This window comes from Rhizobium sp. GN54 (assembly GCF_021026345.1).
Taxonomy (GTDB): Bacteria; Pseudomonadota; Alphaproteobacteria; order Rhizobiales; family Rhizobiaceae; genus Mycoplana.
This window is the reverse complement of sequence record NZ_JAJNCZ010000003.1, coordinates 396272-510432: the sequence shown is the minus strand read 5'-3', so window position 1 is coordinate 510432 and position 114161 is coordinate 396272. Positions and strand designations below refer to the sequence as shown.

Sequence of the window (114161 nt, the reverse complement as noted above, 5' to 3'; positions counted from 1 at the left end):
CGCCCTCGCCGCTCGATACGGCAGTCGGCTTTTCCCATTATGACGTCGGGGCACTGGTCGCCGAGTATTTGCTCGCCAAGGGCCATGAACGCTATGCGCAGATCGGTGCCAACGATCCGCGCGCGCGCCAGCGCCGGGACGGCTTTGTCAGCCGACTGGCCGGCATCACCACTGTTGAGATTCCTGCCATCGAGATGAACTCGCCATCGACGTTCCAGGACGGGCGGGAAGCACTGGGCCAACTGCTGGATCGCGGCGGTGGCTCACTTGCGGTATTCGGCAGTTCCGACGTCGTCGCGCACGGCGCCTTGACGGAGGCGATAGCGCGCGGTTGCAGGGTGCCGGAAGACGTCGCCATCGTCGGCTTCGGCGATTTCGATTTCGCGCCTCATACCTATCCGCCTCTGACAACTGTCAGAATCGACCGTCGCATGATCGGCACCCAGGCAGCCCGGTCCATTCTGAGGAAGATATCCGGCGAGGACGTCGCCTCGATGGTCGAGGTCGATTTCGAGATTGTCAGGCGGGGCTCCGCATAACGCCATCGGTCTTGAGTTCGCGGACAATCGTACGGAGAACAGGAGAATGTTCGAGGGCGGCGATGCGTTCAGGCGGACAACAGGGCTTGATCATCGAGTTCCCGCAGGAAGGACGGCATGTTGGAGCGAACGATGTCGAAGAGGAAGTCGATCACCATGCGCACCCGGGGAACCGTGCGCAGGTCATGATGGCAGATCAGCCAGTAGCTGCGTCGAAGCTCGATCTCATCGGCAAGCACGATCTCCAGTTCCGGATATTGCTTGGCGATGAAGTGCGGCAGGATGCACAGGCCGAGCTCGTTGCGGGTGGCGGTCAGCTGGGCAAAGATGCTCGAACTCTGGAAGCGCGCCTTGATCCCGGGATGCACGTCGCCGAGATAATCGAGGCCCGGCGCGAAGATCATGTCCTCGATGTAGCCGATGAAGGGATGCTGCAGCAGTTCGTCGCGGCTCAGGATCGGGCCGTGCCGTTCGAGGTAGCGGCGCGCGCCGTAGACATGCAGGCTGTAGTCGGCGATCTTCTCGCAGTAATAGGGGCCGGCCTTCGGGGGGTCGAGGGAGACCGCCAGATCCGCCTCCTTTCGCGAGAGCGACATGATCTGCTGGATCGTCACCAGTTCGAGCGCCAGGTTCGGATGGCTTGATGCGAAATCGCGCAGCCGGTGGGCGAAGAAGAAGTTGGCAAAGCCCTCCGGCGCGCTCATGCGGATGACGCCGCGCTGCGCCGTGACGCCGCCGGAGATCTCCGCCTGCAACCGGTCCGCCTCGGCCTCGATCTTCTCCGCCGTTTCGATGAAGCGCTGGCCGACGGCGGTCAGCACATAGCCGCGCGGATTGCGCTCGAACAGTTTCACCTTCAGGGCGAATTCGAGCCGGTCGATGCGGCGCGACACGGTCGCGTGGCTGGTCCTGAGCTGGCGCGCCGCGGTCGACAGCTGCCCCGTTCTGGCGACCGCCAGAAAGTACATGAGGTCGTCCCAGGTGAAATGTGGATTCGCACTCATGTCACACTCCCCTCTGTTCAAATATGAACAGACCCTGTTTGGAATTAGTTTCGGCCGGGCCTTGCGTCAATCCGGCTTTTTGGGAAACTAACCGTGGGAGGGCCGTCGTCGGGAGGACGATCGGCCAATTTTTGAACAGATCCGCATCCTGTTAGTCTCTGGGAGGAGAACTATGCGTAAGAGCCTCATTGCGTCCACGGCGATTCTCTTGGCCATGGGCACGTCCGCCTTCGCCGCCGACGTTTCCGACGGCATGGTCAAGATCGGTATCCTCAACGACCAGTCCGGCGTCTATGCCGATTTCGGTGGCAAGTGGTCTTACGAGGCCGCGAAGATGGCCGTCGAGGACTACGGCGGCAAGGCTGCCGGCGCACCGGTCGAGGTCGTCACCGCCGACCACCAGAACAAGGCCGACATCGCCTCCAACATCGCTCGCCAGTGGTACGACACCGAGCAGGTCGACAGCATCATGGAACTGACGTCGTCGTCGGTCGGTCTCGCGGTCCAGGCGCTTTCCAAGGAAAAGAAGAAAATCACCATCAACACCGGTGCGGCGACGACGGAACTGACCGGCAAGCAGTGCAGCCCCTACGGCTTCCACTGGGCCTACGACACCCATTCGCTCGCGGTCGGCACCGGCGGCGCGCTGGTAAAGCAGGGCGGCGACAGCTGGTTCTTCCTGACCGCCGACTACGCCTTCGGCTATTCGCTGGAAGAAAACACGGCCGCCTTCGTCAAGGAGAACGGTGGTACGGTCGCAGGCTCGGTTCGCCATCCGCTCGGCACGACCGACTACTCCTCGTTCCTCCTGCAGGCCCAGTCCTCCGGCGCCAAGGTGATCGGCCTTGCCAATGCCGGCCTCGACACGTCCAACGCCATCAAGCAGGCGGCTGAGTTCGGCATCGTCGCCGGCGGCCAGCGTCTGGCAGCCCTGCTCTTCACGCTCGCCGAAGTCCATGGTCTCGGCCTCGAGGCCGCCCAGGGCCTGACGCTGACCGAGGGCTTCTACTGGAACCGCGACGAGGAGTCGGCGAAGTTCGGCAAGCGCTTCTTCGAGCGCACCGGCCGCATGCCCAACATGGTCCAGGCCGGCACCTATTCGGCCGTGACCCAGTACCTGAAGGCCATCGACAAGGCCGGCACGGACGATGCCGATGCCGTGTCCAAGGCATTGCATGAAATGCCGGTCAGCGACGTCTTCGCCCAGAACGGCACGGTCGCCCCGAACGGCCGCATGATCCACGACATGTACCTGCTCGAGGTGAAGAAGCCCGGCGAAAGCGACGTCGACTGGGATTACTTCAAGGTGCTGGCGACCATTCCGGGCAAGGATGCCTTCATCGATCCGGCCAAGAGCGGCTGCGATCTGGTGAGCCAGTAAGTCTGGTCGCACATATGGCCATGTCTGAAAGACAGACGCAGCCGGATCCGCGGGTGGTGCTTTCCGCCCGCGGTCTTCGGCGCGATTTCGGCGGCTTCACTGCGGTGAAGAACGTCGACCTCGACGTGCATCATGCCCGCGTCCACGCCCTGATCGGGCCGAACGGCGCCGGCAAGACGACCGTCTTCAACCTTCTGACCAAGTTCCTGCAGCCGACGCACGGCACGATCACGCTGCTGGGCACGGACATCACCAGGACCCCACCGGACAAGGTGGCCCGGATGGGCCTGGTCCGCTCCTTCCAGATTTCCGCGGTCTTCCCACATCTGACGGTGCTCGACAACGTGCGCGTGGCGCTGCAGCGGCCGAACAATCTCGCCACCCAGTTCTGGAAGCCGATGTCGTCGCTGAACAGCCTGAACGCACGCGCCGACGAACTGATTTCCATGGTCGGGCTCGACAGGTGGCGCAACGGCATCGCCGCCGACCTGTCCTATGGCCGCAAGCGCGCGCTGGAGATCGCCACGACGCTGGCGCTCGACCCGAAGGTGCTGCTGCTCGACGAGCCGATGGCCGGCATGGGCCAGGAGGATGTCGGCGTCATTGCCAACCTCATCACCGACCTTGCCAAGGACCGCGCCATCCTGATGGTTGAGCATAACCTCAAGGTCGTGGCCAACATCTGCCACCACGTCACCGTGCTCCAGCGCGGCGAAATCCTGGCCGAGGGCGACTACGCCGCCGTCAGCCAGAACGAACAGGTCCGCGTCGCCTATATGGGCACGGAGGAGGCCTGAGATGAAACCATTGCTCCAGGTCAAGGGTCTCAACAGCTGGTACGGCGAGAGCCATGTGCTGCACGGCGTCGACATGACGGTCGGCGAAGGCGAGATGATCACCATTCTCGGCCGCAACGGCGTCGGCAAGTCGACGACGCTGCGCACGATTGTCGGCATCCTGCGCGAGCGAAAGGGCCAGATCCTGTTCGATGGCCGCGACATGATGGGCGTGCCGTTGCACAAGACGGCGCATGCCGGCATCGGCTTCGTGCCGGAGGAGCGCGGCATCTTCGCGACGCTGACGGTGGAGGAGAACCTCATGCTGCCGCCGGTCGTCGCCAGGGGCGGCATGTCGCTCGACGAGATCTACGAGCTCTTTCCGAACCTCGCCGAGCGCCGCACCAGTCCCGGCACAAAGCTCTCCGGCGGCGAGCAGCAGATGCTGGCGATGGCCCGCATCCTGCGCACCGGCGTGAAGATGCTGCTTCTGGATGAGCCGACCGAGGGTCTGGCGCCGGTCATCGTGCAGCGCATCGGCGAAGTGCTGAAGAAACTGAAGGAGCGCGGCATGACCGTGTTGCTGGTCGAGCAGAATTTCCGCTTCGCCAGCAAGATCGCCGATCGCTTCTACCTGATGGACCACGGCCAGATGGTGGCGGATTTCCCGGTAGCGGAACTGCCCGACCAGATGCCGATGCTCCACAAAGTCCTGGGGGTCTGACCGCGTCATGACCATGATTTTCGGAATACCGATGCAGGCGCTGTTCGGGCAGTTGCTGATCGGCCTGATCAACGGCTCGTTCTATGCGCTCCTGAGCCTCGGGCTCGCCGTCATCTTCGGCCTGCTTCGGGTGATCAACTTCGCCCACGGCGCGCAGTACATGCTCGGCGCCTTCGTCGCCTTCCTGCTCCTGCAGTATGCGGGTATCGGCTACTGGGCGGCGCTCATCGTCGCGCCCGTCATCGTCGGGCTGCTCGGTGCGGTCATCGAGCGCACCATGCTGAGCCGGCTCTACAATCTCGATCCGCTCTACGGCCTGCTCTTCACCTTCGGCCTGGCGCTGACGATCGAGGGAACGTTCCGCTATCTCTACGGCGCCTCCGGCCAGCCCTATGCGCCGCCGCCGCTGCTTTCGGGCGGTACCAATCTCGGCTTCATGTTCCTGCCGAACTATCGCGGCTGGGTGGTCGTCGTCTCGCTGCTCGCCTGCCTCGGCACCTGGCTCCTGATCGAGAAGACCAAGCTCGGCTCCTACCTGCGGGCGGCGACCGAGAACCCGGTGCTGGTCCAGGCCTTCGGCGTCAACGTGCCGCTGCTTTTGACCTTCACCTATGCGCTCGGCGCCGGCCTTGCCGCCTTCGCCGGCGTGCTGGCTGCACCGGTCTACCAGGTGTCGCCGCTGATGGGCACCAACCTCATCATCGTCGTTTTCGCCGTGGTCGTCGTCGGCGGCATGGGCTCGATCATGGGCGCGATCCTGACCGGCTACATGCTCGGCATCGCCGAGGGGCTGACCAAGGTCTTCTATCCGGAAGCCTCGAACATCGTTATCTTTGTAATCATGGCGATCGTACTTCTGCTGCGGCCCGCCGGCCTCTTCGGAAGGGATGCGTGACATGGCGGAGCTTTCGGAGAAAATGGCGACCAACGTTCAGACGGAACGGAATGCCTCCGCGGTCCAGATCGGCTTGCTGGTCGTGGCGGTCGGCTGCCTCGCCGCAGCGCCGCTGTTCCTCTACCCGATCTTCCTGATGAAGCTCCTGTGCTTCGCGCTGTTCGCCTGTGCCTTCAACCTGCTGCTCGGCTATACGGGGTTGCTCTCCTTCGGCCACGCCACCTTCTTCGGCGGGGCGGCCTACTTCACCGCCCATGCGGTGAAGGAGTGGGGCGTCACCCCCGAGATCGGCATCCTGATCGGCGTCGCGGGCGCATCATTGCTCGGCCTCGTGGTCGGGTTCTTCGCCATCCGCCGGCAGGGCATCTACTTTGCCATGATCACGCTGGCGCTCGGGCAGATGTTCTATTTCTTCTGCCTGCAGGCCGGGTTCACCCACGGCGAGGACGGCATCCAGTCGGTGCCGCGCGGGCATCTGTTCGGCGTGATCGACCTGAACCAGCCGACCAACATGTACTACTTCGTGCTGGCCGTCTTCCTGATCGGGATCGCGATCATCTGGCGCTTCATCAACTCGCCCTTCGGCATGATCCTGAAATCGATCCGCGAGAACGAGCAGCGCGCGATCTCGCTCGGCTACTCGGTTCGCAACTACAAGCTCGGCGCCTTCGTCATGTCGGCGGCGCTGACGGGCCTGGCCGGCGGCGTCAAGGCGCTGGTGTTCCAGTTCGCCACGCTCACCGATGTCGGCTGGCAGATGTCGGGCGAGGTGATCCTGATGACGCTGCTCGGCGGCATCGGCACGCTGATCGGTCCGATCGTCGGCGCCGGGCTGGTGGTGACGCTGCAGAACTACCTGGCGACGTCCGACTTCCCGGTCACGATCATCACCGGCATCGTCTTCATGGCCTGCGTGCTGCTCTTCCGCCGCGGTATCGTCGGCGAATTCTACGCCTCGAAGCTGGGCAAGAAGCTCGGCTTCTAGAACCATCGGGTCGCGCCTGGCACGCATCCGGGCGCGACGCAAGACCTGCGCCGGTGCCTCCGGCGCAGGACGGCAGGGTGCCGGAGGCCGGTTCCCACCACAGCAAGGAACGGAGAAACCGGCCTGCGAGCCCATGCGGCTTGCGGGAGAGGTCTCGCTCGGAGTTCGACATGGAACAGTTCGACTACATCGTCGTGGGCGCCGGCAGCGCCGGCTGCGTTCTGGCCAACCGGTTGTCGGCGGATCGCGCCAATCGCGTGTTGCTGCTGGAGGCCGGCGGAAGCGACAATTATCACTGGATCCACATCCCGGTCGGCTATCTCTACTGCATCAACAACCCGCGCACCGACTGGTGCTTTTCCACCGAGAAGGAAGCCGGGCTCAACGGCAGGGCGCTGAACTATCCGCGCGGCAAGGTGCTCGGCGGCTGCTCCTCGATCAACGGCATGATCTATATGCGCGGCCAGTCGCGCGACTACGACCTGTGGCGCCAGCTCGGCTGCACCGGCTGGGGCTGGGACGACGTGCTGCCGTTCTTCCGGAAATCGGAAGACTTCTACAAGGGGACGAGCGACCAGCACGGCGAAGGCGGCGAGTGGCGCGTGGAGAAGGCGCGCGTGCGCTGGGCCGTGCTCGACGCCTTCCAGAAGGCGGCCAGCGAGGCCGGCATTCCCGAGACCGAGGATTTCAACCGCGGCGACAACGAAGGCTCCGGCTATTTCGACGTCAACCAGCGCTCGGGCGTCCGCTGGAACACATCGAAGGCCTTCCTCAAGCCGGCGCGCAACCGACCGAACCTGACCGTGCTGACCAAGGCGCAGGCTCGCCGCCTGATCGTCGAAAACGGCGAGGTCAGAGGCGTCGAGTTCCAGCACGAGGGCGTCGCGAAGAGGGCGTATGCCGCGCGCGAGACCGTGCTTGCCGCCGGCGCGATCGGCTCCCCGCACCTGCTTGAGCTCTCCGGCATCGGCCGTGGCGACGTCCTCAAGAACGCCGGCATCGAGGTCGTCAAGGAGGTGACCGGCGTCGGCGAGAACCTGCAAGACCACCTGCAGCTTCGGCTCATCTACAAGGTCACCGGCGTGCCGACGTTGAACGAGAAGGCGAGCACGCTGTTCGGCAAGGCGTCGATCGGTCTCGAGTATCTCCTGAGGCGGTCCGGCCCGATGGCGATGGCGCCGAGCCAGCTCGGCATCTTCACCCGCTCGGGATCGGACAGGGAGACGCCGGACCTGCAGTATCACATCCAGCCGGTGTCGCTGGAAAAGTTCGGCGAGGGCGTCCATCCCTTCCCGGCGATGACCGCGAGCGTGTGCAACCTGCGTCCCGACAGCCGCGGTTCGGTGCATGTCAAGGGTCCCGACTTTGCGCTGCAGCCGCAGATCCGCCCCAACTACCTCAGCGAGCAGAGCGACCGGGACGTGGCCGTCAAGGCCATCCGCCTGACCCGTCGCATTGTCGAGCAACCCGCCTTCGCGCGCTTCAAGCCGGTGGAGTACAAGCCGGGGCCCTCCTTCGAGAGCGATGCGGACCTCGAAAAGGCCGCGGGCGACATCGGCACGACGATCTTCCATCCGACCGGCACCTGCCGGATGGGCGGCGATCCGGAAAGCGTCGTCGATCCGCAACTGAAGCTGCGAGCGCTGGGCCGGCTGCGCATCGCCGATGCCTCGGTCATGCCCCGCATCACCTCCGGCAACACCAATTCGCCGACGATCATGATCGCGGAAAAGGCCGCCGCCATGATCCTGGCGGAGCGGTAACCACAAATTCGCAGGCGGCAATGCAGGCCGGTCGCGCACCGCCTGCGCCGCAATCAGCCACATCGCATGAGGACAGTCAGCATGGCACAGGTCGCATTCATCGGATTGGGCAACATGGGCGGCCCGATGGCCGCAAATCTCGTCAAGGCGGGCCACGGGGTCGCCGGGTTCGACCTTTCGCAAGCCTCGCTCGCAGCCGCCGCACAAGCCGGCGTCGACACGTTTGCCACCCTGGCCGAGGCCGTGAACGGAGCGGAGGCCGTGATCACCATGCTGCCGAAAGGCGAGCACGTCGTTGCCGTCTGGGAAAATCTCGCAGGCCTGGTTCCCGCCGGAACGCTCCTGATCGACTGCTCGACGGTGGATGTGGAAAGCGCGCGCAAGGCACATTCCATTGCGCAGACGGTCGAGTGCGTCTCACTGGACGCTCCGGTTTCCGGCGGCACGGGCGGGGCTGCGGCCGGCACGCTCACCTTCATGGCCGGCGGCACCGACAGGGCATTCGCCCGCGCCAGACCGTTTCTGGAGACGATGGGCAAAAGGATCGTCCATTGCGGAGCAGACGGCGCCGGCCAGGCGGCGAAGATCTGCAACAACATGATCCTCGGCATCTCGATGATCGCCGTCGGCGAGGCCTTCGCGCTGGGGGAGAAGCTCGGCCTGTCGCACCAGGCGCTGTTCGACGTGGCTTCCACGTCTTCCGGCCAGTGCTGGTCGCTGACATCCTATTGCCCGGTCCCCGGCCCGGTCCCCGCCTCGCCCGCCAACAATGGCTACAAGCCCGGTTTCGCCGCGGCCCTGATGCTGAAGGACCTGAAGCTCTCGCAGGAAGCCGCCGCCGCCAGCGGCGCCTCGACCCCGCTGGGCGCCGCCGCCGCGGCGCTCTACGAGACCTTCGAGAACACGGGAAGCGGCGCGCGCGACTTTTCCGCCATCATCGAAATGCTGCGCGGATCACGCTGACCTTCATCGCTCCGGTTTGGTGTCGGTTTCAAGGTGAACCAATGGCGCCCTGCAGGGTGCATATCGAGATCCTCCTCGCCCAGGCGGTCTGGACAACGCATCTCAATAAGCGCTCTCATAGGCAGCGCAGATCTCCGCCTGGGTCTTGCCGGCCAGATAGGCGATCTCGCCTTCCTTGTGCTTTACATAGACGTCGGCGAAGCCTTCCGGGAACCACCCGCACACCGTTGCATTGTTCCTGAAGCGCTCGAGCGCCGCTTCCAGCGTCTGCGGCAGGCGGACATAGCCGCGGGCAGCAAGGGCCCTTGTGTCCAGCAGCGACAGGTCCTCCTGCGTCGCTTCCGGCACCGGCAGCCCCTCCTCGATGCCCTGCACGCCGGCATGAACGATCGCGGCGAGGGCCAGGTGCGGGTTTGCGGCGCCGTCGGCAGCGCGGAACTCGAAATTGAACTGGTCGGCACAGGCGATGTCGCTGATGTCGGAGACGGGGCAGATGCGGACCGAAGCCTCGCGATCGCGGAAGCCGAGATTGTTGAAGGCGGCGCTCCAGCGATGCGGGGTGAGACGCAGGTAGGAGACGACGCTTGGCGCGGTGACGGCGATGATCGAATCGAGGTATTTCAGGATGCCGGCGACGAATTTTCCCGCAGCGTCCGAAAGTCCATGCTGGCCGTTCGGATCGTAGGTGACGGCCTTGCCCGTCGAATCCAGCATGCTCATGTGCACGTGCACGCCATTGCCCACGCCGGCCGGATCGCGGATCGGCGTGAAGGTAGGTTCATAGCCGAGTTCGCGGGCGACGAGGCCGACGAGTTCGCGGGTGATCAGCGAATGGTCCGCAATCGTGACGCCCTTCTGCGGCCCCATCGTCACTTCGAACTGGCCGGCGCCGAATTCCTTCAGGATCGTGTCGGGCGTCACGCCCGCTTCCCGCATTGCCGCGATGATCGCCTCGCAGAAGTGCCGCTCCTCCTGGAAGCCGCCGAGCGTGAAGGCCTTGCCGACCTCGGAGACGAGGTGCTTGATCTGGAACTCGTGCTCGAACGCGCCGTAGAGCGTGACGCCCGCCACCCTTTGCAGGCGTTCAAGGGCCGCCTCGAGGATGGAGCGCGTGCAGAACTCCCATGGCCGACCGTCAGTATAGCGGATATTGCCAAGCACAAAATTCTCGTTCGGCGCTCCCTCCTCGCTTTCGATGCTGACGCGGGTCGCGGGATCGGGGATGAGCACGAGATCGCCGAGCGAGCCGAAGGGGCTTTCGGCGATATTGTCGAAGCAGGTGATCTGCACATTGGTCGGCGTCCAGCCGACGCCGCGCTTCAGGCGCTTGTCCATCTGCGTCAGCGGAAAGGCCTTGCCGCGCACCTTGCCCGAAAGGTCGCCGCAGCAGGCGACCATCATTTCCTCACGTTTCATCGGCGTCCCCGTTGATCCTGTCCTGGTCGTAGCCCGGCATCTCGAAGCGGATGCCGTCCCAATCGTTGATGCGCTTTTGCGTCGCTTCCCAATCGGCCTCGGAGACACGCACGATCAGTGCCTCGACGAGCGCCATGGCGGCGGCCACCGTATCCCAGGCCGTGCCGGCGTCGATCGGCAGCGCGACGATGTGATCGGCACTGCGGGCGGCCGGCGACATCCACTTGTCGGTCACGACGACGATCGTCGCGCCGCGCCTCTCGGCGATCGTCTCGGCAAGGCGCGCGAGGCTGAGCTGGTAGCGCCGGAAGTCGAACAGGAGCACGACATCCTTCCTGCGCATGCGCAGCACGTGCTCCGGCCAGAATTCCGGATTGTCGGCCATGTGGTAGATGCCGCTGCGGATCTGCCTCAGATGGATCGACAGAAAAGAGGCGACATTGTCGCTGACGCGTCCGCCGAGCAGGAAGATGTTACGGGCTGGATCGGCGAGGAGGTCTGCCAGGATGTCGAATTGCGCCTGTGAGACCGTCGCCGTCATTTCCTGCATGACGGCGGAAACGCGCGCCACATATTCCGACAGGAATTCGGAATGGCCGACCGGCTTCTGGCTGGACTTGAGGTCGAGCGGCGAGCGCTGGCCTTCCTTCAGTTCGGCGATCAATTGGCGCTGCAGGTCCTGGAAGCCGCCGCAGCCGATCTTGCTGACGAAACGGGTGATGGAGGGGGCGCTGACGCCGGTCTTGGCAGCCAGCTCCTGGATGTTTTCGAGGCCCGTGAAGGGATAGTCGGCCAGGATGGCGTTGGCGATCTTGCGCTCGCTGGCGGTCAGCGACGCCGCAGCCTCGCGGATCCTCGTTCGGACCGTCGCCGGTGATTTCCCATCGCTCATTGGCGTTCGTTCCCCTGGTTGACCGGATATTTGCGCCATGAAAAAAATTAGTCAAACGGAAATATCGGATTGACTATGATTGAAAAATTTCTTTGACTGATCGCCATCGAAGCCCGCGCCGCCGGCCCGCGCCGGACCGCTTGACGGATCCCTTTCATGCTCAGGTTCGCCGATCGCGAGACGACCAGATTGCTGCAGGCGGGCGACCCGGATCCCGTGGAGCGGATCAATCCCGCCGGTGCCTCCGGCATCTTCCTCACCTGCGAGCATGCCGGCCGCGCCGTGCCTGCAGCGCTTGGCGATCTGGGCGTGTCACCCGCCGATATGGACCGGCACATCGCCTATGACGTCGGCGCCGAAGGCGTCGCCCGGGGCCTTTCCGAGCGTCTCGACGCTGCGCTCGTCCTTCAGCGCTACAGTCGCCTCGTCATCGATTGCAACCGCCCGCTCGAGGCGCAGGACTGCGTTGTCCGGGAGAGCGACGGCACTGTGGTCCCGGCGAATGCGGATGTGTCCGATCGCGAGCGGCGGAGCCGGTTCGTGGAGATCCACCAGCCGCTGCACGAGGCGATCGCCGTCGCGCTCGACCAGCGGCGGGCGGCCGGCAGACCGTCCCTTCTCGTCTCGGTGCACAGCTTCACGCCGATCATGCGCGCGTCGGGTGCCGTGCGCGATTTCGAACTCGGCCTTCTCTACAACCACGACGCCCGCCTTGCCGAACGGCTGGCGGAGATGTTCCGGGCGGCCAATCCCGGTGTCGCCGTGAAGCTCAACGCGCCGTACCATGTCGACGACGTCTCCGACTTCACGATCCCGGTGCATGGCGAGCGTCGCGGCATTCCGCACGTGCTCGTGGAAGTGCGCAACGACCTTATCAACGACGCCCGCGGGCAACAGGAATGGGCGGACCGCCTCGCCGGCCCTCTCCGGCTTGCGGCAAAGAGCTTCGAAGGAAACGCCTGATGGCCGCTGACCATCTGACCACCCGCGACGTGCCGCTCGATCCGGCCGCCTCCGCCATCCTCTTCATCGACGTGCAGAATTTTTCCGTGCGCCGCGAGGGTGGGGAGTTCAAGGACGTTTCCGACGCGGAGATCGCGGGTAAGTACGGATACTACTTCAAGCGCATCCACGAGGTGGCGATCCCGAACATGCAGCGCCTGCTCGACGGCTTCCGCAAGGCCGGCATCGAGGTGCTGCACACGACGATCGAGAGCCTGACCAGGGACGGCCGCGACCGCAGCCTCGACTACAAGATCACCGGCTTCAACGTGCCGAAGGGCTCCTGGGACGGCAAGGTGATCGACGAACTGGAGCCGCTGGAAGACGAGATCGTCTTCCCGAAGAGTTCGTCCAGCGTCTTCGTCTCCACCCATATCGACTATATCCTGCGCAATCTCGGGGTAAAACAACTCGTGCTGTGTGGACTTCTGACCGACCAGTGCGTGGAATCGGCGGTGCGGGATGCCTGCGACCTCAACTATCTCGTGACGCTCGTGCCGGATGCTTGCGGCACCTATTCCGAGGAGCGGCACAACACCTCGCTCAGCGCGATCAAGGGCTATTGCCGGCAGGTCTCGACCGACGATCTCCTGAAGGAAATCGGGCAGTAGGGCTGCCCGGCACGAACCAACGGGACGGAAACAAGGAGCATTTCAAGGCGGGCCGCAGAACAAGACAAAAAGGCCGGACCGCTCATCCATCTAACGCCGAACGGCATCACTAAGGGGAACGACCATGAGAAAGACTTCCAAACTGCTTCTGGCTGCGGGCCTCGCGCTCGCCTCCTCCACGGCCTTTGCCGATGACGAGAAGATCGTGATCGGCGGCGCGCTCTCGATGACGGGCATCCAGGCCCCGCTCGACACGCCCGGCTACAACGGCGCCCAGGTTGCCGTGAAATTTCTCAACGACAATGGCGGGGTGCTCGGCAAGCAGGTCGAGTTCATCAATATCGACGGCAAGTCCGATCCGGTGACGGTCGGCAACGTCGCCGTCGAACTGATCGACAAGGGCGCACAGGTCATCGTGGCGCCCTGCGACTTCGACTTCGGCTCTCCGGCAAGCCGCGAGGCACAGTCGGCCGATATCGTCGGCATCTCGACCTGCGCTTCGGACCCGCTCTATTCCTCCTGGTCGCTCGGCGACAAGCAGTTCACGCTCTCCATGTGGAACACCACGATGGGTGCGACGGCGGCCGACTTCGCGGTGAAGGAAAAGGGCTGGAAGACGGCCTATGTCGTCACCGACCAGTTCATCGCCTACACCAAGTCGCTGTCGAAATATTTCGTCGAGCAGTTCAAGGCGGATGGCGGCGAGATCCTGCTGGAAGACACCTACACGAACGGCGACAACAACTTCTCCGCCCAGCTCGCGCGTCTCCAGGCGCTCGGCAAGAAGCCGGACGTGATCTTCGTCTCGTCCTATGGCCAGGATATCGGCATGATCATCCGCGCCCTGCGCGAGGTCGGCTACGATGCGCCCGTTCTCGGCGGCGATGCCTACGACGACCCGGCCATGCATGAGACGCTCGGCGAGAAATTTGGCAACGACGTCTATTTCGTCACGCATACCTGGATGGGTCCGGAGGCCCACCCGGACATGCCCAAATTCATCGAACTCTACACCGCCATGCACGGCAAGGCGCCTGACACGTCGTTCGTCTCGACCGGCTGGGACACGATCATGCTGATTGCCGAGGCGATCAAGGCAGCCGGCTCGACCGACGGCGCGGCCGTGGCGAAGGCGCTGGAAGACGGCCAGTTCAAGCTTCTGACCGGTGAGCTCGACTACGGCACCGCGGAAGAGGGCCATGTGCCGAACAAGGCGGCGGCCGTGATCGAACTCAAGGGCGGCAAGCCGAGCTTCGTCGGATGGCGCAAGCCGGAATCCCTTCCGAAGCCCTGATCGGGCATCTCGGGCTGACGGCGCTCATGACCCTTTGAATCGGGACCGATTTGAAGACAGGATGACGCGCGAAGCAAATGCTCCATCGCCACGTCGTTGGTGGCGATGGAGCGCCGACCTATCACCTTCGGAACAGCCATGCCTGAAACGCGTCTCGCGGTAAACGACGTATCGGTGGAATTCACCGGCATCCGCGCCCTCGACCATGTGTCGCTCTCCCTCTCGACCGGGGAAGTCGTCGGCCTCATCGGACCGAACGGCTCCGGCAAGACGACGCTCATCAACGCCATCACCGGCCAGGTGAAGCTCTCGACCGGCACGATCACTGCCGGCGATACGATGCTGTCCGGCCTCTCGCCGCGCCAGATCGCGCTGGCCGGCGTCAGCCGCTCCTTCCAGATCGTGCGCCTCTTCAACGCGATGACGGTGCTGGAGAACGTCGAGGCCGCCGCGCTGGCGAAAGGGGCGTCGCGTGCCGTGGCCACCGGGCGTGCGAAGAACCTTCTGGTCGAACTCGGTCTTTCGGCCAAGGCGGACGAACTGGGCGAAAGCCTCAGCTACGGCGATAAACGCCGTGTCGAAATCGCCCGGGCGCTCGCCGCCGAACCGCGCTTCCTGCTGCTCGACGAGCCGGCCGCCGGCATGAACGACGCGGAAACGGAAACCTTGCTGCACACGCTGTCCGAGCTGCCGAAGACGCGTGGTCTCGGCCTTCTCATCATCGACCACGACATGGGCCTCATCATGCGCCTCTGCCACCGGCTGCACGTGCTCGCCTCCGGCCGCACCATCGCGGAAGGCGACGCCGCCCATGTGCGCGGCCATCCGGCCGTCATCGAGGCCTATCTCGGCAAGGGGGCGGCGGCCCATGCTTGAGATCACCGGCCTCTCCATCAATTACGGTGCGATCCGCGCCGTGCGCGGCGTCAGCTTCTCCGTCGGCAAGGGCGAACTGGTGAGCCTGCTCGGCGCGAACGGCGCGGGCAAGTCCTCGACCATCAAGTGCATCGCCGGCGCACTGAAGGCGGCCGAAGGCTCGATCTTGCTCGAAGGCCGGGACATCACTGCGGCCAATCCCGAACAGGTCATCCGCGCCGGCCTTGCCACCGTGCCGGAAACCCGCGACGTCTTCCCGGACCTGACGGTCGCCGAAAACCTCATGCTCGGCGCCTATATCCATCGCCGCGACCAGGTCGGAAACCGGCAGAACCTCGAAAAGCTGCACACGCTCTTTCCGCGGCTTGCCGAACGTTCGAGCCAGCCGGCCGGCACGCTGTCGGGCGGCGAACAGCAGATGCTCGTCATCGCCCGCGCGCTGATGGCAAGGCCGAGCGTCCTTCTCCTCGACGAGCCCTCGCTCGGTCTTGCGCCCGCCATCGTCGAGCGCATCTTCGAGATGATCGAGACGCTGAAGAAATCCGGCCTCACCATCCTGCTCGTCGAGCAGAACGTCAACCAGGCGCTCTCCGTCGCCGACCGTGCCTATGTCATGCGGCTCGGCACGATCGTCGCCTCCGGCACGGCCGAAGAGATCCGCTCGACCAGCGATCTCAGCGCGCATTATCTGGGAGGCTGACCCCATGGCTTTCGCGATCCAGTTCGTCATCGACGTCCTCAGCCTCGGCGGCGCCTATGCGCTGATGGCGCTCGGCCTCGTCATCATCTACGGCATCCTGCGCCTCGTGAACTTCGCCTATGGCGAACTCATCATGGTCGCCGGCTACACCATGTACCTTTCCAGCGGCTCAAGCCTGCCCTGGCTCGTCATGGCCGTTCTCGCCGTCGGCATGGCAGTGCTCTTCGGCATCCTCACCGACTACGCCGCCTTCCGCCCGGTGCGCGCAAAATCGGTGACGGCGGTGCTGATCACCTCCTTCGCCTTCTCCAATCTCCTGCAGAACGCAGCTCTGCTCTTCATCTCGCCGCGCCCGCGCAACGTGCCGCTGCCGGAGATCTTCTCGCAGACCGTCTCGATCGGCGGCGCGATCACGCCGGTGCGCAACCTCATCACCATCGCCGCCTCCATCGTGCTCCTTGCCGCCGTCGCCTTTCTGATGCGCAAGACGACGCTCGGCATCGCCATGCGTGCGGCTGCGACCAACTTCACCATGGCCCGCATGCTCGGCGTGCCGGCGAACCTCATCATCTCGTCCGCCTTCGCGCTGTCGGGTTTCCTCGCCGGCGTCGTCGGCATCCTGTGGATCGGGCGCATCGGCACCGTCGTGCCGGGCATCGGCCTGGAGCCGCTGCTCGTCGCCTTCATCGCCACCGTGATCGGCGGCATGCGGAGCCTGCCCGGCGCCGTCGTCGGCGGTTTCCTGCTGGCGCTCATCGATACGACGCTCAACTACACCCTGTCGCAGGACCTCCTGAAGTTTCGCGATGCCTTCACCTTCAGCCTCGTCATCCTGATCCTGCTCTGGCGCCCGGAGGGCCTCATCAAGGGTCCGGCGAGCGGACAACGGACCTGAGGAGCGCGCCCATGAAACACGCCTATCTCACCGCCCTCATCCTCATCGCCGTCGTCGCCGCGCTCGCCGTCGGAAGCCAGTTGCTCGGCATCCGCCTCTACGACCGTATTGCCACCAATCTGCTGATCTCGCTGGTGCTCGTCGTCGGCCTGCAGACCTTCATGGGCAATTCGGGGCTGCTGTCCTTCGCCCATATCGGCTTCATGGGGCTCGGGGCCTATACATCCGCCGTATTGACCATTCCGGCGCAGATGAAGGGCATGGCGCTGCCGGACCTCTATGAGTTCATGACGGTCCTGGAGGTCTCGCCGCTTCTGGCCATGCTGGCGGCGGGCGTCGTGGCCGCGCTCGTGGCGGCCGTCGTCGCCTATCCGCTGATGCGGCTGTCGGATGCCGCAGCCGTCATCACTTCCTTCGCGCTGCTGGTCGTCCTCTATACCGTGATGAACAACTGGAGCGCCCTCACCAACGGCCCGCGCACGCTCTTCGGCCTGCCGAAGACGACGGACATGCCTATCGCAGCTGTCGTTGCGGCCATCGTGATCGTCATTGCGCTCCTCTTCAAGGAATCGCGTACCGGCAAGCTCCTGCGCGCCTCCCGCGAGGACGAAGTGGCGGCCGCGGCGCTCGGCGCGAACATCCCGCATCTGCGCTGGCGCGCCTTCATCCTCGCCGCCTTCATCGCCGGCGTCGGCGGGGCGCTGTGGGGGCATTTCATCACCTCGTTTGCGCCGAAGGCCTTCTATCTGAAGGAGACCTTCCTCATCATCACCATGCTGGTGATCGGCGGGGCGAATACGGTGACCGGCGCCGTCGCAGGCACCATCCTCGTCACCTTCGCCTATGAGGGCCTGCGCGGCACCGAAGGCGCGCTGAACGCCACCGCCATCGGCGCCGGCCAGGTCGTCGGCCTCACCGAGATCGTGCTGGCGCTCGCCATGATCGCCGTGATGATCGTCAAGCCCGGCGGTCTGTTCCCCAACCGCGAGATCGGCCACATCCTCACCCGCACCCGCCGCAAGAAGGAGATAGTTTCGTGAGCTGGAAGACCGCCTACCGTTCCTTCTACTACGCCAATGCAGAGGCGCCGGACGACATCGTCCTCGATCCGGAAACCACGGCGCTGCTCGTCATCGATATCCAGAACACCTATCTCGACCCGAAGGACACAGCAGAGGAAACCGCCCGCTGGCAGCCCTTCTACGAGCGCATGCGCAAAACGGTGATCCCGAACACGGCGCGTCTGATCGAGGAATGCCGCAAGCGCAAGGTGGAGGTCATCTTCGCCCGCATCGCCTGCCTGAAGCCGGACGGGCGCGACCGGTCGCTGAGCCAGAAGAAGCCGGGCTTCAACTACCTGCTTTTGCCGAAGGAACTGCCGGAGGGCCAGGTGGTGCCCGAGCTCGAGCCGCGCGCCGACGAGATCGTCATCACCAAGACGACCGACAGCGCCCTGACCGGGACGAACCTCCGCCTCATCCTTCACAACATGGGCATCAAGGACGTCATCTGCTGCGGCATCTTCACCGACCAGTGCGTCTCTTCCACCGTGCGCAGCCTCGCTGACGAGAGTTTCGGGGTGGTGGTGGTGGACGATTGCGGTGCGGCGGCAACGGACGAGCTGCACAGGCGGGAACTGGAGATCATCAACATGATCTATTGCCATGTCGTCCAGCTCGACGAGGTTCTGACCTTCTTCAAGTAGCGAGGATCGCCCATGTCCGGCCTTTACGCCCGCGAAAGCCTATCGGTCTCGAAAATGGCGCATCTGCGGTTCTTTCCGCAGGCGGCCGTCGGCGGCAGCGGCGCGTATCTGACCGGCGACGACGGGCGAAGGCTCCTCGATTTCGCCGCCTCCTGGGGGGCGGCGAGCCTCGGCCATTCGCATGCCGCCATCCGCGAGGCGGTGAACCGCGCGCTCTCCGACCAGGCGGGCGCCAGCTATCTCTCCTCCGCGAATGAGCCCTGCGTACTGCTTGCCGAAAAGCTGCTGTCCCTCGTGCCGGAGCGCGCCCGCGGCCGCGTCTGGTTCGGCCATTCCGGCTCGGACGCCAACGAGACCGTTGCCCGCATGGTTGTCGCCGCCACCGGCCGGCCACGCATCCTCGCCTTCCATGGCGCCTATCACGGCGGCACCGTCGGCTCCATGGCCGTCTCCGGCCATCCGGCGCAACAGGGTACGCGGGCCGCCGGCCTGACGCTCGTGCCCTATCCGAACAGCTACGCCGCCGGCAGCCCCGAGGCGGCGAAGGATGCGGCCCTCGCCGATCTGGAGAACCTCTTCGAGACGGAGGTTCCGCCGCGGGAGGTCGCCGCCTTCTTCATCGAGCCGATCCAGTCGGACGGCGGCATGCTGGTGCCGCCGGATGGGTTTTTCGAGGCAGTGGAAGCCCTCTGCCGCCAGCACGGCATCCTCATCGTCTCGGACGAGGTGAAGGTCGGCCTCGGCCGCAGCGGGCGCTTCAACGCCTTCGAGCATTGCGGCATCGAGCCTGACATCGTCGTCTTCGGCAAGGGCCTCGGCGGCGGCCTGCCGATCTCCGCGGTGGTCGGGCCGGAGGCGGTCATGAACCACGCCGTCGCCTTCTCGCTGCAAACCGTGCACGGCAACCCCGTCTGCGCGGCTGCAGCCCTCGCTGTCCTGCAGACCATCGAGCGCGACCACCTCGTCGCTAATGCAGAGAGGACCGGACACGTGCTGCGCACGGCGCTCGACCGGCTTTCGCTGCGCCATCCCCTGATCGGAAACGTGCGGGGCCGCGGCCTCGCCGTCGGTGTTGAGCTTGTGGCGGATCATTCCAGCCGCAAGCCGGCCGCCCGCCAGGCGGCCCTCACCGTCTACCGCGCCTTCCAGCTCGGCCTTGTGCTCTACTACGTCGGCATCAATTCCAACGTGCTGGAATTCACGCCGCCGCTGACATTGACGGAAAGCCAGGCCCTCGAGGGAGCCGCCATCCTCGACGAGGCCCTCGCCGATGTCGCCGGGGGACGGGTCGACGAGAGCCTGCTCGCGGACTTTGCGGGCTGGTGACGCTCGCTTTGGTCCGGCGGCCACCAATAGTCCGCCGAAGCACCCACACGCTCTTTATGCTATGAATTCGCAGCCTGCGTCACGGAGTGCCTTGTCGACCCATTCGCGGTTGACCGTACCGGCTTCCGTCTCGGCCATCTGCTTCGTTTCGGCCTCGTGTTTCTTGGCTGCTGCCTTGAAGATGCCCGCAGCATCCGCCCTCGGCACGCAGACGACGCCGTCGAGGTCGCCGAGGATCAGGTCGCCTGGTTCGATCACCGTGCCGTTGATCGCGATTGGCAGTCCGATCTCGCCAGGTCCGGTGCGATAGGGGCCGCGATGGGTCACGCCGCAGGCAAAGACCGGGACATTGCGCTCCAGGAAGGCTTCCGCGTCGCGGATGGCACCATTCATGACGAAACCGGCAACGCCACGACGGATCGCATGCGCGAGCATCAGCTCGCCCATCAGTGAATTCGTCGTTTCGCCGGCAGCGTCGATGACGATCACGTCGCCGGGTTGTGCCATGTCGATGGCCTTGTGCAGCATCAAGTTGTCGCCGGGGCGGCTTCGGACCGTCAGCGCCGGGCCGGCGAGATTGCCTGACCTGTGCATCGGCCTGAGGCCGGCGCCAAGCGCGCAAATGCGCGACATGGAATCGCTGACATTCGCGACCGGGAGGCTGCGGAAAGCCTCCACCTGCGCCGATTCGATACGATCCCAGTTCAGTCTGACACGAAATCCGTAAGTCATGGAAACCTCAGGCAGAAAGTTCGGTTGGACGGGCAATCGAGCGTTCATCCGGCGCATTGCCGTCGAGAACGCTGATGATGTGCTGAGCGGCGATGACTGCCATCGCATCAGCGGAACCGTAGGTCACACCACCGATATGTGGTGTTGCGATCAGCGTGCCGAGCGCCCAGAGCGGACTGTCGGTCGGCGGCGGCTCGGTGGAAAAGCTGTCGAGTGCGGCTCCTGCCACCGTGCCTGCGGCCAACGCTTCGGCAAGCGCCGTCTCGTTGATGATGCCGCCGCGTGCCGTGTTCACCAGCACCGCGGACTTCTTCATCAGACCAAGGCGGCGGGCATCGATCAGATCGCGGGTTGCCGACGTCAGCGGGCAATGGATACTCAGCACGTCGAGCGCGGGCAGCATGGCGTCGATGTCATCTGCCGAGGCAAAACCGTCGGCTTCTGCTGCACCGGACGCGAAAGGATCGTGGACGACGACCTCCATGCCCAGCGCTTCCGCCATGCGGGCCGTCTCCCGGCCGATCCCGCCATAGCCGACGAGGCCGATCGTGGCCCCCAGGAAGTCCTTGCCGGTGAAGGTCGGCTTCGGCCATTCGCCGCTTTTCACCGCCCGGTCGAGCGGCAGCACGTCCTTTATCAGGCTGAGCGCCAGGGCAATCGTGTGTTCGGCGACCGCGCGGGAGTTCGAGCCCATCGCCCGCAGTACCGGAATGCCGAGCCTGGCGGCGGCCGCGATATCGACATTGTCGACGCCGACGCCATGCTTGGCGATGACCTTGAGGTTGGGCGAAGCCGCGATGACCTCCTGGTTGATGCGGCCCTGGCGGACCATCAGTCCGTCGATCTTCAGGTCGGCTGCGCGTTTCGCCACGACCTCGGACGGATCGTAGGGCGGCGAGAAGAACACGTCGATGTCATGCTCGTTCAACAACCGGATCGCCTTTTCGGCAATCTTGTTGTGGCTCACGAGGATGCGGCGACCACGCGTGCCGTGCCTGGTCCCCTGGATGACGTCATGGGTCATGAAGTGACCCCTCCCTTCTCAAATCGCGCTAGTAGGTTTTGGGCGCGCGTCACGATCGGCGCATCGACGAACCTGCCGTCCAGCATGAAGGCCCCTCGTCCGGCAGCGGCTTCCTGCTCGCCAGCCGCAACAACCTTCCGCGCCCAGGAAAGCTCCTCCGGGGTCGGAGCGAAACATTCATTGAGAATCGGCACGACGGACGGATGGATGCAGGTTGCTCCGTCGAAACCGAAATCACGCGCTTCCAGAGCGGCCGCCCGAAGCGCTTCCTTGTCGGCGAAATCGACCGTGGTTCTCAGCATGCCGAAAGACAACACGCCGGCTTCCTTGGCGGCATAGTGGATCATCAGCTTGGGATAACGCAGCACCTCCGGCGTGGGCTTCGCCCCCATCGCCGTCGCCAGATCCTCGCCGCCGGATGTCAGCGCAAATACACGCGGACCATGGGCGATGGCGCGAACCTCGAACAGGCCCTTCATGTCCTCAATCAGCGGCACGAAGCCGATGGGTGCCCGATCTCTTTCATGAGGCAGCAGGCTTTCGGCCAGGCGGGCGAGAATATCCGCGCTATCGACTTTCGGGATGTAGAGCCCGTCCGCGCCGGCGATGGTCGCCGCTACGGCATCGTCGACAAGACGTTCCGACTGGTTGACGCGCACGAAAACCTGGCAGCCGCTCTGCCGGATTGCCGGCACCCATTTCGCAAGTCCCTCGCGAGCCTCGGTCTTGGCGGTTTCCGGTACGGCGTCTTCCAGATCGACGATGACGACATCGGCTCCGCGCTGTCCCGCCTTTTCCAGGAAGCGAGGCGCATTGCCCGGTACATAGAGAAGTGACGAGATCATTCGTCGCCCTCCAGGTCATCGGGCGTCAAGCCGACTTCCGCCAGGATTGCCACGGTCTGCGCGCCGACATCAGGCGCCGGATGGCGGAAGACGCCGGGCGTTGCAGAAAAGCGCGGAAAGATGTTGTGCTGGGGAATGCTGCCGAGATCGGCGTCCTCGACTTCGACGACGATTTCCCGCTCGGCAAAATGCCGGTCGGTGCTGATATCGGCGATGTCATAGACAGGGCCGACGGTCGCACCGGCAGCACGCATGGCTGAAAGGGCTTCGTCGCGGGTGCGGGTGACAAACCACGCCCCAAGCGCCGCATCAACCAGTTCGCGATGCTTGACGCGTTCGACATTGGTCGAAAACCGTGGATCGTCCTTCATGTCCGGCCGACCGACAATGTCGAAGATCCGCATCGCGATCACCTGGGTCGACCCGGAGAGCGCGACATATTTTCCGTCGCTGCAGAGATAGACATTGCGCGGCGAAACCGTGTTGGAACCGGAGCCGGACCTCTGCTTGACCTTGCCGGTGACATGATAGATCGATGCTTCCGGCCCGAGGGATGCAAAGATCGGCTCCAGCAGCGACAGGTCTATCACCTGGCCCTTGGCATCGCCGCGTTCACGGGCAAACAGTGCCATCATCACCGCATTGGCGCCGGTCAGACCCGAGATCATGTCGGCCAGCGCCAGTGGCGGCAGCACAGGTTCGCGATCCGGGAAACCGGTGCGCGAGGCAAAGCCGCTCATCGCCTCGACCAGCGTGCCGAAGCCCGGCAGCCTGGCATAAGGCCCGGTCTGGCCGAAACCGGAAATCCGCACGATGACAAGCCGCGGGTTGAGCTCCAACAGGCTGTCCGGCGAAAGGCCCATTTCCTCGAGTGTGCCCGGGCGGAAATTCTCGATGAAGACATCCGCCTTTTCGAGTAGTTTCTTCAGGGCCGCCAACGCCTTCGGCCGGCGCAGGTTCAGCGCGATCGAGCGCTTGTTTCGGCCATAGGTCTTCCAGTGCAGGGAATGGCCGTTGTCACGCCATTCCCTGAGGGCGTCGCCCTGTGGGGGCTCGACCTTGATGACATCGGCCCCGAAGTCACCGAGCTGCAGGGACAGCATGTTGCCGGCCACCACGCGGCTCAGGTCAACGACGCGGATGCCATGCAGCGGGCCTTTCTGTTCCGGTTGGAAGCGAACGGTTCTCTTCTGCTCTGCCATGGGTCTCTCAATTCGCGCCGGGCTTGTCGGGGAAGACTGCGCAGTGCTGCTGGGGAACATGCACGAGGATGCTGTCCTCCTTCAGCTCTGCCGGCGTCTGGATACGGAAATCGACTGCGCCAGAGCGCACCGCATACTGCCAGACCGAGCCGAGATAGGTGCGCTGTTCGATCTGGACCCGCAACGTGTTCGGACCTGCCTCGCCGGCGAGTTCGATCTTCTCCGGGCGAATGGCGACGACGACGCTACCATTCTTTCCGGCCGGACCTGGCGGAGTAACGATCTCGCTGCCGTCGGCAAGGCGGATACGTGCCTTGTCCGTACCGCTCTCGATCACCGTGCCGTCGAAGAAGTTGGACGAGCCGATAAAGTCGGCGACGAAACTGTCGGCCGGCTGTTCGTAGATCTCGCGCGGGGTTCCGAGCTGACGCATCCGGCCCATGCTCATCACTGCGATCCGGTCGGAGACAGCAAGTGCCTCGGCCTGGTCGTGCGTGACATAGATGGTGGTGACATTGAGCCGTTCCTGCAGCTCGCGCAGCCAGACACGGGCGCGTTCGCGCAGTTTCGCATCGAGGTTCGACAGCGGCTCGTCGAGGAGCAGGAGCGGTGGGCGATAGACAAGCGCGCGGGCGAGTGCCACGCGCTGCTGCTGGCCACCAGAAAGTTCGAACGGATAGCGATCCGCATAGGGAAGCATCTCGACGAGGCCAAGCGCTTCCTTGATGCGCTCGTCTCGCTCAGCCCGGCCGATCTTTCGAAGCGTCAACGGGAAAGCCAGGTTCTCCGCCACCGTCTTGTGCGGCCACAGCGCATAGGACTGGAAGACGAGGCCAATATTGCGCTTCTCCGGCGGCACCGTGTTGTTCGGATTGCCGTCGAACAGCACCCGGTCGCCGATGCGGATCGTGCCTGATGTGGCGTGGTTCAGGCCGGCGACCGCAAAGAGAGAGGTGGACTTGCCGCAGCCGGACGGACCGAGCAGCGTCAGGAATTCGCCCGACGCGACATGGATGTTGAGATTGTCGACGGCGGTGACGGCACCGTACTTGATCGTGAGGTTCTGAAGGACGAGATCAGCCATAGATTTTGGCTCCCATGACGCGGCGAGCGAGGATGACGAAAGCAGCGGTAATGACGACTTGGATGGTTGCGAGGGCGGAGACCGGGCCGTTGTCGCCCTGGGCGACAAGCTGCAGCATGGTGGTGCCGATGATTTCGGATCCGGGCTGGTAGAGGAAAGCCGCCGTCACGTACTCCTTGAAGAAGTGGATGAATAGCAACGCATAGCAACTGAAGAGCGCGGGCTTCAGGATCGGGACGATGATACGTGTCACCGTCGTCCACCAGTCGGCACCGGAGATGCGCGCACCGCGATCGAGCTCCTCGCCGACCTGGGCGAGCGCTGGCGCGATGGCACCGAATCCAACCGGGATGTAGCGGATCATGAAGGCAAGGATCAGCACGACGATCGTGCCGCGGATGACATCCGCCCCAGGCAGCCAGATGACCGCGTAGAAGAAACCGAGACCGGCGATGATGCCCGGCAGCGAGCGCGGGAAGAGCGCGATATATTCGAGCGCGCGGCTGTGGCGGAAGTCCGAGCGGCGGGCGACGAGCGCGATCACCAGGATGAAGAACGTGCCGATGGCGGCTCCGATCGTTGCCACCAGGACGGAATTGACGATCGAGCGGACGTAGTTGGCCGAGCCCAGCACATGCTCGAAATTGGCAGTCGTCAGCACCTTCCAGAAGGGAATGAGCGGGGTCAGGAAGCTCACCGCCGAGCGCATGAAGATGCCACCGAAGATCGAGATGATCGTCAGGAAGGCAAAGGTGAAGACGAACAGGAATGCCGGCCAGCGCCAGGCGCCGAGATCGAGCGTCGATGGACGGCTCGCCTTGCCGCGCACGGTCACGAAACGCCCTGCCCCTTTCATCAGGAAACCCTGAAGCCAGACGAGGACGGCGACGACGATCAGGAGAATGACGGCGGCGGCTCCGACAATACCGTATTCCGGCCGCACGGCGGCATTGATGCCGGCGTTGTAGAGGAAGGTCGTGACCGTCTGGATGCCGGACGGGCCGCCGAAGAGCAACGGAATGGCCAGCATCTCGATGCCGACGACGAAGTTCAGTACCGCCGAATAGATGATCGCAGGACGGATCATCGGAATGGTGACAGAGAACAGCGCCCGGAACGGACCGGCACCGGTGGACCGCGCCGCATCTTCGAGCAGCGGGTCGGCCTTGGTGACGGCGGCAAGACACATGAGGTAGGTCAGCGGCGCCTGGCTGAGGCCCGCGACGACGCCCATGCCGGTGACGCTGTAGAGGTTCCACGGTGCGCCACCGAGATAGGTTTTGGCGGCGAGTGTCATGAAGCCCGACGGGCCGTACATGGTAAACCAGCCGAAAGCGATGACGAGGTTCGAGACAAACAGCGGCCAGATGAAGATTTCGCCCAGCCACTTGCGGCCCGGCAGATTGGTGCGCCCGACGAGAACCGCCATGACGGCCCCGAAAACCTGGGCCACGACCATCGTCAGCGCGCCGAAGTAGAGCGTATTGAAGAACACGCCACCCATGCCCGGTTCGCTGAACAGGCGGCCGAAATTGCCAAGCGTGAGGACCGCGGTGTCGTCATAGAGCGGCTTGTCGAGGAAGGCCTGGAAGATGATCGGGGTGATCGGGCCGAATACGAGGATCGTCGTCAGCGCCGCAACGCCCCAGTAGATCGCACGCGATCGGTCTATCCCCCGTCCGGTCGTACCGGCGTGGCTGATATCCGTCATCGAATTTTCCTGTCAGGTTTGGTGGGAGGGCCGGCCGGAGGGGTGTCGTCCGGCCCTCGTGCTCGGCTCAACGGCCGGCGATCGCCGCGTTCCACTTCTCGACGAAGGGACCCGCCTCGGTGATCAGGCGCTGGTCGAAGCCAGCGATGATCATGTTGTCATTGCCGACGATCTCGTCGATCTTCTGGAAGGTGTAACGCACCTGGTCTTCCGGCACGTCCTCGCGGTAGGGAACGAGACCACCCTTGCCAACCTGCGTCTGGCCGTCCTGGCTCAACGCGTAGTCGACGAAAAGCTTGGCCGAATTCGGATTGGCGGCACCCTTCGGGATGCCCATGCCGCGCAGCATCATGATCGTGCCGTCGTCGGGGAAGGCGAAGCCGAGGATTTCCCCGCCCGGCTGCTCCAGGCGCGGGAAGATGGTGATGCCGGAGACGGCAATACCCATCAGATACTCGCCAGTGGCGATCTTCTCGTTCATCGGGCCGCCCGAGGTCTCGCCACGGATCATCGGACCGATCTTGCGAAGGCCATCCCAGCCCGCGTCGCCCTTCTTGTCCATATAGGCCCACCAGGCGGTCAGCCCGAAGCTGTTGCGCGCGGCATCATAGGTGGTGATCTTGCCCGTGAACGTATCCGGCTCGGCCACCGCGTCCTCTACCAGTGACGCAAAACCCGTCGGGCGCTGATCCTCCGGCAGGAGTGCCGCATTGTAGGTGATGACCAGCGGGTCGGTCGAAAGCACGTTCACGCCCGGATAGGGGTGGGCGAAGTCCGGGAGCTTTTCGGTTTCCGGGCTCTTGTAGTCCTCCATCAGGCCGTCCTTGCCGTAGGAGGCCCAGCGGTCGTTGGCGCCGGAAACCAAGATGTCGGCGGTGCGGGCGCTCGATCCCTTTTCGGCCTCCCAGCGGGAATGCACGGTGCCGGAGCCCAGGTCCACGGTCTCGACCTTCACCCAGGGATATTTGGCGTTGAAACCCGCGATTATCGGCTGCCAGTTGTTGTCGGCCATGTTCGAATAGATCATCAGGCCGTTTTCAGAGCGCGAACCTTCTATGATCTTGGAGTAGTCGGCTGGATAGCCGGCCGGTACTTCCTGAGCCTGAGCGAAACCGGCAATGCCGGCAAACAGCCCGGCAACAGCCGATAGAGTTACGAGTTTCATTTCTTACCTCCCTTTGGACAAACGACGACCGCGGCGCGCCAGCTCCTCGCTGATCGCGACGGCAGTTTCCCGGACCACTTCGGAAATGCGGTCGGAATTCGTGACGAACCGGACCTGGGGGCCGGAGATGTTGAGCGCGGCAACCGCCTTGCCGTTTGCGCCGACGATCGGAGCGGCTGCGCCTGCGGCACCTTCTACGACGCCCATGGCATTGACATAGAACCCCGACGCACGGGCACTCGCGACGGCTTCACGGAGCTTGGAATGTTCCGCCTCGGACAGAGCGGCCGATGCCGCATAGGCTTCGATTTCCGCATCGCTGCCGGCGGCCAGCAGAACCACCCCGCTCGCGACCTTGTGGGCCGGGCGTGTCGGAACGATATCGCGATCGTAGAGGATCTCGCGCTTCGGCAGCACTTTGTTGAGATAGCGGATCGACTGGCCTTCCAGCACGGCGACGAAGCCACTTTCTCCAGTCTCCTGAACAGCCTGGGAAAGGTGCGGCGATACCAAAGCGATCAGAGCGCCGTAGTTGCGGCCATCCTGGGAGATCTCGCCGGGAAGCCTGAGCATCTGGTACTCGCCGCTGCCAAGGCGATGGATGTAGCCGCGTTCGGTCAGCGACTGCAGCATCAAGAGAGCGCTCGACTTGGGCATGGCAAGCGCAGCTGCAATCTCCGAAAGGCTTGCGCCTTCCGGTGAGGCCGCAAACCACTCGATCATATCCAAGACACGCTCGACACCGCGTCCGCTCACGATTGACCCTCCCTTGCCGACTGTTCAATATACTGAACTAGTACAGAATATTGAAAATCGACAATTCGGTCAATCTTTTTCTCAGTCGCAGCTGAAACGCCTGTCGAAGTGCGATCTCAAGAGGTGGCATCCTGGGACGGGGCATCTACGCCACATCATGCAGCACTCGGACCAGGATCGTCGTCGTATGGCGTGCCGATCTGCCTTGGACGTGGGCGGAAGTTTATGACCTGGGGAGCATGATCGACCAGCTCCACTTGGTCGCCTTGGCGTTGTTTCGAACGGGCATCCGCCTCCGGCTGGAAAATGATGCTCTGGACCGTCAGCGCTTCAGGCTCTGCGCCCTCACCCAGGATCTCGATCGACTCGCCGACGCCCAATCCCAGCAGCGCCAGGCCCCGCATCGTCCGGACCGATATCGCGGCGTCCGGAAGTCCATCCGCGGGGTCGCGAAGAAGAACATGCGGCCCCGCCACGGCTCCGTTGATCGTATAGAGCACTTGCGTGTCGAGCGTGACGACATCGCCGGGGATGTCTTCCCGGAAGAAGACGTTCGAATGGTTCAGTTTCTCTCTCAGCAGCGTCGAGAAGGCGGACGGCCTTGCGTTGGCGCTTTCAAGCAAAGACATCAGGACGTTGGCGTCTCCGGCCGTCAGCTGACAAAAGGCTTCCCTGGACATTGAGTTCTCCTATCATTGCATATGAGGCCGAGGGCTGACCTGGGGCCCCGTGACGGGACTGGCGAGCAAACGCGCGACAACAAAGGGTGGATGTCGATGACGGCTGGCGGCGTTCTACAAAGCGGGAACGAGGTCCGCCCCGTGTCTAGCGAAGCCAGATTCGAATAGATCGGCGTGGAAGAACTTCTCCGCCCCGCGCCATGTTGCTTTCTATCATCGCTCGCGCGGCATCCGCCGCTGCTTCGGGCGTCGGATAGTGGGATGGAAGAACGCCATCGAATACGGAAGAGCAAACGTGCGCCATCCTGCTCAGGTGATCGTAGTGCAGCTGAACATCGAGATGACTGTCGGAAGCGCTTCTCTCGGATGCGGAAAATGTCATGGCCCTGCCTCATCTTGAAATCCGTGGTTGTTGCTTCGAGATTTCATGCGACCGAGGGGCAAGCCTTGCTGTCGCTCCCCGACCTCGACGCTGTGGACCCGAAGATGGCCCGCGATTGACGTTGAGGTTGATGAAGCACGCGTTTGAGCACGAGGGTTGTGGGTACATTCCGCAGATCAAGGGTCACGCGACTGCCTTCTCGCAGGCCGAGAAGAGACAAGCCGACATCGCTCCGCAGCGGGATCATTCCGTGAAAGGATCTCAGTGGACGGACGAGATCGACGAGGAACGCGGATATCGGCGCACCATCGCCCAGCCGAAAGGAGATCCGGCTGTTGATGGTGACGACATCGCCGGGAACTTCCGTGGCGATCGCATGGGCTTCGGTCAGCTTGCGCCGAACGATCGACCTGGTGCGGTCGGGAACCAGAGGATCGTCAAGTATCGTGTGAAGGACGCTGGCGTCTTCGGCGGCGAGTATGGCTGGTGGACGAGCGGCAAGCATCGTAGGTCTCCTGTCGGATGTTCGTCTTGGCAACAGGAACGCCCTGTGCCGACCACGACGGATGCGGCACAGGGCTACGAGCCTGCGGTGAGGCAACCTCCCCTCGGCTTTTGGCGTCTGCTCTTGAGTGCGTGCATCGGGTCCTCGGCTACGACAGGGCTGAGAGCGCAACGGCGGCCATACGATCTTCGCCAACGCGCACGACCGCGAGAGCGTTGGATCGGCCATCGCGAGAGAACCACGCGCTGCGATGCCCGGGGCGGAGCCCCAGGAGCGCCACGCCGACGGGCGTCAGCACCGAGATCCTCGCCGCATCGGCATCGACCTCATCCGGGCAGACAAGCGTGATGGTGCGGCGGCCGGCACCTTCGACATCGAAAGTGACTTCGGATCCTATCTGGACAGTGTCCGCTGACACTTGACCATCCGCCAGGACGCAGGCGTGCTGCAACTTCTCGACCAACTCGACAGCAACGTCGAAGTTCTTCGAAATCGCAGCGCCGGCAAGATCAACGAGCGTCGAATAGTCCGTCGCCCCGATAACAGACAACGGTCGCTTCGAATGGGCGATACTGTCGGGCATCGTTCGCGATACCTCCGGTACAGGCATGGAATTCCCATGCATGGGCATTGCTCTGGAAGATTGTCGCACATGTCAGCTCGCGTCACAGGCTGACCGCTTTAGCCCAGGATCCGGCGGGCGACAAAGGCCGGATCCGGGTCATTATCCTGCGATGGGGCAGACCCGGAAGGCGCTAGACGGATATATGTCGCAGTTCATCAACATGGTTGTAAGATCGCCCGCAGGTATCAGGAAGTCAAGCCATGCGACCCGGTGCCGCAGGTACGAGCGCACCTGCGGCACGCCGCCGTTAAACAAAGTTTGGATTGACCATCTTTCGATGGCGAGGCAACACTTCAGTCCACGGCGATGCGGGAGGAAGACGATGAGCGAGCCAGATCGGTGGCGTCACATGGCAAGCGCGCCGCGAGACGGTCGTCGGATCCTCGTCACGGTCCGCTCGTCCGAACAGGGGCCGGCGGAAGTCGACGTCGCCTACTGGTCGAACGGTGACCGGTTCGGCGCGGAGGGCTGGCGCGCCTCGGATTCCGCCCCGGGCTGTATCGTTGCGTATGCGGAACCGGAACTGAAGTGCTGGATGCCAATGCCTTCGGCCAATCTCAACCGCGCTTCCGCGCCCTCCCCTTGGGAAGGCGACGACGACCGCGAGCTTGACGGCTCGGGAATCTGACGATCGGTTCCACGGTGCGACCTGGGGAATATCTCCGGTCAGGGTGGTCGCTCTCCATCAGTTCGATGGATTCGTGCCGGTCGGAAAACGCCGTTTTCATGTCCTGTTCATTTCGGCTTGTCCGTCAACGATATCAATTTCTTACACCAGTCGGTTCTCGCCGTTCAAATGCCTGTCTTTGCGTGATCCGGCAGGTAAGCAGATATACGTGACGGTGCCGATTTCAGTTCGGCCTGCCTAGACCTTCGTATCACCGAACCGACACTGCCGTCGGATAGCCCCACGGGCAGCTTCGGCGCATTCTTCACCGCACTGGCTGCCTTGGCCGGACGGAGAAGACAATGCGCAACCTGATACAGCGAGCAGAAGCTCCCAATGGCGCGAACGCCGTCAAAGGCCGGTCCGCCGCGGTCGCGCCCGACACTGTCGCATGGTACGCGCCGATAGTCTCTCGTCCGGATGACGTCGCCTTCCTCATCGAAAACGCAGCGACGGCATGCCGAGCGCCGGCTACCCGATATCGAACATCAGGACCAGGATGATGACAAATCACCACCCCTTCGCCCCGGCAGGGGCATCGCGGCGCGACGTCCTGCAGGGCGCGCTGGCGGTCGCCGCCACTGCCGTCCTTTCCACGCCCGCCCGGTCGCAGGACGAGCGGGCCCTTCCCCACTCCAGCTCGAACCAGGGACAACGGACAATGAGCACGATCACCACCAAAGACGGAACCGAGATCTTCTACAAGGACTGGGGTCCGAAGGATGCCCAGCCGATCGTCTTCCATCACGGATGGCCGCTGAGCGCGGACGACTGGGATACGCAGATGCTCTTCTTCCTCGGCCAGGGCTATCGCGTCGTGGCCCACGACCGGCGGGGGCATGGCCGCTCCGCGCAGGTAAGCGACGGCCACGATATGGATCACTACGCTGACGACGTGGCCACCGTGATCGAACACCTCGACCTCAGGAACACCGTCCATGTGGGCCACTCCACCGGCGGCGGCGAAGCCGCACACTATGTCGCCCGGCATGGGAGGGAGCGCGCGGCGAAGCTTGTCCTCATCGGCGCGGTGCCGCCGATCATGGTAAAGACGCCCGCCAACCCCGGAGGGCTGCCGATCGAAGTGTTCGACGGATTGCGCAAGTCGCTCGCCGACAATCGCGCGCAGTTCTACGTCGATTTCCCCTCCGGCCCGTTCTACGGCTACAACCGACCCGGCGCGAAACCCGTTCCGGGCGTCATCCAGAACTGGTGGCGGCAGGGCATGATGGGCAGCGCCAAGGCGCACTATGATGGCATCAAGGCGTTCTCGGAGACCGACTTCACCGAGGATCTGAAGGTCATCGACGCGCCGACCCTTGTCATGCACGGCACGGACGATCAGATCGTGCCGATTGCCGATTCCGCGCCGTTGTCCGCGAAACTGCTGAAGAACGGTACGCTCAAGGTCTACGAGGGCTTCCCCCACGGCATGTGCACCACCCATGCCGACGTGGTGAACAGCGATCTGCTCGCCTTCATCAGGTCATAGGTTCTCGTCCCTCCTGCCGGGTCGGCGAACCCTCAATCTCAACACCTCACACTGGAGCTGAAACCGTGATCAGGATCGTTGCTTCGACCGCCGCCTTCGCGGTCCTTCTCGCAACCGGCGCGCTGGCCCACGACACGTCCGGCGAAAACGTCAGGCTGGTCTACGACCATCCGCTGCCAAACGTCCCCGGCAAGAGCATGCGCGCCGTGCTGGTCGAATATGCGCCCGGCGGAAACTCGCCGGCGCACACGCACCCGGAATCGGCCTTCATCTACGCCACCGTACTCGAAGGCGCGATCCGCAGCAAAGTCAACGACGGGCCGGTGACGACCTATAGCGCCGGGGAGAGTTTCTCCGAATACCCCGGTGACCGCCATGGCGTCAGCGAGAATGCCAGTTCGACAGAGCCCGCCAGGCTGCTGGCCGTTTTCGTCGTGGACACCGCCGAGACGGAACTGACGACGCCTTTCGACGAGTGAGGCAACGGCGGTCCGGCGTCCGCTCGGACACGCCATGAGACATTCGGATTGCCGCCGGTTGGCACGCCGGCAATCCGGACACGAACACGAAGATTTAGCCAGGGAGCAAGGTATTGTCGGAATTCAAACAGAAGGTCGCCCTCGTCACAGGCGCCGGTACGGGCATCGGGCGGGCGACCGCACTCGGCCTTGCCGCCCGCGGCGCCAAGGTCGTCATCACGGGACGTCGCCCGGAGCCGCTGGAACAGACGGCTGCCGGCCATGAGAACATTGTCGCCCTGGTGGCAGATGTCGCCGATCCGGATGATGCTGCACGCAGCGTCGCGAAGGCCGTCGAGAGCTTCGGTCGTCTCGATATCCTCGTCAACAACGCCGGCGCGGGCGCCCTGTTACCCTTGGCGGATGTGACAGCCGAACGAATCGAGATGATCCTGGCGGTGAACGTCGTCGGTCCGAGCCTCCTGGCCCGGGAGGCGCTTGTGCACCTTTCGCGGACGAGAGGCTCGATCATCAACGTATCGAGCACGTTCGGGCACAAGGCCGGAGCCGGGTTGTCCCACTATGCTGCCAGCAAGGCGGCGCTCGAACACCTTACGCGCTGCTGGGCGCTCGAACTCGCACCGCAAGGGATACGCGTCAATTCAGTCGCGGCAGGTCCCACCGAATCGGCAGCCCTGACCGACATGATGGGGCTCTCGCCACAACAGGCGGCCCTCGTCGAGGAGGCGGAGCGCGAGCAGATACCGCTCAAGCGCCGCGGGGTTCCCGACGACATCGCCCGGTGGATACTTCATCTTGCGGATCCGGCCTCGGACTGGGTCACTGGACAGGTCATCGCGGTCGATGGAGGCCTGGGTCTCGCATGAGCGGAACTCCGGGAGAATGGGACCAAAACCGACGCTGAAACGACCTGTGACGTTTCGCGCGGTTTCGGCGGACGCATTATGCCCGCTTGCCGGTCGCATTCTTTCGTCGGCGGTCGCCGGCCCGCCATTCGACAATAGACTGAGACAGAGACGGTCTCGAACCTTCCGAAGTCACGACTGGGCGAGCCGGGTTCCGTCTCGCCCAGTTGCAATCGAGGCCCGGTGATATGGACCGCCCGCCCCGGGCTTTACGCCGAAGCCTGAGCCGGGCGCACCATGCGGACAGGCGCCGGCAGCGTGTCCCAGGTCCGGATCAACTCGCCGATCGATGCAGCCTCCATCTTGCGCATGACGTTGCCGCGATGGAGTTTGACCGTCACTTCACTGATGCCCAGGTCGAACGCGATCTGCTTGTTGAGACGCCCGCGCGCGACCTCGTGGAGAACCTCGCGCTCGCGCGGGGTCAGCGTCTCCAGGCGCTCCATGTTGAGCTTGACGACGGCCGCTTCCGCGCGCCGGGCGGCATCCACGGCAATCCCCGCATTCACAGCGTCGAGCAACGTCTGGTCTCGCACGGGCTTTGTGAGGAAGTCGACGGCCCCGGCCTTCATCGCCTGGACGGTCATGGGGATGTCGCCATGGCCGGTCAGGAAGATGATCGGCTTGGCGTTGCCGTTCCCGGCCAGCTGGCGCTGCAGGTCGAGACCGCTCGCACCCGGCAAGCGGACGTCCAGGATCAGGCAGCCGGGGCTGTCCAGCAGGTCGGCCTCCAGCAGGTCGCGGGTGGAGGAAAAGTCGACCGGCTGAAAGCCGGCCGAACGAATGAGTTCGGACAACGCCTCGCGGACATGCGCGTCGTCGTCGACAATGATCACGAGCGGCTTGTCGACTTCGAGCGTCCGCCGCGCGGACCGGGGTGTCGATTTCCGCAAGAGCGGCAGGTCAACTGTCATGCTTACCCTCCTCTTTCCGGTTACGTAACGCCTCGCCCACCGCTGCAAGCAGCGCCTGGGCGTCGAAAGGTTTGCGGAAGAATCCGCTGATGCATTGTGCTCGATGCTGGTCGGCAATCTCGTGGCGGCCAGTGACGAGGAAGACGGGCAGATCCGGACGCGCCTTCCCGACGATGTCGCGCAGCTCGAAGCCATCGATGCCGGGCATTCCGATGTCCGTGATCAGCAGGTCCACGTCCACCAGCCCGGTTGCCAGGAGAGTGCGGGCTGAAGAGAAGCTGGCAGTGGCGTATCCGGCGGATTCCAGCAGTTCCTCGAGCGATTCGAGAAGCCTTGGGTCATCGTCCACGATCGCAACGATCGGCTTTCTGTGACCCATGGTCAGTTCCCTCCCGGATTTCTGCGAGAGTGGGTGACCGGTATCTTCAGCCTCTCGGCCATGCGCACGAGATCGGCCAGCGAGGCCGCAGCCATCTTCTGCATGATATTCCTTCTATGAACTTCGAGAGTGACCTCGCTGATGCCCAGCTCGGTTGCGGCCTGCTTGTTGAGAAGCCCGCTTACGACCAGCGTCAACACTTCGCGTTCGCGCGGTGTCAGATCGAGATAACGGCGCCTCAGCGCTCCGAGTTCGGCACGCGTCGACCTGTCCTGCCTGTCCTGATCGAGTGCGGTCTGGACTGCCGTCATGAGGTCGGCGTCGCTGAACGGCTTGGTCAGGAAGTCTACGGCCCCGTCCTTGATGGCGCGTACCGAGGACGGGACGTCGCCATGCCCGGTGATGAAGACAATCGGCGGATGCTCTCCCTCTGCGATCTGCCTCTGGAATTCGAGACCATTTATGTCCGGCAATTCCACGTCGAGGATGAGGCATGCCAGGAGATCCGGCTTGTCCGCCTCGACATAGTCGCCGGCCGATCCGAATGCGACGGAGCGCATCCCGTGCGATTCCAGCAGTTCGGCGAGCGCCTCACGGATGCGTTCGTCGTCGTCGACGATGAAGACGACACGATCATTCTTCATCATGATGCGCCTTCGTATCGACCGGGAGGACAAAGATGAACCTGGCGCCCTGCGGCTCGTTCTTCTCCGCCCATAGCCGGCCGCCATGCGACTCGATGATCGACCGGCAGATCGCCAGACCCATGCCCATGCCTTCCTGCTTGGTGGTGAAGAACGGCTCGAAAACCTTGTCCGGGTCGTCCAGACCGGGGCCTCGGTCGCTGACCTCGATCCGGATTCCCTCGTCCGCCCGGCCAGCATACAGCCCGAGAACCCTCTCCGCGGCGACGCCTTCCATGGCTTCCATCCCATTCCGTATGAGGTTGACGAGCACCTGCTGGATCTGGGTACGATCGAGCGCCAGCATCGGGAGACCGGCCTGCGCCTCGAATTCGATCCGGACACGGCGCCTCATCGCCTCCTCGGCCATGAGATCGCGGGCCTCGGCAATCACATTGCCGATCGCCGCAGTGCTTCTCGACCCGGCCGACTGCCTGAACAGCGCGCGGATGCGGCTGACCACATCCGCTGCCGCATTGGCGTCACGGATGATGCGCTCGGCGGTAATCTTGGCCCGCTCGAGATTCGGAGGTTCGGCCGACAGCCAGCGATGGCATGCGTATGAGTTGGCGACGATCGCGGCCAGTGGCTGGTTCACCTCATGCGCGATGGACGCCGAGAGTTCCGCGAGGCTTGCCGCCTGGCTTGCACGCGAAAGCCTGTCCTGGGCGAGGCGCAACGCCTCCCGCGCGCGAACCTCGCCATCGATGTCGAGGCAGATGACGTTCCACTGGACGATGGTGCCTTCGCCGTTGCGCATCGGCGCCGCGCGCGTTTCGACCCAACGGTATTCACCGTCGAAGCGGCGCAAGCGGTGCCTGCGTGCATAGGGCTCGCCGGTCGACAGGGAATGCGCGTACGACTGCTTGACGGCGTCCAGATCGTCCGGATGAACGCCGGCGTCGAGCGTGCCGCCGAGGCGCGATTTCCCGGTCCCGTCGAGGACTTCGAGGTCGTAGCCCAGGAATTCTCGCAGTTGCCGGCTGCGATAGACGGGCTCGCCGTCCGGCGCCGCGCAGTCGATCATGGCTGGCAGCGTTTCCACGAGCTGCCGGAGCCTGCGTTCCCGGTCGCGCAGCGCCTGTTGCGCACGCATCTCGTCTTCCAGGTCGATCGAGGCGATATACCATTGCACGATCGTGCCATTCTCGTCGCGCAAGGGCTGCGCACGCGCCTCTATCCAGCGATAGGCGCCTTGTCTGTCGCGCCGGCGAAACCGGTTCACGAACGGCTGGCCGGTCGCAAAGCCCTCCGATGCCCTTCGGTGCATCGTCGGAAAGTCGTCCGGATGAGCCAGATCCAGGGCCAGCGCATCGAAGTCCTCGACATGCGCCAGCGGCGAACCGACGCTCTCCAGGTAACGCCTGCTCGTGTAGGTGATCTTGCCGGAAGGATCGAAGCTCAGGATGTTGACGGGCACGGCGTCGATCATCTGCTCGAGTTGCCGCTTGCTGGTCCGCAGCGCTTCCTGGGTGTCGATGGAATCCTGTATGTCGACATTGGCCCCGTACCATCGGATGATGCGGCCGGTCTCGTCACGAAGCGGCTCCGCGCGCCCCTCCGTCCACCGATAGGCCCCGTCCGAACGACGATTGCGGAACTTCAGATCGAACGGCTCACCCGTGGTGAACGAATGGCCGAGTGCGCTGTGCAGGGAATCCCTGTCGTCGGGGTGGACGATGGTCTGGATGGCGCTCGGCAATCCGCCCTCGGCATCGAAGTCATCGAGGGCCATTCCAGTATAGTCGACCATGGTCTTGTTGATGTAGGCAGGGTCGCCGTCGGGCGTGACGCACCAGATCTGCACCGGCACCGTGTCGATGAGCTGTTGCAGTTCCAGTTCCCGACTGCGCAACGCCTCCTCCGCCTTCACCTGGTCGTCGATGTCGTGACAAAGGCCGTACCACTGAAGGACGCGCCCGTCCGCATCCAGCAACGGCTCGGCGCCGCTCGACATCCAGCGATAGACGCCGTCGGAGCGCCGCAAACGGTATCGCATGGAGAAACGCTCGCCGGTGCGAAAGCAGTGGCGGAGCGCGTCGCCGAAGGGGGCGGCATCTTCGGGATGGACGGATGTTTCGATCATCGTTGCCAGGCCGCTCTTCCCGGGTTGGACCATGTCGGCTGCGTCCATGCCGAGGAAGTCGACCATGCGCCGGTTGAAGAACACCGGCTCACCATCCGGCGTCAGTTGCCACAGATGGCTGGGCACCATGTCGACAAGCTGCGAGAACGCCCGCTCGCGATCGCGCAGCGCCGCCACGGTCTTCTTGTAGACGTCGATGTCCAGCGCGATGCCGAACCATCCGACAATATGCCCCTGGCCGTCGCGGGCCGGTCGTGCCGCGGTGCGCGCCCAGACATAGGCGCCACTCGCACGCCTGAAGCGGAACTCGACGTTGAAATGGTCGCCAGTCGCAAGGCAGTGATGCCATGTCGCGGCGATCCGGTCGTAGTCGTCGGGATGGAGCAGTCGCTTCCAGGCGGTGTGGCCCTCGTCCAGCGCGGCATTCAGGTATTCCAGTGTGACGCCGAGCGAATTCTGCGCAAACGGATGCAGGTAGATCCACCTCCCTTCGGCATCAAACGCCCAGCCATTGCCGAATATGCTCTCGACCACCCTTGCCGCGCCGATCGCCTCGGACGTCCCGGCGACCGGCAGGCGCGCCGCCGCCGGCGGGTCCTTGTCCGTGACCAGGTCATCGATGTCGACGCTCACGCTATAACCCGGCTCCGAGCGCGTCTCGATCCAGCGATAGTCACCATCAGGCTGGCGCTGCCTGTGCCGGATCACCTGCGGGACGCCCGTCCAGAAGGCCCGTGCCGCGGCATGGGCGGCCGCGGTCCGATCATCCGGATGAATGAGACCGAGCGGGCGCGGTGCATCGAGGGCCGCCTTCTCCCTGTCGGGATCGGCGACGGCGGGCAGCCGGTTCAGGAGGACAGACTGCACATCGGCGTCGATCACCGTACCGTACCATCCGGTGATCCGGCCATCGGCGTCGCGGAGCGGCTGACCCGAGCTGCGGCTCCAGCCGAAGGCGCCACTCGCGCGCAGCATCCGGTGCTCGACATCGTAGTGCTCGCCTGTCTGCAGGCAGCGGCGCCATATGGAGGCGATATCGTCATAGTCGGCCGGGTGGATGACGCTTCGCCAGCCGAAATGGCCTTGTTCGGGAACGGAATTGAGCTCGTACAGCGTGAGGCCGAGGGCCGACAGGATTGCAGGCGTCACATAGATGAAGTTTCCGGCAGGATCGGTCGCCCACCCGTTGCCGACCACGCGCTCGACCAGCCTGGCCGCAGCCTCGGCGCCAACAGGTTCCGACAGGATGGGCGCATTCGTCATTGCCTTCTCCCAAAAATCCAAAAGTACCGGGCCGCCGACGTTTCGAGCCGCACTCGAGGAATCACCAGAAGATAGCGCAACCGGCCCCCATTCGCATTCTATGGAAATCCATGAGGCCGCCGACCGCAGCAGAGCCGATCCTGTTCTTCGGTATGGGAACGCCTCGACCTTGTCAGTGACGGCAGGAGACGTCCGGGCAATGACGCTGCCGCATCCATCCCGTGCATGATCGGGAGGCGATGAGCGTCGACCACGTCAGGAGGATCGTCCGTCACCGCCGGCATCGGGCCGTCAGGGACACGCTTCGCACGGGAAGACGCGGAAAGATATCATTCGAAACAGGAGACCGACATGAACCTGCAAGACATCCCCTCCCCCGGCAGGCCGACCCCCGAGGACCTGGTTCCCTCGCGCTACGCAGTGCGGATCGGCGAAATCGACGTAATGGTGATCAGCGACGGCGTGCTGCCGCTCCCGACGAGAATGTTGGGACCCAATGCCGACGCGACGGACAGGGCCACCTGGCTGAAAGACATGTTCCTGCCGCAGGATGCTTTCGACTGGTCGCTGAACGTGGTGGTGGTTCGCAGTGGCGATCAAACCATACTCGTCGACGCCGGACTGGGTCTGGACCCGAACCTCAATTTGCCGCGGGCCGGGCAGTTGGTCCGGCGGCTGGAGGCGGCCGGTATCGATCTCGCGTCTGTCACCGACGTGATCCTCACCCACATGCACATGGATCATATCGGCGGACTCCTGGTCGACGGGGTGAAGGACAGGCTGCGCCCTGACCTGCGCATCCATGTGGCCGCTGCCGAGGTCACGTTCTGGGAAACGCCTGACTTCACCCATGTCGACATGCCGCAAGGTTTCCCCGACGCGCTTCGGGCGACCGCCAAGCGGTTTGTGAATGCGTACCGCAGCCAGTTGTGTCTGTTCGACGAGACCTACGAGGTCGCCCCGGGCGTCGTCGTCCACCGGACCGGCGGTCATACTCCCGGCCATAGCGTGGTCCGTGTGGCCTCCGGCGGCGACCGGCTGACGTTTGCCGGCGACGCCGTGTTCGCGGTCGGTTTCGACCATCCGGACTGGCACAACGGTTTCGAACACGACCCCGAGGAAGCGGCCCGTGTCCGGGTCCGTCTTCTGACGGAACTGGCGGCGACCGGCGAGCAACTGGTGGCCACTCATCTGCCGTTCCCGTCCGTCGGCCGCGTGGCGATCGACGGCAATGCCTTCCGATGGGTGCCGGTCTTCTGGGACTACTGACCGGCCGTCCGGTCAGGTCGGAACAGGGCGCCTGCCTTCGAGGCAGTCCCTGGACCGAAGCATCGTCACGATCCGCGAAACGACGAGACAACGCGGCGCACCGTGCGTGCAGCCGTGAATGGAGAGGTTCATGAAAATCGTCATCATTGGTGGAACCGGCCTGATCGGTTCAAAGACGGCCGCCCGTCTGCGCAAGCAAGGTCATGAGGTCGTTGCCGCCGCTCCGAACACCGGCGTCAACACGATCACCGGCGAGGGTATCGCCGGAGCGCTCGCGGGCGCCTCCGTGGTCATCGACCTCGCAAACTCGCCGTCCTTCGAAGACAAGGCCGTTCTCGAATTCTTCGAGACATCGGGCCGCAATCTGATGGCCGCCGAAAAAACTGCCGGCATCAAGCATCACGTCGCTCTCTCCATCATCGGCGTCGATCGCCTGCCTGACAGCGGCTACATGCGAGCCAAGGTCGCCCAGGAACGGATCATCCGGGAAGCCGGCATTCCCTATACGATCGTCCATTCGACGCAGTTCATGGAGTTCGTCGGCGGCATCGCGCAGTCCGGCACGATCGGCGACACCGTGCGTCTGTCCTCGGCCTATGTGCAGCCCATCGCCTCGGACGACGTGGCCGACAACATGGCCGCCATCGCGACGGCCGAACCGATCAATGGCGTCGTGGAGATTTCCGGGCCCGAGCGCATCCGGATGAACGAACTCGTTGCCCGTTACCTGAAGGCGGTGGGCGATGATCGCAAGGTCACGGCAGATCCGGATGCCCTCTATTTCGGTAGCCGGCTGCAGGAAGGCTCCCTTGTGTCCGACAACAACCCACGTCTCGGCCGGATCACCTTCGAGCAGTGGTTCGCAACCTCTGACCGCAAATGAACGGGCATGGGTGCGTCGCACACGCAGCGCACAGTCCATGAACAACCGAGAACAACCGATGCGGCCGGGTGCCAGATAGGGCGCCCGGCCCGCATCGCCGTATGGCATGCTCAGGGCAGCAAACATCTGCAGGGAGGATGTGCACATTCCCTTTTGTCGACGTATTGTATACCTATAATATTTTCTAGAGCGGATGCGCCATTCGATGGTCGCGTCTGAAAATAAGGAATGCGCCGATGGATGATGTCAATCTGAGCCAAAGCGACCTGAGCGGCCGCGTGATGGCCGTACTTTCCAAAGCGGGGATGAGCACGGTCCAGACGGAAGCGGTCGCCAGGGTGATCGTTGCCGGCGAACGCGATGGCTGCAAATCTCACGGCATCTACCGGCTTGAAGGCGTCTTGCGCACGATCAAGGCCGGCAAGGTGAAACCGGATGCCGTTCCCGTTCTGGATCTCAACGAGGGCTCCGCGATCGTCAAGGTCAATGCCGATGGCGGCTTTGCAAACGCTGCCTTTGAACTCGGCCTGCCTGCGCTCGCCGAACGGGCCCACAAACTCGGCATCGCCGCCCTTGTCATCAACGATTGCACGCACTTCTCCGCCCTGTGGCCGGAAGTCGAGGGCGTCACCGGCGCCGGGCTTGCCGGTCTCGTCATGTGCCCGAGCTATGCGACGGTTGCCCCCACCGGTGGCAGCAAGCCGCTTCTCGGCACCAATCCTTTCGCCTTCGGCTGGCCGCGCGCAAATGCCCTGCCCTATGTCTTCGACTTCGCGACCTCGGTCGCCGCGCGTGGCGAAATCGAACTCCACCGCCGGTCGGGAAAGCAGCTCCCGGACGGCTGGGCGATCGATGCAGACGGCAACCCGACGACCGATCCGGAAGCGGCGCTTGCCGGTGCCATGCTGCCGTTCGGCGGCCACAAGGGTGCGGCAATCGGCACGATGATCGAACTTCTGGCCGGCATCATGATCGGCGACCTGACGAGCCCGGAAGTGCTCGACTACTTGGGATCGACAGCGCTCTCGCCCTCCCACGGCGAACTCATCGTCGCGATGTCCCCACGGGCTTTTGCGGCGGGTCGCCCCGGCGATCCCTTCGCCCGTGCCGAAGTGCTGTTCGACGCCATCCTCGGCAGCGGCGCGCGCTTGCCCTCGCAGCGCCGCTACGCGGCCCGCGAAAAGTCCCTCACAGACGGCATCACGCTGACGGCGGCCGAAATCGAACATCTCGACCGTCTGGGGGAGCTGGGCCTGGACGCGGTCGCCTGACCGCGCAGGAGCCTGTGCCCGTCTGTCACGCTGGATGCGCCATCGGACAGTTGACGTCAAAAGGCCCTCCGCTCGGAGGGCCTTTCGTTCGGGTATCGAGTTTATGCCTTGTACTTCTGTACCGCGCCCGGAAGCTTGCTCCACTCGGCATACCAGGTGTCGAACAGCTTGAGTTGAGCCTCGACGTAGCCGCGCTGACTGTCGGAGAGCACGTCGGTCTCGTTGAAATGCAGGGTGTATTCCCTGTCGCCCTTCAGCACCATCATGTGCTTGAAGTAGAGAACCAGATCCGGGCCCTCGTCGAAGGAGGACAGGACGGCGAGCGCCGATTCCAGTTCCAGCGCGCGCTGGCGGGCGTCCGGGTCGCCCTTGGCGGCCGCCTGGGCAAGGTTGCACATGTGGATGACTTCCCTCGGCAAAACGCAGCCGATGCCGGTGATGGCACCGACGGCGCCGCAATCGACGAAGCCGGTGAAGACGCAGGTATCGACGCCGATCATCAGCGAGACGTCATCGTCGCGGCTGGTGATGTTTTCGGCCGCATAGCGCATGTCGGCGGCGCCGCCGAATTCCTTGAAGCCAACGAGGTTATTGTGGTCTTCGCGCAGGGCGAAGAACAGGTCGGCACGGGTGGCAAAGCCGTAGTAGGGGCTATTGTAGATGACGGCCGGCAGGTCCGGGGCCGCCGAGAGGATCGCCTTGAAGTGGTTCTTCTGGGCGGCAACGACGGAGCCGCGTGACAGGACGCGCGGGATGACCATGAGGCCCTGCGCGCCGACCTTCTGCGCGTGCGCGGCATGCGCTACGGCCGACGCGGTGTTGACGGCGCCGGTGCCGACGATGACCGGAATGCCGGCCTTCACGAGGCGCTCGACGCCCTCCATGCGCTGCGCGTCCGTCAGAAGCGGCCAGTCACCCATCGAGCCGCAATAGACGACGGCCGACATGCCCTTTTCGATCAGTTCCTTGCCCTTGCGGACCAACTGGTCGAAGTCCGGCGTGCGGTCGTCCTTGCAGGGCGTCATCAGGGCGGGAATGACGCCGGAAAAAATCTTGGCCTTCATGTCGATCTCCAGTTTCTATCCGAGGATGGCCAGCCATGTGTGGCGTGCTGCATATCCCCAAGCCAAGGAGAGAAATACCATTGAGAACACTTGTTGTCGACAAAATAAATACAGCGCTGCTAAAGGCTATGCCCACTCTATTGTAAGTGTCGAAGCCCGTTGACGACCGACCCTGGCCTGGGGATCGGACCACGGCCAGAACGAGCCACTCAACGCGTCGGTCGTTCCCGGTTGCACGAAGGCGAGCGATGCCGTGACGCCGATGACGAACCGTTGGGGAGGTGAACAAGAGACGGCACGGCGCATCTGACGGCAAAATGCAATCAGTTTCCGCGCGGATTCAACGCGTCGCTCTTCACCGGAACATTGCCAAACAACGCGTTCAGTCCCTCCGCCATGGTCGGATGGGCGAGAATGGCGTCTCGCAGCGCGGTGTAGGGAAGGCCCGCAACCATGGCCGTCTGCACGACGGCCATGACCTCGCCCGCCTCCGATCCTATCATCGTGAAGCCGAGGATTCGGTCGTCGGCATCGACAAGCGCTTTCATGAAACCGGTCGTGTCCGATGTCGTCCGCGTCCGCAAGACCGCCGTCATGGGAAGTTTCGCCACACGCGCCGGCACGCCGTCGGCCCGCGCCATTTCCTCGTTCATCCCGACCCGCGCGAGCGGCGGGTCGATGAACATGCAATAGGGCATCAGCCGTCCCGTGGTCGATCGATTGCCGCCCTTGAGATTGTCGCGGATCACGCGAAAGTCGTCGAGCGAGGCATGGGTGAACTGCGGCGTTCCCGCGCATTCGCCAATCGCCCAGGTGTTCGGAGCCGTCGTCTCCAACCGGTCATTGACACGGATGTAGCCGCGATCGGTCAGTGCGATGCCGGCATGTTCGAGGCCGATCCCGTCGGTGTTCGGTGTGCGGCCGGTCGCGACCAGGATATCGGTCCCCTCGAGCGTCCTCTCTCCATCGGGCGTGCGCACCAGCGCCCGCAGATGATCGCCGGACGTCCCTTCCACCCGTACGACCTCGGCAGACAGCAGCATCTCGATGCCTTCACGCTCCAGAATGCGTTGGACTTCCGCGGCGACGTCTGGGTCTTCGCGCCGGGCCAAGCGCGGCCCACGGTCCAGGACGGTGACCCGGCTTCCGAAACGCCTGTAGGCCTGGGCGAGCTCGAGACCGACATACCCGCCGCCGAGAACGATGAGATGGCCGGGGACCCGATCAAGTTCGAGCGCCTCGATATGGGTCAGCGGCCGGGCCTCGGCGAGGCCCGGGACCGAAGGCACGCTTGCCTGCGTGCCCAGGTTGAGAAAGAGCTTCTCGGTGACCAGCCGGCGCGTCCCGCCGTCGTTCAGCGACACCTCGACCGTCAGCGGCGCGACGATGCGAGCGGTCCCCATGATGAGCTCCGCGCCGGTGGCCTGGAACCGATCGAGGTGAAAGGCGACGAGGCTGTCGACCATGTCGCGCTTGCGCTGAAGAACCCGCTTCATGTCGACCGATACATCGCCGACATTCACGCCGAACTCTCCGGCGCGGGCGACGATCCTCGCAACACCGGCGCTCCAGATTTCGTTCTTGCTGGGAAGACAATTGATGTTCGGACAGGAGCCGCCGATCCATCGGCGTTCAATTACGGCGGTTTTCTGCCCGGCCTGAGCAAGATTCCATGCGAGGTATTTGCCGCCCTCGCCACTGCCGATGACAACGGCATCGTACTGTTCCGCTTTGGGCATCGCTGCCTCCCTTCAAAGCCAGAAACCCGGCTCGTCCGCCCGCTGGCCAGAATATGCCGGTTTGACCTGCAAAAGTCACCCGGCCATGCTCCGTGAGGCCGAAGGCACCATCGCCGTCACGCCGGGGTCTCGTAGGGTGCCGATGTTGTCGATCACGCGTAGGAGGCCCCGGGGAGGGGAGCCAAGGACTATCCCGGAGCGATCATGCTGCGGGCCGCAATGTCGCCCATTGTCGCGACAAAGTCGTGCCGGTCACTGCGCAGGGATGAAGCTGATGCAACGCGATTGCGACCGGTTACCTTGGCGAGGTAGAGGGCGCGATCGGCGCGCTCGATGGCGGGGTCAATCAGGGACCGCCCTATTTCGGCCACGCCGAAACTTGCCGTGACCTGGCTGGCAATACCCGCTGCGGACCAGTCGGACGTCGCCAGATGATGCCTGGCGCGTTCTGCCCAGTGAGCGGCGTCGTCTTCGCGCGCGCTATCGATGAAAATAACGAATTCTTCTCCGCCAAACCGGGCGATATGCATGCGGTCGTCCTGCAACTGCGAGAGCCGGTGGGTCACTTCGATGATCACACGGTCGCCCGCGGCGTGACCGAAGGTATCGTTGATCTGTTTGAAATGATCGATGTCGCAGAGAACGACAGCACCACTCAGGCCGTCGGCGTCGCCCGCGCCCTCGACGGCCGCGTTGAAACCGCGGCGGTTTAGAAGCCCGGTCAATGGATCACGTCCAGCCGAATGCCTATGCCGGTCAATCGCAGCGGCAGTCATCGCCGCAATTGCGCCCAAAGGGAAAAGCAGACACACCGTAATGGTCGTGACATGCACCGACATGTTGTAGGCCGAGTGCAGGAAGTCGGACATCGCTTCGCTGGTCCTGAAGACGAATGTGAACACGATCCCCCGGATCAGACAGTCCATGACGACAAGCGCACCGGCGGCAACGAGCGCCAGATCGGCCGCAGGCTTGGCTTTCGGCGCACACTTCCACACGGCAAAGCCCAGGAGAAAGGCAAACACCATCTCGATCAGAAACAGGTCCAGTCGAAGACTTGGTTCGACAAGGACCAGATAGGTGTGCGGCACCATGAAGCCGATGGCCACGGGTCGCCGCACCGCCCGCCACTTGTCCTCCCCGAAATGGATGAGAATCGCGCTCCCGTAACAATAGGCCGCGCCAGTATAGAAGACGCCGGAGACGAACTGGTCGAAAGTTGGTTCAACCGGGAATGACGAGAGTGCAAAGCCGCATGCGGTCTGCGCGAATCCCGCAGCCCATTGCCAGGAAGAGGAAAGTCCGAGCCGCCAAAGGAGCAGAAAGAAGAACGCAAGGATCACGAAGATCGCCGAGGGTAGATAGAAAATGATGTTCTGCGTGTCCATGAGGTCCGAGATCCGGTCGATTCCGTTCCATCACTCAGTGAGGAAAGACAAGACAATGAAAGTAAAATGAAAATCGGCGGATCATCCGCAATGCAGGCACAGGCACGCAGACTGAACACAATGGGTTAATGGACCATTGCTGACTGTAGGGCCGAGCCGGTCAGTGCCGGAGGTGTGGCGGAAGGAATATGTGCAGCGGCGAGCCGCTAAGAGGTCTGCCGCACGCTGTGTAGCCGTCACGTTGCAATCTATTGATCTGTAAGGAGTTTTTGGCGGAGAGGGGGGGATTCGAACCCCCGATAGAGTTGCCCCTATGCCGCATTTCGAGTGCGGTGCATTCAACCGCTCTGCCACCTCTCCGCATACGGTCGGCGCCCTCAGGCGCGGTCGGGTACATAGCGGCAGATTTGCAGCCTTGCAAGGGGCATGGTCGCGCCGGGGCCAACTAATTGCCGGGGCCGGGCGAAAACGGCCTTGACAGTTCCAGGATGCTCGCCTATTGCCCCACGTGCGTGGCAAAGGACCAAAGTCCGCCCGCAACTTCCGGTCTGCATCGATGTCCCTTGTGGCCGGTGATGCGGGGCCGTTTCACCGGCGGGCGCCAGCGCCCGTCATACCGACTGACAAAAAGACGGCCTCGCCTTTTTGGGCGAAGAGCCGGAACCGAACATGAAAGGACAAGAAATGTTCGCAGTCATCAAGACCGGCGGTAAGCAGTACCGCGTGGCAGCCAACGACGTCGTGACGGTTGAAAAACTCGTCGCTGTCGCTGGCGACAAGATCGAATTCACCGAAGTGCTGATGGTCGGCGAAGGCGCTGACGCAACGATCGGTGCTCCCTTCGTCGAAGGCGCGGTCGTGACCGCCGAAGTCGTCGAGCAGGGCCGCGCCAAGAAGGTCATCGCCTTCAAGAAGCGTCGCCGCCAGAACTCCAAGCGTTCGCGCGGCCATCGCCAGCACCAGACGACCGTCCGGATCGTCGACATCGCGGCAGCCGGCGGCAAGGCCAAGAAGTCTTCCAAGAAGACCGAAGCCCCCGCCGAAGCAGCAGCGAACTGAGATCAGGACAAGGTAAAGGAGAACTCCCATGGCACACAAAAAAGCTGGCGGTTCCTCGCGTAACGGTCGCGATTCGGAGTCCAAGCGCCTCGGCGTGAAGAAATTCGGCGGCGAGAACGTCATCGCAGGCAACATCATCGTGCGTCAGCGCGGTACGAAGTGGCATCCGGGCGCCAATGTCGGCCTCGGCAAGGACCACACGATTTTTGCACTTACGGCGGGCAACGTGGATTTCCGTACGAAGGCCAATGGCCGCGTGTACGTGTCCGTAATGCCGAAAGCCGAAGCAGCGGAATAAGCCGGTAGCGCTCTAAAACAGCCGGCGTCTCATCGACCCGGCTGATGCTACAGGTACCGAGCCTGCAGAAACAAAAGGGGAGATGGGGCAATCCATCTCCCCTTTGTTCATCTGGAGGATCGAACATGTTCAGCGAAATGTTGCGGGAAGACCAATCAAGGTCTCCCGAAGAGCGGCCAAGGCCGGAACGGTCGAGGACCGATTGTCCAATCTTACTGTCGCAGCGGCTCGTTCTCAGAGCCCCGCATGAAGACGACATCGACGCCCTTGCCCATCTCGCCAACAACGCCAACATCGCAACGATGGTCGCCCGCATGCCGCATCCCTACACGATCGCGGACGCCGCCGACTTCGTGCGACGCACGAAAGCCGGCGCGATTGGCAAGTGCGTCTATGCGATTACCAGGGCAGACACGGGCGCATTCCTCGGCTGCTGCGGGATCGAACCGCACGAGGATGGCCGGACGGTCGAGCTCGGCTACTGGCTGGGCGAGCCGTACTGGAACCAGGGCTATGCCACCGAGGCCGCCCAGAGCCTGACGGACATGGTCTTCCGCACCCGCGACGTCGAGCAGATCGACGCGCGCTGCCGGGTCATGAACATTGCCTCGCGGCGGGTCATCCAGAAGTGCGGCTTCCAGTTCCAGGCGACCGGCATGATCCAGAGCCTGGCTGTCGGGGGCATGGTCCCGGTCGAATGGTTCCGGCTCGACCGCAGGACCTGGGTTTCCCTGAAGAGCTGGGGGAACCTCGGATGAGCGCGCTTCGTCTGGAACGGGACGTCCCTGCCCTGGCCGACCCCGGCCCCTGCCCGGTCATTCCGACCGGGCGGCTGGTGCTGCGGCCGCACCGGCTGTCGGATGCGGAAGCGATCTCGGTCTCGCTCGGCGATTTCCGCGTCGCGCGGATGCTGGCCCGGGTGCCGGCACCCTACGACCGGCAGGACGCCGAAGAGTGGCTGTCAGGCGTCACGAGCGGTCTCCTGCCCGGCTGGGCGCTGGCGATCACCACGGGCGACGACGTCCATCTCGGGACGGTCGGCTTCGAGCAGCGCGCCGGCGGCTGGCACCTCGGCTACTGGCTCAACCGGTTCTACTGGGGCCGCGGCTACATGAGCGAGGCGGTGCACGGCGCCGTCGCCCGCTTCCTGATGCGGATGCCGGGCGTCGAACTGCACTCCGGAGTCTTCGCCGACAATCCGGCCTCGCTCCGGGTCCAGGACAGGGTCGGCTTTCGCATCACCGGGCTCGGCGAGGTCTATTCGGTGGCCCGCGGCGCCATGGTGGCGCATGTCGAGACGCGGCTTTCGCCGGGCGATTTCCGGCCGGCCGCCGTTCTGCGCTGAAAGAATGGCCCGGGCAAATCAGCCCGGGCCTTGCGACTGGGCGGCGTCGGAGCCTACAGGAGCTCGAACCAGACCGGGAGATGGTCGGAGCCGGTCGCGGTCTCGTCGATCCAGGCGTCCTTCAGGCGCCCGACAAGCCCGTGGCTGACGAAGCAGTAGTCGAGGAGCATCCGGTGGTCGTGGTCCTCCGGGTCGATCCAGCTATGGCTCCCGGTGGTCTGCCTGCCGAGGCCGGCAAGCACGTCTACGGGATGGGTGGCGCGGATCTGGCGGCCGTAGAAGCCGTCGGCCTCTCCGACCATGGCGCAGTATTCCGGCGATTCCGGCACCATGTTGAAATCGCCCATGAACACGTAGTCGTCGGGAAAGGGCGGCTGCGGCAGGCCAAACTCCCCGGCCCCGGAGATGGCGCCACCCTCGAGCGCATAGGCCTGGGCGCGCTCCTTCAGGTGGCGGATCTGTTCGATCCTCTCGCCGCGGTAGACGTGGTCGAGGTGGACGGAATAGACGCGCAGCGCGCCGCCGGGCGTGTCGATCACGGCCTCGGTCGCGCCGCGCTGGAGATTGAGCTTGTCGAGCGTGCGGGTGCGCGGCAGGGAAACGAGGCGGGTTGCGAGGATCGGATGGCGGGAGAGGACCATGTTGCCGAACTGGAAGCGGCGGCTGACGGCCCGGCCGTCCTCGACGGTCGAGCCGGCATCGATGTCGCAGGCGGGCCAGTAGGCGGAGAAGTGACCCGGCAGCAGCGCCTGCAATTCGGCCACCATGTCGATGTGGCCGTTGCGGTGGAAGCCGCGGGTGACTTCCTGCAGGGCGATGACGTCGGCACTTTCGATTTCGCCGGCGATGCGGCGAAGGTCGAGCCGGCCGTCGAGGCCGATGCCGTACTGGATGTTGTAGCTTGCGAATTTCACGATAGTCTTTGACCTCTGCGGGAACGGGCTATATCGAATGCGGCGAAACGGCCATCGGGCCGGGAAAAAAGAACGGCGAACCCATGAAGTTTCTCGATCAGGCGAAAGTCTATATCCGGTCCGGTGACGGCGGTGCAGGGGCTGTCTCGTTCCGTCGTGAAAAATTCATCGAGTTCGGCGGGCCGGACGGCGGCGACGGCGGGCGTGGCGGCGACGTCTGGGTCGAGGCGGTCAACGGGCTCAATACGCTGATCGACTTCCGTTACCAGCAGCATTTCAAGGGCGCCACCGGCCAGCACGGCATGGGCCGCAACCGCACCGGCGCCGGCGGCGCCTCGGTGACGATGAAGGTGCCGGTCGGCACGCAGGTGTTCGAAGAAGACAACGAGACCCTGATCGTCGACATCACGAAGGAGGGGCAGCGCTTCCGGCTTGCCGCCGGCGGCAATGGCGGCTTCGGCAACGCGCATTTCAAGTCCTCCACCAACCAGGCGCCGAACTGGGCCAATCCGGGCCTCGAGGGCGAGGAGAAGACGATCTGGCTGCGGCTGAAGCTGATCGCCGATGCCGGGCTCGTCGGCCTGCCCAATGCCGGCAAGTCCACCTTCCTCGCCGCCTGCACTCGGGCGCGTCCGAAGATCGCCAACTATCCGTTCACGACGCTACACCCGAACCTCGGCGTGGCGACGGTGGACGGGCGCGAATTCATCCTGGCCGACATTCCGGGCCTGATCGAGGGTGCGCATGAGGGCACCGGCATCGGCGACCGCTTCCTCGGTCACGTCGAGCGAACCCGCGTGCTGCTCCATCTCGTCTCGGCGCAGGAGGAGAAGGTCGGCAAGGCCTATAAGGTGGTCAAGCACGAGCTGGAAGCCTATGGCGGCGGGCTGACGGACAAGCCGGAGATCGTCGCGCTGTCACAGATCGACGTGCTCGACGAGGCCGACCTGAAGAAGAAGGCGAAGGAGCTGGAAAAGGCGTGCGGCCAGAAGCCGCTGCTGCTCTCCGCCGTCACCAATGTCGGGATGCTGGCGGCGCTGCGCGCCCTGCGCGACGAGATCGTGCGCTTTGGCACGGAAGAGCAGGACGAGGCATAGCATGGCCGCAATCCGCAAGGCGCTGTCGAGCCACAGGCGCATCGTCATCAAGATTGGGTCCGCCTTGCTGGTCGATCGCGGCAGCGGATTGAAGAAGGCCTGGCTCGACGCCGTCTGCGCCGACATTGCCGGGCTTCGGGCCGGCGGCACCGAGGTGCTCGTCGTCTCCTCCGGGGCGATAGCGCTCGGCCGCACTGTCCTGAACCTGCCCAAGGGGGCGCTGAAGCTGGAGGAAAGCCAGGCGGCCGCCGCCGTCGGCCAGATCGCGCTGGCGCGGGCCTGGTCGGAGAGCCTTTCCACCGAGGGCCTCGTCGCCGGGCAGATCCTGCTCACGCTTGGCGATACCGAGGAACGCCGGCGCTATCTCAATGCGCGTGCGACGCTCAACCAGCTCCTCAAGCTCCGCTCCGTCCCGATCATCAACGAGAACGACACGGTCGCGACGAGCGAGATCCGCTATGGCGACAACGACCGGCTGGCCGCCCGCGTCGCCACCATGGCCGGCGCCGACCTGCTGGTGCTGCTGTCCGACATCGACGGGCTTTACACGGCGCCGCCGCATCTCGATCCGGGCGCGCAGTTCCTCGACACGATCGCCGAGATCACGCCGGAAATCGAGGCGATGGCGGGCGGGGCGGCCTCGGAGCTGTCGCGCGGCGGCATGCGCACCAAGATCGATGCCGGCAAGATCGCGACGGCGGCCGGCTGCGCCATGATCATCGCCTCCGGCAAGAGCGACCATCCGCTGCGGGCGATCGAGGAAGGTGTGCGCTCGTCCTGGTTCGCGCCTGCAGGATCGCCGGTGACGGCGCGCAAGACCTGGATCGCCGGCCAGTTGCAGCCCGCCGGAACGCTGGTGATCGACGAGGGCGCGGAGCGGGCGCTGCGGTCGGGCAAGAGCCTGCTGCCGGCAGGCGTGCGGACGGTCGTGGGGACGTTCGCCCGCGGCGACACGATCGCCATCGCCGGATCCGGTGGTCGTGAGATCGCCCGGGGGCTCGCCGGCTACGATGCCGACGAGGCACGACAGATCGCCGGCAAGAAGTCGGCCGAGATCGCCGGCATCCTCGGCCATGCGGGGCGCGCGGCGATGGTGCATCGCGACGATTTGGTGATGACCGGCAGCGCGCGGAGCGAGGGTGGAGTGGCGCAGGAAAGGGATGCGGCCCATGCTTGACCAGGCAGAGAACAGACACGACGTCGCAGCCCTGATGGCCGCCATCGGCCGCAATGCCCGTGCCGCGGCCCGGCCGCTGGCAATGGCGACGACGGAAGTGAAGAACCGGGCGCTCGAGGCCATGGCGACGGCGATCCTGGCCGATCGCGACGCGGTCCTCGCCGCCAATGCGATCGATCTCGCCCATGCGCGCGAAAGCGGCGTCGCGGCCTCGTTCCTCGACCGGCTGACGCTGACCCCGGAACGTGTCGAGGCCATCGCCGCCGGCATCCGCGCCATTGCCGCATTCAAGGATCCGGTCGGCGACGTGATCGCGGAATGGGACAGGCCGAACGGGCTGCATATCGAACGCGTGCGCACGCCGCTCGGCGTGATCGGCGTGATCTACGAGAGTCGCCCCAACGTGACGGCGGATGCCGGCGCGCTGTGCCTGAAGGCCGGCAATGCGGTGATCCTGCGGGGCGGGTCGGACAGCCTGAATTCCTCGCAGGCCATCCATGCCTGCCTGGTGCGGGGCCTGAAGGAAGCAGGGCTTCCGGAACATGCCATCCAGATGGTGCCGGTCGCCGATCGCGCCGCCGTCGGCGCCATGCTCTCCGGTCTCGACGGGTCGATCGACGTGATCGTGCCGCGCGGCGGAAAGAGCCTCGTCGCCCGGGTCCAGAGCGAGGCGCGCGTGCCGGTCTTCGCCCACCTGGAGGGCCTCTGCCATATCTATGTCGACCGTTCGGCCGATCTCGACATGGCGCGGACCCTCGTCGTCAATTCGAAGATGCGGCGCACCGGCGTCTGCGGGGCGGCGGAAACGCTGCTGGTCGATCGTGCCGTCGCCACGACCCATCTGGCACCGCTCCTTGCCGCTCTGAAGGAGGCCGGCTGCGAGGTCCGCGCGACGGACGAGATCCGTGCGCTTGTCGCCGGCCTGGAGCCTGCGACCGAACAGGACTGGTTGACCGAATACCTCGATGCGATCATCTCGGTCGCCCTGGTGGACGGGGTCTCCGGCGCGATCGCGCACATCAACCGCTGGTCTTCGGCACACACAGAGGCCGTGATCGCCCAGGACCACGCGGTGGCGGACCGCTTCTTCGCCGAGATCGATTCGGCCATCCTGCTGCACAACGCCTCCACCCAGTTCGCCGATGGCGGCGAGTTCGGCATGGGCGGGGAGATCGGCATCGCCACCGGCAAGATGCATGCCCGTGGCCCCGTCGGCGTGGAACAACTGACGTCGTTCAAATACAGGGTTCGCGGCGCCGGACAGGTGCGGCCCTAGGTGAGACCCGACGCCATCGAACCACGCTACCTGAAGATGCCCCATGTCGAAAAGGGGATGGCGGTCGGCCTGTTCGGCGGCTCGTTCAATCCGCCGCACGAGGGGCACGTGCTGGTCGCCGACATCGCGCTGCGCCGTCTCGGCCTTGACCAGCTGTGGTGGATGGTGACGCCCGGAAATCCCCTGAAGGATCACAGCCAGCTTGCGCCGCTCAGGGAGCGGCTTGCACTGTCGGAAGCGATCACGCCGGACCCGCGCATCAAGGTCACCGCCTTTGAAAAGACGATCGGCCAGAACTATACGGCCCGCACGCTCGAGATCGTCCGGGCCCGCAATCCGGGCGTCCATTTCGTCTGGATCATGGGTGCCGACAGCCTGAAGAACTTCCATCGCTGGCAGAACTGGCAGCAGATCGCCCGCACCTTCCCGATCGCGGTGATCGACCGACCGGGATCGACGCTCGCCTTCCTCTCCTCGGTCATGGCCAAGACATTCGACCATGCGCGCATCGACGAGGAGGACGCCCGGGCACTGGCGTTCCGCCCCGCGCCGGCCTGGACCTTCATCCACGGGCCGCGTTCGCCGCTCAGTTCGAGCGCACTGCGCCAGGGCGGGGGAGCAGGGAAAGATGCGGGTAACAAGTAGTGTCTTGAAACCGGTACGTATTGATGCCTAAATCTAGTGGTGGTTCGTGGCATGCGTCGCGAATCGCTACCGTGCCGGATCTGTTAAGTGGAAAGGATTTACTCTGACAACAGTGCACGCGAAGGGAGGCGTCCGCAACGCTCTTCCCAAAAGCGCAGGACGTGGCGACGATGCCGCCGAACGCGCTCTTCACGCGGTCCTCGCCAGCCTCGAGGACTCGAGGGCAGAAGATATCGTCTCGATCGACATTGCTGGCAAATCGGCGCTGGGCGACTACATGGTGGTCGCGTCCGGACGATCCAGCCGTCACGTCGCGGCGATCTGCGACCACCTGATCACCGACCTCAAGGATGAAGGCTTCGGTTCCGCCCGCGTCGAAGGGCTGGAGACCGGTGACTGGGTGCTGATCGATACGGGCGACATCATCGTCCACGTGTTCCGTCCTGAAATCCGCGAGTTCTATAACATCGAGAAGATGTGGGCGGCTCCGGACATGGAAGAGGGCACGTTGCACTAGATCGTCGCACCGCCCGGTTCCGGGCGTCGCCTGCGGCCATGTTTCCGACACCCTTTCGGGTGGAGAGTGTCGCTGTGTGCGTCGGAGGAACCGGGTAGATGCGGATCGGACTTTTTGCGGTCGGACGGCTGAAGGCCGGGCCTGAGAAGGACCTTGCCGCGCGTTATCTCGACCGTTTTGCGAAATCCGGACCGGCCGTGGGGCTCGAGCTCGGCAAGCTTGTCGAGGTTGCCGAGAGCCGTGCTTCCAACCCGGAAACGCGCAAGCGCGAGGAAGCCGCGCTCCTGGACAAGGCAGTTCCTTCCGATGCTGTGCTCGTGCTGCTCGACGAACGCGGCAAGGCGGTCGGATCGGAGGAATTCGCCGAACTGCTCGGCCGCTGGCGGGATGCCGGCAAGCGCGACCTGATGATCGCCATCGGCGGCGCCGACGGGCTCGATCCGGAGCTGCACGAGCGGGCCGACCAGGTTCTGTGCCTCGGCAAGATGACGTGGCCGCACCAGTTGGTCCGCATCCTGATCGCCGAACAGCTCTATCGCGCCGTCACCATCCTTTCGGGGCATCCCTATCATCGCGTCTGAGCACGCCATGCGGTGCCGGCCCTACGGAAAATTGATTTCGATGTGCATCGGCAAATGCGCTAGACACAGGACAAACGGCAAGGCGCGCAGCATGACCACGTTCGCACCGTCCAGAAACGACAAGGGCATGACGTCCCCGCCGGCGCGATGGCAGCGTCCGCCCGGTGCCCTGGCTTTTGGTCTGGTCCTCGGTCTGTGGCTGACGTCTGCGCATGCCGCCCTTTCCGCCGAACCGACGCCGAGCCTCGCACCGACCGGGCGCGCAGTCGCGCAGGCGGGACCGCCGGCCGATCCCGCCGCCGGGATTGCGCTGCGCCGGGACAGCACGCGCCAGGAACTGGACGAACTGTCGAGGACGATCACGCTCTCGGACGAAAAAGTGCGCGACCTGGAAGCCAGCATCGGCAAGCTGGAAAAGGATCGCGCCACCCTGCGCGAGGCGATCGTCCAGTCGGCGCGCGCCCGCCAGGACATGGAAGCAAGGATACTGGCGGGCGAAAAGCGGCTTGAAGCCATGCGCGGCGACGAGGATGCCGCCCGCCTGTCGCTGCACGACCGTCGCGGGCTTTTGGCCGAAGTGCTCGCCGCATTGCAGCGCATGGGGCGCAATCCGCCGCCCGCCATCCTTGTCACGCCGGACGACGCGCTCGCCTCCGTCAGGAGTGCGATCCTGCTTGGCGCGGTGGTTCCGGGCATCCGTGCCGAAACGGACAAGCTCGTCGCCGACCTGCAGCGGCTGACGACGATCCGCACGGAGATCGGCAAGGAGAAGGCAGACCTCGCCGGCGCGATGGCCAGCCGGCTCGAAGAAGAGAAGCGCTCGGAGCTTTTGATCGGGCAGAACGAGGCGCTCGCTGCGGAAAACACGCGCACGCTCGAAGCCGAGCGTCGGCGCTCGGAGGAGCTTGCGGGGCGGGCCACAAGCCTCGAGGGCCTGATCGGCAGTCTCGAGGCCGAGATCACCTCGGTGCGCGAGGCGGCGGCGCTGGCGCGGCTGCAGGAGGCCGAACGGGCGCGCCAGACCGAGGAGGAGCGGGCCCGGGCGCGGGAGGCTGCGCTCTCGGCATCGCCCGACAAAAACCGCATTGCTCCCGCATACCCGTTTTCCGAGTTGCAGAAGCGTCTGGCCTATCCGGTTGCGGGTGAGCCGGTGCGGCAGTTCGGCGATGCGGATGGTACGGGCCATTCCGCCCAGGGGCTGATTCTCGCGACAAACCCGGGTGCGCTGGTGACGGCGCCTGCCGATGGGTGGGTGGTGTTTGCGGGCATGTTCCGAAGCTACGGGCGGATGGTGATCCTGAACGCCGGCGACGACTATCACCTCGTGCTTTCGGGCATGGACCAGGTGAATGTCAGGGAAGGCCAGTTCGTCGTGGCGGGAGAGCCCGTCGCGGTGATGGGGGCGAAAAGAGTGGCGAGTGTAAACGCATTGGCGCTGGAAACGGATCGGCCGACGCTTTACATTGAGTTTCGAAAGAATGGCAAACCGGTTGATCCTCGGCCGTGGTGGTCTGCTACAGTGTCTGGAAAGGTACGCAATGATTCGTAGGGCTTCCCTTGTTCTCGTCGGGGCACTGATGGGTGCCACGGCCATGAGCGCAGTCTATTCGCTGACCGTGCCGGCCGAAGCGGCCGGCGCATCGACCTATCGCGAGCTTTCGATCTTCGGCGACGTGTTCGAGCGTGTCCGCGCGCAGTATGTGACGCCGCCGAAGGAAGACCAGCTGATCGAGAACGCCATCAACGGCATGCTGTCCTCGCTCGATCCGCATTCCTCCTACATGAACTCCAAGGATGCCGAGGAAATGCGCACGCAGACGCGTGGCGAATTCGGCGGCCTCGGCATCGAAGTGACGATGGAGGAAGAGCTCGTCAAGGTCATTGCACCGATCGACGACACGCCGGCTGCACGCGCGGGCGTCCTTGCGGGCGACCTGATCTCGAAGATCGACGGCGCCGACGTGCGCGGCCTGAAGCTCGAGGAAGCCGTCGACAAGATGCGCGGCAAGGTCAATACGTCGATCAAGCTGACGATCCTGCGCAAGGGCGCCGACAAGCCGATCGAGCTGACGATCATGCGCGACATCATCGCGGTGAAGGCTGTCAAGTTCCGGGTCGAGAACGACGTCGGCTACCTGCGCGTCATCTCGTTCACCGAGAAGACCTTCGACGATCTCGAGGTGGCCATCGAGAAGATCAAGGCCGACGTTCCGGCCGACAAGCTGAAGGGCTACGTGCTCGACCTGCGCCTCAACCCGGGCGGCCTGCTCGACCAGGCGATCAACGTTTCCGACGCCTTCCTGGAGCGCGGCGAGGTGGTTTCCACCCGTGGCCGCAACGAGGACGAGACGCGCCGGTTCAACGCTTCCCCGGGCGACCTGACCGATGGCAAGCCGATGATCGTGCTCGTCAACGGCGGCTCTGCCTCCGCCTCCGAGATCGTGGCCGGGGCGCTGCAGGACCTGCGCCGTGCGACGGTCGTCGGCACGCGTTCGTTCGGCAAGGGGTCGGTGCAGACGATCATTCCGCTCGGCGACGCTGGCGCGCTGCGGCTGACGACGGCGCTCTACTACACGCCGTCCGGCAAGTCGATCCAGGGCACCGGCATCACGCCCGACATCACCGTCGAGCAGCCGCTGCCGCCCGAACTGCAGGGCAAGCTCGAGACGGCCGGTGAATCGGGCCTGCGCGGCCACATCAAGGGCCAGAGCGAGAGCGAGGAGGGTTCCGGCTCGGCAGCCTATGTGCCGCCGGAAGCCAAGGACGACCTGCAGCTCCAGTATGCGCTGGAACTCTTGCGCGGCCAGAAGACCGATCCGTCCTTTCCTGCCAATCCGGAAAAGGCAGAGCTGAAGAACTAGCGTATGCGCCCGGGCCGACCTCCGCGTCGGTCCGGGCCTGCTCCTTCAAGGTCAGGGCGGCCGTTTCTTGGGAACCGATCTCAACGCACCCCTCGGTCAGAACCGGAAGGTGTCGCCCGGCCGCAAGCGCGCGCCCCGCGTCAGCGCCGCGCGCCTCGCAGCCGCCTGTGCCGTCATCGCCGTGCTCGGTGGCTCGCTCTGGAGCCTGCTTGCCCCCCGAGGCCCGTTCAAGACACCGCAACCGCCCCAACAGCAGGCAGCGCAGGCCGATGGCCCCGCCGCAGGCAGTGCTGCGGGCGGCGCAACCGACAATCCCGGGGACAAGCCGGGAATCCGCCGCGAGAGGGGCCTGTCCGGGGCGGAGATCGAGGAAACCCGCAATCCGGACGGCAGCATCGTGCGGAAATTCACGCCGAAGGCGCGCGACGGCGCCGGGCCGCTCATCCTCGACGCCAGCCGGATCGGCCAGGATCCCCGCTCCGCCGCCTTCCCCAATGACGACCTGATCGAGAACACCGCTTTCGGCAAGCTGCCGATCGTCGGCCCGGACGGCCTGCGTCCGGTCGAGCAATATGCCCGCCCCTGGTCCGGCGCGCGCGGCACGCGCGTGGCGATCGTCGTCGGCGGACTGGGGCTCAGCCAGACAGGCACCCAGCGGGCGATCCGCGACCTGCCCGGCGAAATCACGCTGGCCTTCGCCTCCACCGGAAACAGCCTGCCCCGCTGGATGCAGGAGGCGCGCCGCGAGGGGCACGAAATCCTTTTGCAGGTGCCGCTGGAGCCGTTCGACGATGCGGACGGCGACCCCGGCGCGCGCACCCTGCGCGTCGATGCCGGGACCGAGAAAAACCTCGACGAACTTCATCGCGCCATGGCGCAGATCACCAACTACACGGGCATCATGAACTATATGGGCGGCCGGTTTCTTTCCGATGCGGACGCTGTCGAGCCGGTGATGCGCGACATCGCCGATCGCGGGCTGCTTTTCCTCGATGACGGTTCGTCGGCGCAGTCGCTGTCCGGCACGGTGGCGGGCGCGCTGGACATGCCGCATGCCTTCGCCGACATCCAGCTCGACGGGACGCTGTCGCGCGACGCCATCCTGCGCAAGCTCGACGAACTGGAACGCGTCGCGCGCCGCAACGGAGCCGCGATCGGCGTGGCCTCGGCCTTCGACGAGAGCGTCGCGGCGATCGCCGACTGGAGCCAGGAGGCGAGCCGTCGCGGGATAGAAATCGTCGGCGTCGCCGCGCTGGCCGATGCGCCTTCCAAGCAATAGGATCCAACGATGAGCAAGGACAAGAAGAAGCCGATTGCGGCGGAGGACCTCCCCTATCGCCCGTGCGTCGGCATCATGGTGCTGAACCGCGACGGGCTGGTCTGGGCGGGGCGGCGAATCGCGATCGGCAATTCGGAGTATGACGGCTCGCCGCAACTCTGGCAGATGCCGCAGGGCGGGATCGACCGCGACGAGGATCCGCTGGTGGCGGCGCGGCGCGAGCTTTACGAAGAGACCGGCATGCAGACCGTGTCGCTGCTCGCCGATGCCGGACGCTGGATCAACTACGACCTGCCGGCGCATCTGATCGGTATCGGCCTGAAGGGCAAGTACCGGGGCCAGACCCAGCGCTGGTATGCCTTCCGCTTTGAGGGAGACGAGAGCGAGATCGCGATCAATCCGCCGCCGGGTGGACATGAGGCCGAATTCGATGCCTGGGCGTGGAAGCCCATGCACACGCTGCCGGAGCTGATCGTTCCCTTCAAGCGCAAGGTCTACGAGGAGGTAGTCGCCGCCTTCACGCATCTTGCGCCCTGAGGAACAGGAATTCGCTGTGCGGCCAAGGATGGAGCCGCCCCGGTGCCGGGGCGGCTCCCTTGCGTCCGGGGCGGGCGAGATCAGATGAAGCTGAAGTCGTCGACGGTGAGCCTGTTCACACCCTGCAGGGTGGCCACGAGCTCGAGATCGGCATCTGCACCCTTGCCGTCGGCATCGAACCAGAGGCGGCCATTGTCCGATTCGAACAGGAAGGTGCCCTTGCTGCTGCTCGAGACGGGGTCGGCACCGACGACGAGCGTGACGGTCTTGTCGGCCGTCGAGATGCCGTAGGCCGACTTGGAGATCACGAGCTTGTCCTGACCGCGCGTGAAGTCGGTGATCACGTCGCCTTCGCCGTCGCGCCCGGCGCTGTCGAAGACGAACTGGTCATTACCGGAGCCTCCGGTCAGCCAGTCGTCGCCGGCGCCGCCGATGAGCTTGTCGTTGCCGGCGCGTCCGTCGAGGATGTCGTCCGAGCCGTTGCCGTAGAAGATATTGTTGGTGGCATCACCCCGGATCGAGTCGTCATTGGCGCTGCCCTGCACGACCTCGATATTCCTGACCGTCAGGCCGAGGGCGTGGCCCTTGTTGGCCGCCTGGTTCTGCAGGTCGAGGACGATCGAACGGTTGCCTTCCTTGAAGGACAGCGTGTCGGTACCGGCTCCGCCGTCGAACACGTCCTGGCCGGTAAAGTCGGTGCGGATCAGCTGGTCGTTGCCGGCATCGCCGTAGAGCAGGTCGTTTCCGGCGCCGTCCTCGAGCTTGTCCGCGCCGTCACCGCCACGCAGGGTGTCGTTGCCGGCATTGCCCTTCAGCCAGTCCGCCATCGCCCCGCCGGTGACCGTGTCCTTGCCCTTGCCGCCGTCGTAGTCCAGCGTTTCGAAGCCCTTGACGGTGGTCGTTGCATTGACCTTGACAGTCCCGGTCGTGAACTTGAAGGCAATATCCTTCGTCTGTTCGGTCATCAGCAGGTGCAGGCTGTCGGTGCCCGCGCCGCCATCGGCCGTGTCGCCGGCGCCAGCATAGACATGGTCGTTGCCTTTGCCGGCATAGATGCGGTCCCTGCCTCCGGTCGAGTTGAGGCCATCGCCATAGAGGGTATCGTTGCCGTCCCCGCCAGAAAGCGTGTCATTGCCGGAATCACCGAAGATCGTGTCGTTTCCGCCGCGGCCGCTGAGCGAGTCGTTTCCGGCGCCGCCCCGCAGATGGTCCGTCAGATTGCCGCCGGTAAACGTGTCCTTGCCGCTCCCGCCGACAAGCGAGACACGCTCGACATTCTTCACCGTCACCGGAGCATTGGCGACCGTGACGGATGATGCGACCTTGTAGGTGATGCCTTGCGTGTACTTGCTGAAGTCGATCGAGGCGAAATCCGTTCCTTTGCCGCCGTCGAGCGTCAACCTGCCCTTCGAGGCCTCGCGCGTGAACTCGTCGTTACCATCTCCGAGCTTGACCTTGTAGTGGCCGGTCGACTTCGCGCCATCGCGAACCCAGACCTTGTCCGCTCCGGTCCCTGCATCGATCGTATTGGAGCCGCCCGAATCGCGGATGTCGTCGTTGCCGGCACCACCGGTGAGCTTGTCGTTGCCTTCTCCGCCGTCCAGCAAGTCACTATAGGCCGTGCCCAGCAGCGTGTCGTTGCCGGCATTGCCGAAGAAGCTGACGCTCTTCGCCGAACCGACCGACTTGATCACATCGTTTCCCGAGCCGAACTCGACCTGGAAGTGTTCGAAGTTCTTCAGGGAGGTGCCATCCGTCAGCGATGCCTTCGAACCGCTGACGGAGAAGGTCTGGCTGGACGCCAGCGACTTCCGGTCGACATAGACCCGGTCCGTATTCGCGCCGCCATCCGCCTTGTCGGCGCCGCCGCCGCCCAGGTAGACGAGGTCATTGCCGTCGCCGGCGACAACTTTGTCCTTGCCGGTGCCGGCCCGGAGTTCATCGTTGCCGCTGCCGCCCTTGATGGTGTCGTTGCCGGCGCCGGCATCGATGATGTCATGGCCGCTGCCGGTGGTGATGACGTTGGCGCCGGATCCCGTCGCATAGATGCTGTAGTGCTCGATGCCCTTGAAGGTCGTGCCGCCGGAGAGGGTGTTTGTCTGCGTCGGGAGCTTCGCCGTGAAATTGCCGGCGAACTTGGTCACGACGAGGCGGTCGCTGCCGGAACTGTCGCTGATCGTGTCCTTGCCGTCGCCGAAGGCGTAGTTGTAGGTGTCGTTTCCGCTTCCTCCGTCGATGCTGTCGTTGCCGAGCCCGCCCGTCAGCGTATCGTCGCCGGTCCCGCCGAAGATGGTGTCGTTGCCGGCGTCGCCTGTGATGTTGTCATTGCCGGCATCGCCATAGAGCCGATCGTTGCCGTTGCCGCCGTTGATCATGTCGCCGTCGTCGCCGCCATAGACCTTGTCGTCGCCATCGTCACCGGAGAGGATATCGACGCCCTTCTCGCCGTAGAGCGTGTCGTTGCTGGCGTCGCCATTGAGGATGTCGATGCCGTAGCCGCCATAGAGCGTGTCGTCGTCCTCGCCGCCGCTCAGGATGTCGCTGCCGCGTCCGCCCTTGAGAATGTCCTTGCCGGCGCCGCCCATGAACATGTCGGAATAGTTGCCGCCAGTCATGTTGTCGGCGAAATCGGTGCCGGTGATCTGGTAGCTCTCGACATGGCTCGTCCTGAGGTTGCCGAGCAGGGTTTGCGGCGTGATCCAGTCCTTGATGACGAGGGACAGGCCGCTGGTGTGGTCGCTGTAGTCGACGATCAGCCGGTCGATGCCGGAGCCACCGTCGAGGATGTCGCCGCCGATTTCGTCGAGCGCACCGGCCATGAGCGTGTCCTTGCCGGAACCGCCGTTCAGCCGGTCGGCGCCAGGTCCGCCGATGAGAACGTCGTCGCCGCTGTCGCCGTTCAGCGTGTCGGCGCCGACATCACCCATGATGTAGTCGCCCTGGAAGGATCCGTTGAGCTGGTCGTCGCCCTCGCCCCCCATGATCGTGTCACCGCCCATGCCGCCGTCGACGATATCCGCGCCCGCGAGCGCCATGATCATATCGCCTTCGTCGAGGTCGGTGCCTTTCAGGTTGTCGGCTCCCATCGAGCCCATGATCGTACCCATCCGTCTCTCCTGATGTTCGATTTACGGAAGTTGCAATTTCCGGGCAGGGCAGCAGAGGCCGGCCCGGGGCGAGGTGGAGGTGCAGCGCGCGGGCGAACGTCGCCGCAATGCGCGCCATCTTGTTTTCACTTCACTGCACCTGATCGTTCCTCCACCGTGCCGGACAGGGTGTCCGGCATCGCGTTCGGCGCTGGATGCAACCGATCGCGTCGCCATATTGTGGAAAAAAACGGTGTCCCCTGTTCCTGCGGTAACTGACAGTTGCATGCCCTACACGCAGCGGTCGAACGGTCTGGTGGAAAAGTGCAGCTGGTGACAGGGGCCCGCAGGGCCGGTTCAGGGAGGCTTGGAGGCCGCTCCAGCTGGGAACCGGTCAGGGATTCGCGATCGATCGCAGGGCCCGGCTGTGGGATGGCTTTCAGGCAGCATGATCCGCGGGGCGGCACCTCAGGAGATGGCGACGGTATTCTGCGCTTTCAAGAATTTCGATCCACATCGCTGGGGATGACTGGCCCGGTTTAGCCGGTGGCCGCGCAGTGATCGCCGATCATGCAGGGGCACTCTCGTGCTGGACGCGGCACGATTGCGGTGGGTGCTTCCTGGCGCTTGTCCTTGCGCAGGGTGGGCGGCGTTTGCCGTTTTGTGCCACCCTGTGCCGCCGCCTGTGCGAGAAGGCGCCTCGGCCTTGGCGCACCCGGAACGCAAAAATCCCCGGCAGGCCGTGCCGGGGATCTCATGAATGCGCGACGACAAGAGCCGTGCGTTATTCCGCTTTGTTCGCCGGGGCGGCATTGAGCTGGCCGTATTTCTCGGCGCCCAGCTTGTCCAGGAGGTCGAGCTGGGTCTCGAGGAAGTCGATATGGCCCTCCTCGTCGGCGAGGAGCTCTTCGAAGAGCTTCATGGAGACATAGTCTCCGGCGTCATGACAGATGTCGCGGGATTTCTTGTAGGCCTTCCGGGCGTCGTACTCGCCGGCAAGGTCGGCCTCGAGGACTTCCTTGACGTTCTGGCCGATCCGCAGCGGCGCCAGCGTCTGCAGGTTGGGATGGCCTTCGAGGAAGATGATGCGCGCAACCAGCTTGTCGGCATGGTGCATCTCCTCGATGGACTCGGCGCGTTCCTTCTTCGCGAGGAGGGTGTAGCCCCAGTCTTCCAGCAGGCGATAGTGAACCCAGTATTGATTGACGGCGCCGAGTTCGAGGAAGAGCGCTTCGTTAAGCTGCTCGATTACTTTTTTGTCGCCTTTCAATGTCCGCTCTCCTGTTGTCTTCATGGAACTGTTTGAGGCGGATCATGAAATCAAATATCTCGGCATCCGTCGAGTGGCGCTCGGCGTGATAGCGTTCGGTGGTGCGGATGATGATGTCGACGACATTGGGGAAACAGCCGCAGCAGCGCCCGCGTTTCTCCATCGCATGGTAGACCTTGGCAGGTACGATCAGCTGCCAACGATCCTGGTCGAGGAGGTCGTTGATGACGTCCTCGATCTCTTTTTCACTGATGAAGTTACAGCTGCAAACCAGCATTTGTTCTGCCTGCCATGCGCAATAGCCTGATTTCCTGCGATTAAGCAAAAGGCGATATTTGCTGTCAAGATAAAACAGGTCAGCACTGCTGCCGCTCTCTTTACACTGGTTCTAAACTTGACAGTTTCCTTCGTCTTTTCAAAAAGTTGCGAGGCCGCCCAGCTCCAATTCCGGCATGGCTTACCCTTCCTCGCGCGCGATCACTTTTTGTTGCATCGACGCCTCTCCCCGGCCGTCGGGACAGAGCCTGGATCTGCAGCGGGGTCTCGCGGAAGACCGGTCCCGACCTCGATCCGACCGGCCGTCACTGGAAATTGCGCCCCTTCGGCATGACGTCGGCGTCCCGCCGCAGTTCTGTCTGCATGTCCCGCGTCCGGCTCGCCTCGCGTCCGGCCAGCCGCAATTGCCGCAGCGCCCGTTTTTCGCGGGCTTCCTCGTCGACCGGATGCAGGATCTCGTCGGCCCGGCTCATGGTTGCAAAGCTGCGCAACTCGCTCTTCAGCAGGCCGAGCGCCTGCGTCCAGTCCTCCATGTGCTCGGCCACCACGTGAATGACGCCGCTTTCGCGCTGCAGTCGGCCGCGCACCCGGACAAGGCGCGCGCCCATCACCACGCGGCGATATTTCTCCATCGTCTTCTTCCAGATGATGATGTTGGCGATCCCGGTCTCGTCCTCGATCGTCATGAAGATCACGCCCTTGGCGGAACCCGGTTGCTGGCGGACGAGGACGAGCCCCGCCACGGTGACGCGGTCGCCCCTTGGCGCCGTCTCCAGAGCGTCGTTGCGCGTGATGCCCTGGCGGGTGAAATCCGTGCGCATGAACGAGACCGGATGCGCCTTGAGCGACAGCGTCAGATAGCGATAGTCGTTCAGGACGTGCTCGCCCGCCGGCATCGCCGGCAGGGACACCTGCGGTTCCGGCCGCAGTTCATCCGCGCCGGCCCGCTCGAACAGCGGCAGCGCGTTCGACCCGCCGGTCTCGTCGAGCGCCTTGACGGCCCAGAGCGCGGTGCGGCGGTCGAGGTTCATGGAGCGGAAGGCATCGGCGTCGGCAAGTCGCTCGAGAGCGCCGCGCGAGAGGCCGGAGCGAAGCCATAGATCATGCACGGAGCGATAGCCCCCGCCCCTTTTCGCCACGAGGGCGGCCATGTCCTCTTTGCTCAAGCCCTTGACGAGCCGGAAGCCGAGCCGGACCGCCTTTTGCGACTTTATCACGTCGCGCAACTGGCGGTGGCGCGGGGCGATCGCGGTCCGGTCGAAGGCGGCGTCCCCTTCCAGCGTACAGTCCCAATCGGAATGGTTGACGTCGACGGCGCGGACGCAGACCCCGTGCTCGCGGGCATCGCGCACGAGCTGGGCAGGGGCATAGAATCCCATCGGCTGCGCATTGAGGATCGCGGCGCAGAAGACATCCGGATAATAGGCCTTCAGCCAGGACGAGGCATAGACGAGGAGCGCGAAGGAGGCGGCGTGGCTTTCGGGAAAGCCGTATTCGCCGAAACCCTCGATCTGGCTGAAGCAACGCTCGGCGAATTCGCGCGTGTAGCCCTTGGCGAGCATGCCGTCGACCATCTGCTGGCGGAAATTGCCGACCTGGCCGGTCCGGCGGAACGTCGCCATGGCGCGGCGGAGCTTGTCGGCCTGGGGAGCCGAAAAGCCGGCGGCGGTCATGGCGATCTGCATGGCCTGTTCCTGGAAAAGCGGAACGCCGAGCGTCCGCTCCAGCACGGCACGGATCTCCTCCTTCGGATAGACCACCTTTTCCTTGCCCTCCCGCCGCTTCAGGTAGGGGTGGACCATGTTGCCCTGGATCGGCCCGGGGCGGACGATCGCCACCTCGATGACGAGATCGTAGAATCGTCTGGGCTTCAGGCGCGGCAGCATGCTCATCTGCGCGCGGCTCTCGATCTGGAAGACGCCCAGCGTGTCGGCGCGGCAGATCATGTCGTAGACCTCGGGCCTGTCGTCGACATAGATCTCCGCCAGCGTCTTCGGCTTATCATAGTGGCTCTTCAGGAACTTGAACGCCTTGGCGATGCAGGTCAGCATGCCGAGCGCCAGCACGTCGACCTTCAGGAGCTTCAGCGTGTCGAGGTCGTCCTTGTCCCATTCGACCATGTAGCGGTCGGGCATGGCCGTCGGCATGATCGGAACGACCTCGTCGAGCCGGTCCCTGGTGATGAGGAACCCGCCGACATGCTGAGAGAGGTGCCGCGGAAACGCCAGCAGCCGGCCGGCACAGGTCAGCACCTTGTCGGTGGTCGGGTCCCCGGTGTCGAGGCCCGCAGCCTTGACCTGTTCGACCGAGAACGAAGACCGTCCCCAGCCCCAGATCGAGCCGGACAGGGCGGACTGCACGTCGTCCGAAAGCCCGAAGGCCTTGGCGACCTCGCGGCCGGCCGAACGGCCGCGATAGCTGATGACGGCCGCGGCCAGGCCCGCATGTTCCTTTCCGTAGGTCCTGTAGATGTAGTCGATGACCTCCTGCCGGCGCTCGTGCTCGAAATCGACGTCGATATCGGGCGGCTCGTCACGGTCCTCGGAGAGGAAGCGGTCGAACAGTAGCGTGAACTGGTTCGGATCGACCTCGGTAATTCCCAGGCAGTAGCAGACCGAGGAGTTGGCGGCCGAGCCGCGTCCCTGGCAGAGAATGCCTCGGCTGCGGGCGAACGAGACCAGCTTGTGGACCGTGAGGAAATAGGGCTCGTATCTCTTCCGGCCGATGAGCGCGAGTTCATAGGAAAGCCGTTCCTCCACCGCGCCGGGAATGCCGCCGGGATAGCGCCGTGCGCCCCCTTCCCGCACGAGCCGCAGCAGCGTCTCCGCCGGCGTCGATCCCTTGTCGGATTCGTCGGGATACTGGTGGCTGAGTTCCTCCAGGTCGAACGCCAGGCCGGAAAAGAAGCGCTGCGTATTGGCGATCGCCTCGGGATGATCGCGCAGAAGCCGCGCCATCTCGGCATGGCCCTTGAGGCCGCGTTCGGCATTGGCCTGACGCTGGAAACCGAGCGCGGCAATCGTCTTCTTGCGGCGGATCGCCGTCACCACGTCGGCGAGCGGCCGGCTCTCGGCCACGTCGTAAAGCGGGTCGTTGCTGGCGATCGTGCGGATGCGGGCCTGCTCCGCCAGCTGTGCGAGCACGGCAAGGTCGTGCCGGTCGAAGCCGTCGCGGCGCGGCACGAGCGCCAGATAGAGCCTGTCGCCGGCAGGCTCGCGCAGACGGGCCAGCAAGCTCTTCAGCCGATCCGCCTCGGGCCGGCCGGCGGCCGGCATAACGATGAGCTGGAGCTCGGCCTGCCATTCCAGGAGGTCGGCCAGGAAAAGGGTGCATTCTCCCTTTCGCGCCCGCAGGTTGCCAGTGCTCAGCAGGCGGCAGAGATGCGCCCAGCCCCGGCGGCTCTGCGGGTAGGCGAGGATGTCGGGCGTCCCGTCGGCAAAGACGAGGCGGGCGCCGGGCCGGAACGAGGCGTATTTCTCGAAACGGGCCTTGCTGTGCGCCCGCACGACGCCTGCCACCGTGTTGCGGTCGGCGATGCCGAGGCCGGCAAGGCCGATCTGCCGGGCGGTTTCGACCATGGCCTCGGCGGAGGCGGCCCCTTCCAGGAAGGAGAAATTGGTGCGCGCGCCGAATTCGTAGAAGGCCGGGGCGGTGCTCATGCGAAGACACCGTGGATGAACCAGCGGGGAAGGGCCGCATCGTCCCGGTAGATCCCCTCGCGGAAAAGCCAGTAGCGGCGGCCGGCGTCGTCCTCGACGCGGAAGTAGTCGCGGGACGGATGGTCCTCGCCGTCGATCCACCATTCGGCGGCGATCCGCTCCGGCCCTTCCGTCCGGGTGATCCGGTGGAAGCTGCGCCGCCAGCGGAAGGTCTTCGGCGCATCCTCGGGCACGCCGGCCACGGTCTCGACCGGTTCGGGCGGGGTGAACAGGCGAAGGGGCCGGTCGCCCAAGGAAAGGCTACTTGGGGGGCGGCCTTCGGGAGATGTGGACGCGGCCAGCGTCTCCGCCGCGGCGCCCCCGTCCTCCCAAAGGTCGCGGACGGAGACAAGGCGGGCCGCGCGCTCCGGCACATGGCTCTCGGGAAGGGTGACGGCGAGCAGGCTTTCCGGGCCGAAGCGGGCCACGACCCGCTCGGCGAAGGCCGAAAGCGAGCGGTCCGCATCCGTTCTTGCGGAAAAGCCCTCCTGCACCGTTTCGAAGACCTCGCTCCGCAGCACGCACAGGCGGACGATCTCGAAGCCGTAGCCGGCGTCCAGGTCGTCATGCACGGCCGCGAGCCGCTCGCGGAAGACAAGGGCGATGCGGTGGGGATCGCGCAAGGGGGTGGAGGTCGCCGCATGGATGCGGAAGACCCGGCCATCGACCCGAAAGAGCAGCAGCGCGAACAGGCGGCCGCCCTCGCCGCGCCGCTCGAGCCCTTCCCTGAGGGTGCCGGCGAGATGGGCGGCGAGCGCCAGGATGTCGTCCTCGGAGCGGACCGTGTCGAAAAGCCGGCGCTCGGCCGACAGCATCGGCACCGGCAGGCGCGGCGAGACCGGCTCGTCCTCCAGCCCCAGCGCCTGGTCCAGGCGCAGCAGCGGCAGCGGGCCGAAGCGGCGGGCAAGGGGCGCGCGGGGCAGGGGGAAAAGGTCGCCGACCGTCTTCAGCCCGACGCGGCCGAGCGGGCCGACCACTTCTTCGGGCAGGCGCAATGCCGCGACCGGCAGCGGCGCGAGCGTTTCCCGCGCCGCATCGGGATCGATCACGCCGCCATCGCCAAAATGGGCGGCCGCCCAGGACAGGCCGACCGAAGACGAAATCGCCCCGCGGGCCTCGATGCCGAGCGCGAAGAGCGAGGACAGAACGCCGTCGAGCAGTGCCCGTTCGCCGCCATGCAGATGGGTGCAGCCGGTGATGTCGAGGTGGAGCCCGTCGTCCCCGTCCAGCGCCACGAGCGGGGTGTAGCGGTCGCACCAGTCGGCAAGCGCCTCGAGGAGGGTCCGGTCGGCCGCTGGGTCTGCGGGAAGGACATCCAGCGACGGGCAGATGGCGCGCGCTTCCGTAACCCCCTGCCCCTTGCGCAGGCCGGTCCGCTCGGCCTCCCGGTCGAGGAAGGCGATCTGGACGGCCGTGCCGCTGCGGCCGGCGAAAGCCACGGGCGGATGGTCAGGGCGTCCCCTCGAAAGCCACGACCGCCCCCAGCGCGCCCGCGCCACCCGGTCGGCGGGAAGATAGGGAAACCAGAGGCAGAGGCTCCTGTGTTCGCCGTTCCGGGCGAGGAGCGACGGGATGGAATTCGGGGCGGGGTTGGAGGCGGTGAAAGCGGCGGTCATCGGGGTTCCACTCCAGGAGCATGCCGAGCGGGTCGGCGATCTTGCTTTTCTCCGGCGTGACGAGAAAGGCCGGGTTGCCGAGACTGCCGGGAAGCGTCGATCCGTCCGGCAGCGGCCGTTCGCCGGCAGGCGCCGGCTCGACGCGCAGGCGACAGCGCGCGCTGCTCGCCTCCTCCTCGCCCGCCTGGCGCAGCAGGAGCAGAAGCGTGCCGGCCGCCCTGGCACGCAGTTGCAGGCGGCGGCTTTCGGTCAGGCCGAAGCAGTCGGGATTGCCGCGGATCTCCAGGATCACGGCCGAAAAGGCGGAAACGCCGAGCGCGGCCTCGGCCATCCACAGCGCATCCTGAACCGTCCGCGGCCGGGCGAGAAGAAACCGTGCCGGATCGAGGCCGTGTTTTCTCAGTCCCGGCGCATAGGGCGTTCCGGCCTCCGAGAGCGCCAGGGCCTGGCTGATCCAGAGGGTTGCCCCGGTGCCTGCCTGCTCCTGCCGCATCGCGGCCAGGGCGAGCGAAAATCCGCTCGCGGCCCCCATGTCCCTCGTCTGGGAATTGCGGATCTCGACCAGGCCCCGATCCGGAAGGCCGCCCTCGAACACGACCTCCAGGGCGTCCGTTTCATCGGGGCGGTGCGCGGCCGGGGTGTCGCCCGGCGGCTGGGACGACGACTGGGACGACGACTGGCGCGGCGATTGGGGCGCATCCCACTGCCAGCGCTGCTTGCGCGGGACGAGGCCCGGCCCGTCGGCGTTCTCGATGCGCGCGATCGTTTCGCGCAGCGCAAAAAGCTGCTCGCGCGCCAGGGCAGGCATTGCCATGACGTTCATTCCCTTGTTTGTTCCTGTTATGTTCTTATGGATTCCAGAACGGAGAAAAAGAGTCAACGGCAATTTGCGCCGGCGCGATCACATCTGGCCGCAATCTTCGCGGGCGGGGGGAAGCCGGATATGCAGGCTGTTGAAATAAAAGGAAAAACCGGACGGGGCGAAAACGTCCGTCGCCGGCTGCCTTCGCCTGTCCGCATCCCGTATCTCTCTTCCGGCGTCGCGGCGGTGGCGGCGAGCCATGCCGGGTGGCGTTCCCTTCAGGCCCGGGAGCGGGATGAAACGTCGGCGCGCAAGGCGTCGAGCCGGGTCGCCGCCCGATAGATCTGCCGGACCGTGTCCGCGAACAGCCGGATATCGGGCCTGAGGCAACCGGCGGCGCGGCCGAGGACATGCAGGCCGGGAGCGGCCGCGCCCCATCGTATCAGCCTTCCGTCGTCTTCCACGTGCATGGTCGGCCCCTGTTCGGGCAGCAGGCCGTCTGCCGGCCGGGCTATGTCCTCCCTGCAGTCGATCAGCCGTCCGGGCATGACGTCCGCCCTCTGGCTGCCCCTTCGCCTGACGAGGACGCCGTCCGCCACCGTGCCGATGACGCGGGCGTCGACCAGTTCGGTCGCGGGATTGCGCAGGTCGCGCAGGAGCCTGCCGTGCAGTTCCGGCGCGATCCTCTCGGAGCGGATGCGATGCAGGGCGCGCAGATGGCGCCAGTAGCGCTTGCGCGCCTCCGGCGGAAGCGCGCGCCAGAAGGCGGGCCACTGGCAGTTCAGGCCATCGGTCACCGCCTGCCAGCTGCCGCCGGCCGCGATGTTGCGGGCGCTGTCGGTGCGCAGGTGGCGCAGCGTTTCGGCGAGGTTTGTCGCTGCCGAGACCGCCGGCGTCAGCGGATCGACGAGCGTGGCCGTATGCGGTTCGGGGAGGCGGCCGCCTTCCGAGAGGATGCGGATCTGGCCCGAATGGCCGCTTGCGCGCAGATGCAGCAGGATGGCCGTCATGCGGGGTCCGTCTCCCGCCACGAGAAGAGGCGTGCCGGCCTTGCGCTGCCGGCTCCAGAGAAGCTGTTCGGCGGTGCGCCAGGAGGCGGCCTCGCCCCCTTGCCGGCCATGTCCGGTCGACAGGAAAACCTGGTCGAAGGCCATTTCGCTTCCGTCGTCGAGCACCAGGCAGAGGCGGCCCCCCGAAGCCGGCCGAAGGGCGGCGACGGCGGCGGTGACGGTCTGGACCGTCGTGTCGCGACGGGCGGCGAACGCCTCGCCGAAACGGGCCGTCAGATAGTCGCGGAAGACCGAGCGCGGCACATAGACGTTTTCGAAGCCGCGAAGTGCCAGAACGGTGCCGCGCCCGCTGTCCAGGCCGGCCTTCAGCCAGTCGACGAAATCCAGCGGCCGGTCGGCGAGCGCGGACAGCTGGCCCGCCCGCTCGCTCATCAGCGCCTGCCCGGCGGGGCCGTTGCCGAAGCTCTGGGGAAAGTCGGCCGCGTCGATCATCCACAGGTGGAACGGCCGGCGCAGGCGGCGCAGCAGGGCGATCGCCGTCGTCATGCCGGCCGGGCCGCGTCCGACGATGGCGATGTGCGGATGGCCGTCGGCCGGCTGCATCGAAGGGTTTGCCCTGACAGCGTTGCGAGAAGACATGGCGCGTTCTCTCCCTTGTTTGCGCATCCCTCCGGCATCGGCCGGAAACGGCCGGCCCGGTATCGGGTACGGCCTCAGGGGCGCAGGGACGAGATGATAACGCAATTTTCTATAAAATCTATAGAATATAATTTTGCACTGCGGGAAGCCTTCCGCAGAGGGGAGTAGCGGAGGCCCGGAACGCCGGTTTCCTGCCGCAGGCAATGCCCGAACCTGAAGACATAGTGCTTGCGGGATACAGTCCCTGTGCGCCCGCGTGGCCATTCATCATTCAATCTGTGGGGAAATTCGTCGACCCTGCGGCCGCATCGCTCCTCGAGTCGATCCGATCCGGCAGGCCGGACCGCGATGTCGTGTCAGAGAAGGCGGGCGTCGATCGCAACACCGGGCGGTGGGTCCGGCTGAATGCCCGTCCGAGCGTCCGGCCCCGCTTCGCTCGCCGGGCAGATGCCGTCGCCGTCAATAGAAGACGTGGATCGGCCAGGCCGGCGGCCGGCGCGGTGACTTCGGTGCCTGGGAAACGGGCTTGAGGAAGTCCAGGAGCCCCTTGCGCTCCGTCTTCCGGTCGGTGACGGATGGCGCCTCTCCCGGATCGCCCGCGCCTGCTTCGGCCGGATGCGGAGAGAAATAGCCAAGCGTCATTCCGCCCATATAGAACATGCGCCCACTCCTGATCTTCCCCGGTCGTTAACGACCGTGAAGGGATCATGGCGGAAACAAGGCGAATGTCAATAGTCTATAGATTTGGTGCTCTATAGGACGGCCGGCGCCGCAGTCGTCATTGTCCGGCACGCGCCCTTTCGAGAGGCGCCAGGCCTGCAGCCTCCTGCGCTTCGATCTCGTCGTCGACGAGGCCTGCGGCACCGGGGGCGGCGACGAACTGCTCCAGCGTCATCGTGTCGAGAATGGCGGCGATTGCGTCGCGGACGTCGGTCATGGCGCGGCGAACCTGGCAGGCCTGCGGATCGGCGCAATCGTCGCAGGCCTCGTAGGCGGTGCGGCTGGCGCAGCGGATCGGCGCCAGCGGCCCATCCAGCACGCGGATGGCATGGCCGATCCTGATCGCGGATGCGGGATGCGACAGCGCATAGCCGCCGCCGGGACCCTTCTTGGAGCGCAGGATGCCGGCGTTGCGCAGTTCGAGCAGGATCGTGTCGAGGAACTTCTTCGGGATGTTGTTGCGGAGCGCGATCTCGCTGACGAAAGCCGTCTCGCCGGGCGCCAGCCGCGCCAGATCGACCAAGGCCTTCAACCCGTACTTACCCTTCTTCGTCAGCATGTCTTTACTGCTTTCCAGATGCAAAATGTTTCCGGGCGGGACGCGCACGAAGCGTGCCCGCCTGCCGGAAACCGACCGTCTATCCCGGGGGGATCGAATAGCTGTCATCCATAGGGATGATTCCGCCGCATTTTAGGCACGCAGATCCTAAAAACATATAAAAAATATATATTTCGCCGGCACAATCCGTGAACTGCGTCACATGTCTGTGCGCATGGTCATGAGCGGGCGTGGGCGGGGTGGGCGAATCAGGCCGTGCCGGCGTTTTCGCGCAGGCTGCGGGCCTCCTGCCGGCGGCGCAGTTCGGCCTGGACCTCGTCCTGGAAGTCGAGCACCTGCAGGCGCATCTCGGCCTCCTCGCAGCCGAGCGAGAGCAGTTCCTCGGCGAGCTTGCGGCATTCGGAACGCCAGTAGACCAGCGCCGGCTCGCCATGCAGGGCCTCCAGTTCGGCGGCGCAGCGGCGCACCACCTTCGTCCGCCTTGCGATCGGAAACGGAATCGGAGCCGTGCTCGTCGTCGGGCGGGCGGTTGCGGATGCGGCGCTCATGAATGCTGTCCCCTCGTATGCGATCGGTCCTGCATACGGGGCGCATGGTTAACGTCAGGTTTCCGCTTCGTTATTCCGTTTCACCGCGTGACATCCGTGAGCGCCGGGCTTGCTGCGCCACTGTCCTTGACCGCCTGCATGACGACGAAGGTCGAGGTGTTGGCGACGTTCGGCAGGCTGGAGATCTTTTCCCCCAGCACCTCGCGATATCTCCGGATATCGGAGGTGCGCACCTTCAGAAGATAGTCGAAGGAGCCCGCGATCATGTGGCACTCCTCCACCTCCTGAATGCGGCGCACGGCGCTGTTGAACGCCTCGAGCGCCTTCTCGCGCGTGTCCGACAGCTTGACCTCGGCAAAGGCGATATGGTCGAGGCCGAGCTTGCGCAGGTTGATCTCGGCGTGGAAGCCGAGGATGAAGCCCTCGTCGATCAGCCGCTTCAGCCGCGCCTGGCACGGCGTCTTTGACAATCCCACCCGCCTGGACAACTCTGTCACGGAGATCCGTCCGTCCTGGCTGAGCACGTCGAGGATGCGAATGTCGAACTGGTCCAAATCGTCGATGGTTTGCGCCTTTGCCATTCAGTTTGCCTTAAAAACGAGTTCTAATCAGATTGATCGGCCTAATCTGTCGCAAAATCAAGTCAACATGGAATTCGCATCGATGCTACCATCGCTCCGCTGCGAGAGGGCGCGCCGGGGATGACCGGCGAAGCGGCGCGGCCCGGCCGGACGGCCGGTCGAATTGCCCCATCTTTCCGAGAGCGCGCCACCATGACCAAGACCTCCTCTTCCCCGGAAGCCGCGATCCCTGCCGGTCGCCCCTTTGCCGATTTTGCCCCGCCGCTGCGCCCGCAAAATCCGCTCCGCCAGGCGATCACCGCCGCCTACCGCCGTCCCGAGGCCGAATGCCTGCAGCCGCTCCTGGAGGCGGCGACGGTTCCGCCCGGGCAGCGTGCCGCCATCGCCGCCACCGCCCGCAAGCTGATCACGGCGCTGCGCGCCAAGCACAAGGGCACCGGCGTCGAGGGGCTGGTGCATGAATATTCGCTGTCGAGCCAGGAAGGCGTGGCGCTGATGTGCCTGGCCGAAGCACTGCTGCGCATTCCCGACACGGCGACCCGCGATGCGCTCATCCGCGACAAGATCGCCGACGGAGACTGGAAGTCGCATATCGGCGGCGGTCGCTCGCTGTTCGTCAATGCCGCGACCTGGGGCCTCGTCGTCACCGGCAAGCTCACCGGCACCGTCAACGACCGCAGCCTCTCCGCCGCGCTGACCCGTCTGATCGCCCGCTGCGGCGAGCCTGTGATCCGTCGCGGCGTCGACATGGCGATGCGGATGATGGGCGAGCAGTTCGTCACCGGCGAGACGATCGACGAGGCGCTCAACCGTTCGCGGGCGCTGGAGCAGAAGGGCTTCCGTTATTCCTACGACATGCTGGGCGAGGCGGCGACGACGGCGGCCGATGCCGAGCGCTACTACCGCGACTACGAGGCCGCCATCCACGCCATCGGCAAGGCCTCTGCCGGCCGCGGCATCTATGAGGGCCCCGGCATCTCCATCAAGCTCTCCGCCCTGCATCCGCGCTATTCGCGTGCGCAGGCCGGGCGCGTCACGGGCGAACTCCTGCCGAAGGTGAAGGCGCTGGCGCTGCTGTCGAAGCGCTACGACATCGGCCTCAACATCGATGCGGAGGAGGCCGACCGGCTGGAGCTGTCGCTGGACCTCCTGGAAAGCCTCTGCACCGATCCCGATCTTGCCGGCTGGAACGGCATGGGCTTCGTCGTCCAGGCCTATGGCAAGCGTTGCCCGTTCGTGCTCGATTTCATCATCGACCTCGCCCGCCGCTCGGGCCGGCGCATCATGGTGCGCCTCGTCAAGGGGGCCTACTGGGACGCCGAGATCAAGCGCGCCCAGGTGGACGGTCTTGCCGATTTCCCCGTCTATACCCGCAAGGTCCACACCGACGTCTCCTACATCGCCTGCGCCCGCAAGCTGCTTGCGGCGACGGACGCGGTGTTCCCGCAGTTCGCCACCCACAACGCCCAGACGCTGGCGGCCATCTATCATCTCGCCGGTCCCGACTTCACCGTCGGCAAGTACGAGTTCCAGTGCCTGCACGGCATGGGCGAGCCGCTCTATGACGAGGTGGTCGGCCGCGGCCATCTAGACCGGCCCTGCCGCATCTATGCGCCTGTCGGCACGCACGAGACGCTGCTGGCCTATCTCGTCCGCCGCCTGCTGGAGAACGGCGCCAATTCCTCCTTCGTCAACCGCATCGCCGATCCGGCCGTCTCCATCGACGAACTGATCGCCGATCCCGTCGAGGTGGTCCGTTCGATGGCGGTCGTCGGCGCCCGCCACGACCAGATCGCGCTGCCGACCGATCTCTACGGCGCGCGGCCGAATTCGGCGGGCCTCGACCTTTCCAACGAGGCGACGCTGGCCGAGCTCTGCGACGCGCTGGAAGCCAGCGCCGCCATCGCCTGGAAGGCCGAACCGCAGCTTGCGAGCGGTGCGGGCGGCGGGGCGACCCGCGACGTCCTCAACCCGGGCGACCATCGCGACCTGGTCGGTACGGTCACCGAGGCATCCGAGGAGACCGCGCGGGCTGCCGTGACGCTCGCCGCCGCCGCCGCTCCGCGCTGGGCCGCCGTGCCGCCTTCCGAGCGCGCCGCCTGCCTCGTGCGCGCCGCCGATGCCATGCAGGCGCGCATGCCGACCCTTCTCGGCCTGATCGTGCGGGAGGCCGGCAAGTCGCTGCCGAACGCCATTGCCGAGGTGCGCGAGGCGATCGATTTCCTGCGCTACTATGCCGAGCAGGCCCGCCGCACGCTCGGTCCGGCGCATGCGCCGCTCGGCCCGGTCGTCTGCATCAGCCCGTGGAATTTCCCGCTGGCGATCTTCACCGGCCAGATCGCCGCCGCCCTCGTCACCGGCAATCCGGTGCTGGCCAAGCCGGCGGAGGAAACGCCGCTGATCGCCGCCGAAGGGGTCCGCCTGCTGCACGAGGCCGGCATTCCGGCCGAGGCGTTGCAGCTCCTGCCGGGCGACGGCCGCGTCGGCGCTGCGCTCGTCGCCGCCCCCGAGGTCGCCGGCGTCATGTTCACCGGCTCGACCGAGGTCGCCCGCCTGATCCAGGCGCAGCTCGCCGGCCGGCTTTCTGCCGATGGCAGGCCGATCCCACTGATCGCCGAGACCGGCGGCCAGAACGCGATGATCGTCGATTCGTCGGCGCTGGCCGAGCAGGTGGTCTTCGACGTGATCGCGTCCGCCTTCGACAGCGCCGGCCAGCGCTGCTCGGCGCTGCGCGTGCTCTGCCTGCAGGAGGACGTGGCCGAGCGCACGCTCGGCATGCTCAAGGGCGCGCTGCACGAATTGCAGATCGGCCGCACCGACAGGCTCTCCGTCGATATCGGGCCGGTCATCACCGCCGAGGCCAAGGGCATCATCGAGGGGCATGTCGAGGGCATGCGCAAGAAGGGTCGCAAGGTGGAGCAGATCGCGCTGGAGGCTGCGACAGACGCGGGCACCTTCGTGCCGCCGACGATCGTCGAGCTCGACAGCCTCTCGGAGCTCAAGCGCGAGGTCTTCGGCCCGGTCCTGCACGTCATCCGCTTCCGGCGCGACGATCTCGACCGGTTGATCGACGACATCAACGCCACCGGCTACGGCCTCACCTTCGGCCTTCACACGCGCCTCGACGAGACGATCGCGCATGTGACAAGCCGGGTGAAGGCGGGCAACCTCTACGTCAATCGCAACATCATCGGCGCCGTGGTCGGCGTCCAGCCTTTCGGCGGGCGCGGCCTCTCCGGCACGGGTCCGAAGGCCGGCGGCCCGCTCTATCTCGGCCGTCTCGTCAAGGTCGCGCCGATCCCGCCGCAGCACAGCTCGGTGCATACCGATCCGGCGCTGACGGATTTCGCCCGGTGGCTCGGCCAGCGCGGCATGAATATGCAGGCGCAGGCCGCCCGCGATACCGGCAGCGCTTCGGCCCTCGGCCTCGACATCGAGCTGCCCGGCCCTGTCGGCGAGCGCAATCTCTATGCGCTTCACCCGCGCGGGCAGGTGCTGCTGGTGCCAGGCACCGAAAACGGTCTCTACAGCCAGATCGTGGCCGTCCTTGCCACCGGCAACCGCGCCGTGATCGATGCGGCCTGCGGCCTGCAGTCCGCGCTCAGGGACCTGCCGGCAAGCGTCGCGGCCCGGATCGCCTGGTCGAACGACTGGGCCAAAAGCGGTCCCTTCGCCGGCGCGCTGGTCGAGGGCGACAGCGATCAGATCCGCGCGGCCAATGAAAGGATCGCCGCCCTGCCCGGTCCGCTGGTGCTGGTCCAGGCCGCCTCGAGCGAGGCGCTCGCGGCCACCGGTGCGGATGCCTATTGCCTGAGCTGGCTTCTGGAGGAGGTTTCGACCTCGATCAACACCACCGCCGCCGGCGGCAATGCCAGCCTGATGGCGATCGGCTGAGGCATTGATGACGGCGGGAGGCGGCCGGTGCCGCCTGTCGCCGTAGCGGCCGCCCTTTCACGGCGCTCCCGCCCGATCCGCGGCGGGAGGCGGTTCAGCCTGCGGCGATCTCGGCGCTGGCCTCGATCCGTTCCATGTCGTCGTCGGACAGGCCGAAGTGATGGCCGATCTCGTGGATCAGCACATGGGTGACGATGTCGCCCAGTGTCTCCTCGTTCTCGGCCCAGTAGTCGAGGATCGGGCGGCGGTAGAGGGTGATGCGGTTCGGCATCTCGCCGGTCTCGACGGTGAAGCGCTCCGAGATGCCGCGCCCCTCGAACAGGCCCAAAAGGTCGAAGGGCGTCTCCAGCGCCATGTCCTCGAACACGTCGTCGGTCGGAAAGTCGGAAATCTCGATGATCAGGTTGCCCGTGAGCGCGCGGAACTCCTCCGGCAGGTGACCATAGGCCTCCAGCGCCAGCGACTCGAACGTGCTGATCGTCGGGGCGTGGCGGTTGCGCCAATCTTCTGTCTGGTCGATGCGGGCCATAAGCACTCCTTTACACGTCATATAGCATTTCGCGCAGGCTTTTCGAGGGATGATTCCCTGCCGGTCGCCAGTCGCCGGTCCCTGTGCCAAGCCCCGTCACAAGCCCTCGTGGCGGGGGCAGGCGCCCCGCCTGCGGGGACGCGCACCGCGGCCGTAGCCGGAAGGGCGCGACATGGCGATCTGTCCGTTCCCGTCAAATAGCTGATAAGCCTTGACGTTTCTTCATCGCCCGGTTGGCGCCGGTTCGGCTTGCGAAAAATTGTCTCGTCCGCATGTCCCCGCCCCCCAGGCGGCATGTCAGGATCTTTCCGTTCCGCCATCGGATGCACCGCGAGACGTCGCGGCGAGGCGGGGCCGGTGCCTGGTGCCGGGAAAGGACGCACGTCCCGGCATCGGGGGTTCGCAGAAAGGCCTTCCTCTGGAGACGGCGGGTTGTCCCGAGTTTCGCTCCGGACGCGTCCGGGTGACGCACAGGGCCGCGGATGGAAGTCCGCGGAAGCAGCAGGGCCAAGTTGCGGGCAAAAACCGCCGAACGGGGCACTGAGAGGTGCTACATTTTCGATTTTCAGATGAGGCAGCTTTCAGTGCCCCGTCCGAAACTGAACCCATGCCACGGCGGCTCCCGCGCGTGATCGCGATCGCATGTCCATTTCTGAAATGCCTGCGACGGCCGTTCAGCGTTGCCGCAATGCGGTGACCTCGATCTCGATCAGCATTTCGGGCCTGATCAGGTCGCAGACGATCATGGTCGCGGCCGGGCGGATCTCGCCGAAGGCTTCGCCGAGGATCGGGAAGACGATGTCGGCGAACGAGGCGTCGGTGACATAGTAGTGGCAGCGCACCACGTCGGCGAGGGCGAAGCCCGCTTCCTCCAGGGCGCCCTGGATGGTCGAGAGGCAGTTGCGGGTCTGCGCCTCGACGCCCGCGGGCATCGTCATCGTGGCGTAGTCGTAGCCGGTCGTGCCGGAGACGAAGCACCAGTCGCCCTGCACCACCGCCCGCGAATAGCCGGCGGTGCGCTCGAAGGGCGATCCGGAGGAGATCAGGCGGCGCATGTGCCGAAGAGCGCTCAGGCCCAGGGGCGGGCTGCGGCGGTGCTCTTCTCGAAGCTGTCGATCGCGGCCGACTTCTCCAGCGTCAGGCCGATGTCGTCGAGGCCGTTCAGCAGGCAGTGGCGGCGGAAGGCGTCGATCTCGAAGCCGATCCTGCCGCCGTCGGGGCCGGAGATCTCCTGGGCCTCGAGGTCCACCGTCAGCACGGCGTTGGAGCCGCGGCTGGCGTCGTCCATCAGCTTCTCGAGGTTCTCGGGGCTGACGACGATCGGCAGGATGCCGTTCTTGAAACAGTTGTTGTAGAAGATGTCGGCGAAGGAGGTCGAGATGACGCAGCGGATGCCGAAGTCGAGGAGTGCCCAAGGCGCATGCTCGCGCGAGGAGCCGCAGCCGAAATTGTCGCCGGCGACGAGAATGCTGGCGTTCTGGTAGGCGGGCTTGTTCAGGACGAAATCCGGATTGGGCGAGCCGTCCTCGTTGTAGCGCGCTTCCGCGAAGAGACCCGTCCCCAGACCGGTGCGCTTGATGGTCTTCAGGTAGTCCTTCGGAATGATCATGTCCGTGTCGATATTGACGACGGGCAGCGGCGCGGCGACGCCGGTCAGCTTGACGAACTTGTCCATGACGTGAACCTCGATTGCGATGCGGATCGTTCCGGGCTTGCGTTTAGAGCAGTTTTGCCGGGAATTGAAGAAGAATCTTGCGGCAGGACGCAAGATCAGGGCCGCCGGCGACCGGCGGCCTACCCGGATCGGGACCGGGTCGGCAAATCAGAGGTCGATGATCGTGCCGCGGCCGTCGTTCCAGACGCGCGGCTCGCGCTGGCCGGGCTTGCCGGCGCGGGCGTAGACCTTGGCGCGGACAGGCGTCGGCTGGAGCCTGGCAGAGATCCAGCTCCCCAGCATCACCACGGAGGCGATGCCGGCGAGGGCAAGGCCGATCGAGGCGGCGAAGACGAGCGTCGCGCCGGCGATGACGATGGCTGCGGTTGCGAGGAAAATGGAGCGGATGCTTTGCATGACTGGCCCTTTCTCTGGCCATGAATGTGGGCATTGAATGTGTTCATTACAAGGCTGTGACAGCGTCGCCGGGACGCCAGAATGTCGCAGTTTGCGGTTCGTCAGTTCGGCCCCGGCCGATGTCGGCAAGGAGACTTGCTCATTTGCGGGAAGCCGGGCAAGAAGACGTCATGAACGCACCGTTCCAAAATCATCCGCTCCGCCTGCGCCGGTCGCTGCTCAGCGTCCCGGCCAGCAACGCCCGGGCGCTCGAAAAGTCGTCGTCGCTCGCCTGTGACGGCATCATCTTCGACCTCGAGGATTCCGTGGCGCCGGAGAAGAAGGCCGAGGCGCGCGCGGCGCTGAGGCAGCATTTCGCGACGCTGGGTCGCTCCGGCAGGCGGGAATGCATCGTCCGCATCAATCCCCTTGCCGAGGAGGACGGTGCCGCGGACCTTCAGGCCGTGCTCGACATCGCGCCCGACGCGGTGCTGCTGACCAAGGTTTCGGGACCGCAGGACGTGCTGGCGGCCGCGGACTGGCTAGGCGAGCAGGGTGCCGATGACAGTCCACGCCTGTGGGCGATGATCGAGACGCCGGCGGCGATCCTCAACCTCGCTGCGATCGCCGAGGTCGGGCGCACCAGCGGCGGCCGGCTCGATTGCCTCGTGATCGGTCTGAACGACCTGCGACTTGCGACCGGCATTGCCGACGTTCCCGGCCGGCCCTACCTGATGCCGCTCCTCATGCAGGCCGTCGTCGCCGCGCGGGCCTCGGGGCTCGACGTGATCGACAGCGTGCACAACGGCTTTTCCGACCTCGACGCCTTCGATGCCGAATGCGAACAGGGCCGGCAGATGGGCTTCGACGGCAAGATGCTGATCCATCCGGCCCAGATCGCCGGCGCCAACCGGCTGTTCGGCGTGTCGGAGGCCGCGGCCGCCGGGGCGCGGGCCATCGTCGAAGCCTTCGCCCTGCCGGAGAACGCCGGCAAGGGCGCGATCAACCTAGACGGCCGCATGGTCGAGCGCCTGCACCTCGACCAGGCGACCCGCCTCGTCGCCAAGGCCAAACTCATCGCAGACAAAGAGAGCAGCCCATGAAAGTCTACCGTCTCCTCACCGCCCCTGACGATTCCTCCTTCTGCCACAAGGTGACGCTCGCCCTGAACAAGGGCTGGTCGCTGCACGGCTCGCCCACCTATGCCTTCAACCCCGAGACGAAGCTGATGCAATGCGGCCAGGCGGTGGTGAAGGAGGTCGAGGGCAGGGACTACGACCCTGACATGAAGCTGTCGGAACAGTAGTCCGCCCGCGCCAGCCGGCCTGCGCTCAGCCTGTCCGGGCGAAGACGATCCGGGCCTCCAGCCCGCCCGTGCGCCCCGCAGGCGGCGAGGCGAGCTCGAGGCGGGCGTTCATCTGCGCCAGCAGCCGTTCGGCGATGGAGATCCCGAGCCCGGAACCCTTGGCGGTAGTCCGCCCGCGCCCGAACCGCTTGCGGATCATTTCCAGTTCCCAGCCGGCCAGAAGCGGTCCCTCGTTGACGATCCGCACCGTGCCGTCGCGGTCGAGGAAGACGTCCACGGGCGCTTCATCGGCGCCGTGCACCAGCGCGTTCTCGATCAGGTTGCGCAGCGCGATCGCAAACCCGTCCTCGCTCGCCGGATGCCGGAGCGTCGCGCCGTCCGCCCGGTGAAGCCGCAGCCGCCCTGTGTCCTGCGGGTCGCGCTGGAAGTCGAGCACCACGAGTTCCAGCACGCGGGCGAGGTCGACCGGCGCCTCGGCAGCGCCCAGTCCGGCCTCCGCGCGGGCGAGCTGCAGCAGCTTTTCCGCCAGATGGCTGAGCTTGGCCAGCGAGGCCTCGACCTGGCGGGCGCGCGTCCTCTTCGCCCCTGCCGGGAGTTCGTCGATCAGCACCTGGGTCTGCGCCAGCGCGCCTGCGATCGGCGTGCGCAGTTCATGGGCGCTGTTGGCGGTGAATTCCCGCTCGGCCTCGAGCGCCGATTTCAGCCGGGTGAGCAGCAGGTTGACGGAGCGGACGATCGGCAGAAGCTCGCGCGGCATTCCCTCGCGGGCGATCACGGCGAGATTGCCGCCGTCCTTGCTGGAAATCGCCTGGCGCAGTTCGTCGATGGGGGCCAGCGTCCGGCGCACGATGAACCAGACCAGCGCGATGCTGGCCGGCACCAGCAGCAGCACGGGCAGGAACAGGGCCATGGCGCCCTCGACCAGGGCCTCGCGGCGATTGGCAAGCGCATCGGCCACCTGCAGGTAGAGCCCGTCGTCGCCGTGCGTGACGGCGGTATAGAACTCGTGGGTGTCGTTGCGCCAGAAACCTCGCTTCAACGGTGCGTCGAAAGGTGTCGCGGGGGCGTCGTGCGATCGCAGCAGGACGTCGCCCCGGTCGTTGCGCAACTGGTAGGTCAGGTATTCCTCGCCGGATGCCGGCACCACGTTCTCGAGCCGGGCGTTCGACCCGGCCGCGTCGCCGCGCTCCACGTCGTCGGCGACCAGGATGAGCAGGCGCTCGGCCGTCTCCTGCAGGGCGCTGTCGAAGATCTCGGCGAACTCGTCCTGCATGACCAGGACGCCGAGGCCGGCGGCGAGCAGCCAGAAGCCGGCCAGCGCGCCGACCAGGGCCAGCGTCAATCTGCGGGTGATGCTGGGTTCCCTCATGTCGGGTTCCCTGCTGCGGAATTCCCAGATGCCGGAGCCCCGAGCCGGTAGCCGACGCCGCGCACGGTGAGGATGTGGTCGTGGCCGAGCTTCTTGCGCACGCGGCTGACATAGACCTCGACCGTGTTGCTTTCGATCTCGGAGCCGAAGGCGTAGAGCGCTTCCTCGATCTGCCCCTTGGAGACGGTGGCGCCGGGACGGGCGAGCAGCACGTCGAGAACGGCCCATTCCCGGCCGGAGAGGACGATTTCCTGGCCGTCGGAGACGATCCGCCGGTCGGCCGGGCCGATCTCCAGCGCGCCGAGGCGGATGACCGGGGAGGGGTTGCCGCCGTAGCGGCGGACCACGGCCAGCATGCGGGCGGACAGTTCGCCCAGATTGAACGGCTTGACCAGATAGTCGTCGGCGCCGCTGTTCAGCCCTTCGATCCGGTCGGAGATCTGGTCGTGCGCCGTCAGGATGATCACCGGCGTCCTGTCGCCGGCGTCGCGCAGGGCGCGCAGGAAGGCGATGCCGCTGCCGTCGGGCAGGCGCAGGTCGAGCAGGATCAGGGCGTAGTTGACCGCTTTCGTCGCGGCGCGGGCGTCGTCGAGCTCCTGCACCCAGTCGACGGCATGGCCGCCGGCGGCGACATGGTCGCGTACCGCCTCGCCCAGGATGGCGTCGTCCTCGATCAAAAGCACCCGCATGCCGCATCCTCTAGGAAGCGCGCCCGAACCGGACGCATCCGCGCTCATCGTCCAGATTTTTGCGGATGCGATCAAGCCGTCTTCGTTCCGGGCCGCCGGCATCAGCTCGAGATCGCGTGCCGGCACGCGGACAGCACGTCCAGGGACGGGTCGTAGACGCTGGTTTCCACCGACATCAGCCCCAGCACGGTGTGGAAGAGGTTGTCATGCGAGGCAGGCTCGTCGGCCCGCTGCTTGAGGCAGGTGCGGTTCACCGAGGCGCGGTCGCGGTTGCCGAGCCACAGGACGAAGGGGACCTGCGTCTGTTCCTTCGGCGCGATCACATAGGGCGCGCCATGAAGATAGAGCCCGTTCTCGCCTAGCGATTCGCCGTGGTCCGACATGTAGACCATCGAGGCATCGAAGCGATCCTCGTGGCTCTTGAGGGCGTCGATGACCGTCGCCAGTACATGGTCGGTGTAGGCGATGGAATTGTCATAGGCATTGACGATCTCCTCGCGCGTGCAGTCGGCGAATTCGGCGGTCCGGCAGTCGGGCGTGAAGCGGCGATAGGCCTCCGGATAGCGCTCGTAGTAGGAGGGACCATGGCTGCCGAGCTGGTGGATGACGAGCACGCTGTCCTTCGTCACGCCGTCGAGCCAGGGGCCGAGCCGGTCCAGCAGGATGCCGTCGTTGCATTCGCCGTCGTGACAGAAGCGGGGATCGGCGCTGTCGGGCAGGAAGCGGTAGGCGATGCGATCGGCCATGCCTTTGGCGCCGGTGTTATTGTCCCACCACTCCGCCGCAACGCCGGCATGCGACAGGACGTCGAGCAGGTTCTCGGTCGAAAGCCCCTTGCGATGGGAATAGGTCGCGCGGGTATGGATCGAGAACATGCAGGGCAGCGAGACGGCCGTCGCCGTGCCGCAACTCGTCGTGTCGGGGAAATAGGTGATGTCGCGGGCCGCAAGCTCGGGGTTGGTCGGGCGCCCGTAGCCGCCGAGCGAGAAATTCTGCGCCCGCGCCGTCTCGCCGGCCACGACGACGAGCACCTTCGGCCGGTGGCCGGCCGATGCCGCCACATGGGCATCCCGGCCGAGCGGCTCGACGACGATGTTCGCCTCGCCCCCGGTGCTTGCGGCATAGCGCACGGCGCTGACGATCGGTCCGATCGGGTTGAGGCTCGTAAGCCAGTCGTGATGGGCGCGGCTCGTGGTGATCAGGACGCGCATCTGCGTCGAGGCCGCCAGGAGGGCGACCAGCAGCAGCGGCAGGACGAAGAGGGAATTGGTCCTGGCCTTGGCAAGGAAGGGCCGGTGGCTGATGCGGACCCAGGCGACCAGCAGCGCCGGCAGAAGGCCGAAGAGCGCGATGTGCGTGACAAAGGCGGGCGTGACCAGGTTTCCCGCTTCCGCAGGGGTCGTCTCGGCGGCGTTGCGGATCATGTCGACGCCGACAACGACGCCGAAGCGGTCCATGAACCAGGCGGCACAGGCGCTGATGAGGATGAGGACGATGAACAGCGGCTTGGCGACGAACCGCATCGAAAGGGCGATGCAGACGGCCGAAAGCAGCGCGACGAGACCGAGCGCGAAGATTGCCACGGCCTGGGGCGCGTCGCCGAAATAGAGTGCCGTCTTCGCCCAGAAGGTCCGGTTTGCCGTGGCGACGAGGAACAGGACGACGAGGAAGCTCAAGGGGATGGCGCCGATCGAGGGGCGAAGGGTGCGCCGGCTCGGCACCGGGCTGTCCGTGATTGTCGCCATGGGCCGGCCTTCTCGCTCCGTTTCGTTGCAGGTCGGGGAACCCGCCGCAGGGAGCCGCCCGCGTCGAAGCGCGCGATGCGTATCCCGGCCGGGGACATGGACAGGAAAGCCCCACCGGGGCGTCCGTTCCGAATTTTCGGGAAACTGGCGGAGGATGCTGACAGCAACCTGAATGCGATCCGTCACGACGGGCGCAGGCTTGCCCGCTGCCGAACGATGATCGCCGCTACGGGGAAAAGCGCTCGTTGACGAATTTATGGGCGGCCGGCGCGCTTGACTCGTTTTTGTGCGAATCCTATGGATTTTTAAACCAAATGGTCAAAACAAGGGGAACGAAAACATGACTGGAAGCCTTCAGATTAAACGCCGGACGGTGCTTGCCGGCGGTCTCGTTCTCGGCGCCAGCGCCTTCCTGCCGCAGGCCCGCGCGCAAGCGCCGCTGAAGGTCGCGGGCATCCACGCTTCCCCGGTCGAAAACGCCTGGAACTCGCGCCTGCACGAGGCGCTGCAGGCCGCGGCGAAGGACGGCGTGATCGAATACACCTTCTCGGAAGGCGTCTCCGGCACCGACTATCCGCGGGCGATGCGGGAATATGCCGAACAGGGCAACAGGCTGATCGTCGGCGAATCCTATGCGGTCGAGCGCGAGGCGCGCCAGGTCGCGGCCGACTATCCGGACACCGCCTTCCTGATGGGCTCGAGCGGCGATGCCGCAGGCGACAATTTCGGCGTGTTCGGCACCTGGAACCATGACGGCGCCTATCTTGCCGGCATGCTGGCAGGCAAGATGACGAAGTCCAACGTCGTCGGCTCGGTGGGCGCGATCCCGATCCCCGAGGTCAACATGCTCATCAACGCGTTCGCCGCCGGCGTGAAGGAGGTCAACCCCGACGCCAAGCACCTCGTCTCCTTCATCGGCACCTTCTTCGACCCGCCGAAGGCGCGCGAGGCGGGCCTGGCGCAGATCGACGGCGGCGCCGACATCCTGTTCGGAGAGCGCATCGGCACGGCCGACGCCGCCAAGGAGCGCGGCATCAAGTCGGTCGGCTCGCTGATCGACTACACGCCGCGCTATCCCGACACCGTCTTTGCCAATGCGATGTGGTATTTCCGCCCGATCCTCGACGCGGCCGTCGCCGACGTCAATGCCGGCAAGCCGGTGGGCAAGAGCTACACCGCCTTCGGCCTGATGAAGGAAGGCGGCAGCGACATCGTCTACGTCAAGGGCGTGGCGCCGGCCGAGGCGGAAGCGGCGATGGAAGCCCGGCGCGCCGAGATCAAGGCCGGCCCCTTCGAAGTGCCGATCGTGATGGAAGAGCCGAAGTAAGCAGCCGCCGGACCGTGCCGACCAGCGTCGAAAGCGAAACGATCGGGGATGCCACGGCGATGGCCGGGGCGATCGCGACCGGCGCGCTTTCGGCCGGGGAGGCCATGGAGGCGGCCATCGCCGCTGCTTCGCGCCACGCCCACCTCGGTGCGATCTGTCACATCGACGAAGACCGCGGTCGTGCGGCGGCCGCAAGGCTCGACGGGGAGCGGCGAACCGAACCTGCGCGGTTCGCCGCGCGTCCCTTTGCCGGCGTACCGACGCTCGCCAAGGATCTCGGCGGGCCATTTGCCGGATTTGCCGTGCGCGCCGGCTCCCGCATGCTCGACGGCAGGCTTGATCCCAAGCCGGATTCCGATCTCGCCCACCGCTTCCGCGAGGCCGGCCTCGCCCTGTTCGGCCTCACCACCGCGCCCGAATTCGGGCTGTCGCTCGCAAGCGAACCGGCTGCCGGTCCGCTCTGCCGCAATCCGCTCGATTCGGCCCGCACCGCGGGCGGCTCCTCGGGCGGCGCGGCGGCTGCCGTGGCGGCCGGCATCGTGGCGATCGCGCATGCCACCGACGCCGGCGGTTCGATCCGGGTACCGGCGGCCTGCTGCGGGCTCGTCGGGCTGAAGCCGACCCGCGGCGCCATCCCCGGCGGTCCCCGCTTCGGCAACCATCTGGGCGGCATCGTCGGCGAGCTTGCCGTCTGCCGGTCGGTCCGCGACACCCGCCGGATCTTCGAGGCCGTGCAAGGTAGGGCGAGGGGGCCTTTCGCCGATCCGGCGCCATCCCCGACCGGAGGGCAGGGCCTGCGCATCGGCGTGCTGACGCAGACCGGCGCCGAGTTTCCGACGGAGCCTGCGCGCAGCGGCGCCGTGGAGGCGGCCGCGAAGACGCTGGAGGGGCAGGGACACCGGATCGTGGACCTCGACTGGGCGGCTTTCGCCGGCCTGGTGGCGGTGTCCTCGACCGTCTTTGCCGACATCGTCTCGATCAATCTCGCCAACCTCGTCGATGCGTTGTCGCTCGACCCCGGCCTTGCCGAGCCGCTGACGCGCGCCTTTGTGGACAGGGGACGGAGGATATCGGCCGGTGCCCTCTGGACATCGCTCGACGCGGCGGTGCATGTGAGCCACAAGACCTGGGCGCTGTTCGACAGCCTGGATTGCGTTCTGATGCCGATGCTTGCCACAATTCCCCCTGCGGTCGGATCCTTCCCGTCCGACCATGACGACACCGACCTGCACCTGCGGCGGATGACGGCTTTTGCGCCGCTCGCCGGGCTCGCCAATATTTCCGGCTTTCCCGCCTTGACGCTGCCCTACGGCGCGGATGCGGACGGCCTGCCGCTTCCGGTGCAGCTGATGGCGACGATGGGCGGGGAGCGGCTTCTGCTGTCGCTGGCGGCCGCTCTCGAAGCCGAGGGACGCTGGCAGCACCGCTTTCCCGTTGCGGGGCTTGCCGCATGATCGCCGATCCGACCGCCGCGCCCGTCCTCGAACTTGCGCATATCAGCAAAAGTTTCGGCCCGATCGTCGCCAATGACGACATCTCGATCGCGCTCGGCCGGGGCGAGCTTCTGGCGCTGCTCGGCGAGAACGGCGCCGGCAAGACGACGCTGATGAGCATTCTCTTCGGCCATTATACGCCCGACGAGGGCAGCGTGCGCGTCGACGGTGTGGAACTGCCGCATGGACGCCCGCGCGCGGCCATCAAGGCAGGCGTCGGCATGGTGCACCAGCACTTCTCGCTGGCGCCGAACCTGACTGTGCTCGAAAACGTCATGACCGGGACGGAGCCGCTCTGGTCGCTGCGCTCGCGCACTGGTGCGGCGCGGCGCAAGCTGCTGTCCATTGCCGAGCGCTTCGGCCTCGGCGTCGATCCGGATGCGCGGCTTGGCGACCTGTCGGTCGGCGAGCAGCAGCGCGTGGAGATCCTCAAGGCGCTCTACAATGACGCCCGCATCCTGATCCTCGACGAGCCGACGGCCGTCCTGACCAATATCGAGGCCGGGCGGCTGTTCACGACGCTGCGGGAAATGGCAAGGCAGGGCCTGTCGCTGATCTTCATCTCCCACAAGCTGGACGAGGTGATGGCGGCCGCCGACCGCATCGTGGTGCTGCGCGGCGGCAGGGTGGCGGCCGAGCGCAAGGCCGGCGAGACGAACAAGGCGGAACTCGCCGAACTGATGGTGGGCCACCGCGTGACGAGGCCGACGCGCGAGCCGGCCAGGGCGGGCGCGACCGTCTTCCAGGCATCGCGTCTGACGGTTTCTGTCGGCGGCGTGGAGCGGCTGAAGGAGATCGATTTCTTCCTGCGCGAAGGCGAGACGCTCGGCATCATCGGTGTCTCCGGCAACGGCCAGGCGGTGCTGTCGCAACTGATGGGCGGCCTTGTCGCCCCGACCGGCGGCGAGATGCAATTATTCGGCGAAGCCGTCGCGGCCCTCGACGTGCACGGCCTCGTGGAGGCCGGCATCGGCCGTATCCCGGAGGACCGGCACAGGCAGGGTGCGATCGGCGAGATGGCGATCTGGGAGAATGCCGTGCTGGAGCGCATCCGCCAGCCGCTGTTTTCGCGCCGCGGCATCGTCAACCGCTCGGCCGGCCAGGCCTTTGCGGCGACGATCATCGAGGAGTTCGACGTGCGCGGCGGAACGCCCACGAGCCGCACCCGGCTTCTGTCCGGGGGCAACATGCAGAAGCTGATCCTCGGGCGGAACCTCTACCGGCGGCCGAAGATCCTGATCGCCGCCCAGCCGACGCGCGGGCTCGACGAGGGGGCGGTGGCGGCCGTCCACGCCCGCATCCTGGAGGCGCGCCGGCAGGGCACCGCGGTGCTCCTGATTTCGGAGGACCTCGACGAGGTGATCGGCCTTGCCGACCGCATCCAGGCGATCGTCAAGGGCCGCCTTTCCGCACCGGTCGCCGCCGAAGAGGCCGATCCGCGCAGGCTCGGCCTGATGATGTCAGGGGACTGGAGCCCCGGTGACGGCATGCTCCGTGACGGGACCTCCAGTGACCGCAACCCCGGCGAAGGGACAGCCTGATGCGTCTTGAACGCCGCGAACACCGCCCGCTGCTGCTGGTCGTCCTGTCTCCTATCCTGGCAGTGGTGGCCGCGCTCGCCCTTGCCGGTCTCCTGATCGCGGCTGCCGGCGCGCCGGTGCTGGAGGCCTATGGCCGCATCCTGACCGGCGCCTTCGGTACCCGGCTGGCCGCGACCGAGACGCTGACGCGGGCGACGCCGCTGATGCTGACGGGACTTGCCGCGGCGATCGCCTTCCGCGCGCGGCTCTGGAACATCGGCGCCGAGGGGCAGTTCTATCTCGGCGCGATCATGGTGGCCGCACTCGGCTCGAGCGTGCTCTCCGGCCTGCCGGGGCCGATGCTGATCCCGCTTCTGTTCGCAGCCGGCGCGATTGCCGGCATGGCGCTGATGCTGGTGCCACTGTGGCTCAGGCTGCGCTTCTCGGTCGACGAAGTGGTGACGAGCCTGCTCCTGAACTTCGTCGCCGTGCTGTTCGTCTCGATGATGATCGACGGGCCGCTGAAGGATCCGCTCGCCTTCGGCTGGCCGCAGTCGATGCCGGTCGCCGACCAAGCGCTCCTGCCGAAGCTGATCGAGCGCTCGCGTCTGCATATCGGGCTTGCCGTGGCGATCGTCGCCGCGCTGCTCGTCTACCTGCTGCAATCGCGTACCGTCTTCGGCCTGCAGTCGCGCGCCGCCGGCCTCAACCCGGAGGGGGCCGTCTTCGCCGGCGTGCCGCTGGCGCGCACGCTCGTCAAGGTCGCCTGCCTCTCGGGCGGGCTTGCGGGCCTTGCGGGCGCGATCGAGGTGATGGGCGTTAAGGGCTACGTGACCACCGACCTTTCGCCGGGCTTCGGCTATGCCGGCATCATTGTCGCCATGCTTGCCAACCTCAATCCGCTCGGCGTGATCGCCGCCGCCCTCTTCACCGCAACGATGTTCGTCGGCGCCGACGGCATGAGCCGGGCGCTGTCGATCCCGACCTATATCGCCGACGTCACCGTGGCGTTGTCGCTGCTCACCATGCTGGTGGCGATCTTCTTCACCCAGTACAGGATCCGCCGATGAGCACGTTCCTCGACATCGTCGCCTCGGCGGGCCTTTGGGCCGCGGTGCTGCGCATCGCCACGCCGCTGGTCTTCGGCACCCTCGGCGCGCTGCTGTCCGAGCGTTCCGGCGTGCTCAATCTCGGCATCGAGGGGATCATGACCTTCGGGGCGATGATCGGCTGGCTCGCCGTCTTCAACGGTGCGGACCTGTGGACGGGCATGCTGGTGGCGGCGCTCTCGGGGGCGCTGTTCGGGCTGGTGCACGCGGCGATGACCGTTACGCTGGGCCTGTCGCAGCATGTGACCGGGCTCGGCATCACGCTGTTCGCCTCCTCGCTCAGCTACTACATCTTCCGCCTGACCGTGCCGCTGGCCTCGACGCCGCCGACGGTGACGCCGTTCCAGCCGATTTCGGTCCCCGGCCTTTCCGACCTGCCCTTCATCGGCCCGGCGCTGTTCACCCAGACGCTGCCGACCTACCTCTCGATCGTCATCGCCCTGCTGCTCGCCTATGTCGTCTATCGCACGCCGCTCGGGCTGGCGCTGCGCATGAGCGGGGAAAATCCGCATGCGGCCGAAGCGCAAGGCGTCGACCCGATCAAGGTGCGCTACGGCGCGATCATGGCGGGCAGCGCGCTGATGGCGATGGGCGGGGCGTTCCTGACGCTGTCGGCCTTCAACAGCTTCTTCCCGACGATGGTGCAGGGGCGCGGCTGGATCTGCATCGCGCTCGTCGTCTTCGCCTCCTGGCGGCCGGGCCGGGCACTGTTCGGGGCGCTGCTGTTTGCCTTCTTCGACGCCTTCCAGCTGCGTCTCCAGACGGTGCTCGACAACGTGCCCTACCAGATCTTCCTGATGATGCCCTATATCCTCTCGATCGCCGCACTCGCCGTGATGGCGCGTCGCGCCCGCGTGCCGCAGGCGCTGATGCAGCCCTACCGGCGCGGCGAGCGCTAGGTCCTGACGCCAATCTTTCTCCGTCCATTTGCACAGGTGCCCCATGTTCGACGTCGTGATCAAGAACGCCAATCTCCCCGATGGCCGCGAGGGCATCGACATCGCGATCAGGGGCGGCAGGATCGCCGAGGTGGGGCCGGGGATCGCGGCGGAAGCCGGCGAGACGATCGATGCGACGGGGCGGCTGGTGAGCCCGCCCTTCGTCGATCCGCACTTCCATATGGACGCGACGCTGTCGCTCGGGCTGCCGCGCATGAACGTCTCCGGCACGCTGCTTGAGGGCATCGCGCTCTGGGGCGAACTGCGGCCGACGCTGACGCGGGAGGCATTGGTGGAGCGGGCGCTGCGCTACTGCGATCTCGCCGTCAGCCAGGGCCTGCTCGCAATCCGCAGCCATGTCGACACCAGCGATCCGAAGCTGGTCACCGCCGAGGCGCTGATCGAGGTGCGCGAGAAGGTGGCGCCCTATATCGACCTGCAGCTCGTTGCCTTCCCGCAGGACGGCTACTACCGGGCCGAGGGCGGCGTGGAGGCGCTGAACCGGGCGCTCGACATGGGCCTCGACATCGTCGGCGGCATTCCGCATTTCGAGCGGACCATGGCCGAGGGGGCTGCTTCCGTCGCCGCGCTGTGTCGGATCGCGGCCGACCGCGGCCTGCCGGTCGACATGCACTGCGACGAGACGGACGACCCGATGTCGCGCCACATCGAGACGCTGGCGGCCGAGACGGTGCGCTTCGGGCTGAAGGGACGCGTCGCCGGTTCGCACCTGACCTCGATGCACTCGATGGACAACTACTACGTCTCCAAGCTCATTCCGCTGATGGCGGAGGCGGAGATCAACGTCATCCCCAACCCGCTGATCAACATCATGCTCCAGGGACGGCACGACAGCTATCCGAAGCGGCGCGGCATGACGCGGGTGCGTGAACTGATGGAGGCGGGCCTGAACGTCTCCTTCGGCCACGACTGCGTGATGGATCCCTGGTACTCGATGGGCTCGGGCGACATGCTGGAGGTCGGCCATATGGCGATCCATGTGGTCCAGATGGCGGGCATCGAGGACAAGAAGAAGATCTTCGATGCGCTGACCGTCAATTCGGCAAAGACCATGGGGCTCAAGGATTACGGGCTGGAAAAGGGCTGCAACGCGGACCTGGTGATCCTGCAGGCGCGCGACCCGATCGAGGCGCTGCGGCTGAAGGCCAACCGGCTTTTGGTGATGCGGCGCGGCAAGGTCGTCGCCCGTGCGGCACCCCGTGTCAGCGAACTGCGTCTCGAGGGGCGGCCGGCCGCGGTGGATGCTGCGGAATACGCTCCCTTGCGGCCGGGCAAGGCTTAGGGCGTTCCGTCCCCGCCTTGTCGCGGTCGGCCGTCAGGCGCCGGCATATTGCTCGTCGGAGACGTGTTCCAGCCAGTCGACGGCCTTGCCATCGAGGGCTTCCTGCAGCGCTATGTGGGTCATGGCCGTATCCGGGGCGGCGCCGTGCCAGTGCTTCTCGCCCGGCTCGAACCAGACGGTGTCCCCGGCCCTGAATTCGCGGATCGGGCCGCCCCAGCTCTGCGCGAGCCCCTTGCCCGCGGTGATGACCAGCGTCTGTCCGAGCGGATGGGTATGCCAGGCCGTGCGCGCGCCGGGCTCGAAGGTAACGGTCACGGCGCGCAGGCGCGCGGGCTCCGGTGCCTCGATGATCGGATCCTGGCGGACGCGACCGGTGAAATAGTCGGAGGGCGGCGTGGCGGACGGGCGGCTGCCGCAGGGCTCGATCTTCATGGTGCGTCTCCTGTCCTCGTTGACGGCTGGCGAGGAGGCATCCTGCAACGGAACGGAGCGGACGGGAAGACGCGATGCGCCATTCGGTCCCGGCTGGACCCTCGGGCGCACCCGCACTCTGTCAGCGGAAGCCCGGCGGCGGGCGGTGCCGGAAGAGAAGCGCATCGATCGCCGAGCGGATCGCGGCGAGGACGGCCTGCACATGATGATACATTTTCAGCTCCTCCGTCTGGTGCGCCGGGCCCGGTTCGGCGGCGCCGGCCGCTTGATCGCACGGAGGGAGGGCCCGCTTCTGTCTCCGGGGTGACAGCCGCTGGCTCCGGCGCAAAATTCTTTCGTTTCGACGATTTTCCTTGAACGGAAGTTGCGCTAAAAACCGCGCGACGTGAACTCCACCGAGCATTCGACAAGGACAATCCCATGACAGTGCGCAACCTTTTCCTCCTGCCCGGCGACGGCATCGGCCCGGAAGCCATGGCGGAAGTCCGCAAGATCATCGCCTACATGAACGCCGAGAAGGGCGCCGGTTTCGTCGTCGACGAGGGCCTCGTCGGCGGCTCGGCCTACGACGCCCATGGCGCGGCGATCTCGGAAGGGGACATGCAGAAGGCGCTGAACGCCGATGCGGTGCTGTTCGGCGCGGTCGGCGGACCGAAGTGGGACGCCGTTCCCTATGAAGTCCGTCCCGAGGCCGGCCTGCTGCGCCTGCGCAAGGACCTGGAGCTCTTCGCAAACCTGCGCCCGGCGATCTGCTACCCGGCGCTCGCCGCCGCATCCTCTCTGAAGCCCGAACTGGTCGAGGGCCTCGACATCCTGATCGTGCGCGAGCTGACCGGCGGCGTCTATTTCGGCGAACCGAAGGAGATCGTCGACCTCGGCAACGGCCAGAAGCGCGGTATCGACACGCAGGTCTACGACACCTACGAGATCGAGCGTATCGCCGGCGTCGCCTTCGAACTGGCGCGCACCCGCAACAACCGCGTCTGCTCGATGGAAAAGCGCAACGTCATGAAATCCGGCGTCTTGTGGAACCAGGTGGTGACCGAGACGCACAAGGCCAAATACTCCGACGTGCAGCTCGAGCACATGCTGGCCGATGCCGGCGGCATGCAGCTCGTGCGCGCGCCCAAGCAGTTCGACGTGATCGTCACCGACAACCTGTTCGGCGACATGCTCTCCGACGTCGCCGCCATGCTGACCGGTTCGCTCGGCATGCTGCCGTCGGCCTCGCTCGGCGCGCCGGATGCGAAGACCGGCAAGCGCAAGGCACTCTACGAGCCGGTGCACGGCTCGGCGCCCGACATCGCGGGCACCGGCGTCGCCAACCCGATCGCCATGATCGCCTCCTTCGCGATGTGCCTGCGCTACTCCTTCAATCTCGTTGACGAAGCCGACAGCCTCGAAAAGGCGATCGCCAACGTGCTCGACCGCGGCATCCGCACTGGCGACATCATGGCCGAGGGCTGCACGAAGGTGGGCACGAGCGAGATGGGCGAGGCGATCCTGGCCGAGTTCAAGACGCTCTCGGCCTGATCCGAAAGCACTGTTTCCGACGATCGGCGGCACCGTCACGGCAACGTGGCGGTGCCGTTTGCCGTCGCAGCGACCGCGGCCGGGACGGACAAATTTGCAGCGCTTTCATTGAAGGAACCGGTGCCAGGGCCTATGTCGCCTGCGAAGCAGGATATACGGGGCATGACAGGCAGCCGGGGCGCGATGATCGACAGGACACGGCAGAAACAGTCTTTCCGGACCGCGTTCAAGCGGCGCTACGCCGTGCGCCGCAAGCTGCACCGGCGGGTTCCCTGGAAGGGCTTTGCGCTTTCCGCGCTCAACGTGGTGGCGATCGCGTTCTTCGTCTTCGACCGGCCGCTCGGGCAGGCCGCGGAGGCCTTGTCGCCGCCGCTGGTGGCGATCGCCGGGGACCTCACCGACATCGGCAAGCTGGCCTTCATTCTCGGCGCGATCGCAATGCTGGTCGCGGTCGTCTCTCTCGTCGGGGGACAGTTGTTCAGGGTCCGGCGCAGGTTCCGGCTGACCTACCTGACGCAGATGGCGGCCTATACGGCGCTGTCGGTCGTCTCCGCCAGCATCGTCGTGCATGCGCTGAAATTCTCGATCGGCCGTGCCCGCCCGCCGCTCTACAACGAGGAGGGGATCTTCTCCTTCCAGCCCTTCGGCGGCTGGATGCACGAGAGCTTCCCTTCCGGACATTCGGCCCATATCGGCGCGCTGTTCATGGCGCTGGTGCTGCTCTTTCCCCGCTTACGGCTGTTCTTCATCGGGCTCGGACTGTGGCTTGCGGCGACACGGGTGATCATCGGCGTCCACTATCCGAGCGACGTGGCGGCGGGGCTTGCGCTCGGCTGCTGGTTCGCGTTTGCGACCTCGATCGTCTTTGCCCGTTTCGGCCTCGTCTTCACGATCGACGGCCAGGGCTGGCCGACGCCGCGGCTTAGCCGGCTGATCTGAGAAAGACAAAGGGCCCGGCGGTTTGCGCCGGGCCCATCGCAACGTTCAGGGGTCTTGCCGTCAGTTCATCGCGTGGATGTCACGGTCCTTCGTTTCCGGCAGGAACAGAAGGCCGATCACCAGCGTGATCGCCGCGAAGACGATCGGGTACCAGAGGCCGTAGTAGATGTCGCCCCTGGCTGCGCTCATGGCGAAGGCGGTTGCCGGCAGCAGGCCGCCGAACCAGCCGTTGCCGATGTGGTAGGGCAGCGACATGCCGGTGTAGCGGATGCGGGTCGGGAACAGTTCGACGAGCAGCGCTGCGATCGGGCCGTAGACCATCGTCACATAGATGACGAGGACGGTCAGCACGGCGATGATCATGGTCCAGTTGACGGCAGCCGGATCGGCGACCATCGAGAAGGCGCCGCCGTTGGCGATGGTGAAGACCGGCATGCTATCGACACCGGTGGCTTCCTCGGCCGTGAGCAGCTTGGCGTTGACGAGGTCGGCGCCGGTCATGCTCGCACTGTCGCCGGCACGGATGGCGGCCGCGTCGAGGGCGAGTTCCGGATTGGCGGCGACGAAGGCGTCGAGCCTGGCGTCCGGAACCTTGGCTGCAGCGCGCACCAGCGGGTAGCCGGCGTCGTGCAGGGCGATGTTGACCTGCTTCTCGAAGGCCGACGTCATCGCCTTTGCCTGGTCGCCGGCGGCGACGGCGTCGAAGCTGTTGATCGTCGTGTCGCCGACCTGAACCGTTGCCGGGGTGCCGGCGGCGGCCGTGGTCACGACGTCATAGGGCACCGAGTTCTTGGTCAGGAACGCGGTTGCGATGTCGCACGAGGTGGTGAACTTCGCCGTGCCCGTCGGGTTGAACTGGAACTTGCAATCGCCCGGTGCGGCGGTGACGGTCGCGCGGACGGTCGCCTGGGCCTGGGCCAGTGCCGGGTTGCCGGCCCAGGTCAGGGCCTTGAACAGCGGGAAGTAGGTCAGGATGGCGAGCAGCAGGCCGGCCATGATGATCGGCTTGCGGCCGACCTTGTCCGACAGCCAGCCGAACAGGACGAAGAAGCCGGTGCCGATCAGAAGCGAAATGGCCACCATGATGTTGGCCGACTGGCCGTCGACCTTCAGGACGCCGGTCAGGAAGAACAGGGCGTAGAACTGGCCGGAATACCAGACGACGGCCTGGCCGACGACGGCGCCGAACAGGGCGAGCAGCGCGATCTTGGCGTTCTTCCACTGGCCGAAGGCTTCGGTCAGCGGAGCCTTGGAGCCCTTGCCCTCTTCCTTCATCTTCTTGAAGGCGGGCGATTCGTTCATCTTCAGGCGGATCCAGACGGAGATGCCGAGCAGGACGACCGAGACGAGGAACGGGATGCGCCAGCCCCAGGCGGCGAAGGCTTCCTTGCCGAGCATGAACTGCACCGCGAGGATGACGACGAGCGACAGGAACAGACCGAGCGTCGCCGTGGTCTGGATCCACGACGTGTAGTAGCCGCGCCGGCCGTTGGGCGCGTGTTCGGCGACGTAGGTCGCAGCACCGCCGTATTCACCGCCGAGCGCCAGGCCCTGCAGCATGCGCAGGACGAGCAGCAGGATCGGAGCGGCGATACCGATCGAGGCGGCACCCGGCAGGATGCCGACGAGGAAGGTCGACAGACCCATGATCAGGATGGTGATGAGGAAGGTGTACTTGCGGCCGACGAGGTCGCCGAGCCGTCCGAAGACCAGCGCGCCGAAGGGGCGGACCAGGAAGCCCGCAGCAAAGGCGAGAAGGGCGAAGATGTTGCGCGTCGTTTCCGGATACTCGCTGAAGAAGGCGGCGCCGATGAAGACGGCGAGCGAGCCGTAGAGATAGAAATCGTACCATTCGAATACGGTACCCAGCGACGAGGCGAAGATGACCTTCTTCTCCTCGGCAGTCATCGGACGCGTCTTGGTGTCGTCCACCGTCGCGGCATTTGCCATTGTGAAATCCTCCAGTTCAAACAGCGGTAGAGCGCCATTCCCCTTTTGCACGCCGACCCTCCTCGGTCAGGCGCGCGCGGTGCTCCTGGCAAGAGGATGGCAGAAAAGGGGAATCCGCGCTGCGCGGCTTTCGGATTATGACTTTAGTCTAACGCGGCGCGTCGGTTCTGCGGCGGCAGGCAGCCGCGGCGGGCGCGGCAGGGCGACGCAATCGTGAGGCGAACTTGATCGCCGCGCCGCCGAGCATCCCTTGACTCGTGGGCAAAAACGCTTATTAGCAGCCTCCGGAAAAGGACAGCGCCATGCTTCGCCGCGAGCTTGAAATCGCAGACAGCAGTCGGCCGGCAGAGATTGCCGGAGCGGCACGGCGCGTGCCCGCTTCTTCCAAATTCATGGCCAAAACGACGACGAAAACCGTCTGACGTCCTTGGCCGCCGCTCTCTCCCCGGCACGGCCGGGGACAAGAGGCCCGCGTGCTCCGGCTGCCGGGCTTCCCCTCAACGAACCGAGGAGAGGCAGAGAAAGAGAGCAAGACCCATGGGCTTCAAGATTGCAGTCGCCGGCGCTACCGGCAATGTCGGGCGCGAAATGCTGAACATCCTGTCCGAGCGCGGCTTCCCGGCCGACGAGGTCGTGGCGCTGGCCTCGAGCCGTTCGGTCGGCACGGAAGTTTCCTTCGGCGACAAGACGCTGAAGGTCCACAATCTCGAAACCTATGATTTCTCCGACACCGACATCTGCCTGATGTCCGCCGGCGGCGCCGTTTCGCTGAAGTATTCGCCGAAGATCGGCGCGCAGGGCTGCGTCGTCATCGACAACTCGTCTGCCTGGCGCTACGACGCCGAAGTGCCGCTGATCGTTCCGGAGGTCAACCCGGACGCGATCGAGGGCTTCACCAAGAAGAACATCATCGCCAACCCGAATTGCTCGACGGCGCAGCTCGTCGTGGCGCTGAAGCCGCTGCACGACCGCGCCACCATCAAGCGCGTCGTCATTTCGACCTACCAGTCGGTTTCCGGCGCCGGCAAGGACGGCATGGACGAATTGTTCAACCAGACCCGCGCCGTCTTCGTCGCCGATCCGATCGAGAGCAAGAAGTTCACCAAGCGCATCGCCTTCAACGTCATTCCGCACATCGACGTGTTCATGGAAGACGGCTACACGAAGGAAGAGTGGAAGGTTCTGGCCGAGACCAAGAAGATGCTCGACCCGAAGATCAAGGTGACCTGCACGGCCGTGCGCGTCCCGGTCTTCATCGGCCACTCCGAATCGGTCAACATCGAGTTCGAAAACGAGATCACCGCCGACGAGGCGCGCGACATCCTGCGCGAGGCGCCGGGCTGCCAGGTGATCGACAAGCAGGAAAACGGCGGCTACATCACCCCTTACGAATCGGCCGGCGAGGACGCGACCTACATCTCGCGCATCCGCGAGGATGCGACCGTCGAGAACGGCCTGAACATCTGGGTCGTTTCCGACAACCTGCGCAAGGGAGCGGCGCTGAATACGATCCAGATCGCCGAGCTTCTCGTCAATCGCGGGCTGATCAAGTCCAAGAAGCAGGCCGCCTGAGGGAACTTTCCGCGGCCTGGGAAATTGAAGGTCCCGCATCCAACGTCAGACGGTGCGGGACTTTTGCCTGAAACGACGCACTGCGGCGCCAAAGCGCCCCGGGACTGCATCGAACGGCCAGGAACTGTCTGACAGGCATGGCGTGTTTGCACACGAAGCAATTCGAGAGATCACGGGGTTTAGATCAATGGGCTTGATGAAGCGGATGTTCCAGGGGCTGGCGGCGGTGGTGCTGACGGCTGCGATACCGGCCGTGGCCGCGGCCGCGCAATGCGGCAACAATGCCTCGGGCTTCGCGACCTGGGTCGACCAGTTCAAGGGAGAGGCGGCGGCCAACGGCGTCAGCCCGCGCACGCTCGACCGGGCTTTCGCCGAGGTTTCCTACAGCCGGGCGACGATCCGTGCCGATCGCGGCCAGAAGAGCTTCAAGCTGTCGCTCGACCAGTTCATGCAGAAGCGTGGCGGCCAGGCGATCATGAAGCGCGGCAAGGGGCTGAAGCGCCAGAACGCCGCCCTGTTCGCCCGGATCGAAAGCCAGTACGGCGTGCCGGCCGGCCCGCTGATCGCCATCTGGGGCATGGAGACAGGCTTTGGCGGCTTCCTCGGCAAGGAGCACACGCTTTCGGCCGTCGCCACGCTCGCCTATGACTGCCGCCGGTCGGACTATTTCACCAACCAGCTCTATGCGGCGCTGAACCTCGTCCAGAACGGCACGCTCAGCACCCAGGCGCGCGGCGCGGCCCATGGCGAGATCGGCCAGACCCAGTTCCTGCCGGTCAACGTCCTGAAGTACGGCGTCGACGGCGACGGCGATGGCCGGATCGACCTGGTCCGTTCCAAGGCGGACGCGCTTGCCTCGACGGCGAACTTCCTGCGCGGTCACGGCTGGACCCCCGGCGCCGGCTACCAGCCGGGCCAGGCGAACTTCGCCGCGATCCAGGGCTGGAATGCCGCGAACGTCTACCAGCGCGCGATCGCCATCATCGCCGCCGATATCGACGGCGACTGATCGCCGGCCACGGAAGGCAAAGATGAGAGGCCCGGTCCTGCGCCGGGCCTTTTCACGTTCCCGGCTTACATTCCCGGACGGTGGAAATCGCCGGTCTTGACATCCATGATCCACAGCTCGCCGGTGGAGATGTCGAACCAGGCGCCGTGAAGGTTGAGCTTGCCGCGCTGCTCCAGAACCTGGACGCAGGGGAAGGTGCGCAGGTTGGTGAGGGAATTGCGGATCGAGATGCGCTCGAGCGCCCGCTGGCGCTCGCCCGCGGTCATGACGTCGTTGTTCTGGATCTGCGCGGCGGCAGGCTTCAGAAGGTGCATCCAGCGACCGATGAAGTCGCCGGGGGAGAGCGGTTCGGCCTCCTGGTCGAGTGCCGCCTTGATGCCGCCGCAGCGGCCGTGGCCCATGACGACGATGTCGGACACCCGCAGCGCCTGCACGGCGAATTCGAGGGCGGCGGAGGTTGAATGATAATGTCCGTCGGGCTCGTAGGGCGGCATCAGGTTCGCCACGTTGCGCACGACGAAGAGCTCGCCCGGACCGCTGTCGAAGATCGTTTCCGGCGCGGCGCGGGAGTCGCAACAGGCGATCACCATCGTCCTGGGCTTCTGGCCGCTGTCGGCCAGCGTGCGGTAGCGCTGCTGCTGCTCGCTGAAGCGCCCTTCCATGAAGTTCTGGTAGCCGGTCAGGAGATGGTCAGGAAAGCGATGCATGTGGTCGATACCCCCGTGCGGTGACGAATGAGTAGTAGGCGCCGCGACTGCTGTAACGAGCGGGATGCCCGAGCGCAAGCGTCGAATCCGTGGTCGTTCCGACGGCTGCGGGGCGGCCGGCACGGCTGCGCAACCGGTGCGCGTCACGGACCGCGCTGCGCGCCGCCGGGATGAACGAGCCGTCGCATCTGCACCATGGCCATCGGCGTCGACAGGCTTGAGGCGTCCTGCTCCAGCGTCAGCTCGTCGGCGCCGCGCTTGGCGCTGCGCGCCACGATCTCGAAGACGCTTGCGGTGGCCAGATGCAGCGCCCGCTCCTCGGAATGGCCTTCGAGGAGGCGCGACAGGAACAGCGCCGCCATCAGGTCGCCGGTGCCGTGCGGCGGTTCGGGCACCTGCCGGTGCTCGGCGAGAAGGGCCGTCCGGCCGGACAGATAGAGATTGCCGATGCTGCCCGACATCATCGGGTAGGCCGACGTCACCAGCATGCGCGACGGCCCGAGGGAGAGGGCCGCATCCATGATCGCGGCATTGGTTTCGAGCGGCGCTCCCGCGAGCCAGGCAAGCTCGAAGCGGTTCGGCGTGGCGATCGACGCGATCGGCAGCAGCTCGTCGCGGATCGCCTCGGCCGTGGCGACCGGCACGTAGAGGCCGCCCTCGTCGCCGCAGATCGGGTCGCACAGGTAGAGGAGGTCGGGGTTTTCCGCCTTCAGGCTCCGCACCAGCCGGGCAATCGACGTCGCCTGGGCGGGATCGCCGACATAGCCGGTCAGGACACCCCTGATCTCGCCGCGCCAGGGTGACGCCAGAAGATCGTCGACGATCGCGTCGAATTCGGACGGCGCCATCGCCACCCGCGTCGAGCGGCCATGGCCCGGATGCCAGGAGAGGATGACGGTCGGCAGCGCCCAGACCGGGTGGCCGAGGGTCTCGAGCGCGAAGACCGCGGCGCGGTTTCCGACCGTGCCGCGCACGACATGGCTCGATATGACCAGGATCGCGCCCTTTTTGCTCTCGTTCATCCGATCGTTCCCCGCATTCGTCTGCCGCACAGATCCAATGAACCATGGGCGGGTGCTCTGCAAGACATTGTTGCGCTGGCTTGCCGGCAGGCCTTGCTGCGCGCGATCCTGCCCGCGCGGGACGCCGTGGCGCGATCGGCGCCCGCGCTTTCGACTGTTTTTGCTCCGGAATTCCGTAAAAATTGCGCGTGACGGGGCGGTTCGACCCGGATTTCGGAGATTTTCTGCCAAAATCGATTGAAATCCGACAACCGTCTACAAAACGGTCGCGAACCGGCTTTCTTCTGCTAGGGTCCAGGCAAAATTTCCCGGGGAGAGTGATTCATGGCGTCACGCATCAACACCAGGCGCGAGAAGCAGATCGAGGCGGTCGCAGCCGCCGTATCGAAACTGGGAGAGAAGGCGATCGATCCTTCGATCCTGTTCGGACGCGCGAGCAACGACGACCTGGAAGGCTATAGCGCCGACATGCTGGCGGCGACGGCGGCCCATGCCTATCGCGAGGTCGGCGCCTGGGACGGCGGCGAGCCGCGGGTCACCGTCGCGACGGTCGAGGCGGTCGCGCCCCAGGGCAAGCCGGTCTCGATCCTCTCCGTCACCGACCGCAACCAGCCGTTCCTCTACGATTCGGTGATGGGCGAGGTGACGAGCACGCATCGCGACATCCACCTGGCGATCCATCCGATCCTGGTGATCGAGCCGGACAGCCAGCCGAAACTGTTTTCGCCGGAGGAGGCGAGCGACCCGCGCCACCGGGTCAGCCATATCGAGATTCACCTGTCCGAACTCGCGACCTCCGAGGCCGAGGGCCTGATCGAGCGCATCCGGCGGGTGCTGGCGCAGGTGCACATGGCGGTCGGCGACTGGAAGCCGATGATGGAGACCCTGGCTGTGGCCGTCTCCGAGATGGCGGAGTTCGGCCCGGTCCGGCGCCAGGCGGAGAAGGACGAGGCCGTCGCCTTCCTGGAATGGCTGCGCGACAACAACTTCACCTTCCTCGGCATGCGCGAATACACCTACAGCCGCGACGGCGACAGCGCCTCGGTGGAGCGCAGCGCCGGTCCCGGGCTCGGCATCCTCGCCGATCCCGACGTACGCGTGCTGCGGCTCGGCAAGGACGCGGTGACGACGACGCCGGAGATCCTGGCCTTCCTCGAAGGGCCGGATTTCCTGATCGTGACGAAGGCGAACGTCCGCTCGGTCGTCCACCGCCGCGCCTATATGGACTATGTCGGGGTCAAGCGCTTCGACGCGAACGGCAAGGTCGTGGGCGAACTTAGGATCGTCGGGCTGTTCACCTCGACCGCCTATACGCATGCGGCCTCCGAGATACCGCTGCTTCGCTCGAAGGTTCAGGCGATCGTCGATCACTTCGGCTACGATCCGCACAGCCATTCCGGCAAGATGCTGATCAACACGCTGGAATCCTATCCGCGCGACGACCTCTTCCAGATCGACACGGGGGTGCTTGCGACCTTCTGCGAGCAGATCAACGAGCTTGCGGACCGGCCGCGGATCCGCGCCCTGGCGCGCATCGACCACTTCGACCGCTTCGTCTCGGTGATCGTCTACGTGCCGCGCGAGCAATATGATTCCGACGTGCGCGAGAAGATCGGCACCTACCTGAAGACCGTCTACGAGGGGCGCGTCTCGGCCTACTACCCGGCCTTCCCCGAAGGCGGGCTGGCGCGTGTACACTTCATCATCGGCCGGTCCGGCGGCAAGACGCCACGCGTCCCGCAGAAGAAGCTCGAGCTTTCGATCCGCGACATCGCCACCCGCTGGACCGACCGTTTCGAGGCGCTTTCGGGGCCCGATTCCGTCAGGCTGGTCACGCCGCAGGCCTACCAGGAGGCGTTCTCCCCGGCCGAGGCCCATGCCGACCTGCGCTTCTTCGAGACGGCGACGGAAGCGGATCCGATCCAGATCGCGTTCTACCGCAAGCCCGGCAACACCGATGCGAAGATGCTGGAGCTGAAGATCTTCCACGCGGGCGATGCCGTATCGCTCTCCCGCCGCGTGCCGCTCCTGGAGAATCTCGGCTTCAACGTCGTCAGCGAACAGACCCACGACATCACCGTCACGGGTCTCGACGGCGCGAGCCGCCTGGTGGTGCTGCACGACATGGAGCTCCGCCACCGCGACGGGCTGGACATCGACCTTTCGAAGCTTTCCGGCGTCCTGACCGAGGCCTTCCTGTCGACCTGGCGCGGGCTGACGGACGACGACACCTTCAACCGGCTGATCATGACCGCAGGGGTGGACGTACGCGAAATCATGGTGCTGCGCGCCTATGCGCGCTACCTGCGCCAGACGGGAATCGCCTATTCGCAGGGCTACATCGCCGATACGCTGAACAAGTATCCGGCGATCGCGGCGGACCTGTTCCGCCTGTTCGCCGCAAGGCTCGACCCCGGGCTTGCCGAACGCAAGCGCGTCAAGCGCGCCGAGGAATTCGCGGTGCGGATCGAAGAGGAGCTCGCGGCCGTGCCGAGCCTCGACGAGGACCGAATCCTGCGGCGCTACGTCAATGCGATCCAGTCGACGCTGAGGACCAACTACTTCCAGCGCGACGCTTCCGGCGAGCCGCTTGCCACGTTGGCCTTCAAGTTCGACCCGCAGGCCCTGGAAGGGCTGCCGGAACCGCGCCCGTTCCGCGAGATCTTCGTCTACGGCGCCGAGGTCGAGGGGGTGCACCTGCGCTTCGGCCGCGTCGCCCGCGGCGGCCTGCGCTGGTCGGACCGCGCCCAGGACTACCGCACCGAGGTGCTCGGCCTCGTCAAGGCGCAGCAGGTGAAGAACGCGGTGATCGTGCCGGTCGGCGCCAAGGGCGGCTTCTATCCGAAGCAGCTTCCGGCAGGCGGCAGCCGCGACGCCGTCTTCAATGCCGGCAAGGAAGCCTACAAGACCTTCATCCGCACGCTGCTTTCGGTGACGGACAACATCGAGGGCCAGGCGGTGGTGCCGCCGGCCGATACCGTGCGGCTCGACGGCGACGACCCCTACTTCGTCGTCGCCGCCGACAAGGGCACGGCAACCTTCTCCGACACCGCCAATGCGCTGGCGCAGGAAGCCGGATTCTGGCTCGATGATGCCTTTGCTTCCGGCGGCTCGGCGGGATACGACCACAAGAAGATGGGCATCACCGCCCGCGGCGCCTGGGAGGCGGTGAAGCGGCATTTCCGCGAGATGGACGTCGACATCCAGAAGACGCCGTTCTCCGTGGTCGGCGTCGGCGACATGTCCGGCGACGTCTTCGGAAACGGCATGCTCTTGTCGCGCAAGACCCGGCTGATCGCCGCCTTCGACCATCGCGACATCTTCATCGACCCGAACCCGGATACCGAACTTTCGTTCGCCGAACGCAAGCGCATGTTCGCCCTGCCGCGCTCGAGCTGGCAGGACTACGACCGCACAGCACTTTCCAAGGGCGCGATGATCATCTCGCGCAACGAGAAGTCGGTGACGCTGACGGCCGAAGCCATGGCGGCGATCGGCATCGACAAGCAGAAGGCGACGCCGTTCGAGATCATGACCGCGATCCTGAAGGCGCCGGTGGACCTGCTCTGGTTCGGCGGCATCGGCACCTATGTGCGATCGGCCGGCGAGACGGATGCGGAGGTCGGCGACCGTGCCAACGACGCGATCCGCGTCACCGCCGACGAGGTGCGGGCCAAGGTGATCGGCGAGGGCGCCAATCTCGGCGTCACCCAGCGCGGCCGCATTTCCTATGGGCTGAAGGGTGGGCGCTGCAATTCGGACGCGATCGACAATTCCGCCGGCGTCAATTCCTCCGACGTGGAGGTGAACATCAAGGTCGCGCTCGCCACGGCCATGCGCGACGGCCGGCTGACGCGGGAGAAGCGCAACAAGCTGCTGTCGTCGATGACCGACGAGGTCGCCCAGCTCGTGCTGCGCAACAACTACCTGCAGCCGCTGGCGATCTCGCTCTGCGAGCGCCAGGGCCAGGCGAACCGGACCGGCCTTTCCCGGCTGATGAGCCGGCTGGAGGCGGAGGGCCAGCTCAATCGCCAGGTCGAGGTGCTGCCGGGCGAGCAGGCGATGGACGAGCGCTACCGCGGCGGTATGCCGCTGACGCGGGCCGAGATCGGCGTCCTGCTCTCCTATTCGAAGATCGTGCTGTTCGAGGAGATCCTGCACAGCGAGCTGCCGGACGACCCCTACTTCGAGCCGACGCTGATCGGCTATTTCCCGGCGAAGATGCAGCGGACCCATGCCGACGACATCAGGACGCACCGGCTGCGCCGCGAGATCATCGCGACCATCCTTGCAAACGGCGTGATCAATCGTGGCGGGCCGGCCTTCGTCAGCCAGCTCACCGACGGCACCGGCTATACCAGCGCAGAGGCGGTGAAGGCGGCGATGCTGGCCTTCGAGGGCTATGAGCTGTTCCCGCTCTATGCCGCGACGGATGCGCTCGACAACCAGATGAGCGGCTCGGCCCAGAACGAGGTCTACGAGAGCCTCGGCCGGGTGTTCTCGAATGCGACGTCGCTCATCCTGACGACCGGGGCGATCGACGCGCCGATGGACGCGGCGGTGCACAAGCTGAAGCAGGCGCTGAAGCAGCTGCGCCCGCACCTGTCGACGCTGCTGCCGGACGCGGCGCGCGAGGAACTGCGCCGCAAGGCGCTCTATTTCGAGGACAAGGGCGCACCCGAGCACCTGGCCCGGGAAATCACCGACCTGCGCGCCATGAGCTTCGTCCCCGAGATCATGCTGATCTCGACCGAGACCGGCGAAAACCTGATCCGCACCGCGCAGACCTATGCCGGCGTCAGCGACATGCTCAACATCGGCGCCCTGCTCGGGGCGGCCGGGCGGGTGCCGACCACGGACCTCTACGAATCGCTGGCGCTGTCGCGCAACCTCTCCGACATTTCCAATGCGAGACGGGCGCTCACGGTCGCCATCCTCAACCGGCACAAGGGCGACAAGAACCCGCTCGCCTCCTGGCAGGCGACCGATGCCGAGAGGCTCGGAATGGTCACCGGCCGGCTGAGTGCGCTGTCGGAGGCAGGCGAAGCGACGCTTGCCAAGATCTCCGTCGCTGCCGGCGTCGTCAGCGACCTTGCGCACGGACGGGCGAGGTGACACAGTCCGGCCGGGCGCGACGAGGGTCGTGCCCGGCTTCCTGCTTCGAGTCGCCGGGGCCCGACCGCATCCGGCCCCCATCGGATGGTCGCGGATTTCCTGCCGTGCCGCCCGCCGCGATCGCGCGGCCTGCGGCGACCGGTCCGGCCTGAATGGACGGAGGTTCGAAGGCAGGCGGCACTTCCGACGGAGGGACGATGACGACAGGCAATACCAAGGCGGCGCATCCGGCGGGACGGTCGGGAATCCTGGGATGGATGTTCTTCGACTGGGCGGCACAGCCGTTCTTCACGGTCATCACCACCTTCATCTTCGGCCCCTATCTCGTCTCGCGCATGGCGGCGGATCCGGTAGCGGGACAGGCCGCGTGGAGCTATACCCTGACGATTTCCGGCATCGTCATTGCCTTGCTGTCGCCGGTGCTGGGTTCGATCGCCGACGCTTCGGGTCGACGCAAACCCTGGATCGCGGCCTTCGCGGTCGTCCAGATCGTCTCGGTCTGGATGCTCTGGTTCGCGGTCCCGGGCACGAGCCTGCTGCTGCCGCTGACCATGATGGTGCTGGCGACCGTCGCGGCCGAATTCTCCATCGTCTTCAATGATTCGATGATGCCGACACTGGTGCCGCCCGACGAGACGGGCCGCATCTCCAATCTCGCCTGGGGGCTCGGCTATGTCGGCGGCACGACGGTGCTGATCGCCGTGATCCTCTTCATCGCCGCGAACCCCGCGACCGGACTGACGGCACTCGGCATCGCGCCGGTCTTCGGCCTCGATGCGGCGATGGGGGAGGATGCGCGCGTGACGGGGCCCCTATCGGCCGTCTGGTACCTGGTGTTCATCCTGCCGATGTTCCTGTTCACGCCCGACCGGGGCAGGGGCCTTCCGCTCCGCCAGGCGGTCCGCTCCGGGCTTGCCTCGATCGGCGATACCCTCACCGAACTCAAGGAGCGGCGCGGGATCCTGCGGTTTCTGATCGCGCGCATGTTCTATCAGGATGGGCTGAATGGCCTCTTGGCGCTCGGCGGCACCTTCGCCGCCGGCATGTTCGCCTGGCAGACGATGGAACTCGGCATCTACGGCATCATCCTCAACGTGGTGGCGATCGGCGGCTGCTTCTGGGCAAGCCGGCTCGACAGCCGCCTCGGCTCCAAGAGCGTCGTGGTCGCAAGCCTCGCCTGCCTGATCGTCGCCACGCTCGGGATCGTCTCGACGGCGCCCGAGCACACGCTGTTCGGCCTGCTGCCGCTGCCGAGCGAGGATTCCGGCGGGCTGTTCGGCACGGCGGCGGAGAAGGCCTATATCGTCTACGGCCTGCTCGTCGGCATCGCCTTCGGCCCGGTGCAGGCGTCCGCCCGCTCCTACCTCGCCAGAAGCGTCGCGCCGGAAGAGGCCGGTCGCTACTTCGGCCTCTACGCGCTGACCGGCCGGGCGACCTCGTTTGCAGCCCCCCTCTCTGTCGGCATCGTCACGAGCCTCACCGGCTCGGCGGCACTCGGCATGGGGGCGCTGGTGGTGTTCCTCGTCATCGGCCTCGTCCTTCTGCTGCGGACGCCCTATCCGGCCGACAGGCCGGCGACACCTGCCGCGGTCGCGCCCGTACCATTCGGACATTGACAGCGGCCGATATTTTCGTCAGTTTCCCACCCATTCCGAGGGGGGCATCGTAACGGTGCTGAGATGGCGGTGAGCCGGACCCTTGAACCTGATCCGGGTCATACCGGCGTAGGAACGGAAAACGCCCGCAAGGTGCCTCTTTCTCTTCTCCGCTTTACCTGGATCTCCGTGAAATCGTTCGGGAGATCGACCATGACGCTTGCTGACCATCCGGCCACCGACAGGCCACGGCACCTGACACGAGACGGACGCGCCGCGGCCGCCTGACAGGACCATGCGCGCCCTTCACGCGGGGCTGGCCACGGTCACCCTTGCCGCTCTCTGGCAGGCGTCCGTCTGGCTTTTCGCTCCCCCACCCTATCTCCTGCCTTCACCTGCGGCCGTCGCTTCAGCCTTTGCGGAGCGTCCCGGCTTCTTTGCCGGCCACAGCCTGGTGACGATGACGGAGATCCTGGCCGGCCTCCTGACGGGCACCGTCTTCGGCACGGCCACGGCCTTCGGTATTGCGGCGCTGCCGCGCCTCGGCCAACTCGTCTGGCCGATGGTGCTGATCCTGCAGGCGTTTCCCGTCTTCGTGCTGGCGCCGATCCTCGTTCTCTGGCTCGGCTTCGGCATGGCCTCGAAGGTGGCGATGACGACGATCATCATCTTCTTCCCGGTCGCCTCCGCCTTTGCCGACGGGCTGCGACGGACCGACCGCACCGTGCTCGACGCCGTGTCGCTGACGCCTGCGACGCACTGGCAGGCGCTTGTTGCCGTGCGGGTGCCGCTGGCGCTGCCGGGTCTCATCTCCGGCCTCAGGGTGGCCGCTCCGCTGGCACCGCTCGGTGCCGTGGTCGGCGAATGGGTGGGGGCCTCCGCCGGCCTCGGCTTCGTCATGGTGCAGGCGAACGCCCGCATGCAGACCGCGACCGTCTTCGCCGCCATGGCGGTTCTCGCCGCACTGAGCGTGCTTTTGCGGCTTGCCGTCGACCGCCTCACCGCCGGCCTCACACCCTGGGCCGACGAAACCGAAACCCCGTCCTTCCATCCCTTGCGCAGGAGACGTCGCAAACCATGATCCGCATCCTTTCCTTCCTCCTGACATTCGCGCTTGCCGGCATTGCTGCCGGCCCCGCATCCGCTGCCGACAAGCTGACGGTCCTGCTCGAATGGTTCGTCAATCCCGACCATGCGCCGATGGTGATCGCCCGCGAACGCGGCCTCTTCGCCGAGGCCGGGCTGGAGGTCGAACTCGTGCCGCCGGCCGATCCCTCCGCCGTGCCGCGGCTGGTCTCGGCCAAGCAGGCCGATATCGGCGTGCACTACCAGCCCAATCTCTATCTCGACCATGCCGCCGGCCTGCCGCTCGTCCGGTTCGGCACGCTGGTGGAGACGCCGCTGAACACGGTCACCGTGCTGGCGGACGGCCCGATCCGGAGCCTGAAGGACCTCAAGGGCAAGAAGATCGGCTTCTCCGTCTCCGGCTTCGAGGATGCGATGCTCGGGCGCATGCTTGCCTCGGAGGGCCTTTCCAAGAGCGACGTCGAGCTCGTCAACGTCAACTTCTCGCTGTCGCCCTCGCTGATCGGCGGCAAGGTGGATGCCACGCTTGGCGGGTTTCGCAACTTCGAACTGACGCAGATGCGGCTGGAGGGCCACGAGGGCCGCTCTTTCTTCCCCGAGGAGCACGGCGTGCCGGTCTATGACGAGCTGGTCTTCGTGACCCACAAGGATCTCGTCGCCGACGATCGCCTGCCGCGCTTTCTCGCCGCCGTGGAAACGGCGGCCGTGTTCATCACCAACCATCCGGACGAAGCCTGGCAGATCTTCATCAAGGCCTATCCGGATCTCGACGACGCGCTGAACCGGCAGGCCTTCACCGACACGTTGCCGCGCTTCGCCAAGCGGCCGGCGGCACTCGACCGCGGGCGCTACGCGCGGTTCGGCGCCTTCATGCAGGAGAGCGGCCTGATTGCGGCGGCGCCGGCGGTCGATGCCGTCGCGGTCGAGCTTCGGTGAGCGCGATGGACAGCTATCCGACGCCACAGGCAGCGGCCCTTGTCCTTGCCCGCGTGCGGGAGCGAAGGCCGCGGGTCCACTGCCTGATGAACACGGTGGTGCAGAAGTTCACGGCCGACGGCATCACCGTCGTCGGCGGCATCCCGTCGATGACCTCGTCGATGGAGGAAATCGCGGACTTCGCCGCACGGGCGGATGCGCTGACGGTCAATCTCGGCACGCTCGATGCGGAGCGCCGGCGGGTGATCCTGCGCGCCGTCGAGGTCGTCAAGGCGGCCGGAAAGCCGTGGATCCTCGATCCCGTCCATTGCGACTATTCGCCCTCCCGCCTGGCCTTCGCGCAGGAGCTCATCGTGCTCGGGCCGACGATCGTGCGCGGCAATGCCGCCGAGATGGCGCTGATCGGCGACGACGGGCCGGGCCTGCGCATCCAGACCGGTGCGGTCGACCGGATCGGCAGCGGCGGCGAAGCGATCCGCGTCGAAAACGGCCACCACTGGATGGCCGAGGTGACGGGGACCGGATGCCTGACCGGCGGCGTCATCGCCGCGTTCCTGGCGGTGGAGCCGGACGCCGTTCTCGCCGCGGCGAGCGCCCTTGCGGTCACCGGCGTCGCAGCCGAACTCGCCGCCCCCCTCTCCCGCGGCCCCGGCAGTTTCGGCGCCGCCTTTCTCGATGCGCTGTCCACGGTCGGCGAACGGGAGCTTCTCACCCATGCAAGGATCCAACATGACCAGGATTGACTATCGGCTGAACGCGCTGGTGGATGCGGGGCTTGCCGACCTCGGCCCGCTTGCCGCGCTCGCTCAGGCTGCGGCCCGCAACGGCGCGACGCTGATCCAGTATCGCGACAAGACCGCTTCGACCGCAGCGATGATCGGGCAGGCAAAGGCGATCGGCGAGGCGCTCAAGGACACCGGCGTGCCGTTCGTCGTCAACGACCGTGTCGACGTGGCGCTGGCGGCCGGCGCCGACGGCGTGCATCTCGGAGCCGACGACATGGATGCGCAGACGGCGCGCCGGCTCCTGGGGCCGCGGGCGATCATCGGGCTGACGGTAAAGAACGCGACCGATGCGGACCGCGCCGGCCGGGCGCCGGTCGACTATGCCTGCATCGGCGGCGTGTTCGAGACGCTGTCGAAGACGAACCCGGACCCGCCGGTCGGGATCGACGGGCTGAGGCTGTTGCGCGAGCAGGTGCGCGCCCTCAATCCGGCCCTGCCGGTGGGCGCCATCGCCGGCATCGATCTTTCCCGCATCCCCTCCGTCATCGCTGCCGGCGCCGATGGCGTGGCCGCGATCTCCGCGATCTTCCGCAGCCGCGACATGGCCCGGGCGACGGCGGCGTTCCGGGCAGCCGTCGACGCGGCACTCGAAGGGAGGGCCGCATGACCGCCATCGCGCTCACCATCGCCGGGTCCGACAGCGGCGGCGGCGCCGGCATCCAGGCGGACATCAAGACGTTCTCGGCGCTCGGCGTCTATGGCGCGAGCGTGCTGACCGCGGTCACCGCGCAGAACACGAAGGGGGTCGCGGCGGTGGAGGATATTTCGCCGCCGATGGTGGCGGCGCAGATGGAGGCGGTGCTGACCGACCTCTCCGTGGGCGCCGTGAAGATCGGCATGGTCTCGCGGAGCGAAACGATCGCGACGATCGCGGACG

General features: G+C 65.6%; 102 protein-coding genes, 1 tRNA gene and 1 riboswitch (2 of these 104 running past the window's edge). Of the genes, 58 read left to right on the top strand and 45 right to left on the bottom strand.

Annotated features, from left to right (window positions below):
* Positions 1-539: the 3' portion of a LacI family DNA-binding transcriptional regulator gene (locus LQK81_RS11555; protein WP_230806424.1), read on the top strand. Its footprint begins 487 nt before the window's first position; only the last 539 of its 1026 coding nucleotides appear in the window; the start codon falls outside the window, past its left edge; the stop codon is at positions 537-539.
* A 68-nt stretch (positions 540-607) separates the two neighbouring features.
* On the opposite strand, the gene LQK81_RS11550 is transcribed toward LQK81_RS11555, so the two are convergent.
* Positions 608-1543 (bottom strand): LysR family transcriptional regulator, encoded by a 936-nt coding sequence (locus LQK81_RS11550; protein WP_230806423.1) that lies wholly within the window; start codon positions 1541-1543, stop codon positions 608-610.
* A gap of 172 nt (positions 1544-1715) precedes the next feature.
* Here LQK81_RS11550 and LQK81_RS11545 point away from each other — a divergent pair, with 172 nt between their 5' ends.
* From LQK81_RS11545 to mmsB, 7 genes are all read left to right on the top strand, one after another.
* Positions 1716-2924, top strand: coding sequence for an ABC transporter substrate-binding protein (locus LQK81_RS11545; protein WP_230806422.1), 1209 nt, complete (start codon positions 1716-1718; stop codon positions 2922-2924).
* A gap of 14 nt (positions 2925-2938) precedes the next feature.
* Positions 2939-3721 carry an ABC transporter ATP-binding protein gene (locus LQK81_RS11540; RefSeq protein ID WP_230806421.1) on the top strand — a complete coding sequence of 261 codons (783 nt, stop codon included), beginning with the start codon at positions 2939-2941 and terminating at the stop codon, positions 3719-3721.
* A gap of 1 nt (position 3722) precedes the next feature.
* Entirely contained in the window at positions 3723-4424 is a 702-nt protein-coding gene (locus tag LQK81_RS11535) for an ABC transporter ATP-binding protein (protein WP_230806420.1), read from the top strand.
* A 7-nt stretch (positions 4425-4431) separates the two neighbouring features.
* Positions 4432-5319: a branched-chain amino acid ABC transporter permease gene (locus LQK81_RS11530; protein WP_230806419.1), complete on the top strand. Its 888-nt coding sequence runs from the start codon at positions 4432-4434 to the stop codon at positions 5317-5319.
* Between the two features lies 1 nt (position 5320).
* Entirely contained in the window at positions 5321-6304 is a 984-nt protein-coding gene (locus tag LQK81_RS11525) for a branched-chain amino acid ABC transporter permease (protein WP_230806418.1), read from the top strand.
* Positions 6305-6474: 170 nt separating this feature from the next.
* On the top strand, positions 6475-8067 hold the full coding sequence (locus LQK81_RS11520) for a GMC family oxidoreductase (protein ID WP_230806417.1): 1593 nt from the start codon (positions 6475-6477) through the stop codon (positions 8065-8067).
* Between the two features lie 81 nt (positions 8068-8148).
* Entirely contained in the window at positions 8149-9030 is an 882-nt protein-coding gene (mmsB, locus tag LQK81_RS11515; protein ID WP_230806416.1) for a 3-hydroxyisobutyrate dehydrogenase, read from the top strand.
* 102 nt (positions 9031-9132) lie between these two features.
* Here mmsB and LQK81_RS11510 read toward each other — a convergent pair whose 3' ends face one another.
* Together LQK81_RS11510 and LQK81_RS11505 are read right to left on the bottom strand one after the other, a co-directional pair.
* Entirely contained in the window at positions 9133-10446 is a 1314-nt protein-coding gene (locus tag LQK81_RS11510; protein WP_230806415.1) for a glutamine synthetase family protein, read from the bottom strand.
* Complete coding sequence (locus LQK81_RS11505; protein WP_230806414.1) at positions 10436-11338, bottom strand: MurR/RpiR family transcriptional regulator; 903 nt, start codon at positions 11336-11338, stop codon at positions 10436-10438. Before LQK81_RS11505 ends, LQK81_RS11510 begins: the two co-directional genes overlap by 11 nt.
* A 156-nt stretch (positions 11339-11494) precedes the next feature.
* On the opposite strand from LQK81_RS11505, the gene LQK81_RS11500 reads away from it, so the two are divergent.
* The 9 genes from LQK81_RS11500 to LQK81_RS11460 all read left to right on the top strand — a co-directional run bounded on the left by LQK81_RS11500 (position 11495) and on the right by LQK81_RS11460 (position 19747).
* The gene (locus LQK81_RS11500; protein ID WP_230806413.1) at positions 11495-12301 is read left to right on the top strand and encodes an N-formylglutamate amidohydrolase; all 807 of its coding nucleotides are present in this window, start codon (positions 11495-11497) and stop codon (positions 12299-12301) included.
* Positions 12301-12951 (top strand): isochorismatase family cysteine hydrolase, encoded by a 651-nt coding sequence (locus LQK81_RS11495; RefSeq protein WP_230806412.1) that lies wholly within the window; start codon positions 12301-12303, stop codon positions 12949-12951. The genes LQK81_RS11500 and LQK81_RS11495 overlap by 1 nt, the downstream gene beginning before the upstream one ends.
* A gap of 124 nt (positions 12952-13075) precedes the next feature.
* Entirely contained in the window at positions 13076-14245 is a 1170-nt protein-coding gene (locus tag LQK81_RS11490) for an ABC transporter substrate-binding protein (RefSeq protein WP_230806411.1), read from the top strand.
* A gap of 138 nt (positions 14246-14383) precedes the next feature.
* Entirely contained in the window at positions 14384-15121 is a 738-nt protein-coding gene (locus LQK81_RS11485; protein WP_230806410.1) for an ABC transporter ATP-binding protein, read from the top strand.
* Positions 15114-15821 carry an ABC transporter ATP-binding protein gene (locus LQK81_RS11480; protein WP_230806409.1) on the top strand — a complete coding sequence of 236 codons (708 nt, stop codon included), beginning with the start codon at positions 15114-15116 and terminating at the stop codon, positions 15819-15821. The genes LQK81_RS11485 and LQK81_RS11480 overlap by 8 nt, the downstream gene beginning before the upstream one ends.
* 4 nt (positions 15822-15825) lie before the next feature.
* Positions 15826-16716, top strand: coding sequence for a branched-chain amino acid ABC transporter permease (locus LQK81_RS11475; protein WP_230806408.1), 891 nt, complete (start codon positions 15826-15828; stop codon positions 16714-16716).
* A gap of 11 nt (positions 16717-16727) precedes the next feature.
* Complete coding sequence (locus LQK81_RS11470; RefSeq protein WP_230806407.1) at positions 16728-17756, top strand: branched-chain amino acid ABC transporter permease; 1029 nt, start codon at positions 16728-16730, stop codon at positions 17754-17756.
* Positions 17753-18421 (top strand): cysteine hydrolase family protein, encoded by a 669-nt coding sequence (locus tag LQK81_RS11465; protein WP_230806406.1) that lies wholly within the window; start codon positions 17753-17755, stop codon positions 18419-18421. Before LQK81_RS11470 ends, LQK81_RS11465 begins: the two co-directional genes overlap by 4 nt.
* Before the next feature lie 12 nt (positions 18422-18433).
* Entirely contained in the window at positions 18434-19747 is a 1314-nt protein-coding gene (locus LQK81_RS11460; protein WP_230806405.1) for an aspartate aminotransferase family protein, read from the top strand.
* Positions 19748-19801: 54 nt separating this feature from the next.
* Here LQK81_RS11460 and LQK81_RS11455 read toward each other — a convergent pair whose 3' ends face one another.
* The 11 genes from LQK81_RS11455 to LQK81_RS11405 form a co-directional block, all read right to left on the bottom strand.
* Complete coding sequence (locus LQK81_RS11455) at positions 19802-20479, bottom strand: RraA family protein (RefSeq protein WP_230806404.1); 678 nt, start codon at positions 20477-20479, stop codon at positions 19802-19804.
* A gap of 7 nt (positions 20480-20486) precedes the next feature.
* Positions 20487-21503, bottom strand: coding sequence for a hydroxyacid dehydrogenase (locus LQK81_RS11450; protein ID WP_230806403.1), 1017 nt, complete (start codon positions 21501-21503; stop codon positions 20487-20489).
* Entirely contained in the window at positions 21500-22348 is an 849-nt protein-coding gene (locus LQK81_RS11445) for an HpcH/HpaI aldolase/citrate lyase family protein (protein ID WP_230806402.1), read from the bottom strand. The genes LQK81_RS11450 and LQK81_RS11445 overlap by 4 nt, the downstream gene beginning before the upstream one ends.
* Entirely contained in the window at positions 22345-23550 is a 1206-nt protein-coding gene (locus LQK81_RS11440; RefSeq protein ID WP_230806401.1) for a CaiB/BaiF CoA transferase family protein, read from the bottom strand. Before LQK81_RS11440 ends, LQK81_RS11445 begins: the two co-directional genes overlap by 4 nt.
* Positions 23551-23557: 7 nt before the next feature.
* Positions 23558-24634 carry an ABC transporter ATP-binding protein gene (locus LQK81_RS11435; RefSeq protein ID WP_230806400.1) on the bottom strand — a complete coding sequence of 359 codons (1077 nt, stop codon included), beginning with the start codon at positions 24632-24634 and terminating at the stop codon, positions 23558-23560.
* Positions 24627-26345: an ABC transporter permease gene (locus LQK81_RS11430; protein WP_230806399.1), complete on the bottom strand. Its 1719-nt coding sequence runs from the start codon at positions 26343-26345 to the stop codon at positions 24627-24629. The genes LQK81_RS11435 and LQK81_RS11430 overlap by 8 nt, the downstream gene beginning before the upstream one ends.
* A 67-nt stretch (positions 26346-26412) precedes the next feature.
* Positions 26413-27510, bottom strand: a complete 1098-nt coding sequence (locus LQK81_RS11425; RefSeq protein WP_230806398.1) for an ABC transporter substrate-binding protein — start codon at positions 27508-27510, stop codon at positions 26413-26415.
* 3 nt (positions 27511-27513) lie between these two features.
* Positions 27514-28266 carry an IclR family transcriptional regulator gene (locus LQK81_RS11420; protein WP_230806396.1) on the bottom strand — a complete coding sequence of 251 codons (753 nt, stop codon included), beginning with the start codon at positions 28264-28266 and terminating at the stop codon, positions 27514-27516.
* A 155-nt stretch (positions 28267-28421) separates the two neighbouring features.
* Positions 28422-28946 (bottom strand): transcription elongation factor GreAB, encoded by a 525-nt coding sequence (locus tag LQK81_RS11415; RefSeq protein WP_230806395.1) that lies wholly within the window; start codon positions 28944-28946, stop codon positions 28422-28424.
* Positions 28947-29371: 425 nt separating this feature from the next.
* Positions 29372-29833, bottom strand: a complete 462-nt coding sequence (locus LQK81_RS11410) for a hypothetical protein (protein WP_230806392.1) — start codon at positions 29831-29833, stop codon at positions 29372-29374.
* A gap of 148 nt (positions 29834-29981) precedes the next feature.
* Positions 29982-30416 (bottom strand): GreA/GreB family elongation factor, encoded by a 435-nt coding sequence (locus LQK81_RS11405; protein WP_230806390.1) that lies wholly within the window; start codon positions 30414-30416, stop codon positions 29982-29984.
* A gap of 364 nt (positions 30417-30780) precedes the next feature.
* Between LQK81_RS11405 and LQK81_RS11400 the strand changes: the two genes are divergently transcribed.
* The 4 genes from LQK81_RS11400 (at position 30781) to LQK81_RS11385 (ending at position 33962) form a co-directional block, all read left to right on the top strand.
* Positions 30781-31086, top strand: coding sequence for a hypothetical protein (locus LQK81_RS11400; RefSeq protein WP_230806389.1), 306 nt, complete (start codon positions 30781-30783; stop codon positions 31084-31086).
* 700 nt (positions 31087-31786) lie between these two features.
* Positions 31787-32617 carry an alpha/beta fold hydrolase gene (locus tag LQK81_RS11395; protein WP_230806544.1) on the top strand — a complete coding sequence of 277 codons (831 nt, stop codon included), beginning with the start codon at positions 31787-31789 and terminating at the stop codon, positions 32615-32617.
* Between the two features lie 65 nt (positions 32618-32682).
* A complete protein-coding gene (locus LQK81_RS11390; RefSeq protein WP_442967111.1) occupies positions 32683-33096 on the top strand; it encodes a cupin domain-containing protein in 414 nt (137 codons plus the stop codon).
* Between the two features lie 113 nt (positions 33097-33209).
* Complete coding sequence (locus tag LQK81_RS11385) at positions 33210-33962, top strand: SDR family NAD(P)-dependent oxidoreductase (protein WP_230806387.1); 753 nt, start codon at positions 33210-33212, stop codon at positions 33960-33962.
* A 248-nt stretch (positions 33963-34210) separates the two neighbouring features.
* On the opposite strand, the gene LQK81_RS11380 is transcribed toward LQK81_RS11385, so the two are convergent.
* The 4 genes from LQK81_RS11380 to LQK81_RS11365 are packed head-to-tail and all read right to left on the bottom strand — an operon-like array spanning position 34211 to position 39326.
* Positions 34211-34915, bottom strand: coding sequence for a response regulator transcription factor (locus LQK81_RS11380; RefSeq protein WP_230806385.1), 705 nt, complete (start codon positions 34913-34915; stop codon positions 34211-34213).
* Positions 34905-35294, bottom strand: coding sequence for a response regulator (locus tag LQK81_RS11375; RefSeq protein ID WP_230806383.1), 390 nt, complete (start codon positions 35292-35294; stop codon positions 34905-34907). Before LQK81_RS11375 ends, LQK81_RS11380 begins: the two co-directional genes overlap by 11 nt.
* Positions 35295-35296: 2 nt before the next feature.
* A complete protein-coding gene (locus tag LQK81_RS11370) occupies positions 35297-35941 on the bottom strand; it encodes a response regulator transcription factor (protein ID WP_230806381.1) in 645 nt (214 codons plus the stop codon).
* On the bottom strand, positions 35928-39326 hold the full coding sequence (locus tag LQK81_RS11365) for a PAS domain-containing protein (protein WP_230806379.1): 3399 nt from the start codon (positions 39324-39326) through the stop codon (positions 35928-35930). Before LQK81_RS11365 ends, LQK81_RS11370 begins: the two co-directional genes overlap by 14 nt.
* A gap of 351 nt (positions 39327-39677) precedes the next feature.
* Here LQK81_RS11365 and LQK81_RS11360 point away from each other — a divergent pair, with 351 nt between their 5' ends.
* From LQK81_RS11360 to LQK81_RS11350, 3 genes are all read left to right on the top strand, one after another.
* Positions 39678-40595 carry an MBL fold metallo-hydrolase gene (locus LQK81_RS11360; RefSeq protein WP_230806377.1) on the top strand — a complete coding sequence of 306 codons (918 nt, stop codon included), beginning with the start codon at positions 39678-39680 and terminating at the stop codon, positions 40593-40595.
* A 130-nt stretch (positions 40596-40725) separates the two neighbouring features.
* Positions 40726-41478, top strand: coding sequence for an SDR family oxidoreductase (locus LQK81_RS11355; protein WP_230806375.1), 753 nt, complete (start codon positions 40726-40728; stop codon positions 41476-41478).
* 236 nt (positions 41479-41714) lie between these two features.
* Entirely contained in the window at positions 41715-42749 is a 1035-nt protein-coding gene (locus LQK81_RS11350) for an Ldh family oxidoreductase (RefSeq protein WP_230806373.1), read from the top strand.
* Between the two features lie 101 nt (positions 42750-42850).
* Here the strand turns inward: LQK81_RS11350 and LQK81_RS11345 are convergent, their stop codons facing one another.
* From LQK81_RS11345 to LQK81_RS11330, 4 genes are all read right to left on the bottom strand, one after another.
* Complete coding sequence (locus LQK81_RS11345; protein ID WP_230806372.1) at positions 42851-43813, bottom strand: dihydrodipicolinate synthase family protein; 963 nt, start codon at positions 43811-43813, stop codon at positions 42851-42853.
* Positions 43814-44136: 323 nt separating this feature from the next.
* Positions 44137-45552 carry a mercuric reductase gene (locus tag LQK81_RS11340; protein WP_230806370.1) on the bottom strand — a complete coding sequence of 472 codons (1416 nt, stop codon included), beginning with the start codon at positions 45550-45552 and terminating at the stop codon, positions 44137-44139.
* Between the two features lie 188 nt (positions 45553-45740).
* Positions 45741-46940 carry a GGDEF domain-containing protein gene (locus LQK81_RS11335; protein WP_230806368.1) on the bottom strand — a complete coding sequence of 400 codons (1200 nt, stop codon included), beginning with the start codon at positions 46938-46940 and terminating at the stop codon, positions 45741-45743.
* A 270-nt stretch (positions 46941-47210) separates the two neighbouring features.
* Positions 47211-47300 (bottom strand) — tRNA-Ser (locus LQK81_RS11330).
* Between the two features lie 324 nt (positions 47301-47624).
* Here LQK81_RS11330 and rplU point away from each other — a divergent pair.
* From rplU to LQK81_RS11310, 4 genes are all read left to right on the top strand, one after another.
* The gene (rplU, locus tag LQK81_RS11325; RefSeq protein WP_112596791.1) at positions 47625-47999 is read left to right on the top strand and encodes a 50S ribosomal protein L21; all 375 of its coding nucleotides are present in this window, start codon (positions 47625-47627) and stop codon (positions 47997-47999) included.
* Between the two features lie 28 nt (positions 48000-48027).
* On the top strand, positions 48028-48297 hold the full coding sequence (gene rpmA / locus LQK81_RS11320) for a 50S ribosomal protein L27 (RefSeq protein ID WP_034802646.1): 270 nt from the start codon (positions 48028-48030) through the stop codon (positions 48295-48297).
* A gap of 125 nt (positions 48298-48422) precedes the next feature.
* Positions 48423-49055 (top strand): GNAT family N-acetyltransferase, encoded by a 633-nt coding sequence (locus LQK81_RS11315; RefSeq protein WP_230806366.1) that lies wholly within the window; start codon positions 48423-48425, stop codon positions 49053-49055.
* Positions 49052-49642, top strand: coding sequence for a GNAT family N-acetyltransferase (locus LQK81_RS11310; protein ID WP_230806364.1), 591 nt, complete (start codon positions 49052-49054; stop codon positions 49640-49642). The genes LQK81_RS11315 and LQK81_RS11310 overlap by 4 nt, the downstream gene beginning before the upstream one ends.
* Before the next feature lie 53 nt (positions 49643-49695).
* Here the strand turns inward: LQK81_RS11310 and LQK81_RS11305 are convergent, their stop codons facing one another.
* A complete protein-coding gene (locus tag LQK81_RS11305; protein ID WP_230806362.1) occupies positions 49696-50556 on the bottom strand; it encodes an endonuclease/exonuclease/phosphatase family protein in 861 nt (286 codons plus the stop codon).
* 83 nt (positions 50557-50639) lie between these two features.
* On the opposite strand from LQK81_RS11305, the gene obgE reads away from it, so the two are divergent.
* From obgE to LQK81_RS11255, 10 genes are all read left to right on the top strand, one after another.
* A complete protein-coding gene (gene obgE / locus LQK81_RS11300; RefSeq protein ID WP_230806360.1) occupies positions 50640-51653 on the top strand; it encodes a GTPase ObgE in 1014 nt (337 codons plus the stop codon).
* A gap of 1 nt (position 51654) precedes the next feature.
* Positions 51655-52830 carry a glutamate 5-kinase gene (proB, locus tag LQK81_RS11295; RefSeq protein ID WP_230806358.1) on the top strand — a complete coding sequence of 392 codons (1176 nt, stop codon included), beginning with the start codon at positions 51655-51657 and terminating at the stop codon, positions 52828-52830.
* The gene (locus LQK81_RS11290; RefSeq protein ID WP_230806355.1) at positions 52823-54106 is read left to right on the top strand and encodes a glutamate-5-semialdehyde dehydrogenase; all 1284 of its coding nucleotides are present in this window, start codon (positions 52823-52825) and stop codon (positions 54104-54106) included. Before proB ends, LQK81_RS11290 begins: the two co-directional genes overlap by 8 nt.
* A 15-nt stretch (positions 54107-54121) precedes the next feature.
* Positions 54122-54751: a nicotinate-nucleotide adenylyltransferase gene (locus LQK81_RS11285; protein ID WP_230806542.1), complete on the top strand. Its 630-nt coding sequence runs from the start codon at positions 54122-54124 to the stop codon at positions 54749-54751.
* A 46-nt stretch (positions 54752-54797) separates the two neighbouring features.
* Complete coding sequence (gene rsfS, locus LQK81_RS11280; RefSeq protein ID WP_230806353.1) at positions 54798-55268, top strand: ribosome silencing factor; 471 nt, start codon at positions 54798-54800, stop codon at positions 55266-55268.
* A 98-nt stretch (positions 55269-55366) separates the two neighbouring features.
* A complete protein-coding gene (gene rlmH / locus LQK81_RS11275; RefSeq protein ID WP_230806351.1) occupies positions 55367-55849 on the top strand; it encodes a 23S rRNA (pseudouridine(1915)-N(3))-methyltransferase RlmH in 483 nt (160 codons plus the stop codon).
* A 127-nt stretch (positions 55850-55976) separates the two neighbouring features.
* Positions 55977-57398, top strand: a complete 1422-nt coding sequence (locus LQK81_RS11270; RefSeq protein ID WP_230806541.1) for a murein hydrolase activator EnvC family protein — start codon at positions 55977-55979, stop codon at positions 57396-57398.
* Positions 57388-58710, top strand: a complete 1323-nt coding sequence (locus LQK81_RS11265) for a S41 family peptidase (RefSeq protein WP_230806349.1) — start codon at positions 57388-57390, stop codon at positions 58708-58710. The genes LQK81_RS11270 and LQK81_RS11265 overlap by 11 nt, the downstream gene beginning before the upstream one ends.
* Before the next feature lie 67 nt (positions 58711-58777).
* Positions 58778-59989, top strand: a complete 1212-nt coding sequence (locus LQK81_RS11260) for a divergent polysaccharide deacetylase family protein (RefSeq protein WP_230806347.1) — start codon at positions 58778-58780, stop codon at positions 59987-59989.
* Positions 59990-59998: 9 nt separating this feature from the next.
* Positions 59999-60526, top strand: a complete 528-nt coding sequence (locus tag LQK81_RS11255; protein WP_230806345.1) for an RNA pyrophosphohydrolase — start codon at positions 59999-60001, stop codon at positions 60524-60526.
* A gap of 80 nt (positions 60527-60606) precedes the next feature.
* Here LQK81_RS11255 and LQK81_RS11250 read toward each other — a convergent pair whose 3' ends face one another.
* The 11 genes from LQK81_RS11250 to LQK81_RS11200 form a co-directional block, all read right to left on the bottom strand.
* Positions 60607-63633 carry a calcium-binding protein gene (locus LQK81_RS11250; protein ID WP_230806343.1) on the bottom strand — a complete coding sequence of 1009 codons (3027 nt, stop codon included), beginning with the start codon at positions 63631-63633 and terminating at the stop codon, positions 60607-60609.
* Positions 63634-64396: 763 nt separating this feature from the next.
* A complete protein-coding gene (gene bfr, locus LQK81_RS11245) occupies positions 64397-64882 on the bottom strand; it encodes a bacterioferritin (RefSeq protein ID WP_230806341.1) in 486 nt (161 codons plus the stop codon).
* A complete protein-coding gene (locus tag LQK81_RS11240; protein ID WP_442967110.1) occupies positions 64848-65207 on the bottom strand; it encodes a (2Fe-2S)-binding protein in 360 nt (119 codons plus the stop codon). Before LQK81_RS11240 ends, bfr begins: the two co-directional genes overlap by 35 nt.
* Positions 65208-65463: 256 nt before the next feature.
* A complete protein-coding gene (locus tag LQK81_RS11235; protein ID WP_230806337.1) occupies positions 65464-68817 on the bottom strand; it encodes an error-prone DNA polymerase in 3354 nt (1117 codons plus the stop codon).
* The gene (locus LQK81_RS11230) at positions 68814-70355 is read right to left on the bottom strand and encodes a Y-family DNA polymerase (protein WP_230806540.1); all 1542 of its coding nucleotides are present in this window, start codon (positions 70353-70355) and stop codon (positions 68814-68816) included. The genes LQK81_RS11235 and LQK81_RS11230 overlap by 4 nt, the downstream gene beginning before the upstream one ends.
* Entirely contained in the window at positions 70306-71286 is a 981-nt protein-coding gene (locus tag LQK81_RS26350) for an ImuA family protein (protein ID WP_230806335.1), read from the bottom strand. Before LQK81_RS26350 ends, LQK81_RS11230 begins: the two co-directional genes overlap by 50 nt.
* Before the next feature lie 266 nt (positions 71287-71552).
* Positions 71553-72923 (bottom strand): FAD/NAD(P)-binding protein, encoded by a 1371-nt coding sequence (locus LQK81_RS11220; protein WP_230806333.1) that lies wholly within the window; start codon positions 72921-72923, stop codon positions 71553-71555.
* Positions 72924-73382: 459 nt separating this feature from the next.
* Positions 73383-73583 (bottom strand): hypothetical protein, encoded by a 201-nt coding sequence (locus LQK81_RS11215; RefSeq protein WP_230806331.1) that lies wholly within the window; start codon positions 73581-73583, stop codon positions 73383-73385.
* Positions 73584-73701: 118 nt separating this feature from the next.
* Complete coding sequence (locus LQK81_RS11210) at positions 73702-74202, bottom strand: RrF2 family transcriptional regulator (protein WP_230806329.1); 501 nt, start codon at positions 74200-74202, stop codon at positions 73702-73704.
* A 248-nt stretch (positions 74203-74450) separates the two neighbouring features.
* Complete coding sequence (locus tag LQK81_RS11205) at positions 74451-74750, bottom strand: DUF6074 family protein (protein ID WP_230806327.1); 300 nt, start codon at positions 74748-74750, stop codon at positions 74451-74453.
* A gap of 80 nt (positions 74751-74830) precedes the next feature.
* Entirely contained in the window at positions 74831-75331 is a 501-nt protein-coding gene (locus LQK81_RS11200) for an Lrp/AsnC family transcriptional regulator (protein WP_230806325.1), read from the bottom strand.
* Between the two features lie 192 nt (positions 75332-75523).
* On the opposite strand from LQK81_RS11200, the gene putA reads away from it, so the two are divergent.
* Complete coding sequence (gene putA, locus LQK81_RS11195) at positions 75524-79225, top strand: trifunctional transcriptional regulator/proline dehydrogenase/L-glutamate gamma-semialdehyde dehydrogenase (protein WP_230806323.1); 3702 nt, start codon at positions 75524-75526, stop codon at positions 79223-79225.
* Positions 79226-79319: 94 nt separating this feature from the next.
* On the opposite strand, the gene LQK81_RS11190 is transcribed toward putA, so the two are convergent.
* From LQK81_RS11190 to LQK81_RS11175, 4 genes are all read right to left on the bottom strand, one after another.
* Positions 79320-79754: a metallopeptidase family protein gene (locus tag LQK81_RS11190; RefSeq protein ID WP_112599404.1), complete on the bottom strand. Its 435-nt coding sequence runs from the start codon at positions 79752-79754 to the stop codon at positions 79320-79322.
* Positions 79755-80428: 674 nt separating this feature from the next.
* Positions 80429-80809 carry a RidA family protein gene (locus LQK81_RS11185; protein WP_230806321.1) on the bottom strand — a complete coding sequence of 127 codons (381 nt, stop codon included), beginning with the start codon at positions 80807-80809 and terminating at the stop codon, positions 80429-80431.
* 14 nt (positions 80810-80823) lie between these two features.
* Positions 80824-81429 (bottom strand): 3-isopropylmalate dehydratase small subunit, encoded by a 606-nt coding sequence (gene leuD, locus LQK81_RS11180; protein ID WP_230806319.1) that lies wholly within the window; start codon positions 81427-81429, stop codon positions 80824-80826.
* A gap of 147 nt (positions 81430-81576) precedes the next feature.
* The gene (locus tag LQK81_RS11175; protein WP_230806317.1) at positions 81577-81825 is read right to left on the bottom strand and encodes a hypothetical protein; all 249 of its coding nucleotides are present in this window, start codon (positions 81823-81825) and stop codon (positions 81577-81579) included.
* A gap of 170 nt (positions 81826-81995) precedes the next feature.
* On the opposite strand from LQK81_RS11175, the gene LQK81_RS11170 reads away from it, so the two are divergent.
* Both LQK81_RS11170 and LQK81_RS11165 read left to right on the top strand, forming a co-directional pair.
* Positions 81996-82907 carry an HpcH/HpaI aldolase/citrate lyase family protein gene (locus LQK81_RS11170; RefSeq protein WP_230806315.1) on the top strand — a complete coding sequence of 304 codons (912 nt, stop codon included), beginning with the start codon at positions 81996-81998 and terminating at the stop codon, positions 82905-82907.
* On the top strand, positions 82904-83110 hold the full coding sequence (locus LQK81_RS11165; protein ID WP_230806314.1) for a DUF1737 domain-containing protein: 207 nt from the start codon (positions 82904-82906) through the stop codon (positions 83108-83110). Before LQK81_RS11170 ends, LQK81_RS11165 begins: the two co-directional genes overlap by 4 nt.
* A 25-nt stretch (positions 83111-83135) precedes the next feature.
* Here LQK81_RS11165 and LQK81_RS11160 read toward each other — a convergent pair whose 3' ends face one another.
* The 3 genes from LQK81_RS11160 to LQK81_RS11150 form a co-directional block, all read right to left on the bottom strand.
* Positions 83136-84479 (bottom strand): sensor histidine kinase, encoded by a 1344-nt coding sequence (locus LQK81_RS11160; protein ID WP_230806312.1) that lies wholly within the window; start codon positions 84477-84479, stop codon positions 83136-83138.
* Positions 84476-85168 (bottom strand): response regulator transcription factor, encoded by a 693-nt coding sequence (locus tag LQK81_RS11155; RefSeq protein ID WP_230806310.1) that lies wholly within the window; start codon positions 85166-85168, stop codon positions 84476-84478. Before LQK81_RS11155 ends, LQK81_RS11160 begins: the two co-directional genes overlap by 4 nt.
* A gap of 101 nt (positions 85169-85269) precedes the next feature.
* Complete coding sequence (locus tag LQK81_RS11150; protein ID WP_230806308.1) at positions 85270-86913, bottom strand: phosphoethanolamine transferase; 1644 nt, start codon at positions 86911-86913, stop codon at positions 85270-85272.
* A gap of 340 nt (positions 86914-87253) precedes the next feature.
* Here LQK81_RS11150 and LQK81_RS11145 point away from each other — a divergent pair, with 340 nt between their 5' ends.
* The 6 genes from LQK81_RS11145 to LQK81_RS11120 are packed head-to-tail and all read left to right on the top strand — an operon-like array spanning position 87254 to position 94603.
* On the top strand, positions 87254-88240 hold the full coding sequence (locus LQK81_RS11145; protein WP_230806306.1) for a BMP family protein: 987 nt from the start codon (positions 87254-87256) through the stop codon (positions 88238-88240).
* A 59-nt stretch (positions 88241-88299) separates the two neighbouring features.
* Entirely contained in the window at positions 88300-89694 is a 1395-nt protein-coding gene (locus LQK81_RS11140; protein ID WP_230806539.1) for an amidase, read from the top strand.
* Complete coding sequence (locus tag LQK81_RS11135) at positions 89691-91274, top strand: ABC transporter ATP-binding protein (protein ID WP_230806304.1); 1584 nt, start codon at positions 89691-89693, stop codon at positions 91272-91274. The genes LQK81_RS11140 and LQK81_RS11135 overlap by 4 nt, the downstream gene beginning before the upstream one ends.
* On the top strand, positions 91274-92323 hold the full coding sequence (locus LQK81_RS11130; protein WP_230806302.1) for an ABC transporter permease: 1050 nt from the start codon (positions 91274-91276) through the stop codon (positions 92321-92323). The genes LQK81_RS11135 and LQK81_RS11130 overlap by 1 nt, the downstream gene beginning before the upstream one ends.
* Positions 92320-93261 (top strand): ABC transporter permease, encoded by a 942-nt coding sequence (locus LQK81_RS11125; protein WP_230806300.1) that lies wholly within the window; start codon positions 92320-92322, stop codon positions 93259-93261. Before LQK81_RS11130 ends, LQK81_RS11125 begins: the two co-directional genes overlap by 4 nt.
* 43 nt (positions 93262-93304) lie before the next feature.
* A complete protein-coding gene (locus LQK81_RS11120; protein ID WP_230806299.1) occupies positions 93305-94603 on the top strand; it encodes an amidohydrolase family protein in 1299 nt (432 codons plus the stop codon).
* Between the two features lie 33 nt (positions 94604-94636).
* Here LQK81_RS11120 and LQK81_RS11115 read toward each other — a convergent pair whose 3' ends face one another.
* On the bottom strand, positions 94637-95035 hold the full coding sequence (locus tag LQK81_RS11115; RefSeq protein ID WP_230806297.1) for a (R)-mandelonitrile lyase: 399 nt from the start codon (positions 95033-95035) through the stop codon (positions 94637-94639).
* Positions 95036-95455: 420 nt separating this feature from the next.
* Between LQK81_RS11115 and leuB the strand changes: the two genes are divergently transcribed.
* The gene (gene leuB / locus LQK81_RS11110; protein ID WP_230806294.1) at positions 95456-96568 is read left to right on the top strand and encodes a 3-isopropylmalate dehydrogenase; all 1113 of its coding nucleotides are present in this window, start codon (positions 95456-95458) and stop codon (positions 96566-96568) included.
* Positions 96569-96730: 162 nt separating this feature from the next.
* Positions 96731-97507, top strand: a complete 777-nt coding sequence (locus tag LQK81_RS11105; protein WP_230806292.1) for a phosphatase PAP2 family protein — start codon at positions 96731-96733, stop codon at positions 97505-97507.
* Between the two features lie 60 nt (positions 97508-97567).
* On the opposite strand, the gene LQK81_RS11100 is transcribed toward LQK81_RS11105, so the two are convergent.
* Complete coding sequence (locus tag LQK81_RS11100) at positions 97568-99457, bottom strand: MFS transporter (protein WP_230806291.1); 1890 nt, start codon at positions 99455-99457, stop codon at positions 97568-97570.
* Positions 99458-99994: 537 nt separating this feature from the next.
* Here LQK81_RS11100 and LQK81_RS11095 point away from each other — a divergent pair.
* Together LQK81_RS11095 and LQK81_RS11090 are read left to right on the top strand one after the other, a co-directional pair.
* Positions 99995-101029: an aspartate-semialdehyde dehydrogenase gene (locus LQK81_RS11095; RefSeq protein ID WP_230806289.1), complete on the top strand. Its 1035-nt coding sequence runs from the start codon at positions 99995-99997 to the stop codon at positions 101027-101029.
* 196 nt (positions 101030-101225) lie between these two features.
* Complete coding sequence (locus tag LQK81_RS11090; RefSeq protein ID WP_230806538.1) at positions 101226-102038, top strand: lytic murein transglycosylase; 813 nt, start codon at positions 101226-101228, stop codon at positions 102036-102038.
* A gap of 65 nt (positions 102039-102103) precedes the next feature.
* Here the strand turns inward: LQK81_RS11090 and LQK81_RS11085 are convergent, their stop codons facing one another.
* Together LQK81_RS11085 and pdxY are read right to left on the bottom strand one after the other, a co-directional pair.
* Entirely contained in the window at positions 102104-102745 is a 642-nt protein-coding gene (locus LQK81_RS11085) for a carbonic anhydrase (protein ID WP_230806287.1), read from the bottom strand.
* Between the two features lie 143 nt (positions 102746-102888).
* Positions 102889-103767, bottom strand: coding sequence for a pyridoxal kinase PdxY (gene pdxY, locus LQK81_RS11080; protein ID WP_230806285.1), 879 nt, complete (start codon positions 103765-103767; stop codon positions 102889-102891).
* A gap of 324 nt (positions 103768-104091) precedes the next feature.
* On the opposite strand from pdxY, the gene LQK81_RS11075 reads away from it, so the two are divergent.
* The 7 genes from LQK81_RS11075 to thiD form a co-directional block, all read left to right on the top strand.
* The gene (locus LQK81_RS11075; protein ID WP_230806283.1) at positions 104092-108882 is read left to right on the top strand and encodes an NAD-glutamate dehydrogenase; all 4791 of its coding nucleotides are present in this window, start codon (positions 104092-104094) and stop codon (positions 108880-108882) included.
* A 197-nt stretch (positions 108883-109079) separates the two neighbouring features.
* Entirely contained in the window at positions 109080-110498 is a 1419-nt protein-coding gene (locus tag LQK81_RS11070; RefSeq protein WP_230806281.1) for an MFS transporter, read from the top strand.
* A gap of 28 nt (positions 110499-110526) precedes the next feature.
* Positions 110527-110630: riboswitch (TPP riboswitch) on the top strand.
* 142 nt (positions 110631-110772) lie between these two features.
* Complete coding sequence (locus tag LQK81_RS11065; protein ID WP_230806279.1) at positions 110773-111558, top strand: ABC transporter permease; 786 nt, start codon at positions 110773-110775, stop codon at positions 111556-111558.
* The gene (locus LQK81_RS11060) at positions 111555-112499 is read left to right on the top strand and encodes an ABC transporter substrate-binding protein (RefSeq protein WP_230806278.1); all 945 of its coding nucleotides are present in this window, start codon (positions 111555-111557) and stop codon (positions 112497-112499) included. The genes LQK81_RS11065 and LQK81_RS11060 overlap by 4 nt, the downstream gene beginning before the upstream one ends.
* 5 nt (positions 112500-112504) lie before the next feature.
* Entirely contained in the window at positions 112505-113242 is a 738-nt protein-coding gene (locus LQK81_RS11055) for a hydroxyethylthiazole kinase (RefSeq protein WP_230806276.1), read from the top strand.
* The gene (thiE, locus tag LQK81_RS11050) at positions 113229-113891 is read left to right on the top strand and encodes a thiamine phosphate synthase (RefSeq protein ID WP_230806274.1); all 663 of its coding nucleotides are present in this window, start codon (positions 113229-113231) and stop codon (positions 113889-113891) included. The genes LQK81_RS11055 and thiE overlap by 14 nt, the downstream gene beginning before the upstream one ends.
* Positions 113888-114161: the beginning of a bifunctional hydroxymethylpyrimidine kinase/phosphomethylpyrimidine kinase gene (gene thiD / locus LQK81_RS11045; protein ID WP_230806272.1), read on the top strand. 527 nt of this gene lie beyond the right edge of the window; the window shows 274 of its 801 coding nt (coding positions 1-274); its start codon is at positions 113888-113890; its stop codon lies off the right edge, out of view. The genes thiE and thiD overlap by 4 nt, the downstream gene beginning before the upstream one ends.

Bases quoted from the DNA above. Each gene is read 5' to 3' on its own strand.
- LQK81_RS11550 (WP_230806423.1), bottom strand. From the start codon at position 1,543: ATGAGTGCGAATCCACATTTCACCTGGGACGACCTCATGTACTTTCTG.
- LQK81_RS11545 (WP_230806422.1), top strand. From the start codon at position 1,716: ATGCGTAAGAGCCTCATTGCGTCCACGGCGATTCTCTTGGCCATGGGC.
- LQK81_RS11540 (WP_230806421.1), top strand. From the start codon at position 2,939: ATGGCCATGTCTGAAAGACAGACGCAGCCGGATCCGCGGGTGGTGCTT.
- LQK81_RS11535 (WP_230806420.1), top strand. From the start codon at position 3,723: ATGAAACCATTGCTCCAGGTCAAGGGTCTCAACAGCTGGTACGGCGAG.
- LQK81_RS11530 (WP_230806419.1), top strand. From the start codon at position 4,432: ATGACCATGATTTTCGGAATACCGATGCAGGCGCTGTTCGGGCAGTTG.
- LQK81_RS11525 (WP_230806418.1), top strand. From the start codon at position 5,321: ATGGCGGAGCTTTCGGAGAAAATGGCGACCAACGTTCAGACGGAACGG.
- LQK81_RS11520 (WP_230806417.1), top strand. From the start codon at position 6,475: ATGGAACAGTTCGACTACATCGTCGTGGGCGCCGGCAGCGCCGGCTGC.
- mmsB (WP_230806416.1), top strand. From the start codon at position 8,149: ATGGCACAGGTCGCATTCATCGGATTGGGCAACATGGGCGGCCCGATG.
- LQK81_RS11510 (WP_230806415.1), bottom strand. From the start codon at position 10,446: ATGAAACGTGAGGAAATGATGGTCGCCTGCTGCGGCGACCTTTCGGGC.
- LQK81_RS11505 (WP_230806414.1), bottom strand. From the start codon at position 11,338: ATGAGCGATGGGAAATCACCGGCGACGGTCCGAACGAGGATCCGCGAG.
- LQK81_RS11500 (WP_230806413.1), top strand. From the start codon at position 11,495: ATGCTCAGGTTCGCCGATCGCGAGACGACCAGATTGCTGCAGGCGGGC.
- LQK81_RS11495 (WP_230806412.1), top strand. From the start codon at position 12,301: ATGGCCGCTGACCATCTGACCACCCGCGACGTGCCGCTCGATCCGGCC.
- LQK81_RS11490 (WP_230806411.1), top strand. From the start codon at position 13,076: ATGAGAAAGACTTCCAAACTGCTTCTGGCTGCGGGCCTCGCGCTCGCC.
- LQK81_RS11485 (WP_230806410.1), top strand. From the start codon at position 14,384: ATGCCTGAAACGCGTCTCGCGGTAAACGACGTATCGGTGGAATTCACC.
- LQK81_RS11480 (WP_230806409.1), top strand. From the start codon at position 15,114: ATGCTTGAGATCACCGGCCTCTCCATCAATTACGGTGCGATCCGCGCC.
- LQK81_RS11475 (WP_230806408.1), top strand. From the start codon at position 15,826: ATGGCTTTCGCGATCCAGTTCGTCATCGACGTCCTCAGCCTCGGCGGC.
- LQK81_RS11470 (WP_230806407.1), top strand. From the start codon at position 16,728: ATGAAACACGCCTATCTCACCGCCCTCATCCTCATCGCCGTCGTCGCC.
- LQK81_RS11460 (WP_230806405.1), top strand. From the start codon at position 18,434: ATGTCCGGCCTTTACGCCCGCGAAAGCCTATCGGTCTCGAAAATGGCG.
- LQK81_RS11455 (WP_230806404.1), bottom strand. From the start codon at position 20,479: ATGACTTACGGATTTCGTGTCAGACTGAACTGGGATCGTATCGAATCG.
- LQK81_RS11450 (WP_230806403.1), bottom strand. From the start codon at position 21,503: ATGACCCATGACGTCATCCAGGGGACCAGGCACGGCACGCGTGGTCGC.
- LQK81_RS11445 (WP_230806402.1), bottom strand. From the start codon at position 22,348: ATGATCTCGTCACTTCTCTATGTACCGGGCAATGCGCCTCGCTTCCTG.
- LQK81_RS11440 (WP_230806401.1), bottom strand. From the start codon at position 23,550: ATGGCAGAGCAGAAGAGAACCGTTCGCTTCCAACCGGAACAGAAAGGC.
- LQK81_RS11435 (WP_230806400.1), bottom strand. From the start codon at position 24,634: ATGGCTGATCTCGTCCTTCAGAACCTCACGATCAAGTACGGTGCCGTC.
- LQK81_RS11430 (WP_230806399.1), bottom strand. From the start codon at position 26,345: ATGACGGATATCAGCCACGCCGGTACGACCGGACGGGGGATAGACCGA.
- LQK81_RS11425 (WP_230806398.1), bottom strand. From the start codon at position 27,510: ATGAAACTCGTAACTCTATCGGCTGTTGCCGGGCTGTTTGCCGGCATT.
- LQK81_RS11415 (WP_230806395.1), bottom strand. From the start codon at position 28,946: ATGTCCAGGGAAGCCTTTTGTCAGCTGACGGCCGGAGACGCCAACGTC.
- LQK81_RS11410 (WP_230806392.1), bottom strand. From the start codon at position 29,833: ATGCTTGCCGCTCGTCCACCAGCCATACTCGCCGCCGAAGACGCCAGC.
- LQK81_RS11405 (WP_230806390.1), bottom strand. From the start codon at position 30,416: ATGCCCGACAGTATCGCCCATTCGAAGCGACCGTTGTCTGTTATCGGG.
- LQK81_RS11400 (WP_230806389.1), top strand. From the start codon at position 30,781: ATGAGCGAGCCAGATCGGTGGCGTCACATGGCAAGCGCGCCGCGAGAC.
- LQK81_RS11395 (WP_230806544.1), top strand. From the start codon at position 31,787: ATGAGCACGATCACCACCAAAGACGGAACCGAGATCTTCTACAAGGAC.
- LQK81_RS11380 (WP_230806385.1), bottom strand. From the start codon at position 34,915: ATGACAGTTGACCTGCCGCTCTTGCGGAAATCGACACCCCGGTCCGCG.
- LQK81_RS11375 (WP_230806383.1), bottom strand. From the start codon at position 35,294: ATGGGTCACAGAAAGCCGATCGTTGCGATCGTGGACGATGACCCAAGG.
- LQK81_RS11370 (WP_230806381.1), bottom strand. From the start codon at position 35,941: ATGATGAAGAATGATCGTGTCGTCTTCATCGTCGACGACGACGAACGC.
- LQK81_RS11365 (WP_230806379.1), bottom strand. From the start codon at position 39,326: ATGACGAATGCGCCCATCCTGTCGGAACCTGTTGGCGCCGAGGCTGCG.
- LQK81_RS11360 (WP_230806377.1), top strand. From the start codon at position 39,678: ATGAACCTGCAAGACATCCCCTCCCCCGGCAGGCCGACCCCCGAGGAC.
- LQK81_RS11355 (WP_230806375.1), top strand. From the start codon at position 40,726: ATGAAAATCGTCATCATTGGTGGAACCGGCCTGATCGGTTCAAAGACG.
- LQK81_RS11350 (WP_230806373.1), top strand. From the start codon at position 41,715: ATGGATGATGTCAATCTGAGCCAAAGCGACCTGAGCGGCCGCGTGATG.
- LQK81_RS11345 (WP_230806372.1), bottom strand. From the start codon at position 43,813: ATGAAGGCCAAGATTTTTTCCGGCGTCATTCCCGCCCTGATGACGCCC.
- LQK81_RS11340 (WP_230806370.1), bottom strand. From the start codon at position 45,552: ATGCCCAAAGCGGAACAGTACGATGCCGTTGTCATCGGCAGTGGCGAG.
- LQK81_RS11335 (WP_230806368.1), bottom strand. From the start codon at position 46,940: ATGGACACGCAGAACATCATTTTCTATCTACCCTCGGCGATCTTCGTG.
- rplU (WP_112596791.1), top strand. From the start codon at position 47,625: ATGTTCGCAGTCATCAAGACCGGCGGTAAGCAGTACCGCGTGGCAGCC.
- rpmA (WP_034802646.1), top strand. From the start codon at position 48,028: ATGGCACACAAAAAAGCTGGCGGTTCCTCGCGTAACGGTCGCGATTCG.
- LQK81_RS11315 (WP_230806366.1), top strand. From the start codon at position 48,423: ATGTTCAGCGAAATGTTGCGGGAAGACCAATCAAGGTCTCCCGAAGAG.
- LQK81_RS11310 (WP_230806364.1), top strand. From the start codon at position 49,052: ATGAGCGCGCTTCGTCTGGAACGGGACGTCCCTGCCCTGGCCGACCCC.
- obgE (WP_230806360.1), top strand. From the start codon at position 50,640: ATGAAGTTTCTCGATCAGGCGAAAGTCTATATCCGGTCCGGTGACGGC.
- proB (WP_230806358.1), top strand. From the start codon at position 51,655: ATGGCCGCAATCCGCAAGGCGCTGTCGAGCCACAGGCGCATCGTCATC.
- LQK81_RS11290 (WP_230806355.1), top strand. From the start codon at position 52,823: ATGCTTGACCAGGCAGAGAACAGACACGACGTCGCAGCCCTGATGGCC.
- rlmH (WP_230806351.1), top strand. From the start codon at position 55,367: ATGCGGATCGGACTTTTTGCGGTCGGACGGCTGAAGGCCGGGCCTGAG.
- LQK81_RS11270 (WP_230806541.1), top strand. From the start codon at position 55,977: ATGACGTCCCCGCCGGCGCGATGGCAGCGTCCGCCCGGTGCCCTGGCT.
- LQK81_RS11265 (WP_230806349.1), top strand. From the start codon at position 57,388: ATGATTCGTAGGGCTTCCCTTGTTCTCGTCGGGGCACTGATGGGTGCC.
- LQK81_RS11255 (WP_230806345.1), top strand. From the start codon at position 59,999: ATGAGCAAGGACAAGAAGAAGCCGATTGCGGCGGAGGACCTCCCCTAT.
- LQK81_RS11250 (WP_230806343.1), bottom strand. From the start codon at position 63,633: ATGGGTACGATCATGGGCTCGATGGGAGCCGACAACCTGAAAGGCACC.
- LQK81_RS11235 (WP_230806337.1), bottom strand. From the start codon at position 68,817: ATGAGCACCGCCCCGGCCTTCTACGAATTCGGCGCGCGCACCAATTTC.
- LQK81_RS26350 (WP_230806335.1), bottom strand. From the start codon at position 71,286: ATGGCAATGCCTGCCCTGGCGCGCGAGCAGCTTTTTGCGCTGCGCGAA.
- LQK81_RS11220 (WP_230806333.1), bottom strand. From the start codon at position 72,923: ATGTCTTCTCGCAACGCTGTCAGGGCAAACCCTTCGATGCAGCCGGCC.
- LQK81_RS11215 (WP_230806331.1), bottom strand. From the start codon at position 73,583: ATGTTCTATATGGGCGGAATGACGCTTGGCTATTTCTCTCCGCATCCG.
- LQK81_RS11210 (WP_230806329.1), bottom strand. From the start codon at position 74,202: ATGCTGACGAAGAAGGGTAAGTACGGGTTGAAGGCCTTGGTCGATCTG.
- LQK81_RS11205 (WP_230806327.1), bottom strand. From the start codon at position 74,750: ATGAGCGCCGCATCCGCAACCGCCCGCCCGACGACGAGCACGGCTCCG.
- LQK81_RS11200 (WP_230806325.1), bottom strand. From the start codon at position 75,331: ATGGCAAAGGCGCAAACCATCGACGATTTGGACCAGTTCGACATTCGC.
- putA (WP_230806323.1), top strand. From the start codon at position 75,524: ATGACCAAGACCTCCTCTTCCCCGGAAGCCGCGATCCCTGCCGGTCGC.
- LQK81_RS11190 (WP_112599404.1), bottom strand. From the start codon at position 79,754: ATGGCCCGCATCGACCAGACAGAAGATTGGCGCAACCGCCACGCCCCG.
- LQK81_RS11185 (WP_230806321.1), bottom strand. From the start codon at position 80,809: ATGCGCCGCCTGATCTCCTCCGGATCGCCCTTCGAGCGCACCGCCGGC.
- leuD (WP_230806319.1), bottom strand. From the start codon at position 81,429: ATGGACAAGTTCGTCAAGCTGACCGGCGTCGCCGCGCCGCTGCCCGTC.
- LQK81_RS11175 (WP_230806317.1), bottom strand. From the start codon at position 81,825: ATGCAAAGCATCCGCTCCATTTTCCTCGCAACCGCAGCCATCGTCATC.
- LQK81_RS11170 (WP_230806315.1), top strand. From the start codon at position 81,996: ATGAACGCACCGTTCCAAAATCATCCGCTCCGCCTGCGCCGGTCGCTG.
- LQK81_RS11165 (WP_230806314.1), top strand. From the start codon at position 82,904: ATGAAAGTCTACCGTCTCCTCACCGCCCCTGACGATTCCTCCTTCTGC.
- LQK81_RS11160 (WP_230806312.1), bottom strand. From the start codon at position 84,479: ATGAGGGAACCCAGCATCACCCGCAGATTGACGCTGGCCCTGGTCGGC.
- LQK81_RS11155 (WP_230806310.1), bottom strand. From the start codon at position 85,168: ATGCGGGTGCTTTTGATCGAGGACGACGCCATCCTGGGCGAGGCGGTA.
- LQK81_RS11150 (WP_230806308.1), bottom strand. From the start codon at position 86,913: ATGGCGACAATCACGGACAGCCCGGTGCCGAGCCGGCGCACCCTTCGC.
- LQK81_RS11145 (WP_230806306.1), top strand. From the start codon at position 87,254: ATGACTGGAAGCCTTCAGATTAAACGCCGGACGGTGCTTGCCGGCGGT.
- LQK81_RS11140 (WP_230806539.1), top strand. From the start codon at position 88,300: ATGGCCGGGGCGATCGCGACCGGCGCGCTTTCGGCCGGGGAGGCCATG.
- LQK81_RS11135 (WP_230806304.1), top strand. From the start codon at position 89,691: ATGATCGCCGATCCGACCGCCGCGCCCGTCCTCGAACTTGCGCATATC.
- LQK81_RS11130 (WP_230806302.1), top strand. From the start codon at position 91,274: ATGCGTCTTGAACGCCGCGAACACCGCCCGCTGCTGCTGGTCGTCCTG.
- LQK81_RS11125 (WP_230806300.1), top strand. From the start codon at position 92,320: ATGAGCACGTTCCTCGACATCGTCGCCTCGGCGGGCCTTTGGGCCGCG.
- LQK81_RS11120 (WP_230806299.1), top strand. From the start codon at position 93,305: ATGTTCGACGTCGTGATCAAGAACGCCAATCTCCCCGATGGCCGCGAG.
- LQK81_RS11115 (WP_230806297.1), bottom strand. From the start codon at position 95,035: ATGAAGATCGAGCCCTGCGGCAGCCGCCCGTCCGCCACGCCGCCCTCC.
- leuB (WP_230806294.1), top strand. From the start codon at position 95,456: ATGACAGTGCGCAACCTTTTCCTCCTGCCCGGCGACGGCATCGGCCCG.
- LQK81_RS11105 (WP_230806292.1), top strand. From the start codon at position 96,731: ATGACAGGCAGCCGGGGCGCGATGATCGACAGGACACGGCAGAAACAG.
- LQK81_RS11100 (WP_230806291.1), bottom strand. From the start codon at position 99,457: ATGGCAAATGCCGCGACGGTGGACGACACCAAGACGCGTCCGATGACT.
- LQK81_RS11095 (WP_230806289.1), top strand. From the start codon at position 99,995: ATGGGCTTCAAGATTGCAGTCGCCGGCGCTACCGGCAATGTCGGGCGC.
- LQK81_RS11090 (WP_230806538.1), top strand. From the start codon at position 101,226: ATGAAGCGGATGTTCCAGGGGCTGGCGGCGGTGGTGCTGACGGCTGCG.
- LQK81_RS11085 (WP_230806287.1), bottom strand. From the start codon at position 102,745: ATGCATCGCTTTCCTGACCATCTCCTGACCGGCTACCAGAACTTCATG.
- pdxY (WP_230806285.1), bottom strand. From the start codon at position 103,767: ATGAACGAGAGCAAAAAGGGCGCGATCCTGGTCATATCGAGCCATGTC.
- LQK81_RS11075 (WP_230806283.1), top strand. From the start codon at position 104,092: ATGGCGTCACGCATCAACACCAGGCGCGAGAAGCAGATCGAGGCGGTC.
- LQK81_RS11070 (WP_230806281.1), top strand. From the start codon at position 109,080: ATGACGACAGGCAATACCAAGGCGGCGCATCCGGCGGGACGGTCGGGA.
- LQK81_RS11065 (WP_230806279.1), top strand. From the start codon at position 110,773: ATGCGCGCCCTTCACGCGGGGCTGGCCACGGTCACCCTTGCCGCTCTC.
- LQK81_RS11060 (WP_230806278.1), top strand. From the start codon at position 111,555: ATGATCCGCATCCTTTCCTTCCTCCTGACATTCGCGCTTGCCGGCATT.
- LQK81_RS11055 (WP_230806276.1), top strand. From the start codon at position 112,505: ATGGACAGCTATCCGACGCCACAGGCAGCGGCCCTTGTCCTTGCCCGC.
- thiE (WP_230806274.1), top strand. From the start codon at position 113,229: ATGACCAGGATTGACTATCGGCTGAACGCGCTGGTGGATGCGGGGCTT.